This window comes from Deefgea rivuli DSM 18356 (assembly GCF_000620145.1).
Classification (GTDB): domain Bacteria; phylum Pseudomonadota; class Gammaproteobacteria; order Burkholderiales; family Chitinibacteraceae; genus Deefgea; species Deefgea rivuli.
In genome coordinates this window covers 229,246-344,588 of sequence record NZ_KK211081.1, presented here as the reverse complement: position 1 = coordinate 344,588, position 115,343 = coordinate 229,246, and the positions used below count along the sequence as shown (strand labels likewise).

At 47.0% G+C, this 115,343-nt stretch carries 100 protein-coding genes, 3 tRNA genes and 1 pseudogene (2 of these 104 only partly in view); 64 read left to right on the top strand and 40 right to left on the bottom strand.

The annotated features are described in order from the left end of the window. The 3 genes in view from napA to napF are tightly spaced (each overlapping or abutting the next) and all read right to left on the bottom strand, a layout consistent with a single transcriptional unit that may run on beyond the window. Positions 1–1,951, bottom strand: partial view of a nitrate reductase catalytic subunit NapA gene (gene napA / locus Q320_RS0111555; RefSeq protein WP_027469139.1) — the 5' portion only. Its footprint begins 590 nt before the window's first position; only the first 1,951 of its 2,541 coding nucleotides appear in the window; its start codon is at positions 1,949–1,951; the stop codon falls past the left edge of the window. Next, positions 1,948–2,226: a chaperone NapD gene (locus Q320_RS0111550; protein WP_027469138.1), complete on the bottom strand. Its 279-nt coding sequence runs from the start codon at positions 2,224–2,226 to the stop codon at positions 1,948–1,950. Before Q320_RS0111550 ends, napA begins: the two co-directional genes overlap by 4 nt. Next, the gene (napF, locus tag Q320_RS0111545; RefSeq protein ID WP_035853497.1) at positions 2,223–2,711 is read right to left on the bottom strand and encodes a ferredoxin-type protein NapF; all 489 of its coding nucleotides are present in this window, start codon (positions 2,709–2,711) and stop codon (positions 2,223–2,225) included. The genes Q320_RS0111550 and napF overlap by 4 nt, the downstream gene beginning before the upstream one ends. 320 nt (positions 2,712–3,031) lie before the next feature. On the opposite strand from napF, the gene Q320_RS0111540 reads away from it, so the two are divergent. Together Q320_RS0111540 and narL are read left to right on the top strand one after the other, a co-directional pair. Continuing rightward, a complete protein-coding gene (locus Q320_RS0111540) occupies positions 3,032–4,882 on the top strand; it encodes a histidine kinase (protein WP_169734455.1) in 1,851 nt (616 codons plus the stop codon). Further along, on the top strand, positions 4,875–5,522 hold the full coding sequence (narL, locus tag Q320_RS0111535; protein WP_027469135.1) for a two-component system response regulator NarL: 648 nt from the start codon (positions 4,875–4,877) through the stop codon (positions 5,520–5,522). Before Q320_RS0111540 ends, narL begins: the two co-directional genes overlap by 8 nt. A 423-nt stretch (positions 5,523–5,945) precedes the next feature. On the opposite strand, the gene Q320_RS0111530 is transcribed toward narL, so the two are convergent. Beyond that, positions 5,946–7,583: a phosphoethanolamine transferase gene (locus tag Q320_RS0111530; RefSeq protein WP_051534684.1), complete on the bottom strand. Its 1,638-nt coding sequence runs from the start codon at positions 7,581–7,583 to the stop codon at positions 5,946–5,948. After that, the gene (locus Q320_RS19590) at positions 7,573–8,295 is read right to left on the bottom strand and encodes a phosphatase PAP2 family protein (protein WP_051534683.1); all 723 of its coding nucleotides are present in this window, start codon (positions 8,293–8,295) and stop codon (positions 7,573–7,575) included. The genes Q320_RS0111530 and Q320_RS19590 overlap by 11 nt, the downstream gene beginning before the upstream one ends. Before the next feature lie 553 nt (positions 8,296–8,848). Between Q320_RS19590 and Q320_RS0111520 the strand changes: the two genes are divergently transcribed. Next, entirely contained in the window at positions 8,849–9,427 is a 579-nt protein-coding gene (locus tag Q320_RS0111520) for a hypothetical protein (RefSeq protein WP_027469133.1), read from the top strand. Positions 9,428–9,821: 394 nt separating this feature from the next. Here the strand turns inward: Q320_RS0111520 and Q320_RS19585 are convergent, their stop codons facing one another. Next, complete coding sequence (locus tag Q320_RS19585; RefSeq protein ID WP_051534682.1) at positions 9,822–10,025, bottom strand: hypothetical protein; 204 nt, start codon at positions 10,023–10,025, stop codon at positions 9,822–9,824. A 227-nt stretch (positions 10,026–10,252) separates the two neighbouring features. Continuing rightward, positions 10,253–11,164 carry an Arm DNA-binding domain-containing protein gene (locus Q320_RS19580; RefSeq protein ID WP_051534681.1) on the bottom strand — a complete coding sequence of 304 codons (912 nt, stop codon included), beginning with the start codon at positions 11,162–11,164 and terminating at the stop codon, positions 10,253–10,255. A gap of 562 nt (positions 11,165–11,726) precedes the next feature. Between Q320_RS19580 and Q320_RS0111505 the strand changes: the two genes are divergently transcribed. Further along, the gene (locus Q320_RS0111505; protein WP_035853496.1) at positions 11,727–12,197 is read left to right on the top strand and encodes a YqhA family protein; all 471 of its coding nucleotides are present in this window, start codon (positions 11,727–11,729) and stop codon (positions 12,195–12,197) included. Between the two features lie 185 nt (positions 12,198–12,382). On the opposite strand, the gene Q320_RS0111500 is transcribed toward Q320_RS0111505, so the two are convergent. Further along, positions 12,383–15,847 carry a pyruvate carboxylase gene (locus tag Q320_RS0111500; RefSeq protein ID WP_027469131.1) on the bottom strand — a complete coding sequence of 1,155 codons (3,465 nt, stop codon included), beginning with the start codon at positions 15,845–15,847 and terminating at the stop codon, positions 12,383–12,385. Between the two features lie 326 nt (positions 15,848–16,173). Between Q320_RS0111500 and Q320_RS0111495 the strand changes: the two genes are divergently transcribed. After that, a complete protein-coding gene (locus Q320_RS0111495; RefSeq protein ID WP_027469130.1) occupies positions 16,174–18,375 on the top strand; it encodes an OsmC domain/YcaO domain-containing protein in 2,202 nt (733 codons plus the stop codon). Between the two features lie 639 nt (positions 18,376–19,014). Here Q320_RS0111495 and Q320_RS0111490 read toward each other — a convergent pair. Next, positions 19,015–19,099, bottom strand: a tRNA-Leu gene (locus tag Q320_RS0111490). A gap of 67 nt (positions 19,100–19,166) precedes the next feature. After that, a complete protein-coding gene (rsmI, locus tag Q320_RS0111485; protein WP_035853495.1) occupies positions 19,167–20,036 on the bottom strand; it encodes a 16S rRNA (cytidine(1402)-2'-O)-methyltransferase in 870 nt (289 codons plus the stop codon). On the opposite strand from rsmI, the gene Q320_RS0111480 reads away from it, so the two are divergent. The 4 genes from Q320_RS0111480 (at position 20,031) to Q320_RS0111465 (ending at position 22,778) form a co-directional block, all read left to right on the top strand. Continuing rightward, a complete protein-coding gene (locus Q320_RS0111480; RefSeq protein ID WP_027469128.1) occupies positions 20,031–21,137 on the top strand; it encodes a penicillin-binding protein activator in 1,107 nt (368 codons plus the stop codon). The two genes, rsmI and Q320_RS0111480, sit on opposite strands and share 6 nt — an antisense overlap. Next, positions 21,137–21,475 (top strand): YraN family protein, encoded by a 339-nt coding sequence (locus tag Q320_RS0111475; RefSeq protein ID WP_027469127.1) that lies wholly within the window; start codon positions 21,137–21,139, stop codon positions 21,473–21,475. The genes Q320_RS0111480 and Q320_RS0111475 overlap by 1 nt, the downstream gene beginning before the upstream one ends. 131 nt (positions 21,476–21,606) lie before the next feature. Further along, complete coding sequence (locus Q320_RS0111470) at positions 21,607–22,197, top strand: phosphoheptose isomerase (protein ID WP_027469126.1); 591 nt, start codon at positions 21,607–21,609, stop codon at positions 22,195–22,197. Further along, positions 22,197–22,778 carry a BON domain-containing protein gene (locus Q320_RS0111465; protein ID WP_027469125.1) on the top strand — a complete coding sequence of 194 codons (582 nt, stop codon included), beginning with the start codon at positions 22,197–22,199 and terminating at the stop codon, positions 22,776–22,778. The genes Q320_RS0111470 and Q320_RS0111465 overlap by 1 nt, the downstream gene beginning before the upstream one ends. Positions 22,779–23,202: 424 nt before the next feature. Here the strand turns inward: Q320_RS0111465 and Q320_RS0111460 are convergent, their stop codons facing one another. Next, on the bottom strand, positions 23,203–23,844 hold the full coding sequence (locus Q320_RS0111460; protein ID WP_245591006.1) for an arylesterase: 642 nt from the start codon (positions 23,842–23,844) through the stop codon (positions 23,203–23,205). Between Q320_RS0111460 and Q320_RS0111455 the strand changes: the two genes are divergently transcribed. The 4 genes from Q320_RS0111455 to Q320_RS20865 all read left to right on the top strand — a co-directional run bounded on the left by Q320_RS0111455 (position 23,843) and on the right by Q320_RS20865 (position 28,597). Then, positions 23,843–24,553: an ABC transporter ATP-binding protein gene (locus Q320_RS0111455; protein WP_051534680.1), complete on the top strand. Its 711-nt coding sequence runs from the start codon at positions 23,843–23,845 to the stop codon at positions 24,551–24,553. The two genes, Q320_RS0111460 and Q320_RS0111455, sit on opposite strands and share 2 nt — an antisense overlap. A 176-nt stretch (positions 24,554–24,729) precedes the next feature. Continuing rightward, the gene (locus tag Q320_RS0111450) at positions 24,730–27,216 is read left to right on the top strand and encodes an ABC transporter permease (RefSeq protein ID WP_051534679.1); all 2,487 of its coding nucleotides are present in this window, start codon (positions 24,730–24,732) and stop codon (positions 27,214–27,216) included. 49 nt (positions 27,217–27,265) lie between these two features. After that, positions 27,266–27,556, top strand: coding sequence for a putative quinol monooxygenase (locus tag Q320_RS0111445; RefSeq protein WP_027469121.1), 291 nt, complete (start codon positions 27,266–27,268; stop codon positions 27,554–27,556). Between the two features lie 123 nt (positions 27,557–27,679). Further along, complete coding sequence (locus tag Q320_RS20865) at positions 27,680–28,597, top strand: phosphotransferase (RefSeq protein WP_027469120.1); 918 nt, start codon at positions 27,680–27,682, stop codon at positions 28,595–28,597. Positions 28,598–28,689: 92 nt separating this feature from the next. On the opposite strand, the gene Q320_RS0111435 is transcribed toward Q320_RS20865, so the two are convergent. The 5 genes from Q320_RS0111435 to Q320_RS0111415 all read right to left on the bottom strand — a co-directional run bounded on the left by Q320_RS0111435 (position 28,690) and on the right by Q320_RS0111415 (position 33,629). Then, a complete protein-coding gene (locus tag Q320_RS0111435) occupies positions 28,690–29,571 on the bottom strand; it encodes a DUF2950 domain-containing protein (protein ID WP_051534678.1) in 882 nt (293 codons plus the stop codon). A gap of 11 nt (positions 29,572–29,582) precedes the next feature. Continuing rightward, positions 29,583–30,854, bottom strand: a complete 1,272-nt coding sequence (locus tag Q320_RS0111430) for a DUF3300 domain-containing protein (protein ID WP_051534677.1) — start codon at positions 30,852–30,854, stop codon at positions 29,583–29,585. A 212-nt stretch (positions 30,855–31,066) separates the two neighbouring features. Beyond that, a complete protein-coding gene (locus Q320_RS0111425; protein ID WP_027469117.1) occupies positions 31,067–31,570 on the bottom strand; it encodes a DinB family protein in 504 nt (167 codons plus the stop codon). A 61-nt stretch (positions 31,571–31,631) separates the two neighbouring features. After that, a complete protein-coding gene (gene recQ, locus Q320_RS0111420; protein WP_027469116.1) occupies positions 31,632–33,416 on the bottom strand; it encodes a DNA helicase RecQ in 1,785 nt (594 codons plus the stop codon). A 123-nt stretch (positions 33,417–33,539) separates the two neighbouring features. Further along, positions 33,540–33,629: transfer RNA gene (locus Q320_RS0111415), tRNA-Ser, on the bottom strand. A gap of 1,047 nt (positions 33,630–34,676) precedes the next feature. Between Q320_RS0111415 and Q320_RS0111410 the strand changes: the two genes are divergently transcribed. From Q320_RS0111410 to Q320_RS0111400, 3 genes are read left to right on the top strand one after another with little or no spacing between them, the layout of a single operon-like run. Continuing rightward, the gene (locus tag Q320_RS0111410) at positions 34,677–35,348 is read left to right on the top strand and encodes a hypothetical protein (protein ID WP_027469115.1); all 672 of its coding nucleotides are present in this window, start codon (positions 34,677–34,679) and stop codon (positions 35,346–35,348) included. Continuing rightward, positions 35,287–35,841 carry a hypothetical protein gene (locus tag Q320_RS0111405; RefSeq protein WP_156939053.1) on the top strand — a complete coding sequence of 185 codons (555 nt, stop codon included), beginning with the start codon at positions 35,287–35,289 and terminating at the stop codon, positions 35,839–35,841. Before Q320_RS0111410 ends, Q320_RS0111405 begins: the two co-directional genes overlap by 62 nt. Before the next feature lie 25 nt (positions 35,842–35,866). After that, positions 35,867–36,538, top strand: coding sequence for a hypothetical protein (locus Q320_RS0111400; RefSeq protein ID WP_027469113.1), 672 nt, complete (start codon positions 35,867–35,869; stop codon positions 36,536–36,538). Positions 36,539–36,908: 370 nt separating this feature from the next. Here Q320_RS0111400 and Q320_RS20860 read toward each other — a convergent pair whose 3' ends face one another. Then, entirely contained in the window at positions 36,909–37,733 is an 825-nt protein-coding gene (locus tag Q320_RS20860; protein WP_051534676.1) for a hypothetical protein, read from the bottom strand. Between the two features lie 305 nt (positions 37,734–38,038). On the opposite strand from Q320_RS20860, the gene Q320_RS22270 reads away from it, so the two are divergent. Continuing rightward, positions 38,039–38,386, top strand: a complete 348-nt coding sequence (locus Q320_RS22270) for an EexN family lipoprotein (RefSeq protein ID WP_373277221.1) — start codon at positions 38,039–38,041, stop codon at positions 38,384–38,386. A 44-nt stretch (positions 38,387–38,430) separates the two neighbouring features. Here Q320_RS22270 and Q320_RS0111385 read toward each other — a convergent pair whose 3' ends face one another. Then, a complete protein-coding gene (locus tag Q320_RS0111385; protein WP_027469111.1) occupies positions 38,431–38,709 on the bottom strand; it encodes a hypothetical protein in 279 nt (92 codons plus the stop codon). Between the two features lies 1 nt (position 38,710). Then, positions 38,711–39,319 carry a hypothetical protein gene (locus Q320_RS0111380; protein WP_156939052.1) on the bottom strand — a complete coding sequence of 203 codons (609 nt, stop codon included), beginning with the start codon at positions 39,317–39,319 and terminating at the stop codon, positions 38,711–38,713. A gap of 374 nt (positions 39,320–39,693) precedes the next feature. Between Q320_RS0111380 and Q320_RS0111375 the strand changes: the two genes are divergently transcribed. The 12 genes from Q320_RS0111375 to Q320_RS0111315 all read left to right on the top strand — a co-directional run bounded on the left by Q320_RS0111375 (position 39,694) and on the right by Q320_RS0111315 (position 48,684). Then, positions 39,694–40,011 carry a hypothetical protein gene (locus Q320_RS0111375; RefSeq protein ID WP_027469109.1) on the top strand — a complete coding sequence of 106 codons (318 nt, stop codon included), beginning with the start codon at positions 39,694–39,696 and terminating at the stop codon, positions 40,009–40,011. A 3-nt stretch (positions 40,012–40,014) separates the two neighbouring features. Continuing rightward, positions 40,015–40,269: a hypothetical protein gene (locus Q320_RS0111370; RefSeq protein WP_027469108.1), complete on the top strand. Its 255-nt coding sequence runs from the start codon at positions 40,015–40,017 to the stop codon at positions 40,267–40,269. 1 nt (position 40,270) lies between these two features. Next, complete coding sequence (locus Q320_RS19565; protein ID WP_051534675.1) at positions 40,271–42,067, top strand: replication endonuclease; 1,797 nt, start codon at positions 40,271–40,273, stop codon at positions 42,065–42,067. Positions 42,068–42,070: 3 nt separating this feature from the next. Further along, a complete protein-coding gene (locus Q320_RS19560; protein ID WP_035853493.1) occupies positions 42,071–42,334 on the top strand; it encodes a hypothetical protein in 264 nt (87 codons plus the stop codon). A gap of 48 nt (positions 42,335–42,382) precedes the next feature. Continuing rightward, complete coding sequence (locus Q320_RS0111355; protein ID WP_035853492.1) at positions 42,383–42,625, top strand: major capsid protein; 243 nt, start codon at positions 42,383–42,385, stop codon at positions 42,623–42,625. Between the two features lie 57 nt (positions 42,626–42,682). After that, positions 42,683–42,913, top strand: coding sequence for a hypothetical protein (locus Q320_RS0111350; protein ID WP_027469106.1), 231 nt, complete (start codon positions 42,683–42,685; stop codon positions 42,911–42,913). A 110-nt stretch (positions 42,914–43,023) separates the two neighbouring features. Further along, positions 43,024–44,586, top strand: coding sequence for a hypothetical protein (locus tag Q320_RS0111340; RefSeq protein WP_027469105.1), 1,563 nt, complete (start codon positions 43,024–43,026; stop codon positions 44,584–44,586). A gap of 7 nt (positions 44,587–44,593) precedes the next feature. Next, the gene (locus Q320_RS0111335) at positions 44,594–44,908 is read left to right on the top strand and encodes a DUF2523 family protein (RefSeq protein WP_245591005.1); all 315 of its coding nucleotides are present in this window, start codon (positions 44,594–44,596) and stop codon (positions 44,906–44,908) included. A gap of 4 nt (positions 44,909–44,912) precedes the next feature. Then, positions 44,913–45,980 (top strand): zonular occludens toxin domain-containing protein, encoded by a 1,068-nt coding sequence (locus tag Q320_RS0111330; protein WP_027469103.1) that lies wholly within the window; start codon positions 44,913–44,915, stop codon positions 45,978–45,980. Continuing rightward, positions 45,977–47,287 (top strand): type II secretion system protein GspD, encoded by a 1,311-nt coding sequence (locus Q320_RS0111325; protein ID WP_245591004.1) that lies wholly within the window; start codon positions 45,977–45,979, stop codon positions 47,285–47,287. The genes Q320_RS0111330 and Q320_RS0111325 overlap by 4 nt, the downstream gene beginning before the upstream one ends. An 84-nt stretch (positions 47,288–47,371) precedes the next feature. After that, positions 47,372–47,617, top strand: a complete 246-nt coding sequence (locus tag Q320_RS19555) for a DUF4224 domain-containing protein (RefSeq protein WP_035853486.1) — start codon at positions 47,372–47,374, stop codon at positions 47,615–47,617. A 47-nt stretch (positions 47,618–47,664) separates the two neighbouring features. Beyond that, positions 47,665–48,684 (top strand): tyrosine-type recombinase/integrase, encoded by a 1,020-nt coding sequence (locus Q320_RS0111315; protein ID WP_211251222.1) that lies wholly within the window; start codon positions 47,665–47,667, stop codon positions 48,682–48,684. A gap of 173 nt (positions 48,685–48,857) precedes the next feature. Here the strand turns inward: Q320_RS0111315 and Q320_RS0111310 are convergent, their stop codons facing one another. The 3 genes from Q320_RS0111310 to Q320_RS0111300 form a co-directional block, all read right to left on the bottom strand. Continuing rightward, the gene (locus tag Q320_RS0111310) at positions 48,858–49,364 is read right to left on the bottom strand and encodes a hypothetical protein (protein ID WP_027469100.1); all 507 of its coding nucleotides are present in this window, start codon (positions 49,362–49,364) and stop codon (positions 48,858–48,860) included. Between the two features lie 132 nt (positions 49,365–49,496). After that, positions 49,497–49,586: transfer RNA gene (locus tag Q320_RS0111305), tRNA-Ser, on the bottom strand. Between the two features lie 65 nt (positions 49,587–49,651). Then, positions 49,652–51,166, bottom strand: coding sequence for a cyclic-di-GMP receptor FimW-related protein (locus Q320_RS0111300; protein WP_027469099.1), 1,515 nt, complete (start codon positions 51,164–51,166; stop codon positions 49,652–49,654). Between the two features lie 301 nt (positions 51,167–51,467). Between Q320_RS0111300 and Q320_RS0111290 the strand changes: the two genes are divergently transcribed. Next, entirely contained in the window at positions 51,468–53,075 is a 1,608-nt protein-coding gene (locus Q320_RS0111290; RefSeq protein WP_027469098.1) for an ABC-F family ATPase, read from the top strand. 374 nt (positions 53,076–53,449) lie between these two features. On the opposite strand, the gene infA is transcribed toward Q320_RS0111290, so the two are convergent. From infA to rbsK, 7 genes are all read right to left on the bottom strand, one after another. After that, the gene (infA, locus tag Q320_RS0111285) at positions 53,450–53,713 is read right to left on the bottom strand and encodes a translation initiation factor IF-1 (RefSeq protein WP_027469097.1); all 264 of its coding nucleotides are present in this window, start codon (positions 53,711–53,713) and stop codon (positions 53,450–53,452) included. Positions 53,714–53,975: 262 nt separating this feature from the next. Next, positions 53,976–54,986: a substrate-binding domain-containing protein gene (locus tag Q320_RS0111280; RefSeq protein WP_027469096.1), complete on the bottom strand. Its 1,011-nt coding sequence runs from the start codon at positions 54,984–54,986 to the stop codon at positions 53,976–53,978. 139 nt (positions 54,987–55,125) lie between these two features. Further along, positions 55,126–56,061, bottom strand: a complete 936-nt coding sequence (gene rbsB, locus Q320_RS0111275) for a ribose ABC transporter substrate-binding protein RbsB (protein ID WP_027469095.1) — start codon at positions 56,059–56,061, stop codon at positions 55,126–55,128. Between the two features lie 427 nt (positions 56,062–56,488). Further along, complete coding sequence (locus tag Q320_RS0111270) at positions 56,489–57,427, bottom strand: ABC transporter permease (RefSeq protein ID WP_027469094.1); 939 nt, start codon at positions 57,425–57,427, stop codon at positions 56,489–56,491. After that, positions 57,424–58,899 (bottom strand): sugar ABC transporter ATP-binding protein, encoded by a 1,476-nt coding sequence (locus Q320_RS0111265; protein ID WP_027469093.1) that lies wholly within the window; start codon positions 58,897–58,899, stop codon positions 57,424–57,426. Before Q320_RS0111265 ends, Q320_RS0111270 begins: the two co-directional genes overlap by 4 nt. 9 nt (positions 58,900–58,908) lie before the next feature. Continuing rightward, entirely contained in the window at positions 58,909–59,301 is a 393-nt protein-coding gene (gene rbsD, locus Q320_RS0111260) for a D-ribose pyranase (protein ID WP_027469092.1), read from the bottom strand. Continuing rightward, a complete protein-coding gene (gene rbsK, locus Q320_RS0111255) occupies positions 59,298–60,212 on the bottom strand; it encodes a ribokinase (protein ID WP_027469091.1) in 915 nt (304 codons plus the stop codon). Before rbsK ends, rbsD begins: the two co-directional genes overlap by 4 nt. A gap of 343 nt (positions 60,213–60,555) precedes the next feature. On the opposite strand from rbsK, the gene Q320_RS0111250 reads away from it, so the two are divergent. Next, complete coding sequence (locus Q320_RS0111250) at positions 60,556–61,785, top strand: DUF1615 domain-containing protein (RefSeq protein WP_027469090.1); 1,230 nt, start codon at positions 60,556–60,558, stop codon at positions 61,783–61,785. 150 nt (positions 61,786–61,935) lie between these two features. Here Q320_RS0111250 and Q320_RS0111245 read toward each other — a convergent pair whose 3' ends face one another. Next, positions 61,936–62,373: a PEP-CTERM sorting domain-containing protein gene (locus tag Q320_RS0111245; protein ID WP_027469089.1), complete on the bottom strand. Its 438-nt coding sequence runs from the start codon at positions 62,371–62,373 to the stop codon at positions 61,936–61,938. Positions 62,374–62,783: 410 nt separating this feature from the next. Between Q320_RS0111245 and Q320_RS0111240 the strand changes: the two genes are divergently transcribed. From Q320_RS0111240 to wecC, 19 genes are all read left to right on the top strand, one after another. Next, entirely contained in the window at positions 62,784–63,956 is a 1,173-nt protein-coding gene (locus Q320_RS0111240) for a hypothetical protein (protein WP_027469088.1), read from the top strand. Between the two features lie 20 nt (positions 63,957–63,976). Further along, entirely contained in the window at positions 63,977–65,449 is a 1,473-nt protein-coding gene (locus Q320_RS0111235; RefSeq protein ID WP_245591003.1) for an undecaprenyl-phosphate glucose phosphotransferase, read from the top strand. 32 nt (positions 65,450–65,481) lie between these two features. Continuing rightward, a complete protein-coding gene (locus tag Q320_RS0111230; RefSeq protein WP_027469086.1) occupies positions 65,482–66,375 on the top strand; it encodes an EpsD family peptidyl-prolyl cis-trans isomerase in 894 nt (297 codons plus the stop codon). Further along, positions 66,375–67,166, top strand: a complete 792-nt coding sequence (gene epsE, locus Q320_RS0111225; protein WP_051534674.1) for a polysaccharide export protein EpsE — start codon at positions 66,375–66,377, stop codon at positions 67,164–67,166. The genes Q320_RS0111230 and epsE overlap by 1 nt, the downstream gene beginning before the upstream one ends. A 27-nt stretch (positions 67,167–67,193) precedes the next feature. Continuing rightward, positions 67,194–68,567 (top strand): chain length determinant protein EpsF, encoded by a 1,374-nt coding sequence (gene epsF, locus Q320_RS0111220; RefSeq protein WP_027469084.1) that lies wholly within the window; start codon positions 67,194–67,196, stop codon positions 68,565–68,567. Beyond that, positions 68,564–69,430: a chain length determinant protein tyrosine kinase EpsG gene (gene epsG, locus Q320_RS0111215; protein WP_027469083.1), complete on the top strand. Its 867-nt coding sequence runs from the start codon at positions 68,564–68,566 to the stop codon at positions 69,428–69,430. Before epsF ends, epsG begins: the two co-directional genes overlap by 4 nt. Next, positions 69,430–70,317, top strand: a complete 888-nt coding sequence (gene xrtB, locus Q320_RS19550) for an exosortase B (RefSeq protein WP_156939051.1) — start codon at positions 69,430–69,432, stop codon at positions 70,315–70,317. The genes epsG and xrtB overlap by 1 nt, the downstream gene beginning before the upstream one ends. Beyond that, positions 70,314–70,994 (top strand): exosortase-associated protein EpsI, B-type, encoded by a 681-nt coding sequence (gene epsI, locus Q320_RS19545; RefSeq protein WP_051534673.1) that lies wholly within the window; start codon positions 70,314–70,316, stop codon positions 70,992–70,994. Before xrtB ends, epsI begins: the two co-directional genes overlap by 4 nt. A gap of 268 nt (positions 70,995–71,262) precedes the next feature. Beyond that, entirely contained in the window at positions 71,263–72,720 is a 1,458-nt protein-coding gene (locus Q320_RS0111200) for a hypothetical protein (RefSeq protein WP_156939050.1), read from the top strand. Beyond that, positions 72,713–74,245 (top strand): lipopolysaccharide biosynthesis protein, encoded by a 1,533-nt coding sequence (locus Q320_RS0111195; protein WP_027469081.1) that lies wholly within the window; start codon positions 72,713–72,715, stop codon positions 74,243–74,245. The genes Q320_RS0111200 and Q320_RS0111195 overlap by 8 nt, the downstream gene beginning before the upstream one ends. A gap of 16 nt (positions 74,246–74,261) precedes the next feature. Continuing rightward, positions 74,262–75,488 (top strand): polysaccharide pyruvyl transferase family protein, encoded by a 1,227-nt coding sequence (locus Q320_RS0111190; RefSeq protein ID WP_027469080.1) that lies wholly within the window; start codon positions 74,262–74,264, stop codon positions 75,486–75,488. Between the two features lies 1 nt (position 75,489). Then, complete coding sequence (locus tag Q320_RS0111185) at positions 75,490–76,470, top strand: glycosyltransferase family 2 protein (RefSeq protein ID WP_027469079.1); 981 nt, start codon at positions 75,490–75,492, stop codon at positions 76,468–76,470. A gap of 142 nt (positions 76,471–76,612) precedes the next feature. After that, positions 76,613–76,897: an LbetaH domain-containing protein gene (locus tag Q320_RS21595; RefSeq protein ID WP_156939049.1), complete on the top strand. Its 285-nt coding sequence runs from the start codon at positions 76,613–76,615 to the stop codon at positions 76,895–76,897. A gap of 155 nt (positions 76,898–77,052) precedes the next feature. Further along, the gene (locus Q320_RS0111175) at positions 77,053–78,309 is read left to right on the top strand and encodes a phenylacetate--CoA ligase family protein (protein ID WP_027469078.1); all 1,257 of its coding nucleotides are present in this window, start codon (positions 77,053–77,055) and stop codon (positions 78,307–78,309) included. Further along, positions 78,306–79,355, top strand: a complete 1,050-nt coding sequence (locus Q320_RS0111170) for a glycosyltransferase family 4 protein (RefSeq protein ID WP_027469077.1) — start codon at positions 78,306–78,308, stop codon at positions 79,353–79,355. The genes Q320_RS0111175 and Q320_RS0111170 overlap by 4 nt, the downstream gene beginning before the upstream one ends. Beyond that, positions 79,267–81,507 (top strand): heparinase II/III domain-containing protein, encoded by a 2,241-nt coding sequence (locus Q320_RS0111160; protein WP_084282596.1) that lies wholly within the window; start codon positions 79,267–79,269, stop codon positions 81,505–81,507. Before Q320_RS0111170 ends, Q320_RS0111160 begins: the two co-directional genes overlap by 89 nt. Next, on the top strand, positions 81,491–82,252 hold the full coding sequence (locus Q320_RS0111155; RefSeq protein ID WP_035853482.1) for a WecB/TagA/CpsF family glycosyltransferase: 762 nt from the start codon (positions 81,491–81,493) through the stop codon (positions 82,250–82,252). Before Q320_RS0111160 ends, Q320_RS0111155 begins: the two co-directional genes overlap by 17 nt. After that, complete coding sequence (gene wecB, locus Q320_RS0111150; protein ID WP_211251221.1) at positions 82,249–83,382, top strand: non-hydrolyzing UDP-N-acetylglucosamine 2-epimerase; 1,134 nt, start codon at positions 82,249–82,251, stop codon at positions 83,380–83,382. Before Q320_RS0111155 ends, wecB begins: the two co-directional genes overlap by 4 nt. Beyond that, positions 83,375–84,622 carry a UDP-N-acetyl-D-mannosamine dehydrogenase gene (wecC, locus tag Q320_RS0111145; RefSeq protein WP_035853479.1) on the top strand — a complete coding sequence of 416 codons (1,248 nt, stop codon included), beginning with the start codon at positions 83,375–83,377 and terminating at the stop codon, positions 84,620–84,622. Before wecB ends, wecC begins: the two co-directional genes overlap by 8 nt. Positions 84,623–84,748: 126 nt before the next feature. On the opposite strand, the pseudogene Q320_RS0111140 reads toward wecC, so the two are convergent. Then, positions 84,749–85,228 (bottom strand): annotated as a pseudogene (locus Q320_RS0111140) (FxDxF family PEP-CTERM protein); the annotation flags it as partial. A 401-nt stretch (positions 85,229–85,629) separates the two neighbouring features. Continuing rightward, positions 85,630–87,525, bottom strand: coding sequence for a molecular chaperone HtpG (htpG, locus tag Q320_RS0111135; RefSeq protein ID WP_027469071.1), 1,896 nt, complete (start codon positions 87,523–87,525; stop codon positions 85,630–85,632). 377 nt (positions 87,526–87,902) lie between these two features. Here htpG and Q320_RS0111130 point away from each other — a divergent pair, with 377 nt between their 5' ends. Both Q320_RS0111130 and Q320_RS0111125 read left to right on the top strand, forming a co-directional pair. After that, positions 87,903–88,700 (top strand): ParA family protein, encoded by a 798-nt coding sequence (locus Q320_RS0111130; RefSeq protein WP_027469070.1) that lies wholly within the window; start codon positions 87,903–87,905, stop codon positions 88,698–88,700. Positions 88,701–88,708: 8 nt separating this feature from the next. After that, positions 88,709–89,611: an ATP-binding response regulator gene (locus Q320_RS0111125; RefSeq protein ID WP_027469069.1), complete on the top strand. Its 903-nt coding sequence runs from the start codon at positions 88,709–88,711 to the stop codon at positions 89,609–89,611. 233 nt (positions 89,612–89,844) lie between these two features. On the opposite strand, the gene thrC is transcribed toward Q320_RS0111125, so the two are convergent. The 4 genes from thrC to Q320_RS0111105 all read right to left on the bottom strand — a co-directional run bounded on the left by thrC (position 89,845) and on the right by Q320_RS0111105 (position 94,422). Continuing rightward, a complete protein-coding gene (gene thrC, locus Q320_RS0111120; protein ID WP_027469068.1) occupies positions 89,845–91,287 on the bottom strand; it encodes a threonine synthase in 1,443 nt (480 codons plus the stop codon). A gap of 78 nt (positions 91,288–91,365) precedes the next feature. Then, positions 91,366–91,653 carry an antibiotic biosynthesis monooxygenase family protein gene (locus Q320_RS0111115; RefSeq protein ID WP_027469067.1) on the bottom strand — a complete coding sequence of 96 codons (288 nt, stop codon included), beginning with the start codon at positions 91,651–91,653 and terminating at the stop codon, positions 91,366–91,368. Between the two features lie 93 nt (positions 91,654–91,746). Further along, positions 91,747–93,060: a homoserine dehydrogenase gene (locus tag Q320_RS0111110; RefSeq protein ID WP_027469066.1), complete on the bottom strand. Its 1,314-nt coding sequence runs from the start codon at positions 93,058–93,060 to the stop codon at positions 91,747–91,749. Between the two features lie 117 nt (positions 93,061–93,177). Next, the gene (locus Q320_RS0111105; protein WP_027469065.1) at positions 93,178–94,422 is read right to left on the bottom strand and encodes a pyridoxal phosphate-dependent aminotransferase; all 1,245 of its coding nucleotides are present in this window, start codon (positions 94,420–94,422) and stop codon (positions 93,178–93,180) included. A 280-nt stretch (positions 94,423–94,702) separates the two neighbouring features. On the opposite strand from Q320_RS0111105, the gene Q320_RS0111100 reads away from it, so the two are divergent. After that, on the top strand, positions 94,703–95,071 hold the full coding sequence (locus tag Q320_RS0111100; RefSeq protein WP_027469064.1) for an Mth938-like domain-containing protein: 369 nt from the start codon (positions 94,703–94,705) through the stop codon (positions 95,069–95,071). 329 nt (positions 95,072–95,400) lie between these two features. Beyond that, entirely contained in the window at positions 95,401–96,741 is a 1,341-nt protein-coding gene (locus tag Q320_RS0111095) for a UDP-glucose dehydrogenase family protein (RefSeq protein WP_027469063.1), read from the top strand. Between the two features lie 61 nt (positions 96,742–96,802). Here Q320_RS0111095 and Q320_RS0111090 read toward each other — a convergent pair whose 3' ends face one another. The 4 genes from Q320_RS0111090 to Q320_RS0111075 form a co-directional block, all read right to left on the bottom strand. After that, on the bottom strand, positions 96,803–97,600 hold the full coding sequence (locus Q320_RS0111090; RefSeq protein ID WP_051534671.1) for an amino acid ABC transporter permease: 798 nt from the start codon (positions 97,598–97,600) through the stop codon (positions 96,803–96,805). Positions 97,601–97,726: 126 nt separating this feature from the next. After that, the gene (locus Q320_RS0111085) at positions 97,727–98,479 is read right to left on the bottom strand and encodes a basic amino acid ABC transporter substrate-binding protein (RefSeq protein ID WP_027469061.1); all 753 of its coding nucleotides are present in this window, start codon (positions 98,477–98,479) and stop codon (positions 97,727–97,729) included. Between the two features lie 170 nt (positions 98,480–98,649). Continuing rightward, entirely contained in the window at positions 98,650–99,474 is an 825-nt protein-coding gene (locus tag Q320_RS0111080; RefSeq protein ID WP_027469060.1) for an HDOD domain-containing protein, read from the bottom strand. 156 nt (positions 99,475–99,630) lie between these two features. Beyond that, positions 99,631–102,450: an Rne/Rng family ribonuclease gene (locus Q320_RS0111075; RefSeq protein ID WP_027469059.1), complete on the bottom strand. Its 2,820-nt coding sequence runs from the start codon at positions 102,448–102,450 to the stop codon at positions 99,631–99,633. Positions 102,451–103,196: 746 nt separating this feature from the next. Here Q320_RS0111075 and rluC point away from each other — a divergent pair. The 10 genes from rluC to Q320_RS0111025 form a co-directional block, all read left to right on the top strand. Continuing rightward, a complete protein-coding gene (gene rluC, locus Q320_RS0111070) occupies positions 103,197–104,162 on the top strand; it encodes a 23S rRNA pseudouridine(955/2504/2580) synthase RluC (RefSeq protein ID WP_027469058.1) in 966 nt (321 codons plus the stop codon). Beyond that, the gene (locus Q320_RS0111065; RefSeq protein WP_027469057.1) at positions 104,159–104,815 is read left to right on the top strand and encodes an HAD-IA family hydrolase; all 657 of its coding nucleotides are present in this window, start codon (positions 104,159–104,161) and stop codon (positions 104,813–104,815) included. Before rluC ends, Q320_RS0111065 begins: the two co-directional genes overlap by 4 nt. Beyond that, positions 104,808–105,161 carry a Rieske (2Fe-2S) protein gene (locus tag Q320_RS0111060; RefSeq protein WP_027469056.1) on the top strand — a complete coding sequence of 118 codons (354 nt, stop codon included), beginning with the start codon at positions 104,808–104,810 and terminating at the stop codon, positions 105,159–105,161. Before Q320_RS0111065 ends, Q320_RS0111060 begins: the two co-directional genes overlap by 8 nt. Next, the gene (locus Q320_RS0111055; RefSeq protein ID WP_027469055.1) at positions 105,154–106,089 is read left to right on the top strand and encodes a S49 family peptidase; all 936 of its coding nucleotides are present in this window, start codon (positions 105,154–105,156) and stop codon (positions 106,087–106,089) included. The genes Q320_RS0111060 and Q320_RS0111055 overlap by 8 nt, the downstream gene beginning before the upstream one ends. Positions 106,090–106,098: 9 nt before the next feature. Beyond that, positions 106,099–106,878: a flagellar motor protein MotD gene (gene motD / locus Q320_RS0111050; protein WP_027469054.1), complete on the top strand. Its 780-nt coding sequence runs from the start codon at positions 106,099–106,101 to the stop codon at positions 106,876–106,878. A 46-nt stretch (positions 106,879–106,924) separates the two neighbouring features. Next, positions 106,925–108,661 carry a response regulator gene (locus Q320_RS19535; RefSeq protein WP_051534670.1) on the top strand — a complete coding sequence of 579 codons (1,737 nt, stop codon included), beginning with the start codon at positions 106,925–106,927 and terminating at the stop codon, positions 108,659–108,661. A 181-nt stretch (positions 108,662–108,842) separates the two neighbouring features. After that, positions 108,843–110,333, top strand: coding sequence for a tetratricopeptide repeat protein (locus tag Q320_RS0111040; RefSeq protein WP_027469053.1), 1,491 nt, complete (start codon positions 108,843–108,845; stop codon positions 110,331–110,333). Beyond that, on the top strand, positions 110,317–111,789 hold the full coding sequence (locus Q320_RS0111035) for a tetratricopeptide repeat protein (protein ID WP_156939048.1): 1,473 nt from the start codon (positions 110,317–110,319) through the stop codon (positions 111,787–111,789). Before Q320_RS0111040 ends, Q320_RS0111035 begins: the two co-directional genes overlap by 17 nt. Next, on the top strand, positions 111,782–114,748 hold the full coding sequence (locus tag Q320_RS20855; RefSeq protein ID WP_051534669.1) for a tetratricopeptide repeat-containing hybrid sensor histidine kinase/response regulator: 2,967 nt from the start codon (positions 111,782–111,784) through the stop codon (positions 114,746–114,748). Before Q320_RS0111035 ends, Q320_RS20855 begins: the two co-directional genes overlap by 8 nt. Then, positions 114,741–115,343: the 5' portion of a diguanylate cyclase domain-containing protein gene (locus Q320_RS0111025; protein ID WP_035853476.1), read on the top strand. The gene runs 291 nt beyond the window's last position; only the first 603 of its 894 coding nucleotides appear in the window; it begins with the start codon at positions 114,741–114,743; its stop codon lies off the right edge, out of view. Before Q320_RS20855 ends, Q320_RS0111025 begins: the two co-directional genes overlap by 8 nt.

Here is a 115,343-nt window from a genome sequence, read left to right as displayed (position 1 = left end):
ATTCTTCAAACAGCCCTTTTTGAATATAAAAGCCTGCGAGCTTGGCTTCGAAGTTTTCAAAACCTTTTTGCAAATCGGTATTTTTAAAGCGATTCACATTGCCATTCATAAACAGCACGTCAAATAAGCTTCTGCCGTTCATGCCGGCTTTTTTGGCGATCAAATCGGCAGGCCACACGTCTTCGACTTTAAAGCGTTTGGCAAATTGCATGATTTGCCATAAATCCGATTGCGCTTCGCCGGGCGCGTTGACTTGTTGTCGCCAAAATTGCGTGCGGCGTTCGGCATTACCAAATGCGCCTTCTTTCTCGACCCACATTGCGGTTGGCAACACCAAATCGGCGGCCAGCCCAGAAACGGTTGGATAAGGATCAGACACGATGATAAAGGTGTCGGGACGACGCCAGCCGGGGTAGAGCTCTTCGTTGATATTGGGGCCGGCTTGCATATTATTATTGGCCATTTGCCAATAGACTTTCACTTTGCCGTCTTTGATGGCGCGCGCCATAGCGACAGCATGCAGGCCGATTTTGGCGGGGATGGTGCCCTCGGGCAGACGCCAGATTTCTTCGGCGTGTTTGCGATGCTCAGGATTAGCAACGAGCATGTCTGCAGGCAGGCGGTGGGCAAAAGTGCCGACTTCACGCGCCGTACCGCAAGCGGATGGCTGGCCGGTTAGTGAGAACGGGCTATTGCCTGGCTCTGCGATTTTGCCGGTCAGCAGATGCACGTTGTAAATCATATTATTCGCCCACGTGCCGCGCGTGTGCTGATTAAAGCCCATCGTCCAGAACGACATGACTTTGATTTTTGGATCTGCGTACAGCTCGGCCAGCGCGATCAGGCGGTCTTCAGGAATCCCGCACAATTTGCTGACTTTATCGACGGTGTAATCAGAGACGAACTTGGAAAAATGCTCGTAAGAGCCCGGTTTCATTGCATTGGCATCACCCTTAGGTTTGCCATCGGCGCCTGGATAACCATTGGATTTGGCTTTGACCTCGAGTGGATTGTTTGGACGCAGGCCAAAACCGATGTCAGTTTCGCCAATTTTGAAATTACAGTGATCTTTAACGAATTTCTGATTCACGCGGCCGGTCGAAATAATGTGATGGCAAATGAAGTTCATCATCGCCAAATCAGTTTGCGGCGTGAACACCAAGCCATAGCCATTATCGGCCAGCTCGAACGAGCGGTGCTCATAGGTTGAGAGCACGGCGACTTTGACTTTAGGGTTAGAAAGGCGGCGATCCGTTACGCGACTCCATAAAATCGGGTGCATCTCGGCCATATTTGAGCCCCAGAGCACAAAGGCATCGGCCGCTTCGATATCGTCGTAACAGCCCATAGGCTCATCCATACCGAAAGTACGCATAAATCCCGTTACCGCGCTGGCCATACAGTGGCGCGCGTTTGGGTCGAGATTATTGCTGCGAAATCCCGCTTTCATCAGTTTGGAGGCGGCGTAGCCTTCCCACACGGTCCATTGGCCTGAGCCAAACATCGCTACCGATTCAGGGCCGCTGGCTTTGAGTGCCTCTTTCCATTTCTTTTCCATGATATCGAATGCTTCATCCCAACTGATGGGAGTGAATTCACCATTCTTATCGTAAACGCCATTCTTTTTGCGCAGCAGTGGCTTGGTCAGCCTATCTTCGCCGTACATGATTTTGGATAGGAAGTAGCCTTTGACGCAATTGAGGCCTTTATTGACTTCGCCATCAGGATCGCCCTGCGTGGCAACCACACGGCCATTTTGCGTGCCGACCAACACTGCACAGCCGGTGCCACAGAAGCGGCATGGTGCTTTGTCCCAACGAATGGCGCTGCCACCCTCACCAGCAATAGCGGGCATGGCTTTGGGCGCGGCATTTGCGATTGGAATTCCTGCGCTGGCTGCGGCGGCTGCGACGGCAGAAATCTTAATAAATTCACGACGATCTAAGCTCATGAGTGTTGTCCTTCGGAATGTTTGGATGTGGTTTGCGGCGGCATCATTTCGTCGTCGCAGTATTCATAGGCCAGCGTGGCAGACGCAACGCGGGGGATATCTTGAATTTGTTTGAGTAAATCCGAGCCGCGTAGCCCAGCAACGTCTTCAATGGTGACGATGAGTTTGCCTTCATGTTCGATATGCAGCTCTACGCCGGGTACGGCTAAAACAGCGGCGCGAACTTCGTCCAGATAGGCGGGGACAGGGCGAATCACCAAGCTAAAAATATTCATGCGGACAACTCCGTCAACTCTAAGATGCGAATGCTCTGGCTCGGGCACGGCGCAAGGCAGGCACCGCAGCCAGTGCATTGTTCAGTTTTAATATGGGGGTGAGCGACTTTGCCGATGGCCAGTTCAAAGCGGATTGCGCGCTCATCACAGGCTTCGCCACAAATTCGGCATTCGATGCCTTGTTCTGCGAGGCAACTCTCTGAGATGTTGGCGCGTAGACTCCACGGCGCAGCTTCACTGTGTAGCAAGGCTTGCGGGGTACAGGCGCTGGCGCAGTCGCCGCAAAATGTGCATTCGCCAGCAGAAAAATCGACATTGGGAAAACCGCCTGCACCGACTTTGATAATCTGCGTCGGACAGGCGCTGACACAGTCGCCGCATCGCGTGCAGCGATCCAAAAATTGCGGCACGGCCCATGGTGGGGGCGGTGCGTTCGGGGTTTGTGGTTTGCGCCCGAATAGTAAATTGCGGCGGGATGGATCCACAGCAGTGTTCAATCCTGTACGTTGAAGAAGTGATTGAGGAAGATTAGGCTGCGTTACTGAATGCAACAATGCCTCTTTAGGGGGGTGGGGGTGTAAGCGGCTGAATGGCTTTACCCCCTTGGTGGTAGCTGGCTAGATCGCCGCGTTTGCTTAAAATGCTTTGGGCGTGGTGTACTCAAAATTGCCTGAGAGAAATCAGGTGTTTTGCTTCACTTTGCGGCTAAACCGTGTGGGTTTGCGACGAGCTGGGTGCTTTGCCGCCGCAAATGTGCCAAGTTCAATGCGAGCGGTGGAAATTTGGAGGTAGGGCTTTGCGTGTGGTGAATTACGTTAAACAGGCATCGATTTTGCGTTTTATTACTCAAGCGCTACTGTTGATGGTTTTGCCTGCTTTTTTGGCACTCTTTTTAAGCTGGGGCATGGTGGTGCATTCCAGTGGCGAAGGCACGGCGATCAATATCGCAGGATCTTTGCGTAAACAAACTTTTTTGATTGTTGCCACGCGTTTATCGCCTCCGTCCTCAGTACCGAGCAGCCAGCCGCTGTTGGATCAGGTGATCAGTGAGTTTGAGCAGAAGTTGTATGGTTCCGCCTTGCTCAATAATTTGCCTGATGATGTGAATGATCCGGTGCGAGTCGCCTACCATCGTATGGAAACGGCTTGGCGCACTGAAATGAAAAATTTATTTGTGCCGCTCAATGCCGCGCCAGACGGTAGTTTGCTGCCCAAAGCGATTCAATTTGCTGAGTTGATTGACCAGTATGTCGAAGCCATAGAAGCCAAGCATGAAACGCGTTTGCAATGGTTGGGCGAAATCCAATGGATCGCGATTGCAACGATGATCGTTGTTTTTGTGCTGACTTTGCTGTGGCTCACGCGCCGCGTGACGCGGCCATTGATGGCGATGGCGCATGTGGCCGAAAAAGTGAAGCAAGGCGATTTTCACGTTCGTGCACCCGAGGGCGGCGCGGGTGAAATTACTCAACTGGGGCAGGCGTTTAATCATATGGTCGCCGAGCTGGCACTGGGTATCGAGGTGCTGGAAGCCCGTGTCAGCGAGAAAACGCACGCTTTAGCGCAAAATCAGCGCAGCCTTGAATTACTCTACCGCACCAAACAGCGACTTTCTGATCAAGAACCCGATCAAGCGACGTTTGACCAAGTGTTGGCCGATGTCGCTTCGGTGATTGAACTCGAGCACGCGATGATTTGCATTACCGAAACCGAGCAAGCGCCGCTGGCGTTTCGCTTGGCAGTGCTGCCGAATTTACCGAGCGAGCCGTGCGAAAGAAATGACTGCGCCAATTGTGGTGATGCCGCGCAATTCGCGCCTGCGCCATCCGATTCGCCCGTATTTAAGCTCAGCGACGGGCTGCGCGTGTACGGCATCATGCCGATTCAGCTCAAAGCGCAGCAATCTTTACTCGATTGGCAACAGCAATTACTTGAAGCCATCGCACGGCAAATTGGCACGGCTTTGGCCAATGCCAAACGTAAACAAGAACAACATCGGCTGGCTTTACACGACGAACGCACCGTCATTGCGCGTGAGCTACATGATTCTTTGGCGCAATCGTTATCTTATTTAAAAATCCAAGTCGTGCGCCTACAAAATCAATTTCCAGAAGCGCAGCGTAGCGATACAGCGAATGCCGCTTTGTCCGAGTTGCGTGAAGGTCTGAATGGCGCGTATCGGCAATTGCGTGAATTACTCAATACTTTCCGCCTGCAAATGAACGAGCGCGGTTTGGCCGCCGCACTGGAGCAAACCGTGCACGAATTTGCCGAGCGCGCCGACCATCAAGTGATGTTGGAAAACCATTTGATGGGCGTTGAATTAGCGGCGCACGAGGAAATTCATATTTTGCAAATCGTTCGTGAAGCCTTGGTTAATATCGAGCGCCACGCCGGTGCGCAAAATGCGTGGGTGAACTTAGCTTGGGATGGCGTGCATGTTTTGGTGAAAATAAGCGACGATGGTTGCGGAATCACCGATTATCCCGACAAAAAGCAACATTATGGTTTAAGTATCATGCGCGATCGTGCCGCCAATTTGCAGGGTGAATTGCAATTGCTGCACCGCGAGCCGACAGGCACGGTGGTGCAACTGCGGTTTATTCCAACAACACCATTTTCGACATTGACTCCGAGAGGTTTGAGTAATGAGTGAGCAATTTAATGTCATCGTGATCGACGATCACCCTTTGTTTCGCAAAGGCGTAGTGCAATTACTCGGTTTAGACGCGCGTTTTATCGTCGTCGCCGAAGCCGCCAGTGGCGCAGAAGGCTTGCTGCTGGTGCAGGAGCACAACCCCGATTTGGTGATTTTGGATCTGAATATGAAAGGCATGGACGGCATCGCCACGCTGCGCGCGATTAAAGAGCTGGATGTCGATTCGCGTGTGGTGATGCTGACGGTATCGGATCAATCGGCGGATTTGGTCGCCGCAGTTCGCGCCGGTGCCGACGGTTATTTGCTCAAAGACATGGAGCCTGAAGAAATTGTCGCCAGTCTGGCCGACGCGCTTGATGGGCAAATGGCCATCCCCGAACGCCTCGGCCGTGCGCTGGCGTTGGCGCTGCGCGAAGACGACGGCAGCGAGCGCAATGCGATGTTAGCATCACTCACCGAGCGCGAACGCGAAATCCTCGTTTGCCTCACGCAAGGCCTATCCAACAAATTGGTCGGTCGAGAACTAGGTATTGCGGAGGGCACGGTCAAAGTTCACGTGAAAAGCTTATTACGTAAACTGAGCTTCCGTTCACGGCTGGAAGCGGCAATTTGGGCGGTGGAACAGGGGATTAAGTAGAGGGTATGTTCAGATTTTGTGCTAATAAAAAAGAGCCTCATCTAAATGAAAGCGTCGATTTTCTAATCAGCATGGTCGCGCTCATGCCGCGCGGCACTGACTTTTCTTGAACGGCCAAGAAAAGTAAGCAAAAGAAGGCCGCCCTAGTATCTGCGTCCGGCTTCGCCGGATTCCCTCGCTGTGGACAATCGGCTCGGTTGCGCTCAAAACTCGTTCGGCCTCAAAACCAAAAGCTTCGGCCTCGCTCAAACATTGATCGCAAAAACCCCGAGCCGCTTGTTCCTCGCTCGGCTTGATACAAGGGACTTTAAGCCCCAGCCCAAGCATCGCTGCACAGCATCAACATCAAATTTTAACAAAGCCTAAATATATAGGTATTGCCATATAGCCATTATTTATTAATGCCTACATGGCAATACTTTGCTATTTATTTCTACACGGTGCATACCAATCCAGCTCTTGTTGATAGAGCGCAGTTTTGATATTCAGTAGCCCTAGCGTGGAATGAAATAGATTGTCGTGCGAATAATTTTGCCCTGCGCGTTGCTGCAAACAGGCCAGATTGATTTGCGCTTGCTGCGCGTATTCGGGCGAGAGCCACAGCATTGCTGGGATATGCGTTTGCTCATCTGGCGCGAGCAAATACGGTGCGCCGTGCAGATACAGCCCGCGCTCGCCCAGCGACTCGCCGTGATCGGATAAATACGTCATCGCCGTATCGACTTTATCGCTATTTTTGCGTAGCAAATCAATCAAATTCGATAGCACAAAATCGGTGTACAGCAGGCTATTGTCGTAGCTATTGGTAATTTGCGTTTGTGTGCATTGATCAAGCTGCGCGGTGTCGCAAGTCGGTTGGAATTTTGCAAACGCGGCCGGATAGCGCTTGTAATATGCCGGGCCGTGACTACCCATCATATGAAGGACGATGACCGTATCGCGCTGGATTGTATCGATTTTTTCTTGCAAACCTTGCAGTAAAGCTTCGTCGAGGCATTCTCCGTCTTGGTAGAGTTTCGCCTCGGCGAACGCACGGGTATTTTCATTCGGAATGCGGTCGCACGCGCCTTTGCAGCCCGATTGATTATCGCGCCACAACACGTCAAAGCCCGCGCGTTGCACCACATCGAGCAAACCTTGATGGCTTTTGGCTTGATCGGCGCTGTAATTACTGTGCTCAAACATCGAAAACATACACGGCACGGAAACCGCAGTATCGGTGCCGCAAGAGCGCATCTGCGGCAGATTGATCAAACCGGCGGTTTGTTTCAGCCGTGGATTGGTGTCTTTGGCGTAGCCATTGAGTGAAAAATTTGCCGCGCGCGCGGTTTCGCCAACGACGATGACGGTGAGCGTAGGGCGTGCGTGCGGCACGGTGTTGCGCTGCGCATCCAAACCAATTGCTGCAACGGGTACGGCTTTGAGTTTGACGTTTTGCTTGAGGTAGCTCGATGTGGCTTGGATGTAATTCATCGGCGTGATTAAAAAGCGCAGCTCGCGGTGATTGCGAAAGACTGATGCGAATTCTTTATAAAAGCCAACACTAATGCAGCCAAGCAAGATCGCGCTTGCGAACACAATGCCGATTTTGATCAGTGCTTCGCGTTGAAATGGGCGAAATACCAAGGGCGTTCGCCATAAGAAATAGAGTGGCAGCCCACCTAAAACCAGCCAGTACAAGGCTAATTTGGGCGTGAGTAAATCCAGCGTTTCGCTGCTATTGGTTTGCGCCGCATTGCGCAGCATATCGACGTTAATCATCACGCCAAATTGCACCATAAAGTACACGACAATCGGCGTAATGATTAACAGGAAGCTGAGCACGGGTTTCAGCACATAGGGCAGCGCCAACAGCGTGAGCAAGAGATTGAGCGTTAGCCATAAAAACAGCGCACCGATGACCATAAACAGCCAGCCAGCAAAATGACTGGGCTGCTGCACGGCGTATAAATGCTGCCAAAAAACGCCATTGCAGGCGAACACAAAAAACAGTGCGGCGATGCTGGTGAGGTGCTCACTACGTAATGGCTGAATGCGGGGCAGGCTGAGTTTAAAGCGCATGTTGCACCGCCAGCTTGCCAGTCATCACGGGCGATGCACACTTTGCATCCGCCACGGGCGGCCAAACCCAATACCACGCCAGCAAGACCAGCCAAACCACCCACAGCGTCCACAAATTGTGCGACATAAAATGCGCACCACGCATCATTTGCGTCCACCCCATTAAGCTTCCGACGAACAGCCCCAGCGCCAAACTCAAATAGGCAAGGCGGGTATTGCTCCCTATGAATGCAAAATACAAGGCTAGCAACGCATACCCACCCGATGCATGACCGCCCGGAAAACAGCGCCCCGGCTGCGTTCCGCTCGGTAAGTCGGCAAACAAAGCTAATTCAGCGGCAAAGCCGCCATAGCGCGTCAAATCCCACGGGCAAGCATGAATGCTGAAACGTTTCAGTATCGACACGGATAGCGCGCTGAACACGATGCCTAGCCAGAGCCAAAGCCAGCGTCTTTGCTCAGTTGAGCCGATTTTCTTGGCATACAGCCAATAGAAAAATGTCGCCACGCCGATCAATTGCAGCGCAATTTTCAGGCCGTCGTGCATCACGGTATTGAGGAAGAGTTGGTCGCGCCAATAGAAATGCAATTGGGGATCAAAATAAGGCGCAATCAGCGCATGATCCCAATTGGTTTGCGGATAAATCCAGAATAAAAAGCTACCAAAAATGGCTGGCGCCACATAATTCCACCACCGTAAATCCCGCATCATCCGCGCTCACCGATTGCAATGAGGCCAGCTTAAGCCAGTGCTTGTGAGTGATTTGCGAGCGGGATGTGAGGGTTTTGTGAGGACGGGGAGAGTTAGATAGATGACGTAACTTGGGCTAAGCCTGCACAGCCCAACGCTTACCGTGGATTTGTTCCATTACCACCCTGATATTTAGAAAAATGAATGTATATTTATTGGGGTATGTTTTTGTAGCTATTTATTAATAGGGCTTTTATTCTTATACCCTAATGCTTATGCAGAGCTATCAGTTAAACCAATCACGAAAGATTGGGTTAATTGTTCCTCGAATGTTGGGCTGCGCAGGCTTAGCCTAACCTACGGTACTATAAGCAAATCCATCTATATCGTAGAGTGTGAAAATCCCAAAAGGATTTGCGAACCGAAATGCGATGTAATAAGCATCAAGTTCAATCCGCGTGCACAAATCAAGATTTGCACACACGACTTGACTGTGTCGTAATTAATTCGTCAAACTGGTATAAGATTGCATTGTATTTATCCATTCCACCATTTAATTTATTGGAACAAGCATATGAAAAAAAGTCTAATTTGTGGCACAGCCTTATTGGTAGCTTTGTCTTTTCCTGTTTTAGCCGCTCCGACTGAAGATGCGCTGGTGGCAACTGCACCTGGTGCGGTGGTTTTGGCTGACTCAATCAAAGCAGCAGGTACTATCTCTGCAATTGATGCGGCAACACGCACCATCACATTGAAAAATGCTGAAGGCAAAACCTTTAGTTTTGTGGCTGGCGAGAAAGTGAAGAACTTTGATAAGTTCAAAGTCGGCGATAAAGTCAGTGCAGAATACTTGCAGGTAGTGACCGTTGAATTACTCAAAAATGATTCACAAGTCCGCAGCCGCGTCATTGAAACGGATGGCGTAAAAGCAAAATCTGCAAAAGCCGGTGGTGCATTTGGCGAAAAATTGACTTTGGTGGGTAATGTACTGTCCGTCGACAAGAAAAACAGCAAAGTGCGCGTGCAAGGTGTTGAGCATACGGTGAATTTGAAAGTGAATGATCCAGAGCAATTGAAATTGATCAAAAAAGGCGATCAAGTCAAAGCAACTTACACGCAAGCCTTTGCAATGATGGTGACTGCAGCGAAGTAAGCTGAGCAATTGCAAACGTTTCGACCAAAGCCCCGCACTTCGGGGCTTTTTCATGGCTAGCACATAGGTTAATGAAATGCAGCCCAATGTTTACCGCGATTGTTGGGCTTCGCCAGCTCTGCGCCAACCTACAGATACAACTTCCGCTCAGGGTCGGGTGCTGCCACTGGAAGCAGTGTCTAAGTGCATGAGAAGGTGCGGCTAAATGATTAAGGCAACTCCCTCCTTCACGAAAAACAAGCAAAGTTCGGCAAATGTTAGGTCTTGCTAGGTTTTTTAGCTTCAAACCATAACAAAAGCTAACATCCACGAAAAAAGCCACCGTTTCCAGTGGCTCGCTCAACCATAAGTTTTATTAAGTAGTTAATCTCGCGCATGTATTGCGTCTACTATTTCAAGTAACCCGCTTGTGCTTTGGTCGTTTATAGCTTGCACCCAGTATCAATCGCTCTAAAACTCGGCCTGTGCATTCGTTCGGCTGTCTCTCATTAGCCAGCAAAGCATAAAGCTCACTCGATACCATCGCGCCAATATTCACAAAACCTTTTTGCTTCATGCGCTGGCGATAGCGTTTGATTCGTTCGCTATTAGTCGTCATCGTTCTTTTCTCCTACATCAGATAATCCAAACCCTACACAGGATAGGGTTCGATACTTTTGCATCTGCTGTCCGACCTGCTAGCACTCTGCTTGCAAGCTGCTATCAGCATCAACAAACCCTATAGGGTTTATGTCTTGGTAACTTGGCGTGTCATTAAGTTAACCAATGAAACTGGTTTTTTAGTTATCAGCGTCATACTCAAGGCATCGCATAACGTCGCTGGGTTTATCGCAATAGCTTCGTGAAGGGCAAAGCGTACATTCGGCTCGTTCTTGCGCCAGTGAGTAGCAAGGTTTGCAGGTAAGCCGACACAACGACGTTACTCTGCATTTTGACCGCAGCAAACCACGCAGGGAGCATTTCTTTTTGTAGGCAGTCGCTCTTAGTGCCATTGCTCGGCACTGCTTCACGCACTCGCTTGGCGCTGTGTGCATCGACAGGCGCAAGGCCAATATAGGGGCTACCATCTTCACCGCACCAATTCAAACAACCACGCAGCAAGCGAAAGCAACGGGCGGCACTAGAAGGGCGGGTTACGGTCTCTGTATCAAGCCACGCTTTGATTTTGTCGGCGTTCAAATCAATCAAACGGCAATCTAGTAGTGACACCAACGGCGCGGCCACGGTTTCGCCTTTGGTGCGTCGGTGCGGCTCTCCAGCCAATTGCACGGCGCGTAGATGGTCACGCAATGACAAATCGCTCCAGCGGTGTTTACGGGCGGCAATGTAGACGGGCCAAACGTCGCCCAAGGTGGTTTTTTGTAATTCGGTGAGCTGGTTTTGTTCGGCTTGCTCTGCCTTGAGCTTGGCAAGTTCGATTCTGTCTTTCTCGGCTTGCAGTGCGGCGGCGGCATCCGCTTGTGCTTTCTCAATACGCGGGTCAACTTTTTCGGCCACCTGAGCAATCAGCGCATCTGCTTTGCTTCGTGCATCTTCAATCGTAATGTCATTTACGGCACCGAGTGTGACGCGCATTGTTTTGCCGTTCACTCGACGCTCAAAAATAAACGACTTACTACCGCGTGTCGCTCGCACGGCCAAGCCGCGTGATTCGGTGTCGTAAAGGTAGCTTTGCTGCTTACCTTCTTCCAATTGAAAGTCTTGAATGCGGCCAGTGGTTAGTTTGATTCGTGCCATTGATTTTAGCTCCGTGTAGGCGCTGTGTAGGCACTATACGTCAATATCAATCAATTTACACGAAGGTATTATTTTTATGGTGTGTAGGCAAAGATGGATTTATGCCTTGTTTTATATGGTTTTTTGTTGGTTTTTATATTTTGGTCAATGTCGATAAATGTGGCTAGTAGGGTACTCATAATCCTTTGATCAACGGTTCAAGTCCGTGAAGGCCCACCAGTAAAATTAAGGACTTAGCAGAAATGCTAAGACCTTTTTTTGTTCAAATTCTCTGAGGTACTTTGTAGAATTCACCTATGGATTTAGAAACGATGCAAGGCCGTCGAAGAAGTACAGGTTGAAATTAACCGTTTCTATGTTTACAGATGGCAACGTTGCTTATGTTGGCTGCTTAAATTTAATTGCATGTATTTTTAATACTGCTTGCATGGACTGCCAGCTTGGCGGAGTGATATCTTGTTGTTTTCGATCACAGAGAGAAATTGATGATGAACAAATTTAGCGCCCTTATTGAGTGTACGTGCGTGCGCGCCGTCGCTGATGGGCAGGAGGTTTCAAGATCATGAGGCAGTTATTAAATGCAAGTCGCTATTTGGTACTTGCCGCTGTAATGGGGTCACTTCTCTCGGCTATCGCTTTGTATGGTTATGCTCTTGTTGATACTGTGGTGGTTATCTTGCGGACGCTGAGCCCTGGCGATGTATCGTCTGCTGGTGCTAAGGGCTTGATGCTCGATTTCATTGAGATCTTTGACTTATTCCTTCTTGGCACCGTGATGCTTATTCTTGCCCTTGGACTTTATGAGCTTTTCATCGATTCAGATTTCAAAATGGCATCTCGATTGGAAATCCATACTTTTGAAGATCTCAAATGTTCTCTTGTTACGGTCGTTGTTGCGGTGATGGCGGTCACTTTTCTGGGGCAGATCATGAGCTGGAACGGGGAGACATCGCTGATTGAAATTGGCGTGCCCGTGGCGCTAGTTATCGGAGCTCTCAATATTTACTTATGGGTCGTAAAAAGTAAGAGATAGCGATTTGCTGCAGCGCTCATGCGATGCTTTGGGTTTATTGCTTAAAATTGCTGGAGCAGATTTATCATTCAAAAGCGCTCTATGGTTCATAGTTAGGAGACATAGATTAAAAAAAGACCTAGGCTCTAGGTCTTTTTTATTGTCGAGAAGCTGTATTGATCGGCTTTAAACCAATGGCGGGCCGCTTACATTGCTTCCAGCACAATCAGCAAATCATGTGCTTTCACTGCGCTGCCGCGTTTGACTAGAACTTCTTTGACTTTGGCGGCGTATTCAACGCGGATTGCGGTTTCCATTTTCATCGCTTCGATGGCGAGTAGCGTGTCGCCTTTTTCGAGGTGCTGGCCGACTTTGACCGCAATATTCACCACCATGCCCGGCATTGGCGCGCCGATGTGGGCGGGGTTGCCAGTTTCTGCGCGCTGATGGCTGGCGCGCGCCGTTACTCCGGCGGCTGTGCTGGCTGTTTTGGCGATATTAACGGTGCGAGGTTGGCCGTTGAGCTCGAAAAACAGCTTCACTTCGCCCTCGTTAGGCACGTCATTTTGACCTTGCAAGGTCATAATCAAGCCCTTGCCAGGCTCTAGTTCGGCAGTGGCTTCTTCGTGTTCGCTCAGACCATAGAAGAATACGGGTGTTGGCAATTTAGATACATTACCAAAGTGGCTTAGATGCTCGGCAAAATCACGGAAGACTTTGGGATACATCAGGTAGGAAGCCAGATCGGCATCGCTAATCTTGCGGCCAGTAGCTTTTTCGGCTTCAGCGCGAGTCGCTTCCAAATCGGCTGGTGGCAAATTCGCACCTGGGCGCTCGGTGAGCGGTTTCGCACCTTTAAGAATTTTGCGTTGTAGTGCGAGCGGGAAGCCATCAGGCGGCAGGCCAAGTTCACCTTTAAACAGTGAAATCACTGATTCGGGGAAATCAAAATCACGCTCCGCCGCTTCAACGTCGCTCATTGTTAAATCATTCAAGACCAGCCACAGCGCCATATCGCCAACGACTTTGGACGTCGGTGTCACTTTGACAATATCGCCAAACGCACGGTTCACATCGGCATACGCACGCGAGACTTCTGGCCAGCGCGAAGCCAAACCCGTCGCAATCGCTTGCTCGCGCAGATTGGTGTACTGGCCGCCGGGCATTTCGTGTTGATACACATCCGACGTACCTGCGCGCATATCGGCTTCGAAAGGCGAGTAATAGCGGCGCACGCCTTCCCAGTAGGTTGATAGCGATTTCATGTGTTTTAGATCGACGTGTGGCGCGCGTTCAGTCCCTTCCAGCGCGGCAACAATCGCGCCCAAATTCGGCTGCGAGGTGAGGCCGCTCATTGCATCGAGTGCGCCGTCAACCGCATCCACACCCGCTTCAATCGCGGCAAGCACACTGGCGGCCGAGATGCCGCTGGTGTCGTGCGTGTGGAAATGAATCGGCAAACCGGTTTCTTCTTTGAGCGCTTTGACCAAGGCCGCTGCGGCGCGTGGGCGGCAAATGCCGGCCATGTCTTTAATGCCTAAGACGTGCGCGCCGGCTTTTTCGAGTTCTTTGGCCATTTTGACGTAATAGGCCAAATTGTATTTGCTACGGCTCACATCAAATAAATCGCCGGTGTAGCAGATGGTGCCTTCGCAGACGCCACCGGCTTCGATGACCGCATCCATCGCGACGCGCATGTTTTCGACCCAGTTGAGCGAGTCAAACACACGGAAAATATCCACGCCATTGATCGCCGCTTGCTGCACAAAGTAGCGAACGACATTATCGGGGTAATTGGTGTAACCGACGGCGTTGGACGCGCGCAGCAGCATTTGGAATGGGATGTTCGGCACTGCGGCGCGTAAGTCGCGCAAGCGCTCGAACGGATCTTCTTTCAAAAAGCGCATCGCCACGTCAAACGTCGCGCCGCCCCAGCATTCCATCGACAATAAATTCGGTAGCAGGCGCGCATAATGCGGCGCGATTTTGACCATATCGTGCGTACGCATCCGCGTTGCAAACAGCGATTGATGCGCGTCGCGCATCGTCGTGTCGGTCAGCAAGACTTGCGGTTGCGCTTTCATCCAATCAGCAAAACCTTGCGCGCCGCGCTCGAGCAAAATGCTGCGCGTGCCTTGCGGAATATGCGTATCGAGGATGATTTTTGGCAGAATAGGTTCCGACAGCGGTAGTGCAGGGCGGGTACGACCTTGCATTTCAGGATTGCCGTTGACCACCACATTGCCAATAAAACGCAGCAGGCGCGAAGCGCGATCGCGGCGATGTGTGAATTTAAACAGCTCAGGCGTCAGATCAATAAAGCGGGTGATTGCTTCGCCGGACAAAAATTGCGGGTGACTGATGACGTTTTCAAGGAAGAGCAAATTGGTCGACAAGCCACGAATGCGGAATTCCCGCAGTGCGCGTTCCATGCGCTGCGAGGCTTCCAGCGGCGTGGATGCCCAAGCGGTGACTTTCACCAGTAGCGAATCGTAGTAAGGCGTAATCACGGCGCCCGGATACGCGGTACCCGCATCAAGGCGAATACCAAAACCGGCTGGGCTGCGATACGCCGTCAGGCGGCCATAATCCGGTACAAAGTTATTCTCTGGATCTTCGGTGGTCACGCGGCATTGAATCGCATGGCCAGACAGACGTAATTCGGACTGTGGCGGAACACCGGTTGACGGATCGGCGAGGCTAGCGCCAGCGGTGACGCGAATTTGCGCTTTAACAATGTCGATGCCGGTGACTTGCTCGGTAACGGTGTGTTCAACCTGAATACGCGGATTAACTTCAATAAAATAAAACTTGCCAGTATCGGCGTCCATCAAAAACTCTACGGTGCCTGCATGGCTATACCCCACTGCATTGCCAAGACGCAATGCGGCGTTGCAGAGTTCTTCACGGGTTTCGTCGGTGAGGTAGGGAGCAGGTGCGCGCTCGACGACTTTTTGATTGCGGCGCTGAATCGTGCAGTCGCGCTCAAATAAATGCACCAGATTGCCATGCGTATCGCCGAGCAATTGCACTTCAACGTGGCGCGCGCGGCGGACTAATTTCTCTAAATACACTTCATCATTACCAAACGCCGCCAGCGCTTCGCTGCGTGCGGTGACGATGCTGCCGGGTAAATCATCCGCTGTTTCAATGACGCGCATGCCACGGCCACCACCGCCCCAGCTTGCTTTGAGCATCAGCGGATAGCCAACGTCGCTTGCCATCGCCAAGCATTGCGCCATATCGCGTGGCAAAGGCAAGGTCGCTGGCATGACTGGCACACCAGCAGCCACTGCGGCATTACGTGCGGCGACTTTATTGCCCAAGGTGCGCATCACCGTTGGGCTTGGACCAATAAAGAGTATGCCTTCGCGGGCACAGGCTTCGGCAAAATCTGGGTTTTCTGATAGAAAGCCATAACCTGGGTGAATCGCATCGACGCCCGCCGTTTTGGCAATCCGCAAAATACTTTCAATATCTAAATAAGCCGCAATCGGGGTTTGGCCTTCGCCGACCATGTAGCTTTCATCGGCTTTAAAACGATGCAGCGCAAAACGGTCTTCGCGTGCATAAATCGCGACGGTAGCAATACCCATTTCAGAGGCGGCGCGCATCACACGGATGGCGATTTCAGAGCGGTTAGCGATCAGGATTTTGCGGATTTTTTTCATGGCTCACTCGGCAAACTTCAGGATGTGGTCTATTCTGCCGGAAAATAGTCAGCAAAAGGCTGCAAAGTGTAACTTTCGCTCAATTTTGTCAGAAAGAATGTTGCTTGTGGCAATGCGGGTTGTGAAAGGCGGTTTGCAGTAACTGAATTCATTGTGCAGGGAACGTGTGGGGCAATCCCACTGCATAATTGCAGCGGGCTCTGCCAACGTAATTAGCAGTAGTGAGAAGGCGGTCAGCGGCATGACTCAGAAGCACAGGACTAGGGCGACAAAAAACCGGATAATAGCGAGCAAATCACTATCAGCGCTATTTGAAGGAATTCCCCATGGAAATTAAGGTTAACTTTCTCGACAAGCTTCGCCTAGAAGCCAAGTTCGATGATTTCACGGTGATCGCCGATCAGCCGATTCGCTACAAAGGCGATGGCTCAGCGCCGGGGCCGTTCGATTATTTTCTGGCTTCATCGGCTTTGTGTGCGGCGTATTTTGTGAAGTTGTACTGTGAAACGCGCGGGATTTCGACCGAGCATATCCGCCTGTCGCAGAACAATATTGTTGACCCTGAAAACCGCTATCAGCAGATTTTTAAGATTCAAGTCGAGTTACCCGCCGATATTTCTGCCAAAGATAGACTCGGAATTTTGCGCTCGATTGAACGCTGCACGGTGAAAAAAGTCGTGCAAGCCGGCCCTGAGTTTGTCATTGAAGAAGTCGAGAATCTCGATGCTGATGCGCAAGCTTTGCTTACCTTAAATCCAGATGCAGATGCCGCCACGTATATCGTCGGCAAGGATTTGCCGCTGGAGCAAACTATCGCCAATATGTCGGCGCTGTTGGCCGATTTGGGCATGAAAATTGAAATCGCTTCGTGGCGCAATATTGTGCCAAACGTGTGGTCGCTGCATATTCGCGACGCGCATTCGCCGATGTGTTTCACCAACGGCAAAGGCGCGAGCAAAGAAAGCGCCTTGGCGTCGGCCTTGGGCGAGTTTATCGAGCGGATTAGTTGCAATTTCTTCTACGCCGGGCATTACTTTGGTGAAGACATTGCCAACGCCGAGTTTGTGCATCACCCGAGCGAGCACTGGTTTCAGCCAGGGCCGAACGGTGAATTACCGAGCGAAATCCTCGACGACTATTGCCTGCCTATTTTCAACCCCGATGACGAACTCTTGGGTACGCATCTGTTTGATACCAATTCGGGCAATACCCAGCGCGGCATTTGTTCCTTGCCGTTTGTTCGCCAATCCGATGGCGAAACGGTGTATTTTCCCAGCAATCTGATCGAAAACCTCTTCGTTAGCAATGGCATGAGCGCGGGTAATACGTTGGCTGAAGCGCAAGTGCAATGCTTGTCGGAAATTTTCGAGCGCGCCGTGAAGCGCGAAATTCTGGAAGGTGAAATCACGCTGCCCGATGTGCCACAAGACGTGTTGGCGAAATACCCAAGCATTGTAGCGGGGATTAAAGGTCTCGAAGAACAAGGCTTTCCGATTTTGGTCAAAGACGCATCGCTCGGTGGCCAATATCCGGTAGCGTGCGTGACGCTGATGAACCCGCGCACTGGCGGCGTATTTGCGTCGTTCGGCGCGCATCCGAGCTTGGAAGTCGCCATCGAGCGCAGCCTGACCGAGTTGCTGCAAGGCCGCAGTTTTGAAGGCATGAACGACTTGCCGCGCCCGACCTTGGAAAGCCAAGCCCTCACTGAGCCGAATAACTTTGTCGAGCATTTCATTGATTCCAGCGGCGTGGTGTCGTGGCGCTTTTTCAGCGCCAAAGCACAGTACGAGTTTGTGGAGTGGGATTTCTCAAGTCAGGGCGACAACGCGAATGTCAAAGAAGCTGCCGCCTTATTCGGCATTCTGGTCGACATCGGCAAAGAAGCCTATATGGCGGTGTACGAAGACTTGGGCGCGACGGCCTGCCGCATTTTGGTGCCGGGCTATTCAGAAATCTATCCGATCGATGATTTGGTTTGGGATAACACCAACAAAGCGCTGCTATTCCGTGCAGATATTTTGAACCTGCACAGCCTAAGCGACGTGCGCCTCGCCTCGCTGCTGGAGCGACTCGACGACAACGAGCTGGGCGATTATTCGGATATTTCCGATTTGATCGGCATTGATTTTGACGAGAATACCGTCTGGGGCCAGCTCACCGTGCTCGAACTCAAACTGCAAATTAATCTCGCGCTGCATCAATACCGCGAAGCCCACGAGCTCATTGGCGCGTTCTTGCAATACAACGACAACACGCTAGACCGCGTCTTGTTTTATCAAGCGCTGAATGTGGTGCTTGAAGTGGAAATGGACGATGAGCTGGAATTTGCCGACTTCGAGCACAACTTCCGCCGCATGTTTGGTAACGAGCGCATCGACGCAGTCATCGGCTCAATCGACGGCAGCGTGCGCTTTTACGGTTTAACGCCAACCAGCATTAAACTGGAAGGCCTAGATCGCCACCAGCGCGTCATCGACAGCTACAAAAAACTGCATGCGGCGCGGGCGAAGGCGGCAAAATCTAGTTAGTAGTCGGTTAATGTGAAAGTGTAGCTTTGTAGGTCGGGGCGCTGTGGTGTGTACCCGATTTGTCGGCTTTCCCCTTCGAGCCATGGCGTGTAGCCGACGCCTTGGTTTGAAGACCGACTTTACAAGACTCTGCTTTCATATTAATTAATCATGGGTATTTGTTTGTTGCCCTTATTAATAAAGGTCTAGGTTGATATACCCATTCCATCGTGGTGATATTCAGATTCCGTGTTGATGGTTTTAAGTGCCTGCGGCACGGTGTTTTGGAGTCGCAATCCGCGACGGGGACTCACTTTCTTGAACGGTCAAGAAAGTAAGCAAAGAAGCCGCCCCGGGCGCACATCGGTCCCCGATGCCCTCGCGTGGCGAAAGCCAAACGATAAGTCTTGTTTGTCTTTCTTCGTGCTCGGTGTGCTTGGACGGGGGTTTTAAGCCCAAGCTCAACGAGCGCGGCACAGCATCAACACCAAATCTGAACATCGCCTCCATCGTATGGCGTGCACATTTTTATGCTTGCTGATGTGAAACATCAACAGACTTTATTGTCTTTAAAAATGGGGGCTTGATTTTCTATCAGGCAACAAAAAACCCACTTCATCACTGAAGTGGGTTTTCGTCAGAAAATCCGAAGATTTATTCTGGTGCCCGGGGCCGGACTCGAACCGGCACACCTTGCGGCGGCGGATTTTGAGTCCGCTGCGTCTACCAATTCCGCCACCCGGGCAGGTGTCTGGTAAAGAGCCGCCATAATAGCGACTGCATTACAGTTTGACAAGCATTTCGTTAAATTTTTATGCTTGAGTGGCTTTTTTGAGTTCCAGCGCGCGCTCATACAGCGCATTACGCGGCGCTCCTGTGATCGCTTGCGCCAGCGCAACCGCTTGCTTGACAGGCAATTCAGCGACCAATGGCACTAAAACTTGATCGTGGGCATGGGCTTCGTCTTTCTCAGCGCGCGGTGCTGCGTTGACGACAACGACCGATTCACCTTTTTGCTGATTTGGATCATTTTTAATCCATTCGGCCAGCTCAGCCAAAGGGCCACGGCGGATGGTTTCGAAGGTTTTCGTGAGTTCGCGGCACAGCACGGCTTCACGCTCAGCACCAAAGACCTCGGCCATATCAGCAACACAATCGGCAATGCGATGCGGTGCTTCGTAAAACACAGTGATATAGGGTGAATCTTTTAGCGCTGTTAATTCGTCACAGCGTTGTTTGGTTTTCGGTGGTAAAAAGCCGTAGAACAGGCTATGCGCGCAAGTAAAACCACTGGCCGACAGCGCCGTAGTTAAAGCTGAAGCGCCAGGAATTGGAATGACCTTAAAGCCTGCGGCATGAACCGCAGCGGCCAAAACTGCGCCCGGATCAGAAACGGCTGGCGTGCCAGCATCGGAAACTTGGGCTACAGTTTCACCAGCAGCAAGGCGCGCAATCAGTTTTTCAGCCATCGCACGTTCATTGTGTTCGCGCACCGAGATCATTGGTGTTGTAATGCCGTATTGCTTGAGCAACTGACCCGTCACACGAGTATCTTCGGCGGCGATCACATCGGCGGCGTTAAGCACGGCGATGGCGCGAGCGGTCATGTCACCCCAATTTCCGATTGGCGTGGCAACCACATATAATGAAGACTTACTGACATGGATATCAGGGTTATGCACGCCAAATTTCTCCTTGCCCAGTTTTGGGCGGCTGTATCGTGGTTTCGCTTAGTAGCGATCTTAAGCGCCGTACTATACGGGGCGTTAGGCGTTACGACCACTACCGCGCAGGCAGAAGATGCCAGTGCCGTCGCCGAGGTAGCACCGACTAGTGGTTTGATGGCGCTGATTTTACCTTCGAAAGTAAAGTCGTTTAAAGCGGCGAGCGATACGATACGCGCTGGCGTGTTGGCGGGTGAGCGCGTGCATGGCGGAGCGGGAATTCCTTTGGTGCGTGTGTATCCAACGGATGATAAAGAAGAAAACATCGTTGCGGTGTATCAGCAAGCGGTTCAAGACGGCGCGCAGGTGGTGATTGGCCCTTTGACCAAATCAGCGATTAATTATTTATCTGATAGTACGGAACTGACCGTGCCGGTGTTGGCCTTAAATAGTTTTGATGAGACGACCTTGCAGCAAGCTAATTTATACAGCTTTAGTTTGTCGGTGGACGCGGAGGCCGCACAAGCGGCTCAGTTGATGCAGAAAAATCAACATTCACGTCCCCTTATCTTGCAAGTGAACGATGCGCTGAGCCAAAGAATGGCGCAGGGTTTTGTGCAGGAGTGGAAAAAAATAAATCAAAGCGATGTGGTCGTGATTACGGTGGCCGATGCACGTCGTGATGCGGCGCAATTGCGTGAACAGCTCAAACAAGAAAATGCCGATGCAATTTTTCTGGCGATGGATGGCAAAGCGGCGCGCTTAGTTCGTCCTTACTTAGGCAATGATTTTCCCGTTTATGGCACTAGCCAAATTGACGCGGGCCGCTTAGGACGTACTGCTCTGGTTGACTTGACGGGTATACGTTTCGTCGATATGCCCTGGGTAGGTATGCCAGACACCGATGGTTATGATTTGTATAATCGCACTCGCGCGACATCGAATGATTTGGAGCGACTATTTGCTTTTGGTGTCGATGCTTGGCGTGTGGCCGCGCAGTTGATAAAAGCCCCGAAAGATGAACAGCCGATCAACGGTGTAACAGGCGTATTAACCATAGGCAGCGATCACGTCGTGAAGCGGGACATGATGATGCGCACAATGAGCTTGGATAAATAATGAATCAGCTCGGTGTGGCGGCCGAGCAGCGCGCTGCTGATTTTCTGCTCACGCAGGGCTTAAAACTGATTACGCGCAATTGGCATTGCCGTTTTGGCGAAATCGATTTGATTTGCAAAGACGGTAAAACGCTGGTGTTTATTGAAGTTCGCTCACGTAGCAATTCACGTTTTGGTGGCGCAGTGAATAGCATTCATCGCGCGAAACAAGAAAAACTCATTCGCACCGCGCAAATGTATTTGCAAACCATTTCGCCGGTGCCGCCGTGTCGATTTGATGCAATTTGTATTGATGGGGAAAACTTGCAGTGGCTCAAGGATTGTATCCAAGCTAATTAGCCCCATATCAAGCTAATACAAGCAATCTAAAATAGCCCTCGCTGGGTTTGACAGCTTAGGGCTAAATGTTTATCGACTCACAGTAGTCAGAATTAGTGCGCTATGCGCACGCTAGTAAAAAAGGAAAACCCATGGATTTGATACAACGCGTGCAGCAACATTTTGTAGAAAGTATCGAAGCTAAGCAGTTGGCTATGGGCGCTTTGTCGCCAGCGATTGTGATTGCCGCAGAAAAAGTCGTGCAATCCTTGATTGCCGACGGCAAAATTTTGGCGTGTGGCAATGGCGGTTCGGCCGCCGATGCACAGCATTTTGCCGCCGAAATGGTCGGCCGCTTTGAGCGTGAACGCCCAGGTTTGCCGGCGATTGCGTTGACGACCGATTCATCGGCGCTCACTGCGATTGCCAACGATTACGATTTTGATTTGATTTTCTCCAAGCAAGTTCATGCACTGGGCCGTGCTGGTGATATTTTGGTGGCGATTTCTACATCGGGTAATTCAGCCAATGTGATCTCAGCGATTCACGCCGCGCACGATAGGCATATGACGGTGATTGCATTGACCGGCCGTGATGGCGGACAAATCGCTGATTTGCTGACTGGCGACGACGTGCATTTATGCGTGCCGCACCCACGTACTGCGCGTATCCAAGAAGTGCATATCACGTCGATTCATGCGCTATGCGATGCAGTGGACTTTATGCTGCTTGGGGGCGATTAATGAAGCGCGCGGTGGTGATTTCAGCCTTGCTGCTCAGCATGGGTTTATCGGCGTGCGTGCCTTTGGTCGTCGTGGGTGGTGTAGCGGTTGGCGCATGGATCGGCTCTGATCCGCGCAAAACCATGCTGATTAAAAGCGATACTGATTTAGCCGCTAATATCAGCGCCAAAATTATCGATCAATGGAAAGAACTCGCGCACGTTAATGTCGATACCTTTAATGGTGCGGTATTGCTGACGGGTGAGCTGCCAAGCGCCGAGGCGCAGCAAAAAGCCACTGAAATCGCTAAAAGCTTCCCGCAGACACGCAAGGTGCATAACGAAACCGTCGTTGGGCCTAAGTCGAGTGCGATAGATCGGATGAATGATTCTCAGCTCACCACGCGAGTGAAAAGCGCGGTCTTGCTGGAAGTCAAAGACGGCGCGAGCGTGCATGTGCAAGTAGTGACTGAACGTGGCGTCGTGTATTTACTGGGCGTGGCCAGCCCAGAAATTGGCAATCAAATCGCCAATATTGCCGCATCGGTGTCGGGCGTGAAGCAAGTGGTGAAGCTGATTGAGCCAACGCTCGTTGGGCAGTAAATTTCAAATGTAAGTTCCTCCTCTTTTCGCTGCGTAATACCAGCGAGAAGGGGAAGAAAAGTTCTTAATCAAATTAATGAAGATTTATCAATTTTAGGCCATGTTCAGATTACGTGTTGATGGTTTTAAGTGCCTGCGGCACGTGTTTTACAGTCGCAATCCGCGACGGGGACTTACTTTCTTGAACGGCCAAGAAAGTAAGCAAAGAAGCCGCCCCGGGCGCACCCCGCTCCGCGGTTCCCTCGCGTGGCGAAAGCCAAACGATAAAGCTGTTTGTCTTTCTTCGTGCTCGGTGTGCTTGGACGGGGGTTTAAAGCCCCAGCTCAACGAGCGTGGCACAGCATCAACACCAAATCTGAACATGGCCTAATTTTATTGGGTATGTGGATATAGGCTTTTATTAATAAGACTTATATTTATATACCTACTTAAACAATGCTTTTTGCTGCGTTAATAAATCTTGCAATATCACCTGCATAATCAAAGGCTGAGCGCTGGCGATGGGGTGCAGTTGATCGGCTTGAAAGAGCGCATTGTTTTGAATGATCGGCGCAAGCAAAAATGGCGTGAGGCTGGTTTTGTATTGCTTGGCCAGCGCTGGATACGTTGCGGCAAACGCTTTGGTGTAGGGCAGGCCATAATTGGGCGGCATTTGCATGCCGACTAAATGCACTTTACTCCCCGCCGCTTGAGCGGTGCTGATGATTTTTGCCAGATTATTTTGTAACTCTTGAGTGGGTAGGCCGCGCAGACCGTCATTTGCACCCAAGGCGACAATCACCAGCTGCGCTGGATATTTTTTGCTAATCGCCGCAAAACGCGAACGGCCACCTGCGCTGGTTTCGCCGGACAAACTGGCATTGATCACGCTAAAATTTTTGCCACGACGTTTGAGTTCAGCTTCAAGCAGTACCGGCCAAGCTTGCTCGGCCTTGATGCCGTAACCGGCGGAAAGGCTGTCGCCAAAGACTAAAATCGTCGGCGGATTGACGGCGTGAACCATGCCGCTGAGCAGGCTGATTAAAGCCAGCCTTAACCAACCTTGCCACTGGATAATCGATTTCATGAATTCCCCTATTCAAACACCTTCGATTCAAACGCCCGCCATTATTCAGGTTCAGCAACTGACAAAAACAGTGCCAACGAGCACCGGGCCGCTCACCATTCTGCACGATTTAAGTTTTAGTGTCGCCACGAACGCAAGCTTGGCGGTGGTGGGTAGCTCTGGCTCGGGTAAATCCACCTTGCTGGCGCTGTTGGCGGGTTTGGATGTGGCCAGTAGTGGTGATGTGTTGTTGGCAGACACTGCGCTCAGTGGACTGAATGAAGATGGTCGCGCACGTTTGCGTGGTGCTTTGGCGGGATTCGTTTTTCAATCCTTTCAATTATTGCCCGATTTAAGCGCGCTAGAAAACGTTATGCTGCCGCTCGAATTAGCTGGGCGCACTGATTCAGCAGAGCTGGCTGCGCATTGGCTAGAGCGAGTCGGTTTGGCGGCGCGGATTAAACACACGCCACGGCAATTGTCGGGCGGCGAGCAGCAGCGCGTTGCTTTAGCGCGAGCGTTTGCGCCAGGGCCGAAGATTTTGTTTGCCGATGAGCCAACGGGCAGTCTTGATTCGGCAACGGGCGAAATCATCGCTGACTTGCTATTCGATCTAAACCGCGAAGCAGGCACGACGCTGGTGTTGGTCACGCACGACGAAACCCTCGCCGCCCGCTGCCATTCTCGCCTGCGCCTCGCCGCTGGTGCGATGGTGTCTTACGACGTTTAAGGCGAGGGGATCACGAAAGGCACGAAAGAAATGCAAAAAGCACGAAAAAGAGAGGAAAGTAACGAGCGATAGGTTTGATGTTACTTAGGTTTTATTTCGTGTTTTTTGCCGTATTTTCGTGCCTTTCGTGATCCAAGTTTTTGACTCTAAAATATCTGCTGACAAAGGCCTCCCTGATGTGGAATCCATTAAAAATCACTTTGACCTTATTTCGCCGCAGCTTGGGGGCGGGTGAGTTTCGGACTTTGCTGTTGGCACTGACAATAGCGATTGCAGCGCTGGCCAGTGTTGGTTCGATCAGCGAGCGGGTGCAGGGGCTGTTGCTGGGGCAGGCGAATCAACTGCTCGCGGCGGATCGGGTGCTGATATCGGACCACGCGATTGATCCGGCGCTGAGCACATTGGCCAGCGTGCAAGGTTTGCAGCAGGCAACAACGGCGACATTCCCGTCGATGGCGTCATTTGGTGAGCAGACCACGTTGGCCTCAGTGAAAGCAGTCAGTGATCGCTATCCGCTGCGCGGTGATTTGCTGCTGCAAGGCGGGAAGCGAGTGAGTGCGCCGCCTGCAGGGCAAGTGTTTATTGATACGCGTTTGCAAGCCATGCTGGGTATTGCCGTGGGGAGCAGTATTAATCTAGGCCAGCTGCAATTACGGGTTGCAGGTATTTTGCAGCGCGAGCCGGATGCGGCGTTTGATTTCTCTAGCCTGCAACCGCGGCTGTTAATGAATCAAGCTGATTTGGCGGCGAGCGGTTTATTGGGTTTTGGTAGCCGCGTGAAATATCGGCTGATGCTGGCAGGGGATGACGCGAAATTAGCGGTGTGGCAAAGCCAAGTAACGCTGGCGCGCGGTCAGCAACTGGAAAACGTTCGCGATGCACGCCCCGAGCTTAAAGACGCGTTAGATCGCGCCAGCCGATTTTTGCAAATGGCGGCATTGCTGGCGGGTTGTTTAGCGGCGGTGGCGATGGTGTTGGCTGCGCGGCGTTTTGCGTTGCGGCATTTTGATACGGTGGCTTTGTTGCGTACTTTTGGCGCGACGCGAATGCAAGTGCGGTCGATTTTATTGGCGCAACTGGTGCTGGTGGCGGCTTTAGCGGCGCTGCTCGGCGGCGCACTGGCTTGGTTGGCTGAAACCATTTTGATCGCCGCGCTGAAATCTAGCTTGCCGCAAGCTTTGCCAGCTGGCTCGGTATGGTCGTGGTTGCTGGCTGCGGCCTTGGGTTTGGTCTTGCTGCTGGGGAGTGCGGGACCGATTTTAATGGCGCTGGCCGATACGCCGCCGCTGCGCGTGTTGCGGCGCGAGATTGAGCCAAACGCCAAAGTCGGCGTTCAATGGGCGGTAACGGGCGGCTTAATGTTGGGCTTGCTGTACGCCATCGCACAAGATTTGAAATTGGCAGCGATGGTGGGGGCGGGTGTGCTGGCTGCGCTGTTATTGTCAGGCGGCGTGGGTCTGCTGATTTTGCATGGCTTGCAGCGGATTTTGCCGGGGGCAACGGCGAAAATCGCTTTACGTGCTTTGCTGCGCCAACGCGGCTTGGTCGTCGCGCAATTGGGTGCGCTGGCATTGGGCTTGATGGGCATTGCGCTACTCACCGTCGTGCAACACGATTTACTCAGCGCGTGGCAGCGGCAAATTCCGGCCAATGCGCCGAATCATTTTGCGGTGAATATTCAGCCCGAGCAGCGGGAGGATGTAGCGGCGCAATTTGTGCAGCATGAACTGGCTGTACCTACTTTGTCGCCGATGATACGTGGGCGCTGGCAGGCCAAAAATGGTGTAGCGGTGAATCCCGAAAGCTACACCGAGCCGCGCGCACAGCGTTTGGCTGAGCGGGAGTTTAATCTGAGCATCTCCAATGACATCGCTGGTGGTGCGTCAGGGCAAGGCGATGTATCGGGGCAAGGGCATATTGTCGCTGGCGTGCCGCTGCGTAGTGATGTGCCAGGCTGGTCAGTCGAAGAAGGTTTAGCGAAGACCTTGGGTATTACCATCGGGGATAAGCTCACCTTTGATGTGGCGGGTATACCCCTCTCAGCACCTGTGATGAACTTGCGTAAAGTGGCGTGGGAATCGTTCAGAGTTAATTTCTTTGTTACTGGCAGCGAGGCATTGATGCGCGAACAGCCGACCAGTTGGATTAGTAGTTTTTATTTGCCGCGTGAGCTGAGCAATGCGCCGCAGTTTATCGCGAGCTGGGTGAAGGCAATGCCGAATATCACCGTCATCGACGTTGGCCAAGTGCTGGCCGAGGTGCAACGTGTGATTACGCTGGCCAGCTCGGCGCTGCGTTTGGTGCTGGTGCTGTGCGTGTTGGCGGGTTTGACGGTGTTGGTTGCTGCGCTCGATACGATGGAGGCTGAACGGCGGCGCGAAGCTGCGATTATGCGCGCACTGGGCGCAACATCAAGCCGATTGGCGTCGGTCTGGTGGCTAGAAAGTCTGTTGATTGGTGCGATTGCTGGGCTGATTGCCGGCGTTTGCGCCAGTGCAACGGGTTGGTGGTTGGCGACGTACTTACTCAATCTACCAATGAGCGTGAACTGGGCGTTGCCGCTGTATGCTATGTTGGCAGGCATGCTACTGGCCGCACTCACGGTATGGCGACGCCTGCGCGTTTTGGCGATGACGACGCCGTTGATGTTGTTGAAGGATTGATGATTCATCTTCTAAATAAGCTAATTTCTCTTAAAGGAAGCAACTCAAAGTGTTCACTAATGGGTACTACATCACGGCCGAATTGCGTGTAAAAGATGCCAGCCAAATTACTGTGGCAAAGCAAGCACTCACTACTCTTTGTGAAAAAACCCTTACTGAAAAGGGTTGTTCAATTTTTACATTACATCAAGACCAAACGATAGCGACTCGTTTTTTGCTTTGGGAGCGTTTCGATGATGAGGCGGCGTTTAAACTGCATTTTGAAATGCCCCACACAAAAGAATACATTTCGCTCAATTTGACCGAAGTGGTTCAGTTTTTCCAAACCAATACGCTTTAGCAAGCGATTCAACTGCACTGACCGAATAGATTAAACCCCTCGATTGTTTGCGCCAACGCAAAACTTGAGGCGTTTGACTGGTGCATGCTCCACCACATATGAGATGTGTTCAGGGGTGGGGCTATGTTTATCGTCGATCAAGGGCCAGTGGTTCGCTTGTGTCAGCAGTATTTGGGGGGCGCACCCAATGAAATCGAAAAAATAACCGGTTTTTACGCCGATGTGTTTCTCGTTCGCATCGGCCGATTGCGTGCTGTGCTCAAATGCTATCGCCTACCTGGACAGGCGCAGCAAGAGGCTGACGGCCTTGACGTTTTGCGGCAGTATAGCCATGGGGTCATTGTCGCTGAAGTGATTGCAGTGCATACCCCTGGTGAAATGGGTGAGGCTTTGTTGATGACTTATGTGCCCGGTATTCCGGCCAGCCATGCGTTGGAATCTCCCGTGTCGATTGATCGTTTTGCGGATGAATGTACCGATTTATTGCTGAACTGGCATTCGGTGACGCGGCCAACGGGATTTAGTGATTTGGATGGCGCTGAATACGCCGATTTTGCCAGTAGTTATCGTGTTTTCTTGGCGAATCGAGTGATGTGGTTGCAAAGCAGTTTGGCAGCACAACGCTTAGGTTTGAATTTGCGTGAGCGGATTATTGGATTGGCGGGACAGTTCGATTTGCTACCCGTTTCGGCTGATACTTTGCCGACATTGATTCACGATGATTGTCATGCGGCTAATTTTTTGGTGGATCCAGATTCGCAGCGGCTGTGTGGTGTAATTGACCCTTGCCATGCACGTTTTGCGCATCGGGATTTGGATTTATTCCATCTGCCAGATGTCCGCCCCGATTTCAAATTACTACAAACTTATTTGGCCAAAGCGCCGCAAGACGATGGTTTGCAAACACGTTTGGCGTATTTCAGCCTGTTTGACGATATCAAGCACGCAGCGGCGACGCATTGGGATGATGAAGAATGGTTGTGGCGGAAAATTGATAAACTTGAGACCCGATTGGCACAAGCCCCCAAGGTGATTGCATAGTGAATTTGGGCTTCGATGTTTAGATCTGAGACATAAAAAATCCCTCAATTGAATTGAGGGATTTTTTATATCGAGTGGTGCTTTTAATCGTTTTAGTCGATGATTTTCCAGGATTTATCAGGGTTAAAGCTAGTCATTTTTTGCGCCATTTTAGCGCTGTCTTTGCCCAGATTACGTTGATAAATTGTGCCATCCTGATTGCTAATAAAGCTCATCACGCCTGAATTGCCATAGTTTGCCGGCCACGCGACAATGGCAAACCCACCGAACATTTTGCCGTTTTCTACGTATTGATACGCGCCACCTGCAGCTGCGGGGCCTTGCTGTTTCAGGATCTTAAAGTGATAGCCATGATAGGGCGAATTGGCTTTGGCGTAGCCTTCTTTGGCTGCACTGGCAAAGAAGGGGCCGAGTGGGCTTTCTTTACCTGAGTTAGCAGGCCAATACAGGCCATCGCGGCGATCTGGTGAGCTGGCAAATCGATCGGCGTAATGTAGCAATGCATTGCCTTCGGGCTGCATCAAATAATATTCACGCTGCGCAGCGGCATAGCTCTTGATGGCTTCGATGGTGCTCAGTTCATTCAGCCCAATCCGTCGAGTCAGCAGCTCTGCGCGCCCAGCTTGAAGATCAAATTCCCATTGCTTGTTTTTACGCACCAAAGGAATCGCGAACGGGTTTTGCTCGCTGCCAATTTCTAATATTTTGCGTTGTTCAGAAACGGCAGTCCATTGATGCGCTTCGCGGTATTGATTTGCAAATGCGCTGTAGCTATTGGCATCGGCCACTGGATCGCCAGAACGAATCAGATCAAGGCTGTTTTTGCCAAATAGCTGTTGTAGCGCTTTGCTGTCTTTGTGTTCTGCCGCTTGCAATAGCGCTTCACCAGCGGCTTCTGGGCTGGCAAATTGCTGCGCAGCCATCACTGATTGATGAAGTGAAAAGGCTAAAATGGCTAAATATTTAAGTTTCATCGCATGACTCCTTATCGACGGCCGCCGCCAGAGCGGGTAGGGCGCGACATACTGCGCTGTGAACTGGCTCCGCGGGTACTCGCGGCTCGATTAACTTGCCCGCGATCAGCGCCGCTAAACGCGTTATCCCGTGATGCTGCTGAACGATTGTTATCGTATGTCGGTTTAGAGGGACGATTCATATCGCGGCTGCCATGATCGGCTTGACCGCTTCGATCTGCGGCTCGGTCTGACGTGTTGGCACGATCACGTTGCCCGCTTTGATCTTTGGCGCGATTACTGATTTCGCTGCGATCTGCGTCTTTGAGCTGGTTTTGTACTGAGCTACGATCCACATTTTTCAAATCGCCACGTGATGCATCGGCTTTGCCACGGAAGTCATCGCGCTGCTGATCGCGTGTACCTGCACTTGGTCGGTATTGGTCACGTGTTTTGTTATCGCGATATTCAACGCCACGGCGATGTTCGGGATTGTGATTCCATTTGTTGCCATTACCACGGTCGTAATGCTCTACACGATTAAAGTTGTTGTAGCGGTCAATATCAATATTGACGTCGTTGCCGCCCCAGTTGCTATTGCCCCAGAGCGCAGCGCCAAAAATAATCCCAGTCGTAAAACCAAAGGCCGCACCGCCATAAGGATAAGCTGGTGGATACCAGTAATAAGGTGTGTAGTAGGGGTATGGCCATGTACCGTAAACTACGGTTGGGTTGTAAACAGGTACATAGATAGTTTCAGTTTGAGGCTCAATTTTGTAAATCGTTGTTGAGCCGCTACTTGCGGCTTCGGTGCTGACTTTTTGTTCTTTACTGGTTTTTAGATTGCCCTCTGCATCGGCTTTGGCGCGCAAACGTTGGCTGGCTTCCATGACGTCTTTTTGCTGCGCTAAAAAGGCATCACCGAGTTTTTGCGTCCAATCGATTTTGTCGTTCATCATCTGCAACACATCAGGGAAAACCGTGAGCGATTTCACCGCAGGATCCCAGGTTTGCTTTTGCAATGCATCTTCGAGCGCTTTATCTTTCAGTTTCGGATTATCTTTGCGCCAGCGCGCTGCTTGCACCACTTCCAGCGGATAAGTTGAGGCCATTAGCACTTGCGCCAATAAAGCATCGGGATAGAGTGCAATCGGCGCGACTAATTGCTCGATTTCTTGCTGGCTAAACGTCGCAGCGGCAGTGCTTGCTGTGGTATTTGCTGCTTGCACTGCAGTGCTAAGGAGCAGCAATGGTGATGTGATGAGCGCTGCTGAGATAAATAGGGATTGCATTAAACGGGGCATACGAGCTCCTTCTTAAATTGCATAGCGTTCACTGAGTGTGACGCGTCCATGCCAAAATGCCTATGTAATTATACATAGGCCATCATTCTCTGATGTCTACTTGATTTGATAATGCAGCAAATTTGATACCCAAGCAGCAATACATGGCTTTTATCTAGAGTGGGCTGAGGCGAATATTGAGCCGAGAGAAAAGCATTTTTCAGTGCTTAGTTTTAAACTCGATTGCGGCGTTTGGGTTCACTAAAATGCAAAAACCGAGAATAAATATCGCGTGGTGGCGCAATTGAAATTTGCGCCATAATCCGCCCGACTGCGCCGCGATGGTAGCCACCATGCGTGATGATATGCGCCAAAATTTCTTCGCGCGACATGCGGCCTAAGTCGCCATCGACAAAAGTAAATTTCAGCATTTCACTCAATTGCTCTGTATTTAGTGCCGCAATATATTCTAGATACCAGTTATCGCAAGCTTGCACGTCGTGATAAAGCGCCGCCAATGTGGGCGTGGCCTTTGTGTTTGTATTGGAATAATCGTGGGGAATGCCTTGCAGCTGCGCAGCGAAAATACGGTCGACGACGTAAATATGATTCAGGATCCTAAGCGTCGCATGCAGCTGCTCATGCTGCGAATCAGGATCCAAAGCTTGTAGCGCCTGAAACAGCTCGTGATTAGCCCAAGCTTTGTATTCAAATAGCGAAAGCAGTAGCGTGCTCATGGTTCACTCAGAAAAAAGGCGGGATTAATCTGAGTGTAAGGGTTTTAAGTGCTGGTGGCGATTAGGCGCCGTTTAAAACCGCCAAAAATGCATCACCATATTTATCCAGCTTGCGATCACCCACGCCAGAGATTTTCGATAATTCATAATGATCGCGTGGATGGTGGCGGATCATTTCTTTCAGCGTAGCATCGCCAAACACATGGTAGGCGGGTACGTCTTGATCGTCGGCCAGCTGCTTGCGCAAACGGCGTAGCGCTTGCCACAAGGCCAGTTCTTGCGGATTGGCAAAGTCGTTGTCTTTGTCTTTGTAATTGAATTTTTCGGTGCGTTCACGCAAATACAGCGGTGTTTCGCCTTTTAAATAAGGCCGAGCCGCGTCGGTCAGTTGCAGGCCGCCATGGCCATCCGGTGATAACTGCAATGCGCCGCGCACCAAGAGTTGGCGGAAAATCGCGCGCCAGCTGGCTTCATCTACGTCTTTGCCAATGCCAAACGTCGTGATTTTATCGTGTAGATGCTCTTTCACTTTGGGCGTGGTTTTTCCGCGCAGCACATCGACTAGCTGCCCAACGCCAAATCGGTTCCCAGTGCGATACACGCAAGATAAGGCTTTTTGCGCGGCGGCGCTCATTTCAACCAGTTTGGGCGGATGCAGGCAATTATCGCAATTGCCGCAAGCTGTGGTGGTTTCGCCAAAGTAGGCGAGCAAAGTTTGTCGACGGCAAGCGGTGCCTTCAACCAAGCCGAGCATAGCGTCGAGCTTTTGTCGCTCAACACGTTTTTGCTCATCGCTACTGCCGCCTTGCTCTATCATTTGCGCCAGCAGCATCACGTCGTTGAGGCCATACGCCAGCCAGGTATTTGCTGGCAGACCATCACGTCCAGCGCGGCCAGTTTCTTGGTAGTAATTTTCTATGCTTTTGGGCATGTCCAAATGTGCGACAAAGCGCACATCAGGTTTATTAATTCCCATGCCAAACGCAATCGTCGCGACCATCACCACGCCTTCTTCGCGCAGAAACACTTGCTGGTTTTTGGCACGCACGCCTGCGTCTAGCCCGGCATGATAGGGCAGGGCGCGGATTTCTTTTTCCCGCAACCAAGCGGCGGTGTCTTCAACTTTTTTACGCGAGAGGCAATACACAATGCCAGAATCTCGCTCGTGTTCGCGGCGGATAAAGGTCAGTAATTGATCGCGGGCGGTTTTCTTTTCGACAATGCTGTAACGCAGATTGGGGCGATCAAAGCTGGAAACGTATTGCTGCGCGCGTTCCAGCCGCAGCCGCGTAATCATTTCTTGCCGCGTGGCGTGATCCGCAGTGGCCGTTAGCGCAATGCGCGGTACATCTGGAAAATCATCGGCGAGCACTGACAGCGCAAGGTACTCAGGGCGGAAGTCATGACCCCATTGCGATACGCAATGCGCTTCATCAATCGCAAACAGCGCAATCGGTGATTGGCGCAGTAGCGATTGAAAGCGAATCGTCGTTAGCCGTTCGGGCGCAACGTAGAGTAATTTCAATTCGCCAGCGACAAAAGCCCGTTCCACTTCGCGCGCTTCGTTCGCGTCTAGCGTTGAATTAAGGAATGCAGCAGCCACGCCGAGTTCTTGTAGCGCTTCAACTTGATCTTGCATTAGTGCAATCAGCGGCGAAACAACGACGCCGCAGCCGTTTCGTACTAGCGCAGGGATTTGATAACACAGCGATTTACCGCCACCCGTTGGCATTAAAACCAGCGCGTCGCCGCCAGCGCAAATATGGTCGACCACATCTCCTTGTTGACCACGAAAAGCGTGGTAACCAAAAGTGTGTTCAAGTATGTGGAGTGGGGTATTGAGCATCAGGGGAGCAATTGTACTCTGTTATGCGCGGTTCTAGCTTCTAAACTGGTTTTGTCGGGATCGCTGTGTGGTGCCGCAGAACGCAAAAAAGCCCTGACGCATCAGGGCTTTTTTACTTAATCTTGGCGGAAGCGCAGAGATTCGAACTCTGGGTGGACTCACATCCACGACGGTTTTCAAGACCGCTGCCTTAAACCACTCAGCCACGCTTCCGTTCTTTGAACAGGTCGGCATAATAGCAAGTCTTTCTGCGCTTGTCCCGTTTTTATTTTGATTTTTTGGAAATTTATTTGATAAATACTTGTTCCGCAAACACAAAAAATCTTACCAGCTACAGGGCTTGAAATACTTGAATGCAATTCCGCTTTGCGGAACGTTCGGGCGGGTCACTATATAAGTGTAGTGAGGGTCAAGGGCGCATGGAATAAGGGTGGTGGATTTTTTTAATGGTGGAAATCGATTTTATGGCTGAGATCGGGTATCAATGGTTATCGCTCACCTACAATATCTAAGCAGTGTACCCGCTGGCCGGACAGAGTGAAATCGGGCGTAACCGCTCCACATCGAGTGACAGGGACATACGTTTTAAAGTTTACCCAGAATCATACCGCTCTCTGGAGAGTTTTAGTGGGCAACTGGCTTTTGCGTTCAAATACGAAGGCATCCATCAGGAATGTCTAACTTGGCTTTTTTCCCAAGCTTTGGCCAAGCAAGAGCTAGAACAATGAATAGCGCGAGAACCAACTGGAAGCTATGCCCGCTTCGCCTTCTTCTTTTTGGGAGCCCCGGATAATGAACTGGACAGCAGCATTTGGCAGAATGGGAATGCGCTGTCTAATCAGCTTCTTTGTAAGCGGTATCCATTACTTGCAGAGCGCCCACAACTCGGAGAACAACTTATTAATGCGGTCATTCACGCTTCCGCAGAAAAAACACTCCGCAACAATAAAATTTAACAGAAAACCTACAGAATCTGGGGTAGTGTGTAAAACACGATGTGACCGGATATCCATCGGGCAGTAGACTTTTAATCCACTAAGATTATCAGTGTTGATTGATACTCACTCTAGCCTAATACTTTGATTTTGTTGTACTTTACCAATAGATGGATGTCGTAAAACCGACCAACCAAACGATGTATGATACAATTGAGGTCGGCTAGACAAATGCTTGGGGTCTACTATAGCGACAATGTGAATACTTACTCATTGAAGCTAGCTGAAGTATCAAAGAATTAATAGTCACTATATTGGTGTAAAAATGGATTTAAAAATAGTCAAGACCGAGATCGATTTTAAAATAAAATCAAACGATCAATTTTGGGATCAGTTAGTCAGCGATTTACGCGCTGTTGATATGGCTCCATCGGACGATAATGAGTGCGATATTTTCTTTCTAGGCCCAATTTTCAATGAAAGCATTGATGATGGGAAGATCTTTCATGAGATTTTTCTAGCCAAAAATGATGACTCCATTGATTTTAATATTGAAATAAAGTTAAAGCCTGATGGGGAAGCCCCTGAACCTTTGATAATTCAATCTAAAAAATTAAATCAAGCTAAAATTTATGAAAAAATATTAGCTTTAATTACGTCAAATAAAAAAATAATCGCCGATGCAAGATACACAGCTATCATCGATGGTAGCAAGTACCTGTGCACATCTTTTCAAAAAATATCCCCAGTTGATTTGTCACCATTTTGTGACTCTGCCATTAACGAGGCCATAGGTTATAGAATAAATGGTGGTATAAATGGAGTTAATGAATGTTACATAACTTATTTTCACACTCAAGACATCTACGAACTGAAAGTTAATGCCAAAGGAATTCTTAAAGAGTTTAAATCTTTAATCGATATTGGTGAAAAAAATGAAATACTTCATATCATTGCAGAAACCTTCTTTAGAAAAGCTGAATCAGTACAGCAATGAATACAAATGGGTGAAAACGGATCTGGTTGCCTTATCGGTAAAATCGGATCTTTCTTCTTCCACTCAACAACTTTTATCTCTAAGGTGGCGAGAAAGCAGTACTACTAAAGCCATTGAAGAAGTTCACCATGAAATTAGCAACAACAAGAGATTAATTAGCGCCACAATTGCGGCGTTGGAGCATCGATTAGCTATACTAGAACATGCACAATCAATACTTCTGATTGAAGATAGCCCAGGCTTTGAGAAATTATTCAAGTCCGACAAAAGATCAGACCATAAAAGAATTATATATATAACTGAAAAATTAATTAAGAACGGCCAATTTGTAATGCTAGGAAGAATGCTATCCAGTATTGACAAAAATGAATTAAATCCAAAGGCTTTAGGTACTCTAACTAGATTACTCAATAGCTACAAATCATCTGATAAATTATCAAGTGCACTCAGCAAACTTGCTTTAGTTGAAGGCGAGCAAGATCAAGTTATATGATTCAAATAGATACATAAGACTCCCAATGAAAAATAAAATTTCGCGCATTCATGACAGAGATTTTGAGGCATACGAATTGCTTGTCAGCATAGGAAACGACTGTCAGCACATAGCACTTATGTGGCTCAATGAAGAAAATGATTTACGAATAGCGCACAAAAATATTTATTCTATTGAGCTTTTAAGGCGCGATTTGGGGCAGTTTTGCATGAATAACCGCAATGTGTATATTGCAGATACTTCAATCGCCCTTGATGATGCAGAATACTTAATAAAATATTTGGAGGCCAATTTTAGTTTGGCTACTCCTTGCGCTTATGGTTATAACTCGGAAGGATATTTCTTTGGAAATAATGGCTTAGCCCGAATAAATGAGTGCGGAACCGGATTAACATGTGGTAGTTTCATTGTAAAGTTAGTCAAAGATTACTTGAATACAACTCTATTTGAAGACAACTTCGAAATCAGAGAAGCCGACATACTAAGACAAAGACATCAACTACAGAAATTACTTGAAAATATAGATAACACAACAATAAATATAAATGATTTAATGAATGAAATTGATAAATTCCAATTTTTTCCTCCTGTTATGGTTATGGCTGCGCTACTTAGTCCTGCAACAACATACCCATTATCAAGAGAAGATGTCACTCCTGCTTACGAAGAATTACTTTGTTATTTTGAGAGTTTATAATAAAAGTATTTCAGGCTTCAGCATTACAATGCGTTCATTAACATCGAGTTATTTTGCTGCAAGCAGTGCATTAGTGTAATGAAATACACATATATGTTATTGGTACTAAGGGACGCGCAATAAATTCGTCAGATTTTTGCCACGTTTTACTCTACGAAGCTTCACTCACTATTTAAATAAGTAAAAGGCCCTGAAAAATCAGGGCTTTTTTGACTTCTGCTAGTAAGAAGGTTTACCCTCCACTCAATTATGGATTGTATAAAACCCCATTAATTACAAATGCCTGCTACTTCTCATGCTTATTAATTCCATTTAAAATACCATACTTGTAAAAACAGTGGGTTTCGGTGCTGTTGGCTAATTTTTTATTTTATTGTCCCACAATGATGATTCCAGCATATTTGTCATTGGGGTCAGTTTTCAACATAAGTACATCCCCTTTCGGGGATAGGTATGGCACGGGCCCATGCAGAAAAATGGTTACATTACGTCCAACTAAGGAACGTAAATCCTCCGGATTATCTTTTTTATTCACAGTATAACGAAGGGACAACTTGCGGCCTTCAACTGTGAACTTGTAAAGCGAGAACACTGCAAAGCAATGACCCCATTCTTCCACATATGCTTGACCAAATATAATTCGTTCCTGAAAATTTAGCCGCTCAATATTTCGGTCAGCCTCTCCAATAAATTGAAAGGCGGATTCATAGTTCATTTGATGACCACTGATCGTCAGAGGAAATTTCGCTCGATCCGACGACCGCATTTTCTTCCACGCCTTGATCACCTCCCTCAGAGTGCCAAAATGAGATACAGGCGTAACGCTAGTTGCTCTCGCAAGCTGAAGCAGCTCTTCACGAGAGGGTAGTCTAAGTTTTTTCTTAAAACCAGCGGGTGGTCCAAGGTGGCTTGGGATCGGCTCTTCAACAACTTGCATTGGTCGGGCTGCTGGTCTTCCGGGAACAGAAGCTTGACCTGTACGCTTCGAATCATTTGGGCAACCTGGTACATGTCGATCTGGAGCCAGAAAGTAGATGTTGCTCTTTTCTCCTAGCGATACTGAGGCAAGGCACTCCTCGACAGGACAAAAGTAGGCCAATTTGTGGCCTACTGATTTGTAAGCATGCGCAGAGCGCGCACTTACTTTCGCATCCAACTCCCATGCTATTGCTTCGATCATCAAGTCATCACGCATACCATGCTGCCCACTTATACTTTTCGATTTAAAAACAGTAAGCCAATCATAAATAGCAGAATATTGCTTACAATTATTTTGTTAATCTAAATTGAACATATTCAGTGTAGTGAGGGTCAAGGGTGCGTGGAATAAATGTGGCTTTTTTGCCACGTTTTATGCCGCGAAAGCCTCTTGATGCTCACGTAGCGCTCCTAAGCTTCAGGTGGAGTTAGGGGCTTTTTTTTATCCCTGACTTCGCCGCCTCGCAAGCTAGAGCAGGGTTTGGGGCTGCGCCCTAATGGTTTTTCCCTGTTAAATTTATAGTGGTTTGTGTAAGTAATAACATACAGTTTTGCCTGCTTTATTTTTGTAAACTTACTGCGCCTGCATTTTGTGTTAGCGTTTCTTTGTTGTTTCATTCGTTAAAAAACAAGGGGAAGGCAGTGAGATACATTTTTGTTTTTATCACGTTGGTAGGGACTACTCTATGTTTCGCAGAAAGTTCTAGCCGTGATGTTAATTATTGGATGAAGTCAGAAAATAAAGAAGAGTTGAGCAAGACTGTTGAGAAATGTAGCAATGATCCAGCTAAATATGCAGCTAATGCCGACTGTATTAATGCAAAAGAAGCAAAGAAAAAATTATTCAAGAAAAATTTTCTTAGTAACTGAATTGTGATTTTTATTTGGTATGGCATAGGCTGATCTAGGTAAGCTCACTTATTGTCTTCAATCCATGTGACTTTTAAAGAGTTTTGGTCGTTTTCGGCTTTGTAGCCAAGGCGCTGAAGCTCTTTTTTAATTAACTCAATCTCTCTACTTTCTAAAGAGAGCAGGACATGAAATTTCAATGGAATTTCGCATTGTGAAGCTCCATTTTCTGCGTGTATCCATATATAACTAAAAATAACTTCGAGATATGGGTCTAAGTTTTCGTGTATTTCTTTGTTGTAGTCTTCCGTTAAGCGTATTGCTTTGCTGGCATATAGAGTCATTTTATTTATTTTTTATTGTTTCAATTCTTTTTTCAAGGATTGTTGCGATGTTTTTGTTTGACTCAATCAAAGTTGTCTCTAACTCATTTTTAACTAAGTCTATATTGTTTTCGTCAATATTTATTGTTTCAAAAATATCCATTTTCCCTTCTATCGTACCTACAGCCTCTGGGTATTCCTTGAAAATGCATTGAATTATTTTTTCAATGGTTTCATCAATCGCATTGTCCACTAATTCCTTATTATTTCCTTTGTGGTCGATCGCGTTCTTATTATTGTGTTGATGCACGAGTTCATTAATTTCAATTCTTTTTTTTAGATATTTTGCAGTTAAAAGTGTCGTTGTTGCATTCTGCAAATTTTTCGTTGGGCTGACATGTCCGGTCACGGAGTCATCAATACCACTGACAAGCCAGAATGCAAATTCAGGGTTACGCCTGCTCAGAATTTCTAGCATTTCTGCTGTTGGCCGCTGCCCACCTGAGTAAGCCTTTCTCCAGCTAACTGACTGAATATTTGAATATTCCTCAAGCTCCTTAAATTTCCTTGCTTCATTTGTGGTTGCGTCGATCACAGTTTTAAAGCGCGCACTAATATTTTCGCTTGACATGATAAGTACCATTGGTTAATTATGAGTACCAATGGTACTCGTTATGTCTTTTTTGTCCGTGCAGAGTGCTTCAGGTGATTATGGTCTATGTATTGCCATTTGCAAAGAACCTCATCTGAGTCATTTTTGAGAAAAACACGCATTTTACTTGTACCTATCCACGTTAAGAAACCAGCACCGAACGTTACCGAACCGGTTGTTGTTATCAAAATTAACGAACGTGTGATTTTTGAATTAAGTAGCAAGTTGTTCACTGTTCAGCAGCTTTGAGTTGCCGCCCGCCCGCAGCTAGCGAGGACGGACGGCAAATCGAAGTGATGAACTTTACAAATTAAATTTTCTAATGTCGTCCCATACCAGTAAAGGAATCAAAAATGAGCACACCTCAAGAAAATCAAAAGTTATCACTCAAACCAAATCAAGCTTTGCTTTTTGGCCGAATCCACTCCGTACGCCGTGCAGATGATTTTACATATACCGAAGTGACTCTCCCTGCTGTCGATCAATATACGCCGCCAAATTCTGTAGAAATTCGCTCGAAAAAACGCTTGGGACAAGCAGGCGAGACCATTGAAGCACTTGTAACTTGCGGCGGTTATCGCGCCAAGAGTTTTCAATATCTTGACAAAGAAACAGGCGAAAAAGTAACCCGTCGCCCGACCGTGAACGTCTATTCAGCCGTCGAGGAATAAACCATGAACTCGATGCCAATCCCGCGCTTGCTGGAATCGCTCGAAATGGCCGCTGAGGTGTATATCGAGTTTGTTACTGCGCCTCATCCATCTTCACGCTTGCTGGCAGACCGCGCTTTTGTTTCAACACTGATCGGCTCAATCACGCCGGATTTTATTGAATTGAACACAGATGATCAGGTACGTCTCAAGGCCATTGCTAAAGTCGTTGGCCTGCCTGATCCGCTTGTTCCATACCGTGTGAAGCAAGGGGCTTAATGTGGAACTTCGTTCTTCCGTCGAATACCGTCAACGCTATTACCAGCAAGATAAATGGTTTGTAGACAAGTGCCTGGCAAAAGTACCACCAGCATTTGCTCGCGTTATTCGTCGGAAGCATAACGACATTGTTTTTAAAACCGAAGGTAGTGATACCCGAGCCGCTGCCGCTGGGAATATTTTGGTTCGAGAATATCGCGACCATATTGAATCAGTTGCTGGGAAATTTAACCTCGCGGCCAATGATGAAGAGATTCGGAATCAGGCGAAAAAAGTTGCTGATGCGATTATTTCTCAACTTAAGTACCCCCCTTTAACCAATGATTCAAAGGTACTGCTGTCTCGGGCGCTTGAATTTGCCAGGCAGTATGACGTTGCTTTGTCTGATTTGCCAGAGACAGGCAAGGCAGGTGTGACTGAGGAAACATTGCTTCGGCGTTTAACGGATGAATATTACTGGCGTCGTGTGATACGCCGCAGCACCGCTCGTAGATTGGAGACCGAAGCAATTCGCTTGGGTTTAGTCAATATCCAAGCGGGTGCTTATGCCAGTGAAGAAAGTGTTTATCGTTTCCGCGCTCAACGGAAGCGTAACAAAACACTGCTGCAAAATTTGCAGGCGACCAATGAAGCTGGCGATACATTTTCGCTGCAAGACCTAGCGGATACCAGCGTTTCAAATCCTGCCATTCGCCGTTCCGAATTAATGACGCGTATTGCAGGACAAGAACGTATTGCACGTGATCTCGGCCACGTTGGTGTTTTTATTACTGCAACATGCCCTAGCCGTTTTCATGCGTTCAAGCGACTAGGTAAAAAGAAAACCATATCAAATCCAAATTTCAATGGTGCGACACCATTGGACGGGCAAGCTTATTTATCCCAAGTCTATGCCCGTTTACGTGCAGCACTTCATCGGCGCGGTATTAACGCATACGGTTTTCGGATTGCCGAACCGCATCACGATGGTTGCCCACACTGGCATCTTCTTTTATTCGTTGAAGCAGAACAAGTCAAAGCCATGCTTGAGCTGTTCCGCAGCTATTTCACGCAAGAAGATCAGCAAGAATTGATCAACTCCGTCAGCGGAAAAATCAAATGGCAGCGCCGCATCAAGTTTATTCAAATTGATTGGAAACGCGGTAGCGCCGCGGGCTACATCGCTAAATACATTTCAAAAAACATCGACGGCAAACAAACAGACGGGGAAAGCATTGGTGTTACCCACGATGGTTTTGAGGCCATTACTGCTGCTGAACGTGTGCAGGCGTGGGCGTCAATCTGGGGTATTCGCCAGTTTCAGCCAATTGGCGTCGCACCTGTAACGCTATGGCGTGAACTGCGTCGCGTCGCTCGCCAAGAAGAGTCCTTTGATTCTGACATTCTCGAACGGGCTTCTGCCGCCGCCGATCAGGGAGATTGGGCTGAATACGTCCGTGTGCTTGGCGGCACAGGTTTGAAGTTGTGTGATTTACCGCTGGGTCTCGTGCGCGATACCAATTTACTCAATAAATACGGCGAAGCCAGCACATCAAAAATTACAGGTGTTGTTGATCGAATTGACGGTGATTTCGTGCGCTCGCGGATTCATGAATGGACTGTGGAGTTTTCTCCTGCCAGCGAGCACAGCGAGCCTTGGACTCGTGTCAATAACTGTACGGTCGGCCAGATCGGCGGAACGCCGAGCCACTGCGAACTAGATGTTTTTGCCTTTAAAGAAAATCAGATTTTTATTCCACGGTTTGAGCAAGGCGGTATCAGTCGAGGTACAGCTCAAGCAATCAGACTGGATGGTTAAAGCATGGCAATTGGACAAATTGTGAATGTGGTCGTCTGCACATCAGGCACACCAGCCCGTACTCCTTGCCCTGCAGGGCAAACCACGAAAGTGGTGCAGGCGTATGTCATCGACCCATCACAGCAAAACAATTTTGAAGCGGCTACAGCGCCTTTTGATTATGGCTATGCGTCCGGTATTTGGGCGTTGGCATTTTCAACAGTGGTAGGTCTGTATTTCGTTTCTCATGGAATCGGATTGGTGCTCGGCATGATTCGCCGAGGCTGAAACGTATGCGAGCGGGCGCTTTCCCGTATTTTTTGAAGGAAGATAAAAATGTTTAAAAACGTAATCGCTAAATCCAAATCTACTGCCGTTGCCGTACTGGTTGGCCTAGGTGCTGTCATGGCTCCTGCGGCAAATGCTGCAAGTACTGCCCCTGATTTGTCATCGTTAACTTCTGCGGTGGATTTCAGCACGACCATTACTGCATTGCTGGCAATTTCAGGCCTTCTGGCTGGTGTGTATATCGCCATTAAGGGTGCCAAAACCGTGTTACGCATGATTAAAGGCGGCTAATCGTTCTGGTGGTTTCAGGGGAGGCTTACGTCTCCCCCTTTGGGCTTGGAGGTATAAATGGACTTTTTTATTGCAGTAATTACGCTGATCGCCTTATTAATTTTTGCTTTAGGCGCTGTCATTTCGATTTTTCTGTATGAAGATTTTTCCATTGAAAACCAGCATGTTTATTTGGAGTACCCACGCTGGGAAGCCCCTTTCGTTTTTGTATTTTTCTTTGTACGTTATTTGCACACTTTCTTTTTCGAAAGTATCCCGCTTTATTTCGCCTGCAAATTTAGGCGATAGCCATGACGATTAATGAGCTCTGGTATTTGATTATCTTCGTTTGGGGTATTGCCTGCGGTTGGTCGGTGGTTAAAGGGATTTCCAATTAGTAATTTGAAGGTGTAAGGGTTATGAAACTGTGGAAACGTACATTGCTGTGCTTATGCTTGATTTCGATGTTGGCGCAACAAGTTTTGGCCAATGCGGTATTAGCGCCGGTTGAGAATTACGTAGTCAATCGAGCAGTGGCTGGAATTGTCGCTAATCGCATCGCTGCTGCTGAAGGAGTTGCTGCGAATGATGCTGTGTGGTTAGCAAGAGCCGCAAATGAGCCAGTTTATGCCGCAACAATGGCAGGAATCAGCAAGCAAATGACAGCCGTCAATATTGCATCCACAGTGGTCGGTGGAGCATTGGCGATTGCCGGTGCACCAGTATGGTTGACTATTGCCGCGGGCCTTGGAGTTATGGCGGTAGGCGCTTATTATTTTACGAATGACCAGTTGCAAAAAGTAAGTATTAATCAGTCGGGCTCATCTGTCGTTATTCAGACTGAAAGTACACCAATTAAACCTGCATATATACCACCAGTAAGTTCAGGCTCCAGTGAAAGCTTTGGCGCGATGGCTGTGGCATCTGGATTGCTAGTTTATCGCGGCAGTTGTTCATATGGTGGAGACTGCCTTTCATACCCTCCCGCACCAGCAGAATATTGGGTCGATGCACCTTTCATGCTGAGCAATGGTAATTTCGTTGTTATTGCATATTCTCTGGCTGAAATATCCCGTTTTATGAAGGCTGATACAAAGCGAATTAGCGATGGTGGGGGCTATGACGGATATTCTGGCCAAAGAGTGGTTAAAACGTTTAATGGTGCTTTTTTCTTGCCTCGCTCTGGAGGAGGCCAAGATTTATTTGGAACTTATACAGTTTCAACTACACCGCCGCCGGTTAAAAATGCATCGGGGGTTGAAGTTGTCGGCATGCCAGTGATTACCACTGAAACGAAACAATTATTTGATTGGACTGTAGGGGCAAATGCACCAATCCCTCAAACGTTTACCAATTTAACGGATGCTTATCCTACTTTAACGGATGCCCAAAAAGCCATTCCCGTTCCGGCTAGCCAATTGGCTGAGATTACGAATGAAGCGTGGCTGCGTGCAGCTCAAGACCCAAATTATAAAGGGCTTCCATATAGCGTTACCCAGCCGATTACAGCTGCGGATGTAGCTACATGGCAAGCGGCCAACCCAAACGCTATGCCTACACTTGGCGATATGTTGCGCCCAGCTCGGAATCCGGCGACAGATCCTAATGGAGTGCCAATTTCACCTACGGCAAATTCGAACAGTAATCCAATACCAAATCCTAATCCGGGCACGAATCCGGGAACAAATCCCTCTGGTCGTCCAGACCTTGGCGAAGATCCAGGTGTGCCTGATCCGACATTAGAAGATACCCCTGATGCGGCTACGATTCTAAGTCCATTGACCTCGCTTTTTCCTGAGTTACGAAGTTATCAGGCTCCATCGCATGTATCGCAATGCCCTAAACCTACTTTTGATTTGTTTGGCCGTTCGATTGTTATGGATGCTCAGTGCACGATTGCCGAACAGTTTCGTTCGGAATTAGCCGCCGTCATGCTTGTAGTTTGGCTTCTGGTTGGCCTGTTTATTCTTCTTTCTGCCTGAGGTCGTTATGCCTGCTGCTCTGTTCGGTATTTTAATGTCAGCGTTGCGCACGATGTTGGGTTTCATGCTGCGCTCGGTCATTGTCAAATTTGTGACTTTTTTTGCACTGTTCTTCATTGTGAAAGAATTCGTCAATGTGATGGTGGAAAGCCAGCTTTATCCAGGCGCTACACAGGCTTCGACGCTATCCAATGCGTTCTCGGCTATTCCTACATCTGTCTGGTATTTCCTCGATTTATTTAGCGTTTCGACGGGGTTATCAACGGTGATTTCTGCTTATGCCACGCGTTTTATCATTCGCCGCATTCCGGTAATCGGGTAATACGATGGCGATCAATGCATACGTAGGATTGCAAGGCTCTGGCAAATCATTTGAGGTGGTTTCATCGGTCATTCTGGACGCAGTTCAGCATGGTCGGCGTGTTGTTACCAATGTGGCGGGGATTAACGAAGACAGGATTCATGAATACCTAGTGAATCAGCGTGATGCTGAAATTGACAAGCTGGGTCGGATTATTCATATCGAAAACGAACGTATTTTGCAGACGCAATTTTTCCCTGATGAAGAAAAGCCAGAATTGGAATCTGTGGTTCTGGGCGGTGATCTGGTCGCAATTGATGAAGCCTGGCGTTTTTGGGGTACGGATAACGGCAAGCTCAGTCATGAGCACATGCAGTTTTTCCGTATGCATCGCCACTACGTTCATCTTGAAACGGCGGTGGCCTGCGACGTGGTGTTGATGACGCAAGACATTACGGGCTTGCATCGCTCGGTCAAGAACGTAGTCGAGTTCACGTTTCGGATGCATAAACACAAGTCGTTGGGTTTCACCAAACGTTACCGTGTTGAGATTTATGAAGGTTGGAAGCTCAATGCCAAAACACGCATTGACGACCGGCAGAAGAAATATGATCCGGCGATTTTTCCCTTATATCAGAGTTACACCGGTGGCCAAGGCTCGGAAAAAGCCATCGACAAGCGGCAAAACCTGTTGGCCAATCGAACACTGTGGCTATATGCAGTTGGCGTAGTGGTGATGATGAGTATCGGCGGTTGGGGAGCATGGCGATTTTTTCATCCGAATAATGCGGCAAAAGCTGTGCCAGGTGCGCCGGCTAAAACTTCGGCTGTGGCGTCGGCGTCAACGCAAACTCTACCGCAGCAAGATAGACAGAATTTCTCAGGCTCATGGCGCGTAGTTGGTACGTTGCAAGCTGATGATGTTAGCTGGGTTGTTGTTGCGGATCAGGCTGGCCGCATAAGAGTGGAATCGCCTTCAATGTTCAATGGCGAAGGAGTGGCTATTGTTGGTCATATTGATGGCGAAGCCGTTACACGCTGGTCAGGCTCGATGGATAAAGCGGCAGGCGTGCCAGTGGGGCAATCAAAATGAGTATGAGATTTTCGCGTACGCGAAAAAGTTTATTAGTCCTTCTGATGACTGTCTGCACGATGGCGCAAGCAGCTAAATTGCCAGAAGGCGCTATTCCAGATTTGGCCATGCTGGGTTTGCCAAAGTCGCCTAAGTTCGACTTTCAGCAAATCAGTGTGTCGCAAGTCATCAGCTTGGTATATGCCGAAGCCCTCAAACAACCGTATGTGATTGACCCCGCCGTGCTGAGGGATGATCGCTTAGTTTCATTCCGATTTGATGCCAGCAAAGGCGACCTTCGGACATTTTTACGCAATTTTATGGATACCTTAGGTTTCGTAATCGAATCACGTAACGGAGTGGATTTCGTAAAAATTAAACCAGCGGCGGAAAAAGAAGCGGTGAACAAAGAGTTTTTCGTATACCACCCGCAGTACCGTTCACTCTCATATTTAGCGGATATTCTGACACCCCTGTTTATTTCCGGTGGCTTTACAACGTCTAGAGCAGTTCGCGCCCCTGCTGGTGCAAAGATTGAGAGCGGCTCTATGCCTGTGCCACCTACGTCAGCGGCAGCAATGATAGACCAAGACAGCGATACGCTGATTTTTCAAGGATCGGCGGATGAAATAGCCAAGCTAAAAAAACTATTGCCGATGGTCGATACGGCGAGCGGTGAAGTTGCGGTCAAAGCCGTGGTTTACGAAGTGACAACTGGCAATACTGAAGGTACCGCTTTTTCCATGGCGCTAAATTTACTAGGTGGAAAGCTCGGAGTATCAGTCGGTGGTGATTCTGCTGCGTTGAATAATTCGATCACTTTTAAAGCGGCTAACTTTGACCTGGCATTGTCGGCGCTGGCGGGGGATTCGCGCTTTAAGGTCGTTTCGACGCCACGAATTCGGGTTAAATCAGGCGCGCAAGCTCGACTTACTGTTGGACAGGACGTTCCAGTTTTAGGCGCTGTGACATATCCGCAAGGTGGTGGCGGTGCAGTTCAATCCATTGAATATCGGTCTTCCGGTGTGATTCTTTCACTTAGCCCTGTTGTACGTGGCGCGATGGTCGAAATGACAGTCGATCAGCAAATTAGCGATTTTGCCAAGACAGAAACAGGCGTGAACAACTCGCCCACACTGACCAAGCGAGCCTTATCTACAACTGTGACAGCGGAGGATGGCGAGTTGATTGTGCTTGGTGGTCTGACAACAGACAAGGATAGCCAAGGTACATCAGGGCTGTCTTTTTTTCCGAAGTTTATGCGTAACAACAGCCAAAGTAGCAATCGCACCGAAGTGCTTTTGTTACTACAAGCCACAAAGCTATAAGTACCGCCAATTATTTATACATTGGCGTGCCTAGAACGATATGTGTATTGAAAATATGAACACGATTTCAAAAAGGGTGATGGCATGAGCGGTTTATTTTTAACTCGTGAAGAATTGATACAGCTAACAGGTATCAAAACTGGCCAGCGTGGAAAAGCGCGTGAAGTATTGCAAAGTGAATGGCTGCGTAGCGTTGGCATTCCTTATTGGTTGAATTTCAGAGGCGTGCCGGTTGTCACTCGTGCCGCTATTGAAGGCTCGAAACACGGAGCAGGGGTCTCGACAACAGCGGCGTGGTCACCGCGCGTTATTTCTGCTGGGGCGAGATAGAGGCGATGGGCAGAGTGCCAACAAGAAATAAAAACCTGCCTCCCCGAATGCGCGCGCGTCATCGGGGTGAAAAGGTTTGGTATTACTACGATGCAGGCGGAAAGCCGCGCCGTGAAGTTCCGCTGGGCAATGACTATGTGACGGCTGTTCTGAAATGGGCGGAGCTGGAGCAGGCTGAGCGCACCGAAGTCATAGTGATTACATTTCGGCATGCGGCTGAACGCTATATTCGCGATGTTCTGCCAGAAAAAGCGCCGAGAACTCAAAAAGACAATTTAACGCAGCTCGAAAAATTACTGGCATTTTTTGATGATCCACCTGCGCCACTGGATCAAATTGAGCCGCTTAATATTCGGCAGTTCCTTGATTGGCGTGTTGCCGAGACGAAAGAACGATTAAAAAAGGCTGGCAAAGAAGATTCGGCAGGGGATGGCCGAGTGCGTGCCAATCGTGAAAAAGCATTGTTCTCGCATATCTGGAATTATGCACGCTCATGGGGCTATACCAATAAGCCGAATCCATGCCAAGGAATTGCAGGCTATCGTGAACGCGCCCGTGATGTGTATGTTGATGACGCCGCTTATGAAGCAGTTCATCAGCAAGCGGATGTGGTGTTGCGTGATGCAATGGATTTGGCATGGCTGACTGGCCAGCGCCCAGCTGATGTTCTAAAGATGTCCGAAACGGACGTGAAAGATGGTGTGTTGTGGGTCAAGCAAAATAAAACGGGTGCCAAACTTCGTATTTCAGTAATCGGGCAGTTGGCAGAAGTGATTGCACGAATCATGGAGCGCAAAAAGGCTTATAAAGCGCGTAGTTTAAAGCTATTAATTGATGACGATGGCAAGCCGCTTACTGAATCAATGCTACGCCATAAATTTGATCGTGCGCGTGAATTGAGTGGCCAAACTTGGCAATTTCGCGACCTTCGCGCTAAAGCTGGAACAGAAAAAGAAATGGATTCCGGTATGAGCGCCGCGCAAGATTTGCTCGCCCATACCACGCAAAATATGACTAGTGCTTACGTGCGAAATAGAGTGGGTAAGCTGGTTGAGCCGACCCGCTAATTTGTCATTATTTTAAATAGCCACCCATGATTAAGCAGTTGTATACAACTAGATTGGCATTGCCTTAAAAGCAAGGGAGTAGAGGGGAACGTGTTTGTAATACTTCCCCGCTTGCTTACGAATAAAGACATTCAAATTCAGTCATGCGTGTCTGTTTAGTAGATTATTGATGATTAATATGTGATTACATTTGAGGAAAAAGCTTTGTCGAAGTCATACTCAAATGTTGCATTATTGTTACCAATAAACCTCTTTTTGTAGCAGTTGGCTATAGCTACAGCTTCAATTGAAATTTGAACGCTTCCTGTTTTAAGGTTAAGTTCTTTTTCAAGATCACTAAAAACTACAGCTACATCTGATGGATTTTGGCCTTCAGCTTTAGGCCACCAATGGTCTAAGATGGCAAAAATATCAGAAGTGTTAGAAACAAGAGGGGTAGGAACTATAGTAACTTTCTTTTTTTTGCTTATTAGTCGAAAAATTAATACGACAGTACATACGCCTAGAAGAATTAGGAGCCACAATGGGGTTGGATAGGTTGTATTTAGAAAGAAGAGCGTATTTATAAAAGAAGAGGTATTAAGGGTACTCCAAAGCCAAATCGCACCGGCAACGATGCAGGTGGCTATGACCTTACTCCAGACTGGATCTTTCCATATTCTTAAAAGAAAATTCATCATGACTTGGCACCGTTTGTTAGGTGAAAAATAGCTTTTGCGGAACTGACTTACTTTTGCGGAACAGAATATTTTCAGAAGCACAAAAAAACAAAGCCCTAGATTTCTCTAGGGCTTTGTTTTTATTCGAATTTTTGGCGGAAGCGCAGAGATTCGAACTCTGGGTGGACTCACATCCACGACGGTTTTCAAGACCGCTGCCTTAAACCACTCAGCCACGCTTCCATTTCTTGAACTGGTGCGCATAATAGCAAGCATTTGCGCGCCTGTCTCGTTTTTTAATAAATTTTTTATAATTTTTCTAAAACGGCAAAGTTAGCCAGTGAGGCGTTTGCTGTATGTTCAATTGCAGGGGAGAGGCGGATGCGATAGCTCTTACCTTGTGCGGCTAAACGGAACTCTCGATTGTCGGCAAAAAATGCCTGCGGCACGACCAAGAAGCGATTTTGATTGATCGAGGTGTTTTCCGGTGAGTACACGCCAAAGAAGCTTCGATTGCCCAGTAGCGGCGTTAGCTCAACAATGATCGGCGTTTGTGAAATGGTTTCAATGCCGACATTGACTTGGCCGTCGCGCTTTTTGGTAATACGGCGCACGATGCCAACCGAAACCGGATTCATGCCCACGCCATCCAGCCCAACGATTTCGCCAACTTGTAATTCATCATCGCGGCTGGTTTGGTAATTTACACCAATGCCGGTGGTGCTTTCGTTGTCGATACTCCAGCGCGATTGGGTGTCTGTCGGTGCTTCGCCGCGCAAATGGCCAATCACATCATCCAAGCCGCGCGTGACCTTGATTGATTTTTGCGTTGCATGGCGCTCAGCTTTGCGCACGGGTGCTGGCGTATCGCGTGACCAAAGATTAATTAAGTGCTGCATTAAATCAATATTTGCCGCTTGATTTGATTCTGCTGGTAAGCCTAGATCGACAGGGTCTTCACCTTGTTGCAGCTTTTCTATGGTTTCTTTGATATGCAAGGTCAGCGTTTCGGTAAACCAATAGCGCCAATTTTCACCGACCATATCGCGGCGTAGGCGCTTAGGTGGCGTTGAGCCCGCAATATTGATTGCGAACAGTTGGCGATTCGGTTTGATTTGGCTTTCTAGATCAACACGACTGGCCCAGCGTTTGAGCCATTGCGTGACCAATTCGATTTGCGCGGGTTGAAGTTTTTCCGGTACCGCCAGCGCTAACATCAAGAGCTGCATAAATTCGCGGCGAATGTCGGTGATTTCTGCGTTGGGGTAGGGCTGCAAAGGTTGGGTTGCAAAGCCTTTTTGTTCGGCAAATAAATACAAACGATTTAGATTGCGCCAAGTGCGGCTATCCATTTCCATGTAACGCAGATAAGCCCAGCGCGCTTGCTCAGAAAAATACATCAAGCCGCGTAGCGTAAACAGTTGCAATTCTTTATCGAGGCCGCGTGGTGTATTTTGGCTGGCTTGCTTAATACATAGGCGATAACCATCGCCCATTTCATTCCAAAATGCCAATAAAGTCGGCAGCACTTGTTTGGGTGTCGCGCCATCGTCCAGCGTTTTGCCTTGATAAATCGCGACTAAATGATCTTGCAGACTGCGGGCTTTTTCATCGAGATAAGGGATAGTTTTAAAGCGTTCTTTGATACTGGTGCGAGGGTTACTGTTGATTTGTTGCAGGGCTTTGATGATTTCAACTTGCGCTTGCAGGATGTCGCTTTCTGGGAGTTCTTGCATCATGACGGTGGCCGATTTTAAATCGTAGACACCTTCGTTCTTGCTTTTACCTAGTAAGGCGCTAATGAGGCTGGTGAAATCAAACATATTGATGGTTTTCCTAGCTACGTCGAGTGCTATTTAAATATTTTGTCTAGTAAAGATAAACGCTTGCCCCATATTCGAGCAAGCAATTGTCATTAAATGATTGTATTCGTTGCATTTTTTGTGAAGGCAGCCGCATTTGCTGATCGACTTCAGCGCCGATCGCCTCAGTGGCGTTTTTAGTCTTTGGCATTGTGTTAAAATAGCGCGTTTTGATGTCTATTGTTCGAAATCGGGCTTTAGGCGCACCCCAACATCTTACACCTTGCTGGCATCAGTGCTGGCGAGAAAGCGTAAAAAGACAATGATTAGTTCGAATGGCATCACCATGCAGTTTGGCGCTAAGCCGCTGTTTGAAAAAGTATCTGTGAAATTTGGCGACGGTAATCGCTACGGTTTGATCGGCGCCAATGGCTGCGGCAAATCGACCTTTATGAAAATCCTTGGTGGCGATTTAGAGCCGACTGCAGGTAACGTGGCGCTTGATCCGGGTATTCGCTTGGGTAAATTAAAGCAAGATCAATTCGCATTTGAAGATTTACGCGTGATCGACGTAGTGATGCAAGGCCATGGCGAATTGTGGGCTGCGATTCATGAGCGCGATGCGATCTACGCCAACCTTGAAGCGACCGAAGACGATTATATGCACGCGGCGGAGCTGGAAGGCAAAGTAGCGGAATATGACGGCTACACCGCCGAAGCCCGCGCTGGCGCTTTGCTGATGGGCGCAGGGATTCCGATTGAATTGCACAACGGCCCGATGTCGGATGTGGCACCGGGTTGGAAATTGCGCGTATTGCTGGCGCAAGCTTTGTTCTCTAATCCCGATGTATTGCTGCTCGATGAGCCGACCAATAACTTGGATATTCATACGATTCAATGGTTGGAAGACACGCTGAATCAGCGCGATTCAACGATGATTATCATTTCCCATGACCGTCACTTTTTGAATCAAGTCTGCACGCATATTGCCGACGTCGATTACGGCGAAATCCGTATTTATCCGGGCACGTACGACGATTACATGCTGGCGTCTACACAAGCGCGCGAACGCACTTTGACCGATAACAGCAAAGCTAAAGAGCGTGTTGCTGAGTTGCAAGCGTTTGCGCAGCGCTTTGCGGCGAATAAATCGAAAAGCCGTCAAGCGACTAGTCGTTTGAAATTGGCTGATAAGATTAAAGATGGCATGGTCGAAGTGAAGCCTTCCAGCCGTCAAAATCCATACATTCGTTTTGATGTGGATGACAAACAAAAGCTGCATCGCCAAGCGTTCGAATTGACTAATTTGTCCAAATCATTCGACAAGCCGCTGATCCAAAGCCTGAACCTGATTTTTGAAGCCGGTAATCGTCTCGCGGTGATTGGTGGTAACGGCGTGGGTAAATCAACGCTGATGAAGCTGCTGGTTGGCGTACTCAAACCCGACGCAGGTACAGTGAAATGGGCTGAAAAAGCCGATGTTGGTTATTTTGCGCAGGATCACGAAGAAGATTTCGCTGAAGACATGACTTTGTTCGATTGGATGCGCCAGTGGGCTGAGGTTGGCGTTGAAGAACAAGTGATTCGCGGGATTCTCGGTCGTTTGCTATTTAGCGGCGACGATGTGAAAAAATCAGTGAAAGTATTGTCTGGTGGTGAAAAAGGCCGCATGTTGTATGGCAAGTTGATTCTGCAAACGCCGAATGTATTGCTGATGGACGAGCCAACCAATCACATGGATATGGAATCGATCGAATCGCTCAACATGGCTTTGGACTTGTACAAAGGCACGCTGATTTTCGTATCGCATGACCGCGTGTTTGTATCGTCATTGGCGACGCAAATTCTGGAACTGAATGGCGATGGTACTTTCCATCACTTTTTGGGTGGCTATGAGGAATATCTTGATTCTCGTGGTTTAGCGACTTAAAAACGCCGTAGCCAAAAAATCGCCCGATTCTCCTTGGAGTAATCGGGCTTTTTTTATGGTAACGAGTTGCTTACTCATCTTCCGCTGAGTTTATGCAGCCTATTCAAAAGTCAAAAACGTTGTCCACGAAAAAACACGAGCAAGGCTATCGCTGAATGGATGTAGGGAAGAAGTCTGCGGTGTTCGGCATTTTTCGTGCATTTCGCACCCCAAGGGTATTTCCTGCGGGGCATGTTTTTCGTGGATAAATTGGTTTGTTGTTGATTTGAGTTTGCAATTGATAGTCATAAAAAAACGAGCCCTAAAGGCTCGTTATTGATGTATTGCTCGCTAGATCTTATTTAATAAGGGCTAGGACAATATACCCTTGGGTATTAACGACGACGGAATTGATTGTTCCGTGCTGGCGCAGGGCGGTCGTCTTTATGACGGAAGCTCACGCGGCCTTTGGTCAAATCGTACGGTGACATTTCAACCGTTACGCGGTCACCCGCGATAATGCGGATGTGGTTTTTACGGATCTTGCCAGAAGCATAGGCAGTGATTTCGATGCCGTTAGTGAGGGTGACACGAAAGCGAGTATCCGGGTAAACCTCGGCCACTACACCTTCCATTTCTACAACGTCTTCTTTTGACATTTACTTTTCCAGTTCTTGCACATAAGCAATTGAATACGGAGCCTGCCGCTGCGAATCCCATTAAGGGCGCTGTCGGCAGTCTCCCGCAAAGCAGCGGGAGTGTGATCTATGCGGGAATAGCCGAACTTGCGAACGATCAGATGCCGGACATAGGCTAATTTGCTGTAAATAAGGCGCTGAGCAACTTATTTACCTACGTGTAACGGCCAATACAAGGAAAGGCGGTTCACGAACAGCCCTACACTATACAGGTATTTTTCCATCAGCAATAGCTGTCGCGCCAGTTTATGTGCGCAGGCACCCACGCCGACTCAATCGCTTCGCCCGCCAGCAGCGCGATGATGCGCGCCAAACTTTGCGCAGCCAATTGTGCGCTGTCTTGCACGACGGTATTAATCGGGCGAGGCATGCAATCGAGTAGACGATGATCGTCAAAGCTCAGCAAATATTGCGGCGCAGTTTTGAATTGATCGTGCTCATTCATAAACGCCAGCACGCCTTCGAGCAGTGAAATCGAGGCGGCAAAGACCGCTTCAGGATAGCGACCGAGTTGCGTAAAACATTCGGCCATCATCGCGTACCCACTTTGCTGATGATAATCGCGGTGGAAAATCAGCTGTGGTTTGGCGGTCAAGCCTCGTTCTTGCCATGCCCGCTGGAAACCTGCGAGTCGATCTACGCTCGGTGACAAGTCCATTTGCCCGCCAAAATAGGCGATTTCAGTCACGCCTTGCGCTAAAGTCTGTGCGATCAGCGTAAACACTTGCTCGGTTGCATTACTCACGACAAAAGGCAAAGGGCTATCAATGACGCGGCGATCGACCAGTACCAAGGGCAAGCGCTTGCTCCATTTGGTGTAGAGCTTGGCATTATTGGAGCAGGGCACCAGCATTAAGCCATCGACTTGCCGCGCTAATAATTGCTCAACGGCTTTAATTTCCGTGTCGGTTTGATCGTTGCTGCACACGACAAATAGCTGAAACCCCGCATCGCGGCATAAAGCTTCCAGCGATTGCGCCAGCAAAGCATGTGCCAAATTGCTCAGTTCAGGTACAACCAAACCCAATGTACCGCTGCGCCGCGAGCGCAATGATCGCGCCGATGCCGATGGTTGAAAGTGATGTTCCGCCGCCACTTGCTGCACACGCGCCACTGTACTGGCGGCAATGCGATATTGCGCGGCGCGGCCATTGAGCACCATGCTGGCGGTGGTTTTTGAAACTCCGGCCAGCTTGGCGATATCGACGATAGTGAGGCGTTGGTAGTTGGTCATAGAATCTGGGCGTTGAGAGTAGGGAGTGAGTGGGGCGGATTATCTATTGGGTATATGCTTATAGGCATTTATAAATAATGCTTGCATGGCAATACCATTTGATAAAAGTACTTAAATACCACTCCCCACTCCCTATTCATTACTGCTTCACGAGATCCAGCGGTACAGGGATAAATTTATCCACTGCTTCGCCTTTGCTAAGTTTAATCGCAGCATCGACGCCCATTTTACCGATTAACTCTGGTTTTTGTTGCACTGTCGCCGCCAATTGACCGGCTTTAACTGCTTTTACTGCATCTGGCGTTGCATCAAAACCGACGACAACGACGTTTTTCAGACCCGCAGCTTCAATGGCTTTGAACGCGCCCAGTGCCATTTCATCGTTATGCGCAAACACGCCTTTGATGTCTTTGTTACCTTGCAAGATGTTTTCCATCACAGAGAGGCCTTTCGCACGGTCAAAATCAGCCGCTTGTTTAGCCGACAATTTCACATCCGCTTTGCCATCAATGACAGAGTGGAAGCCTTGGCCGCGTTCACGTGCCGCCGATGAACCTGGAATCCCTTCTAGTTCTACGATATTGCCTTTGCCGCCGATTTTTTCCAGCAAAAATTCACCGGCCATTTTGCCACCCGCGATATTGTCCGACGCAATGTGCGCGTTGACTTCGGCGCCGTTTACGCTGCGATCCAGTGAGACAACTTTAATCCCCGCTTTCAGCGCTTCTTTCACGACACCAGCCACCGCATCCGAATCGGCTGGATTAATCAAAATTACTTGGACTTTTTTCTGGATCAAATCTTCGATATTCGAGATTTGCTTTGCTGAATCATCCTGCGCATCGACCGTAATTAAGGTCACGCCTTGTGCTTTCGCTTCAGCATCGGCGCCATCACGCAATGCGACAAAGAAAGGATTGTTTTGTGTTGAAATCGCCAAACCAATACTCAGCGGTGCGCCCGCTGCGGCGGCGGCCGGTTCACTGGCGGCTTGGGTATCAGGGCCTTGTTTTGAGCAGGCGATGAGGCCAGTTGCTAAGAGGCCGACCAAAAGAGGTGAAAGAATGCGTTTCATGTTTGACTCCAATCAAATAAAGACATAAAGAGAAACTACTGGGTATTGACGTCTATCTACTACAAATAAAGAGCTACAGATAAATACATCTATTATTTTTGCCATTTTTAGGTTTGGTGTTGATGCCGTGCCGCAATGGTTGAGCTGCATGAAATCCCTTGTATCGCGCCGAGCGAGGAACAAGCGGCAAGGGGCTTTCGGCGGGCTCTGTTTTGTTAAAGCCCGCCGCCTTGCCGATTGTCCGCAGCGAGGGAATCCGGCGTAGCCGGACGCAGATACTAGGGCGGCTTTCTTTTGCTTACTTTTCTTGGCCGTTCAAGAAAAGTAAGTGCCGCGCGGCATGAGCGCGACCATGGTGAGTAGAAAATTGACGTGTTCATCTTAAGTGAGGTGACTTTTTCATCAACACTAAATCTGAACATGCCCATTATTTTTTATTCGCCCGATCCAGCAGCACGGCCAGCAAGATGACGACGCCTTTGATGACTTGTTGGTAAAACGACGATACGCCGAGCAGGTTCAGGCCGTTGTTTAAAATCCCGATCAAGAGCGCGCCGACCAAGGTACCGAAAATCCAGCCTCGGCCACCCGTCAAGCTCGTACCACCGAGTACAACTGCTGCAATCGCATCAAGTTCATAGCCGGTACCGGCAGTCGGTTGTGCTGAATTCAAACGTGAGGTCAAAATCATCCCGGCGGTGGCAGCCATTGCGCCCGATAGCGTGTACACCCAGATTTTGATGCTGTCGGTATTGATGCCAGAAAGCCGAGAGGCTTCTTCATTGCCACCGACTGCATACACATGGCGACCAAATACGGTTTTTTTCAGCACGAACCAGAACACGCCAAACATCACCAGCATAATAATGACGGGAACGGGGATGATTCCGGCCACATAGCCACCGCCGAGCATGGCGAAAAAATCGCTATTTAAGCCAGTAATCGGGCGGCCTTCGGAAAATACTAAGGCTAAGCCGCGCAAAATCGTCATCATGCCCAGTGTCGCAATAAACGGTGCGACCTTGCCCTTACTAATCACCAAGCCATTGAGCATTCCCATTCCAGCGCCAGCTAAAACGCCAACGCTGGTAGCAACAATCGGGTCAATGCCGTGGCTGAGCATCAGCGCGGTGAGTACCGATGACAGCGCTAAAATCGAGCCGACCGACAAATCAATGCCACCGAGTAAAATCACCAAAGTCATACCAAACGCAATCAGCGCGTTGATGGAGACTTGGCGGAACACATTCAGTAAATTGCCCATCGTTAAAAAGTCAGGACTGGTAATGGCGAGGCCGGTCGCCAAAACTAAGAGCGCCAAAAAAGGGCCGAGTTTTTGTAATGTGGCCTTGTGTTGTACGTTCATTTCAAACCTCCAGTTGCTGCGGTCATGATGGTTTCGGCGCTGGCTTGGGCAAAAATCCCCGCCTGACGGCCTTGATGCATAACGAGGATACGGTCACTCATTGCCAACACTTCGGGCAATTCAGAGGACACCATGACAATCGCGACGCCCGATTGCGCTAGCTCGTTAATAATTTGATAGATTTCAGCTTTGCCGCCCACATCGACGCCGCGAGTCGGCTCATCTAAAAACAGCACTTTCGGTGCAATTCCTAGCCATTTGGCAAACACGACTTTTTGTTGATTACCGCCGGAGAGCGATTTCACTTCCAGCTCAGCGTCGCGAGTACGGATATGCATCCGATCAATCTCGCGCTGCACGACTGCCATTTGCTGCTTTTGATTAATCATGCCGCCGTGGGAATACGCAGAAAGGTTCGCCAGCGTGGCGTTTTCTCGCACTGATAAACCCAGAACTAAGCCTTGGCTTTTTCGATCTTCAGTGACAAAACCGATCCCAGCCTTAATCGCATCGCTGGGCTGCTTCACATGCAGCGCGACACCATCGAGTTCAATCTGACCAGCTACTTTGTGATTGATGCCAAAAATGGTTTTGAGGATTTCACTGCGCCCGGCGCCCATCAGCCCGGCAATACCCAGCACTTCACCGGCGCGTACTTCAAAGTTGATATTGCTGATGCTGGCGTCCGCCAAACCCGTCACTTTGAGGCGAATTTCTCCGAGAGCGGCTGTACGTGTCGGGAACCGATCGCCGATTTCGCGGCCCACCATCATCCGTACGATTTCATCAAAATTGGTTTTGGCGATTTCGCGCTCGCCAACAAATTGTCCGTCGCGCAGCACTGAGATTTTGTCGCAAATTTTGAAAATCTCTTCCATGCGGTGCGACACATACACAATCGCGACGCCGCGCGATTTCAAGTCAGAGATAATCTCAAACAGCTTTTCGGTTTCGCGCTCAGACAGCGCCGCAGTGGGTTCGTCCATAATCAGCGTTTGTGCATTGAGCGATAGTGCCTTGGCGATTTCCACCATTTGCTGCTGACCAATCGATAGCGTGCCGGCTTCAACGTCAGGGTCGAGATTTTCAATGCCGAGAAGTTGCAGATATTCCAGGCATTGCGTGCGCATTTTGATTGTATTGATAATGCCAAAGCGTTGAGGTTCACGGCCCAAGAACATGTTTTCCATCACCGACAATTGCGGGATCAGGTTGAGTTCTTGGTGAATAATCGCAATGCCGTGTTTTTCTGCATCGACCGTACTGCGTATTAGGGTATCGTTGCCATCAACAGCAATGCTGCCGCTGTCAGCCTGATACACCCCACAGAGGATTTTCATTAAGGTCGATTTACCCGCGCCATTTTCGCCCATTAGCGCATGCACTTCGCCGCGATCAACTGAAAACTCAACGCCTTCCAACACCTTAACGGGGCCAAAGGCTTTACTAATGCCGCTCATTTTGATCAACATCGCCGTCCCCTAAAAAATCACGCCGGAATACAGCGCGATATTGGCGTAAGGGCTGGCTTCGCCGGTGCGGATAATGGCGCGTGCTTGCTGAGTCAGCTGCTTGAATTCGCTGTGTGGCACAAATTCAACGGTAACGCCTGACAAGGTTTGTGCTTGCGCAGCCACTGCTGGATTTTGGCTTTGGCATTCGCTGGCCAGCACCGCGCGCTCGACTTGGAAATCGGCCAAGATGCTGTTGAGCACCGCAAAATACGATGGTGTGCCACGACCAAGCGATAAATCAATACATTCGACATTCGGCGGAATCGGTAAGCCGCAATCGGCAATAACGATGCAATCGGTGTGCCCCATGCTGGCAAGGACGCGGCTGATGTCGCGATTTAGGTGTCCGAGCTTTTTCATTTTTCGTCTCCGGTTTTGCCTTGAACGCCGTCTAAAAAGGCATTCAGCTCCGCCAAGGTTGGCATCCCACCTTGTGCGCCAGCACGAGTGACCGACAAAGCCCCCGCTGCACAGGCCAAACGGCTAGCCTCGCTTAAACCTAAATGCCAAAACGCCGCCAAAGCGCCATTAAAGGTGTCGCCTGCGCCTGTCGTATCAACGGCGTGTACTGCAAAACTTTCTTGTTGCTGCAATTCACCCGCTGCGTTGGTGTACCACGCGCCGTCTTGACCTGCGGTCATTAGAATTTGGCCGGGATAGTGTTGTAGCGCGGCTTGCCATGCATTTTCTGGTGTACCCAGCGCGATGCTGAGTTCAAATTCATTTGGCGTGAGTAGCGTGATTTGTTTGAGAAGTTCAGCAGACAGCGGCATTGCGGGTGCTGGATTTAAAATAAACGGCTTGCCGTGGCGCTGCGCCAATTGCGCCGCCATTTCTATCGTTGCCAGTGGCGATTCAAGTTGAGCAATCACGACATCGGCAGCCAAAAAAGCGCTTTCGGCGGCGATCACATCGGCGGGTGTTAAATCTGCATTCGCACCGGGCACAACGATAATCGCGTTATCGCTGCCTGCGAGCGTAATCATCGCAATGCCGCTGGCGGTGTTGGCGCTGCTACTAATCCATTCAGTATTGATGCCCTCAGCCGCGAGCGATGTTTTTAATTCTTGCCCAAAAGCATCGTCGCCGACGCGGCCTATCATCGTGACTTCGGCACCTAAACGGGCCGCAGCGACGGCTTGATTCGCGCCTTTTCCACCATGATGCGTTGCGAACGACTGGCCAAAGAGTGTTTCTCCGAGCCGGGGAAATTGATCGACCTGAGCGACTAAATCCATATTGATGCTGCCAACAACTAAAACCTTGCTCATAGAGCCTCCGCAATCTTCGCGTATTCAATTAAGTGATGAGAAATCATCAATATGGCAATGCTAAACCGTAATCAGCACGGCGATTTGATTTATATCAAATTTATGTAGTGAAAATAAATACACTACATCCCTAGTGCTAAAAGTATGTATAGCGCAGCGCAGCCTGATTGGGTCGGATTTGCTTAAAGTTCTGGAAGAGACTGATTTTATTGAGATTTGAGAATCAAAATAGACTGTAAAGCCGCCGAATTCGCTGCCGAAGTAACTGTTTGTATTTTTGCTTGCTGTTATCGGGTGTATTTTTTAAGCTACGCGATTGAGAGAAATAAAATAGGTTTGGGTCATGTATTTACGTAGTCTGGCAGTTTTGAGTTTCAGCGGATTTTTGGTGGGCTGTGCCACGCCAAATCCAACGCCAAGCAGCATTCCGCCAGTCGCTACGCCGATGAGCACAGCGACACCGTCAGTAACACAAGCCACGCCAAGTCCGAGCCCCATTCCCGCAATCATCATTGAACCTACAGCGACACCGTCTGCTGTCGCGTCCCCTAAACCTGTGCTGTCAACAAATGAGGCGCGCACTTTATTAAATCGATTATTGCCCGCAAAGATGCCAGATCGTGCGGGCTGGAATGCCGATATTTTGGATGCGTTTACCGCGCTGAAATTGCCGTATACCGCTGAATATTTTTGCGCTGCAGCGGCAACGATAGAGCAAGAATCCAGCTGGCAAGGAGATCCGGGTGTGCCGGGTTTGCCGAAAATTGTCTGGAGTGCGATTGGTGAGCGTGCGGCGAAATATCATATTCCATTGATTGCGGTACAAACGGCGCTACTTAAGACCTCACCAACAGGGCGCAGCTATAAACAGCGCATTGACACGCTACGCACCGAGCGCGAAATGAATGCTCTGTTTGAGGATTTGGCCGATGAAGCAGTAAAGCTCAATCTGCCGCTGAATATGAAAAACCCAATTCGTACCGGTGGCCCGATGCAGGTGAGCGTTGAGTTCGCGCAAGGGCATGTGAAGGCGTGGCCTTATCCGTATGCGATGAAAGGCAGTGTGCGAAACGAAGTATTTACGCGCCGTGGCGGGACGTATTTCGGTCTAGCCATTCTGCTGCAATACCCAGCGCCCTATACCGATATGGTGTATCGCTTTGCTGATTATAATGCTGGCCGTTATGCCAGCCGCAATACCGCGTATCAACAACTGGTTTCTAAATTGACAGGGCAGGCGCTGGTGCAAGATGGCGATTTGCTGCGCTATAGCAATGGCGCGCCCACAGGTGTGAGTGGTACGCAAACGGCGGTGTACAGTTTGGCTGGGAAATTAGGCATGAGCCAAGAGGCAATTTTGCGTGATTTAAAGCTAGAAAAGCTTGCCAGTTTTGGCCAAAGCGAGCTGTATAAGAAGACCTATGCACTGATTGAAAAGAATGGCCAAACCTTTCCGCGCGCGGCCTTGCCGCAGATTGACTTAAAAAGCCCAAAGATCACTCGTAAGCTCACAACCGAATGGTTCGCAAAACGCGTGCAAGGTCGGTATGAAATCTGCATGGCGCGGCGCTAATTCATTTAGCTGCATAGCCAAAAAATAGGGACAGGCAAGCCTGTCCCTTATTTCAATCCAAACCTAAAAAAGTAAAAAATTTGCTTGCATCGTAGATTCCCGAGTCGTACTTGCTGTACCGCTTGGGATTGAGGAGCCTTAACAATGAAATTATTTTTTTGCGCGCTTTCTGAAATATAAAGCGCCCAATCCCAAAGCCATCAATGCATAGGTTTCAGGTTCTGGTACAGCGGGAGTGATAGGGGGTATTGATCCACCGATATTAGGTAATATAACTGGCAGGGATATACCCGGTATAGATGATGGTTCGCTGCGCTCGGCTGATGCGCTGAAGGTGGCGATTGCACCACGCTGCCGAGTACCGCTCAACGGCGAGCCGTCATTGAATGTAAGCGCTGCTCTAGCTAGCGCATCCTGAGCGGACGTCGTGGTATGACTAAAAATTTGCTCAATGGCTAAAGTGCCATTGCGCTGCTGCCCTGCACGCACAGCCACAAATGAGTCGTCCATCACCGCATGATGTTGGATGATCTCCGCCTGTGCTTGCAAGCTCGTAAGGCATAAAAAAATAAGGGAATTAAATTTCATACAATTTTATATTTCGTCGAGTGATAAGTGTGCTTGTAGCAAGTAATAAAACCATGTGAATGATTTGAAAAAAGATGAATTACAAACCGTTAAATGTATTGTTACTTAATGTTTCAGTTTGAAACGATTAATTTACATTTAAAATTGTAGTTTTTATTTGTGAGCTAGATCATAGCCTAAAATCAAACACTACTTTAAAACCATTCATCAGAAATTGAATTTGAATTTTTCTAAGTGGTAAAAAATATAAATTCGATATTCCAGTATTATTAAATTCTGATTTAATGATCTTGCAGCAAGAAAATCAGTTGTAGTGTTAAAATACACTTGAAACGAAACTGAAATAAGTTTCTGGTAAGGTTGTTGCTAGCAACTGGCGTGTAAAGCTCTGTAACTGGAATGAAAAACTGATGTGGAAAAAAAAAACGCTGCTGCTCAGTGTATTGGCAATGAGCAACGCTCACGCGGCTTACGATAGCGAAGACACGATTAAGCTGTATGCCGATATGGCTTATGTTTACGACTCAAACGTATTTCGTTTGTCGGATCAGCAAGAGAACAATACAACACGTGAGCATCAGCAAAAAGGTGACTCCAGCATCACAGCAGGGCTAGGCGGGCGTGTCGATCTGCCAATTAGTCGACAAAACCTGTATGCAAGCGCACGAGTTTCACAGATTCATTATTTTAATTTTACTGATCTAAACGGCCCCGAATGGGATCTTGGTGTGGGCTGGGATTGGGTCGTTGGCAATCAGTGGCGCGGAAATTTGTCGGCCGCAACCAGTTCAGAGTTGGCATCGTTTGATGATGTACGTACTTCGGTCATTGATACCGTTAAAAAAGATCAATTTAATTGGAATGCAAACTGGCAGTTATTGAGTAACTGGGCATTGCAGGCCAATGCGGCCTACGAGCAAGAAGACCACGATGTACGAGTTTATCAAAATGCGAATAATCGCTTGCTCGGTGCAGGACTGCGCTACCAGTCTGATCGTGGTTTTGCACTGACACTGAATCATCAATGGTCAGAACACAATTACGAAGAAAGTTTAATTATTCCTGCCGACTTGCGTGGTTATACCGAGCAAAATACCACCTTGAATTTAAATTGGCCGATTACCACAAAATTCGATGCCAATGTTTCTACTGGTTATAGCCGGTGGAAATCTCAATATGATGGAAGCAAAAATAGTAAGCCCATCGGCGCGATGGATCTATCATGGCGTGTGACTGATAAAACCACGCTGAGCACTGGTGCTGGGCAAAGTTTTAATTCATTCGGCAGTAATTTTGTTGGCCGAGATTTAGAAAGAACAGCTTATATTGCCGCAAGTTGGGCAGCGACTGAGAAGTCAAAATTTTCGCTTAAATACAATTACCGAGAAGTCGAAACAGTGACTGCCATTGGTTTTGTGACCCAAGATTCAGCATACGATACTTTTTTGCTGTCTTATGATTACCAGATTTTACGCAGCACGATGATTAGGTCGTATGTGCGGCTAGAAAGTAGAAAAGAAAAAATAAATCAGTTTGATTATGATGATGAGCAAATTGGTTTGTCGCTGAAGTATAACTACTAAAATTTTATAGGATATTCGCCTTGCATCAAGATGTTGCTGCTAACTTTAATCCCAAGCCTATTTTGGAAAATAACCAAGCTTTGCAATTGCCAAGCTTGCTGGGGGATCGATTTCGCGAGTTTAGCAATGCTTCGCCGGTGATTGGATTTTTCAAATTATTTTTAGATCCATTTATCGTTGTTGCGACACTCTATGCTTTAGCCATCCCTTTTGAAGTAACAGTGGATGGATATGGGTTTATCTTTGCGGTATTGGCATTTTTGCTCACTGCTGTTTTACTCGATGGCGTTTTTCTCTTTGTACCTGGATATTCAAGGCCCTTGCTGGGATTAGGTCGTTTCGTTTTAGAGTGGATTTCTGTTTTGCTGGCGCTGTTTTTGATCGGCAGAATTTCTGGTTTTCATACCTATATTTATCCCGAGTATTTTTTTGCTTGGGCAATTATTGCGCCGCTCGCTTTGGTGTGTACGCATTTATTATTTAGATTGTTTGTTCTGCATCCAGATAAGCAGGATATTAAAAAAGTAATCATTATTGGTGCCAATAAACCGGGGCAGTTACTGGCTAAAAACATTCAAGAAAATTCCTTCTTAAAAATGAACTTCCTTGGTTTTTTTGAAGACAGAGATACCTCACGCCTTGGCGATATTAATCCTGAAGATATTATTGGCGATTTGAAAATATTTCCTGAATTTGTGAACAAAAACAACGTACAGCAAATTTATATCACTTTGCCGATGACCGCACAGCCGCGCGTTATGGCTTTGCTAGATCATCTCAAAGACAGTACCGCATCCATTTATTTTGTGCCTGATTTATTTGTTTTTGATTTAATCAATGCCCGATTTGATAATGTAGCTGGCTTACCCGTGATTGCGATTTGTGAAAGCCCATTTTTAGGCTTAAACGGTGTCGTTAAACGGATTAGCGATGTGGTTTTGTCGATACTGATTTTATTACTCATTTGGCCAATATTATTGGCAGTTGCAATCGCCGTTAAATCAAGCTCTGCTGGCCCTGTATTTTTTAAACAAAGACGCTATGGCGAAGATGGCCAAAGTGTATTGGTGTATAAATTTCGCTCGATGACGGTGATGGAAGATGGTGCGAAAGTCACTCAAGCGACTAAAAACGATGTGCGCTTAACGTCGATTGGTGGTTTTATCCGCAAAACCTCACTGGATGAATTACCGCAGTTTATTAATGTGCTGCAAGGAAAAATGAGTATTGTCGGCCCACGGCCACATGCCAATGCGCATAATGAAGAATATCGTAAGCTGATTAAAGGCTATATGATCCGCCATATGGTTAAGCCTGGAATTACCGGTTGGGCGCAAGTGAACGGATTCCGCGGTGAAACAGATACTCTCGATAAAATGCAGGGTCGTATCGCTTACGATTTAGATTATTTACGCAATTGGTCGGTTTGGCTGGATATAAAAATTATCTGGTTGACTGCGACCAGTATGTTTAGAGATAAAAACGCATTTTAATATTTTTTTGAACGTTTTTTAGGTATTCAAAAATGAATAAATTTAGCCCTATCGTATTAGCTTTGTCTGCCGTGTTTGTTTTAACTGCATGTAATGATAAAGATGAAAAAAAATCACCGAGCCAAGTGTTGGCCAAAGTGAATGATGCTGAAATCACCGTACATCAACTCAATTTTGTATTGGCTCAAGCGCCCAATGCAACGGCAGAGCAAAAGCAGCAATTGCTGGATCAACTCATTGATCAAGAATTACTAGTGCAAAAAGCGACGGAACTTAAGCTAGATCGTGAGCCGAATGTGGTGCAAGCCATTGAAGCTGCCAAGCGCCAAATTCTCGCCCAATCGGCCGCCGAGCGCGTTATTGGTAAGCCCGCCGAAGCCAGCAAAGCAGCGATTGACGCATTTTATGCACAAAATCCGGGGCTTTTTGCAGATCGTAAAACCTATGAATTTGTCATGTTTGTGCTGCCTACCGCCAGTTATAACGCAGCAATTACGGCTCAGCTCAACGATGCGACATCCGCTGCACAAGTGAAATCGATTCTGGACGCGGCTGGCGTTAAGTTTGATATGAATGAAGTTACACGCTCAGCAGAGCAGTTGCCTATGGCGATGCTGCCAAAATTTGCCGCAATGAATCAGGGCGATATTTTGTCGATGCCAGAAGGCGAGAAACTGATTTTGTTGCAGCTAAAAGCCAGTCATGCCGCACCGGTTGCACCTGCTGATGCTGAGCCAATGATTAAGCGATTCCTCGGTACGAGCGAAGCGCAAAACAATGCTAAAGCCAAATTAAAAGCGATTCGTGATGTTGCTAAAGTTGAATATTTACAGAAATTTGCTTCTGCGCCCGCCGCTGTACCGAGTGCCGATGCGGCATCCGCAACGGATGACAGCGTGAAGGCTGGGTTAAAAGGATTGAAATAATGCCTAAATCATTGGCCGCCATGCTGTGGTTCGTCGTCTTGAGCGTATTAAGTAGCATGGCGTGGTCTGCGCCAAAAAATGAATACGTTCTAGGCGCTGGCGATGTCGTCAAAATTCAGGTTTACGATCACCCTGATTTAACTACCGAAGTGCAGCTGAACAATGAAGGCACTTTGGCGTTTCCATTGATTGGTGAAGTGAAGCTACAAGGTTTGGATTACACCGAAGCCGAAGCTTTAATTGCCAAGAAATTAATTCAAGGTAATTTTATTAAAAAGCCCAATGTTAATGTGCTGATTGTGCAATATCGCAGTCAGCGAGTGGCTGTTTTGGGTGAGGTTAATAAGCCGGGGCGCTATGCACTAGATAGTGCAACCAATTTGATTGACTTGCTATCCATTGCCGGTGGGATTAGCGGTGCTGGCGGTGATACGGTAGTGATTTTGCGTGGCGAAGAGCGAATTGAATATCGCCTGAGTAAACTCACGCAATTAGCGAATCCAGAAAAACGCCACGTTCAGATTTTAAATGGCGACACCATCTATGTGCCTAGAGCCCAGCAATTGTATGTTTATGGTGAAGTGAATCGACCTGGGGCATTTCGTCTTGAGCCAAAAATGACCGTTATGCAAGCGCTCGCTGTGGCTGGCGGCTTTAACCCGCGTGCATCGCATCGCAATATTCAAATTCACCGCGTGATGCCAGAAGGTCAGGTAGAAAAAATTTCGGTTCAGCTCACCGATTTGGTGCAAGAAAATGACACTGTCTTCGTGCAGGAAAGTCTGTTTTAAAACTACTTTTACGACTGAGTAAACTCGATGACATTTGAACAATTTTTAAATATTCTGCGCGCCCGAAAATGGATAGCAATTTCCGTTTTCTTTACTGTAATGCTAACGACTTTGATTGTGAGTTTATTACTGCCTAAGCAATACACAGCAGAGGCGACTTTAGCCTTAGATGTGAAAGCGGCGGATCCAGTAACAGGTCAGCCAATTGTTGGGTATATGGCGCCAAGCTATATGGCCACTCAGGTTGACATGATTAGCAGCCAAAATACGGCGCTTAAAGTAGTGGACACTTTAGGTTTGGCTCAATTACCAGAAGCACAAGCTCAATTTCAAGAGGCAACAAAAGGCAGGGGCGACATTCGTAATTGGTTTGCTGAGTCTTTACTAAAAGGTCTAAACGTAAAACCAAGCCGTGAAAGTAATGTCATTAACTTGGAATATACCGCTGCAGATCCAAAATTTGCTGCCGCATTAGCAAATAGTTTTGCTCAAGCTTATATCCGTACCACAATTGATATTAAAACTGCCGCAGCGCAACAAAATAATGTTTTTTTTCAAGAGCAATTGAAATCATTACAAAGTAATTTAGAAAAAGCCCAAAACAAACTTTCTGAATATCAACAAACGCACGGCATTGTGGGTTCGGATGAACGATTGGATGTTGAAAACCAGCGCCTTAATGAATTATCCAGCCAAGTGCTAGGCGCGCAATCGCAAACCTTTGATGCGCAATCTCGTGCTCGTGGGGGCTCTGTTGCGCCTGATGTATTGAATAATCCTTTAATTCAACAATTAAAAGGTCAGCTCGCGGTTCAAGAAGCGAAATATAAAGAGCTATCAGAAAAAAATGGCCCGAATCATCCACATAATCAGCAAGCAATGGCTGAACTCAATGCAACGCGCAATCAACTCAATGAAATTATGAATCAATATGCTGGCGGCTTAAATAGCGCGGCAGGTAATTCAGCTTCACGCCAAGCGGCTTTGAACGCTGCTTTACAAGCACAAAAAGAAAAAGTTCTTGATTTGAAATCGCAACGCGCCGCCATCGATGTATTGCAACGCAATGTGGATAACGCACAGCGCAGCTACGATCAGGCACTACAACGTTTTAGCCAAACCATGCTAGAAAGCCGCTCAGATCAAAGCAATATTTCAATTATTAAATCTGCGCCAGAACCGATTAAACATTCAAGCCCGAAAACATTATTGAATTTAATTTTAGCAATATTTGTTGGTAGCTTACTCGCCATTGGTTTTGCGATGCTGGCCGAATTAATTGATCGCCGAGTTCGTTCTAAAGGCGATATTGAAAATATGCTGGGTTTAGCCGTCTTGGCTGATTTGTTACCCCCTCAGACGAAGCGCAGATTTGGCCGTAAAGCAGGAGCAGCAGCATGAATGCAATCATAGGCCAGTTAGCACCACAAATGGCAAAAGGCAATATTGGCCAGCAGCTGCTTGATAATGGCAAACTCACAACGCAGCAAGCCGAAAAAGTATTGCATTTGCAAAAAGAAAGCGGAATGCGTTTTGGTGAGGCGGCGATTAAGCTGGGCTTTATTACCGAAGATGATATCCAAGATGTATTGGCGCAGCAGTTTGAATACCCCTACCTTGTATCAGGTCAGAGCGCAGTAAGTGAAAAGCTTGTGGCTGCATACTCCCCGTTTGATTCTCGCGTTGAAGCTTTGCGCAGCTTACGTAGCCAGATTTTATTACGCTGGGTAGAGGGTGGTAATAAATCTGTGGCATTGGCCTCGTATGATGCCGATAAAACCAGTGATTTATTAGCCGCTAATTTGGCGATTGTTTTTTCTCAATTGGGCGAGCGTACTTTGCTGGTAGATGCCAATTTACGTAATTCAGTGCAGCATGAATTATTTGCTGTAGAAAATCGTAAAGGGCTCAGTGATATTTTGGCTGGGCGTAGTGGATTAGAAGCGGTACAGCGAATTGCTGAATTTAGAGATTTGTCTTTATTAACGGCCGGCACTAATGCACCAAATCCGCAAGAATTACTTTCGCGTGATTCATTTAGCCAAATCGTTGCGGACTTAGCGCAGGCCTATGATGTGGTGATTTACAGCACGACTGGATTGCAAAATGCAGCGGATGCGCAATTGGTCGCATCTCGCGTTAAAGGTACTATTTTGGTGGCAAGCCGGAATAACACGCCGATCAAAGGGCTGGAATCCGCAAAATCACAATTACAATCAGCCAATGCAACTTTGCTTGGTTGTGTCCTATCGCAGGAAGAGTGATGATGGAAAATACAAATACTGCAATTAAAAATGGCCAATTTGATTTGGCCGTTTTTTTTAAACAGAATATTCTAATATTGATTGGCTTTCTTGCGCTAGCGGTCCCAACCATAATTAGCTTATCAAAAGGCATATGGCAAAGTGATGATCAAGCACATGGGCCAATTATTTTGGCGATTGTTGTTTGGTTATTTTGGCAAGTAAAAAATCAAATCGCAGCAATTGATACAAAGTCAAATCCAATTATGGGCTTTGCGCTCGTCATTGCAGCATTACTGTTTTATATATTAGGTCGATCACAAGCGATTTTGATGTTTGAAATTGGCGCGTTTATCCCTTTGGTTTGTGGCTTATTACTGATTAGCAAAGGTTGGCGAGCGATCTCAATTGCATGGTTTGCAATTGTTTTTATGCTATTTTTGATTCCGCTACCAGGTTCAATTGTTGATGCTTTAACCGGCGCATTAAAAGGCCAAGTATCGCATATTGCTGAAGTATTACTGTATGCCGCAGGTTATCCGGTAGCGCGGAGCGGCGTATTAATTACCGTAGGGCAATATCAATTACTGGTTGCCGATGCCTGCTCGGGTATGCATTCAATGTTTAGCCTATTAGCTGTGGGCTCATTGTATGTTTACATTACCGACCACAGCAGCAAGATACGCAATACCTTACTGATTTTAGCGATTATCCCCATTGCCTTTGCCGCCAATATTATCCGTGTGATGACATTAATTTTAGTCACTTATCATTTTGGCGATGCAGCAGGGCAAGGCTTTATTCATGATTTTGCAGGCATGGCTTTGTTTGCGATTGCTTTGATCGGCATGTTTTTCCTTGATTTATTTCTAGGTATATTTTTAAAAAATAAGGTGACTAATCTATGAGATTAATCAATCAAGTGCTCATCCTGATGCTTATGCTGTGCTCTGCTGCAGCAGCTTATTTTTTAACACCGTCAGAATTTTTAGCAGATAGTAGAAAAATAACTCTGGAAGAAATGGTTCCGCAGGAGTTTGGCAGTTGGAAAATAGATAAGAATATTCCTGTGGTAGAAACTCCCGCTGAATTACAAGCAACGATTGATAAAACATATACAGAAACATTATCTCGCACATATATTGATAGCAGTGGACGGCAGGTGATGTTGTCTATTGCATATGGTCGTAATCAGAGTGATGGTAACAATATTCATCGGCCTGAAGTTTGTTACCCTGCGCAAGGTTTTTCTGTATTTGAAACTGGTCAGCGGAGTTTCAAGCTAGATGGATCAGTTTTTAAACTGAATCAGCTCATTGCAAAAAACAATAACCGAATCGAGCCTGTATCTTATTGGATGGTAATTGGTGACAAAAAAGTACTCTCTAACCGAACTCATAAAATTGAGCAGATTAAAATGGGTATGAAAGGAGTTATTCCTGATGGTTTATTGTTCCGAGTTTCTACATTAGGGCTTAATTCAGAACGTGAATATAAGATTCAAGAAGATTTCATTGTTGAACTAAGGAAAAATATTAAGCCCAAGCACTTAGATATAATTTTTGGTGAAGAAGCAGGGACTTAAATTTTTTTATGTTATAAAAAATGCAACCCGCTATTTTTCAAAAAATATTAATTGCTCCGTAGTGATTAAGGCTGTTACCGATGACTCTTGAATGTAGCAGCTGGCAATTTTATTGAAGCCACACTCGCTTGCAAATTCCTAATTCAAACTAAACGACTGCACTTCCTTAAATGTATAACATGTGATGGTAGGTGGGTTTAAATTAATAGTGCCGCGAAACTTATAGTGAGGTCTTTAGTGTGCAAAGAATGCAATCGGTATCTTGTCGATGAGTAATGTCCTCTCAAAAGAATTTTTTATTTTTCCCCTTGTTCTGTTGTTTGCGATGCTTTCTGGTTATCTAGTGGCAGTACAGGGGATGTATGCTGCTGCAGCGATTATCGGTCTTGGTTTGATGGGGGGGGTGTTATCAATGCCGCCTGTCATGTTGATGAATAGCGTGATTTTTATCGCATTTGTTATTCTGGGGCAGGCACTGTATTTTTTACGTATCGAACAAGCCAGCTGGCTGATCGCATTAATTTGTTTAATGCTTTATTTACGCGTTTTGACCGACCGATTCTCGATAAATACGAAAGGTGAAATTAACTTTACTTCCATATTGTTAGTTTTGTTTTTAATGTTGGCAGTTATTTCATCGATATATTCTTGGCAAAGTGGTTGGCAGTTGTTTTTAGGTTCAAAAGACTATCTTTGGTATTATTCATTTTTCTTCTTTCTGGTTTTGACGCAAAAAGACACCAGTCATATGAATAAAATATTAAAGTTAGTGCCTATTTTTATGATAGTGCAATTACCATTTATTCTTTATCAAGTTCTTATTGTTGTGCCACGGCGGACAGTCGGCCCCAAATGGGATTCAGTCGTTGGCACATTTGGAGGAGACCCAAATGGTGGTGGTGCCAGTGGCATGATGGCTTATTTCCTGATGGTCGGTTTTTTTGCTTGCTTGCTATTGTATATAAATAAGCAACTCAGTTTGAGGCGTCTGATTTGTTGTAGCTTTGCATTGTTATTTGCAATTGCCTTTGCTGAGGTCAAGGTGGCATTTGTACTATTGCCATTAATGGCATTATTTATTTTCTGGGAGCGTGTACTCAGAAGTCCTGTTAAGTTCATCATAGCTTCAGCCGTTATTTTGTGTGTATTATGGGCCGGTTTATTTGTTTATTTTAAACAGTATGGTGAAAACTCATCGCAAAAAGACATGGGGGCTTATATTGATCGGACTATCGAATTGACTGTTGATCCCTATTCAATAAACTATGAAACGGGTGAAATTGGACGTATTGCAGCATTGGTATTTTGGTGGCAGCAGTCGAATCAAATTGATTATGGTAAGACAATTATTGGGCATGGTATAGGCAGCACAAAAACAGGGAAATCAATGGTGGGCCAGGTTGCGGCACGTTATTATCCTCGCTATCGCCCTGGTCGCAATTCTGCAGCGGTACTACTTTGGGAAACGGGTATTGTCGGAACATTATTTCTATCTTGTTTCTTTATTAGCTTAGCGTTTGTCGCTAACCGGACTTCTAAGTTGAAGACGGTCGCTGATTTTGATCGTGCGTGGTTAAAAGTAGCCTCAGCTGCGATTTTCTTCCCTGTTCCTTTAATGATTTACAATCGCGATTTAACGGAACTGCCGATTTCTCAAGTGTTTTTCATGTTCATCGGTGCATATATTTTGGTAGCAAGCAATCAATACAAGGTAAGGCATGGCTAATTCATATGGATCTAAAGCGGCAAGCAAGGGTGTCCGCTCATTTATTTTTGGTAAAGGATTTTCTGCGGTATCCACATTTATCGCGTTATCGCTGCTAGTTAAAATCTTAGTGCCGGCAGATTTTGGTTTATATGTCTCCTTTTTTGCAACTGTAGAAATTCTATACCTAATTTCAGGTTTTGGTCTGTCAACGTTTGCTCAGAAATATGTTACTGAGTTTGCTGCAAGCAAACAATATGATCTACTGAAAAAATCAACTCGAATCGCGCTTGCTTTGCGATTTCTTATCGCAGTTTTATTTTCTTTTGTTTTTTATCTATGCTTTAAGCCGCTTGCAGAGTTTTTCGAAATGACTCAACTGAGTGCTAGCGCTTGGTTGTTGGCCGTCTTATTAGTTTTTGAAATTATGATGCGGTATTTTTCTGAGTTGTTTCCTGCAATGATGTGGCAAGGACGCTCACAAGTTATTTTTCTAATTAGATCTATTGTTCGCATGTCGCTGTATGGTTTTTTTGCCTTTTTTAATGCAAAAAATGTTAGCTTGTTTGACGTTTTTCTAGTTGACTTGCTCGCGACTATTGCTGCCTCCATGTATGCATACTGCGTACTGCATATTAATTTTAAAAATATGCAAACTGACTCTCGACAGAATGCAATAAATAACCCGATGCGTGAAGTACTGAGCATTTGCTTTCAATTTTACACAGTGCAAGTGATTGGACAAACTTATGGTAATAATATTTTAAAGTTATTAGTGCTAAAGTTTTTTGGAGCAGTACAGTCCGCACATTATGGGTTTGCACAGTCTATTAGTGATATGTTGCGGAACTATTTGCCAGGGTTTTTATTGTTGGGAGTTGTTCGGCCTATTTTTATTGCCCGTTATCAGGAAAAAAAAGATCCATCTGTTTTGGATGAAATGTTTAACTTTATCCTGAAAATTAATATATTTTCTTTACTACCAATTGCTGCAATGTCATTTTATGTGGCAGAACCGATTTTGCATTTTCTTAGCCATGGTAAATTTGTTGGTTTAGGTTATCTATTTTTAATCATGATTTTTGTGTTGATGTTGCAATGTATTCACCAAGTATTGGGCCTGATTAATTTATCAACAGGCTCCCCGCGAATTAGTATTGTCGCAACCATTATGGCGTCACTCGGTGTGGTGTGTGGACTTTTAATGATTCCTTATTTTGGTGTTTATGGTGTAGCGAGTGGTGCATTTATTAGTGAGTTTTTTTGGTGTGCGATCTGCATCTTATTTTTAAGAAAGTCAGGCGTTCATTTGAACATTGATGCCAAAAATTTCTTTTTGCTTATTGCATCGGCGATGCTTGCAGTCTTGATTTCATATCCAATTCCATTGTGGCTCTCTGGGCCGCTTGGTTTATGGCTTGCAGGACTCAATGCGATGGCTTTGTATTTTATTTTTTCTGCAATGATTCGCCCATTCTCTTTGAAAGAAAAAGAATGGATTTGCAAAGCGTTGCCTAAAAGAATGAATCGTTTTTTTATTTGGTAAAATTGGAAAATATACAATGAAATTTTATTTAACTGGACAAGACAATTTTGGTAATCGGGGTTGCGAGGCATTGGTTCGATCCAATGTAATGTTACTTAGGGAGCGATTTCCAACTGCTGAATTCCTTGTTCCATCGTTCAATATTCAAAGGGACAAAAAGCAATGGTTAACAGCCGAGCAAGATGGTATTCGTTTCGTTAAGGCAATTCCTGTTGCGAGTGCATTAAAATGGCATGGCCGTTTTGCTAAGCGAATTGACTTCTTGAAAGGTTTCCCCTGGCCAAAAACAGGAATTGAAAGTACTCTCGCTAAGGATATAAAATCTGCGGATGCTTTAATTTCTATCGGCGGTGATAATTACTCATTAGATTATGGCTTAGTTTCTCTATTTCATTTTATCAATATTGCTGAGTTTGCTTTGCGTAATAATAAGCCCGCCGCATTATGGGCGGCCTCTGTCGGACCTTTTGATAAAGAACCACGTGCATTACCACAAATTGTTAAACATTTGAACCGTTTATCTATGGTTTCAGTACGCGAGACCAATAGCTATGAATATTTACGTTCAAAAGGTGTTGCCAGTAATTTAATACAGGTTGCTGACTCAGCATTTGCCATGGTTCCTGAAGCTTTTGATATTACGCCATTTATGCCTGAATCAGATCGCCCTGTTCTTGGTTTGAATGTCAGTCCATTAATTCAAAGGTATCGAGAAAAAGGTGAATCTTCAGAGGTTTTAAAGCTTGAGGTTGCTAATTTTATTCGCTATGCAGTTAATGCGGGCTATTCTGTGATGTTAATTCCGCATGTAATGCCGCTAGATGGTAGTGCATATAATAATGATGAAGTTTATATGCAAAGTATTTTAGCAATGGTTGGAAAAGAAAAAGTGCATGTGAGTATGCCGAGTAATAATTTAAATGCTGCGCAGTTGAAGTATTTGATTTCAAAATGTCATTATTTTATTGGAGCGAGAACTCACGCTACAATTGCTGCGTTTTCAACTCTAGTACCAACGATATCGATTGCCTATAGCGTTAAAGCAAAAGGAATCAATAATGATTTGTTTGGTGATAGTACTTATGTATTAGATACACCAGATGTTAGTTTTGATTCATTAGTTTCTTCATTGCAACTGTTAGAAAAAAATGATGCAATCATGCGGGAAAAATTGAGCTTGTCGGTACCTATCATGCGTGAACGCGCTCGGTCTGGAGTTCAACAGTTTTCTAGGTTTTTATAAAATGAAAGATTTTCAGCCATATTTATCCGTACTCATTAAAGCATTAAATGAAGAGGATGAGATTAATGCTTGTATTCAATCAGTATTACGAGAAGCAGAGGGTATTGATTGTGAGATTATTCTTGCGGACAGTCTTTCAACGGACCGAACGGTAGAAATTGCTAAGCAGTACCCGATTAAAATTGTTCAATTTATTAACCGGGCTGATCGTGGTGCGGGTGCTGCAGCGCAATTAGCTTATCAATATGCTACTGGTCAATTTATATACATGTTGGATGGTGATATGACCATGCAACATGGATTTCTCAGACAAGCATTACAGGTTCTAGAGTCAGAACCTGAATTGGCTGGTGTTGGTGGCATATTGCAAGATACTCGCGTTAATAATATGTTTGATCGTCATCGCGTAAAGAAAAAACCTTCGGCAACCGCAGGCGCTGTTAAGTGGCTTAATGGCGGTGGCCTATATCGCAAATCAGCGATTGAACAAGTTCAGTATTTTGCACATCGATTTTTACCAGCTTATGAAGAGGCGGAGCTGGGGATGCGGCTGCGTAGAGCAGGCTGGAAATTGAAACGCTTGCCTGTTTTGGGCGTGTCGCACACAGGGCATGATGAAAGTACTTGGGGTTTATTGCGCCGTCATTGGAAAAATGGTTACGCCAAATCTTCGGGCATGCTGATTAAATCGGGTTTAAAGCGTGGATATGCACTTGAGGCCATGAAAATAAATAAAGAACCTTTGGGATTGTTAGTATTGGTGTTTGTGGCCAGTTTAGGTTTTATTGATATTATTTTCCTAAAGTTAGCTTTATTTTTATGGATTTCTTTATTTGTTTTTCTTTTGTTGAAGAAATTAAATTTAAAGGATGCGTGTTTTTCATTTTTTCATTGGCATTTTAGAGTTTTTGGGCTGGTTTCTGGCCTACTCACTAAAGTTAATGACCCTAATTTAAGAATAAACAGTAATGCTTTGAAATAGGTGAGATATGTTTCGTGGGGATGTTTTTCGATTGAAAGGGCGTTATTCTTTATTGAACTTTTGTGTGTGTCTACTATTTATTAGAAATTTTCGACCGATTGTAACAATGCGACTGTTGCATTATTGCTCATCAAGAAAGAGCATGTACGTTTTTACATTTATTTTAAAGCTATGCCATCAATTTTTTTGCTGGTCAGCCGCAATAGATTTTCCATCTAGAGTTAGGGCTGGTGAAGGATTGTGTATTACTCATGGCTGGGGGCTTGTTATTAATCCTCATGCGCAAATTGGTAGTAATGTGACTTTATTTCATGGAGTAACTTTGGGGGCACGCCACATTGTATCTAGTGATGGCCGCACGCTGATTTCTGCCCCTATTATTGAAGATGAAGTTTGGATTGGTCCGCATGCCGTTATCGTTGGGTAATGTCGTATTGGAAAAGGATCCAAAATTGCTGCGGGGGCATTTGTGACTGAAAATGTTCCGCCGTATTCATTGGTTGTAGGCAATCCTGCTGAAGTGACGAGAAGTAATGTTACTCCAGATGTTTATAACAAATATCCATTAGATGAAGTAAAACTATGACTTGCTTAGCAGAAATTCGATTTAAATTAGTTGATCTACTGCGTGGCACTGCGACTTTACCTTTATTTCTTGAACTGTCGAAGTTGCAATTTGATACTATTGATTTAATGAAAAATCGGCATTCAACAATTCTAAAAAAGCACCTCGTGTTAGCTGCAAGTCGGGCTATTGCATATACCAATAATACAGGTAATGAATTAGGGGATTGGCCAATCGTTGCTAAAGATGCCATTCGCCAAAAACCTGCTGCTTATTTGAATCGTAGCTATACAGGCAAAATTTTTAATAAAAAAACAAGCGGATCAACTGGGGCGCCATTTCAATACAAAACATCGGAACAAGCCCAGTCTTATCTTTGGGCTGGTATTTTACTAGCTTGGTCTGCTGCTGGTTATCGACTGGGTGATCGAGTGGCGATGTTGGCGGGTGGCGCATTATTTTCATCGAGTTGGAAGCATCAATTATTTTATAGCTTAATGAATGTACAGCCTTTATCTACGATGGGCATGGACGATGCTTTATTGCAGCAGCATTGTGTGTTGCTAGCGCGGCAAAAAATTAAATTTGTGTATGGCTATGCAAATGCATTGCATCTTTTGGCTTTGTATATTGAACGCCATCCTATGGCTTTAAATGGTCATACTTTGACTGCTGTCATTTCGACAGCTGAAAATTTATCTGCGACGGCGCGTGCAGACATTGAACGTATTTTAGGTGTTTCAGTATTTAATCAGTATGGCTGCAATGATGCTGGTTTATCGGCGTTTGAATGCGAGCAACATCAAGGTTTACATATTATTGCAGAGCGATGTTTTGCAGAAACCCTGCCTGATGGTCGCTTAATTGCCACTGATATGGCAAATATCGCGTCGTTTTTTATTCGATATGAAACGGGTGATTTAGCCGAAATTGATCATACGCCTTGTGCGTGTGGGCGTTCATGGCCGCGAATCACTCAAATTCATGGCCGATCCAATGATTTACTTATCGATATGCAGCAAAAGCGTTTTCCTGCTGCGTACTTTACACAATTGTTTGCGTATACAGATATTAAAGCGTATCAGATTTTATTTACGAAGGATGCGGTTCGGATTATTTATGATAATGGTGCTCAAACTTTAGATAAAGCGCCTTTGATTAAACAAATCAAGAATGATATGCAATTCCTACATTATGAAATATGTGAAGGGGAGTTTTTAGTTCAAAATAATGGAAAGCGTCGTTATGTTCTGGCTGTTGAATCTTTATCATGAGTGATAAATACAATCTAATGGTGGGACCTGATCCTAAAGCTCAGGGGGGGATGGCGACATGGGCTAAATCAGCCGCAGCGGCAGGTGTATTTGAGCAGTTAAATATTCGTTATATTGCTAGCCATATTGATGCCGCTTTGCCATTTAAATTAATTAGGGCGTTGCAGTGTTATGTGCAAGTTTTATTTGCATTAATCTCTGGCCGAGTTAATGTATTGCATATTCATGTTGCTACGGGAGTAAGCTGGTGGCGAAAATGGGTCATCATTTTTCTTGCTCAATGCTTTTCTTGTCCTTATATTTTGCATTTACACGGGGGTTCATTTCCTAAGTATTATGCAAAAAATCAGAACCGTTTTGGAGGCCGGCAGTTTAAAAAGTCCTTAGCAAAGGCCAAATTTGTTTTAGTTTTAAGCCCTGATTGGCTTGAATGGGTTGCAAGTGTTGCACTGGAGGCCAATTGTGTGGTTTTGCCAAATGCCGTGGAAATTCAAACAAACCCAAAGCTTAATTCTAATTATAAGCAGTGGTTATTTTTAGGACGTTTAAGTCGTGAAAAAGGTTTGATTGAATTATTGTCCGCTACAGCAATTGTCTTTAAACAGCATGCAGATATTGTGCTGAATTTAGGTGGGGATGGTGATTTTTCTTGGGTTAAGCAGCAAATTGCTGATCTTGGCTTAGAGAAAAATGTGAGCGTTTTGGGCTGGGTTAATCATGATGAAAAATTACGCTGCTTGGACGAAGCTGGCTTATTGATTTTACCTTCGCATATTGAAGCGCTACCTTTTGTGATTTTGGAAGCGATGGCTGCACACCGGCTCGTAATTGCAAGCCAAGTAGGTGGTATTGAATGGGTGTTAGAAAGTGGTAAGGCTGGAGTATTAATTCCGCCAAAATCACATATCGATTTGAGCCTCGCATTATTATCTGCAATAGAAAATCCAGCGCAGAGTGATGCTATTGCCGCTTGTGGTTATCAGCGTGCAAAGGATTTATTTTCATTTCAAAAAATGTGTTCGGTACTCAAGGAGCTATATGCTTAGACGTATCTATTTTTTTGCCTTTACAGCATTAATTTTAATTCTTTCTGCTTGCAAGAGTGATGCCGCAGCTAAGATTGAATCAAATACACTACCAGACGTAGTACAAAATCCACCGCGAATATCATGGACGCCTTCTGGGCAAGTTTTTTTATCCATATATAAGAATGGCAAGATATTTCATGCGGCTTCGGTCAATACCTCATATTGGCTTTCTAAGCAGCCTCTTGCTCCTGCTGAGTATTGTTGGAATGTTAGGGGGAGCGTTGCGTATTCGATTCCACAATGTTTTACGATTACAGCGAATAATCCTGTATTGGAAGATTTTTCAATCACAAACCTATTGAAACCGAATTTGTCACGGCCGTACGTGATGAGTGGTAATTTAATTAAGGATGCGCAATTAGATGCCTCTGCTTTAAAAGTAAGAAATAGTAAAATTAATGCGTTGATTTCAGCGTATGAGCGTATGAGCCCTTCAATTGGGTTTGGAAATGTAATGGAGGTTGCAGGCGCTAGCTCTGGAAAAGTCGCTTTGGATAACTATGAGTCTATTCGTATTTGGTCTACGAAACTTATTTATGGTTCAACGATTTACTATTTTAATCAGGATTTGTCTGTCAAATCCCAGTTGCTTAAGCAAGTTAATGAATTGGTAGATAATTGTTCTTGGGTTGCTCCATTTATCCGTGATGATCGCTCGGCTCGTACATTATTGTGGTCTGTTGCGTATGCCTATGATTTTATTGGCTACGCGCAAAGTAACTCTACAGATTGGGTAGCGTGTATTGAAGCGATTGCCAGTACTTCGGGCGTCGATGCAGATAGATATACAGCAAATACTGCGTTGAATAATGCAACTCAATATAATGCTAAAGCAGCCGCTTTGGTCGCAAGTATTCTTATCTCAGATTCTTCTACTTGGGCGCGTGCTTATATTGAAGAGAATTTACGTTCATTTGTTTATGCTGGAAATCCATTTTGGCTTAATGATGGCGGCTACGTCAGTGGTGGTGCTTATCTTCAATGGACTATTGAAAATAGTAATCAGTGGCTCAGTTTGATTAATAAATCATCTCGACTTAATCCATTCAATCACACATGGTATCGTGCAACGACCTCATATTTTTCAAATGCATTACGTCCAACTGCGCCGACTTCATTATTCGGTGATGGTCATGAAAATGCAGTCTTGCCTCAGTATGCTGCACAGGTAATGGATAATGTAGATACTGCAGATGCTGCTTGGTATCGGAACTATCTTACTGATGCACAGAGATCCTCACTCAGTGTTTTAACTTCAACGCCTATGCAGCGGAAATCTATTGTAACGCCACCCAATAATCGAGCCTATTTCAAGGATTCTGGTATTTTAGTGTGGCATGAGAATGCTTCTGTTATTGATTCATTCTCAATTTTTATGCGAACAGGTAATGCTGGCTTGGTTGGACATGGTCATGCTGATATAGGTTCTTTTGTTGTTCACCAAGGCAGCCTACCAATTGCGGTTAATTCGGGTCGCTACGATTGGTACGGATCGCCAATGTGGAAGGATTATTATCAGCAGTCACGTTCTCATAATTTACCTACGTTTTCTGGTGGTATAGGGCAATCAACTTCTAAGTTATCTAAAACAGCTCTAATTTCTGAGAAATCAGGAGAGAAATTTGAAAGCGCTACGATGGATATTTCATCGAATTATTTATCACCGGCCAGTCAAGTAATTCGATCTGTTACGTATCTCAAGCCAAATAAATTATTGATTGTTGATCAAATGGCATCGTCTACGCCACTGCAGTGGGAGTGGAATTTACATCTGCCTGGGAATGTATTTTTGGTACAGCCAAGTATGTGGCGCTCCGGCAATACATGTATTTATAAGTTAGATGATAATTCTTATGAGTTTAATTCAGAAGTGGTTACTGAGTACTATCAAGGGGCAGCAAAAGATCAGCTAATTCCATGGCACTCGATTTGGAAGTCAAGTCTTGCAAGCAAAAATACCGTGATGGCTTTCTTATTAGATTTATCTTGTGATTCTAATGTATGGCCACAGAATCTTTATCGACGTCAAAGTGAATCATTTAGTGTTGATGTTGATATGTATACAATTGTGGTTAAAAAAACTGGGGTAGTCGATGTCATTAATAAATAGAAGAGTTAATATTTTAGGTTGTGATGTAGATAACTTATCGATGAAAGAAACGCTTGAGAAAATTGGTGATCTGATAAAATCAGGCAAACCCAATCAACACGTGGTCATTAATGCCGACAAAGTCGTTAAGGCTGATAAAGATCCTGAATTACGTCAAATTATTAATGATTGTGCATTAATTAATGCAGATGGTATGCCGGTGGTGTGGGCTTCTAAATTATTGGGTATTCCTTTAAAAGAACGCGTTGCTGGCGTGGATTTGTTTGTTGAGCTAATGCGCTATTCGGCTGAGCAAGGCTGGCGGGTTTATTTTTTAGGCGCCAAAGAGGAAGTCGTGAAAGGCGTGGTGGATAAATTTACCGCTCAGTACCCGAATTTACAGATTGCGGGCTATCGCAATGGGTATTGGTCCGCAAGCGAGGAGCAGTCTGTTGTTGACGCCATTACCCTTAGTAAAACAGATTTGCTCTTTGTCGCGATTAGCTCGCCCAAGAAAGAGCAATTTTTGGGTAAATATCAGTCGCAAATGAAAGTACCGTTTGCGATGGGCGTTGGCGGTACGTTTGATGTGATGGTGGGTAAAACCCATCGTGCGCCAGTTTGGATGCAAAAAACGGGGTTTGAGTGGTTTTACCGCTTTTTGCAAGAGCCGCGCCGGATGTTTAAGCGTTACTTTATTGAAGATATGTATTTCTTTGTCTTATTGGGCAAAGCCGTTTTTGCAAAAGCGATGGGTAAATCATGATGAAAGTTCTAGTGGTATTTGGCACTCGCCCCGAGGCGATCAAGATGGCGCCTGTGGTGGCTGCGCTGCAGGCGGATGCGCGTTTTGATGCCAAGGTGTGTGTTACCGCGCAGCATCGGCAAATGCTGGATCAAGTGTTGGCGCTGTTTGCGATTAAGCCTGATTTTGATTTGGACTTAATGCAGCAAGGGCAAGATCTGACTGATATTACTAGCCGAGTTTTGCTCGGTATGCGTGGTGTGTTTGCCGAATGGCAACCCGATATCGTGTTAGTGCATGGCGATACCAGTACCACGATGGCAGCCAGTCTGGCTGCTTTCTACCAGCGTATACCCGTTGGCCATGTTGAGGCAGGTTTACGTACGGGCAATATTTATTCGCCTTGGCCAGAAGAAATGAATCGCAAAATTGCGGGTGCAATTAGCGCGGTACATTTTTCACCTACAGAAACATCACAGAACAATCTTCTGCGCGAAGCGGTGCCTGCCGCCAATGTGCATGTGACTGGTAATACCGTCATTGATGCGTTGCTGGATGTGGCAGCGCGGATTAAGAGCGATGTAGTCCTCAATGCAGAGTTGGCCGCTCAGTTCCCATTCTTGGACGCGACCAAACGCTTAATTTTGGTAACAGGTCATCGCCGCGAGAATTTTGGTCAAGGTTTTGAGAATATTTGCGCTGCCTTGGCCGAGTTGGCACAGCGCCCAGATGTCGAGATTCTTTACCCGATGCATTTGAACCCGAATGTGCAAGAGCCAGTGCGCCGTATTTTATCGGGCTTACCGAATGTGCATTTGATTGAGCCGCAAGACTATTTGCCGTTTGTGTATCTGATGACGCGCGCTAACTTGATTTTGACCGATAGCGGCGGGGTGCAAGAAGAAGCGCCATCTCTTGGTAAGCCGGTATTGGTGATGCGCGATACCACCGAGCGGCCAGAGGCGGTCGATGCAGGCACGGTGAAATTGGTGGGGACGAATCAAGCGCTGATTGTGAAAGAGGCGACTGAGTTACTCGACAATCCTGCCGCGTATGAACAAATGTCGCGCGCGCACAATCCATATGGTGATGGTTTAGCAGCACAACGAATTAACGATATTCTTGCAACTGGGAGTTTTAAGCATGGCTAAGTATCAAACTGTTTCAATGATAGGTTTAGGTTATATCGGCTTGCCGACGGCAACGGTGATTGCCAGTCGTGGCGTTAAAGTCATTGGTGTTGATGTGAACCAACATGCGGTTGATACCATCAATCGTGGGCAAATTCATATTGTTGAGCCTGATTTAGATGGCCTGGTACATCACGTGGTGAATGAAGGCTTGTTGGTGGCGCAAACGACACCATCAGAAGCCGATGCATTTATGATTGCGGTACCTACGCCTTTTACCGAAGGCAATAAGCCAGACTTGAGCTACATCGAAGCCGCCGGTAAAGCCATTGCGCCATATTTGAAGAAAGGCAATTTGGTCATTTTAGAATCGACTTCACCCGTCGGCGCAACAGAAAAACTTGCAGGTTGGTTGGCCGAAGCGCGCCCAGATTTAAGCTTTCCGCAACAAGCCGGTGAAGAGGCCGATGTGCAAGTGGCGTATTGCCCAGAGCGCGTTTTACCAGGGCATGTACTGCGCGAACTGGTTGAAAATGATCGTATTGTGGGTGGTATGACTCAGCGTGCAGCAGAAATGGCGGCTGATTTATACAATATTTTTGTCAAAGGTGAGTGTTTGCTGACGGATTGCCGCACCGCAGAAATGGCGAAGTTGACTGAAAATTCATTCCGCGATGTCAATATTGCGTTTGCAAATGAACTATCGATTATTTGCGATAAATTGGCGATTAATCCTTGGGAATTGATCAAACTAGCCAATCGCCATCCGCGTGTAAATATTTTGCAACCAGGCCCTGGTGTTGGCGGGCATTGCATCGCTGTTGACCCGTGGTTTATTGTGGATTCAGCGCCGGAAGAGGCGCGGATTATTCGCACTGCGCGTGAAGTGAATGACTTTAAACCGCATTATGTTGTGGCTCAAGCGGTAGAAGCGGCGAGCAAGTTTAAAGCGCCAGTGATTGCTTGCTTAGGCCTGGCATTTAAAGCCAATATTGACGACCTACGTGAAAGCCCGTCAGTCGGCATTGTGGCCGAATTGGCAGCAAAAGGTGTTGGCCGTATTTTGGCGGTGGAGCCGCACGTAGAAACCTTGCCGAAGAAATTGCAAGGTAAGGTCGAATTGGTTGATACACAAACTGCAATCGATCAAGCCGATATTATTGTGTTGTTGGTTGATCACAAACACTTTAGCCGTATTCGCCCAGAGAAATTGCAGCGCTGCGTTGTGATTGATACGCGTGGATTTTGGTCAGCGAAATAATTATTGCTAGCCCAATAAAAGGCCCACTCTAAATTGAGTGGGCTTTTATTTTGGGAGTCTTAAATTTTGCTTCAAAAAAAATACGCACATTCAGTGCGTATTTTTTAAAGTGCTCATATTAAAAAATTAAGCAGCTTTGATCTTACGACGGCGAGTAGCAAGCAAGCCTACCAAGCCCAAGCCCATCAAAGCATAAGTTTCTGGCTCTGGTACAGCAGCTACGGTGTAGTTTACGTTGCCAATATAGTTGCTGCTAAAACCATTGAATTGAAACTTATAGTTCTTATTAGCTAAGAATGTATTGTTGAATAGAAAACTGCCGTTATCTTTATCAAAGAATTGGGTTCCAATTACTTTGTTGCCTTCAAGTAATTTTACAGATAAAAAGTCAAATGTACCTTTGCCAACATTATTTGTCTTTTGTTCAGTAAAAAAACTAAAGTTAATTGGCGAGTTGTCAGTTACTTTAAAAATAACTGAGTTATAAATCCATTCATCGCCAGAATTTTTGTTAATTTTCTGAGTTGCGCTAAAGTCAGCACCGTTGCTTAATGTGACCTTAGTCACAGCGGCTTGGCTGGCTACGGCGCTTGAGCCGATAGCAATCGCGATTGCTAGGTGTTTCATGTTCATGGTTTAGTTCCTATATAATTAATTACTAATTTTGAAAGTGTTTTATTGTGCGAATATTAACCGATATTAAGGTTAATTAGTAGCTTTAATTCAATACCTTGTGTGCTAAATCTCACTCTAGAACTGTGACCCTATTTCTTTACATCAATATTAAATAAGGAAAATAATAGGCTCTGTTCGGTAGTACACTTTGAAGTGGTTTATCGATCAGAATATCGAAAAAATGCTTATATATTTTTGATTCTTTGCATGCTTTGATATTTCACTGTGCTTGGCACTCTTATTTTTTTGCCAAAAATAAACCGGCCAAAGCCGGTTTAGGGTATAGAGCTACAGCACTTATTAAATCAGTGCTATGAGCATATACATCTGCTCTACATCGCCAGCATCAAACCATTCAAACGCTTCACGAATGAGGCTGGGTCTTCAAGTTGGCCGCCTTCGGCTAGCAGGGCTTGATCGAAGATTAAGTGAGTCCAGTCGCCGAACTTGTCGCTGGCAGCCTCAGCTTTCAGCTTGCCCACCAATGGATGTGTTGGATTCACTTCCAAAATCGGTTTGCTGGCTTTGACGTCTTGACCGGCAGATTTGAGCAAACGCTCTAAGTTCGCGCTCATATCTTGGTTTTCAACGACCAAGCATGCTGGGCTGTCAGTCAGGCGGTGCGTAACGCGGATATCTTTGACTGAGTCGCCGAGCACGGTTTTCATTTGCTCGATGATGTCTTTGAGTTCTGTTGCCGCAGCTTCTTGCTCTTGCTTTTCGGCTTCGTCGGTGAATTGCTCTAAGTTCAATTCGCCTTTGGCAACCGATTGCAGTTTTTTGCCTTCAAATTCGGTCAAGCCGCTAAATGCCCATTCATCCACGCGATCAGATAGCAACAATACTTCGATGCCTTTTTTGCGGAACACTTCCAAGTGCGGGCTGTTTTTCGCAGCGGCGTAGCTGTCGGCAGTGATGAAGTAGATTTGGTCTTGGCCTTCTTTCATGCGGCCAAGGTAATCTTTTAGCGATACGGTTTGCTCGGCACTTTCGTTGTGCGTTGACGCGAAACGGCATAGCGCAGCGATACGCTCTTTATTCGCAAAGTCTTCACCAACGCCTTCTTTCAGAACTTTACCAAATTCGCCCCAGAAGGTGGTGTATTTAGCTTGCTCTTCCGCTTCATCCGAATTGGCCATGCTTTCTAGCAAGCCGAGGACTTTTTTCACGCAGCCCGATTTGATTTGCTCGATGTCTTTGCTGTGTTGCAAGATTTCACGCGATACGTTCAGTGGTAAATTAGCTGAGTCGATTACGCCGCGTACAAAGCGCAGGTATTGCGGCAGCAATTTTTCGCTGTCTTCCAAGATGAATACGCGGCGAACGTAGAGCTTCACGCCATGACGGCGCTCGCGGTCGTACAGATCAAACGGCGCGCGTTTCGGAACATAAAGCAGCTCGGTGTATTCTTGGCGACCTTCGACTTTGGCGTGGCTCCAAGCGAGTGGGTCTTCGTAATCGTGGGCAACGTGTTTATAAAATTCGGTGTACTGCTCAGGCGTGATGTCTGATTTGCTGCGTGTCCACAGGGCATTGGCTTGGTTGACGGTTTCAAAGCCTTCGGCAGGTTTGATCGAGCCATCATCGTTGTAGCCCGCTTGGGCTGGCATCAAGATCGGCAAAGTGATGTGGTCGGAATATTTGCGGATAATGCTGCGCAGGCGGTAGTCGTTGAGGAATTCTTCTTCGCCGTCTTTTAGGTGTAGCACGATTGTGGTGCCGCGCGTTGGCTTTTCAACGGTTTCGAGCGTGAATTCGCCATCACCAGCCGATTCCCATTGCGTGGCGCTTTCTTCGCCAGCGCGACGAGTCGTTAATGTCACTTTATCGGCAATGATAAACGCCGAGTAAAAACCCACACCGAATTGACCGATTAAATGCGCGTCTTTTTGCTTGTCGCCAGAAAGTTGGCTAAAGAATTCTTTAGTGCCTGAGCGTGCAATCGTACCGATGTTTTTGATGACTTCATCGCGGCTCATGCCGATACCGCTGTCTGATACGGTGATGGTTTTCGCTTGCTCATCAAAATCAACGTGGATTTTGAGTTCTGGATCGTTGCCAAATAGGCCGTCGTTATTCACCGCTTCAAAGCGCAATTTATCGCAGGCATCTGATGCATTGGAAACCAATTCGCGCAGGAAAATTTCTTTGTTGGAATACAAAGAGTGAATCATCAATTGCAAGAGTTGTTTGACTTCGGCTTGAAAGCCTAATGTTTCTTTAGACATTGCGGATTGAGTCCTTAATGGGGTTGAACAAAAATCAAATATTTAGGCAAAAGTTTTGGCCTCAGGCCACTCAGTCTTGCATCGTTGTCTTTGCCGTACTGATATGTACTGTCTACTTGTATGCCTTGCCATAAAACTTTTGCATGATTACTGAACAAATGGGGGCAGAGGACGGCGCTTCAAGTCATTTGATGTAATGTAAGATTGAGATTGTGCGTTTTGCTGAGCTTGGAACTGATTTTGTATTGGAATGAATTGGCGATTACTTGAACAAATCGTCATAAATGACGCAGATTCCAGCGCGAGCAAGATGGATTACATCAGCCGCAATCTAGGCGGTGGTATAGTGTTTGCAGCATTTTCTACAAGGCTTGAGCATGTTACGACGCGTGGTATTTAATCAAAAAGGTGGCGTTGGCAAATCAACGATTACCGTGAATCTCGCTGCAGTGGCCGCCGCGCAAGGTAAACGCGTGCTGATTGTCGATCTCGACCCGCAAGGCAATAGCAGCCATTATGTGTTGGGTACTGCCGCGCATGGCATTACGCCGAGCTTGAATGAATTCTTTGATCAAGTGCTCAATTACTCTTTGTATGCCAAAGGCCCAGCTGAATTCATCCACGCCACGCCATTTCCCAATCTGTTTATTATGCCGTCGCATCCTGGCATTGCCGAGCAGCAAGTTAAACTCGAATCACGTTATAAAATTTACAAACTGCGCGAAACGCTAGCTGAGCTGACTGGGCAATTTGATGAGGTGTATATTGATACACCACCCGCGCTTAATTTCTTTACCTTGTCGGCGCTGATTGCGGCAACCGGCTGTTTGATTCCATTTGATTGCGATACCTTCTCGCGCGACGCGCTCTTGGGCTTGATTGCACGGGTGGATGAAATTCGCCAAGATCATAATGGCCAACTTAAAATCGAAGGTATTGTCGTGAACCAATACCAGCCGCGCGCGAGCTTGCCGCAGCGTTTGGTACAAGAACTCGAAGCGCAAGGCCTGCCGGTATTGCAGTCACGCTTATCCAGTTCAGTCAAAGTAAGAGAATCGCACGATCAAGCCGCACCGCTCATCGCTTTAGACGCAAAGCATAAATTAGCACTGGAATTTTCTGCGCTCTATGCTGAACTTTCTGGAGTAACGCAGGCCGCAGTGAGCCAAGCGTAGGAGTCAATATGCACGTAAAAGCATTTAATCGCGTCTTAATTGTGGACGACGAGCCGTTTAATTTAGAAATTTTGTCCGAGCATTTGGCCGACGCGGGCTATGAAACGGTGACCGCTGATGATGGCGAAGCGGCTTGGGAAATCTTGCAGCACGATGAGCAGGGCTTTGCGACGATTTTGCTCGATCGGATGATGCCGCGCATGGACGGCATGCAAGTGCTGGCCAAACTCAAGCAACACCCCGATTTCCAGCATATCCCCGTCATTATGCAAACTGCCGTTGGCGCGGCTGAAAACGTGCGCGAAGGCTTGGCGGCTGGCGCATATTACTATCTAATTAAGCCGTTTCAGCGTGAAATGCTGCTGGCGATTGTTGCTGCAGCGGTGGGCTTTCATAAAGATCGTCAGCAGTTAGAAGATCAGATTGCTCAGCACGCTGATTCTTATCGCTTGTTGGTGAATGGCGAGTTCCATTTCCGCACTTTGGATGAAGCGCGGCAGCTCACCTTGATGTTATCCCGTGCCTGTCCAGATCCGCAGCGCGTTGCGATGGGTTTATCTGAGTTGCTGGTGAATGCAATTGAGCACGGCAATTTGGCGATTAGCTATGCGGATAAATCGCGCCTATTGCAAATGGGCCGCTGGCAAGAAGAAGTCGAAGAGCGCTTAGTTAATCCGCAATATGCGGATCGAAAAGTGGCGGTTAAATTTGCCAGTAGTGAAGATGAAATTCAGATTCATATTACGGACCAAGGCCAAGGTTTTGATTGGCAACCTTTTTTGGAGTTTTCTCCCGAACGCGCCTTCGATCCGCATGGCCGAGGGATTTCAATGGCGCGGATGATGTCTTTTGATAGCCTTGAGTACCAAGGTAAAGGCAACGAGGTATTGGTCCGCGTGCTGCGTAAATAAATACTTGCAGCTATATACATTACAAAGCCCGCAGATTGCTCTGCGGGCTTTTGTGTATTTATAGAGATTCTTTATGCTGTGAGTAAAATTCAAAGCCGAGTCCACGAAAAACACGAAAGGCACGGAAAAATTCAAAAATCACCACGTAGTTTGATTTTTTTCCTTGTTCGTATTTTTCGTGCCTTTCGTGGACAATGCTTTTGGTTTTTAAATACTCAATTTCACATTGATGATTACTTAATCCGTTCTACCAAATACTGTTTGATTAGCTCAGCATCGGCCTCAATCGCATCAAAGCGCTGTGGCAAGGCTTCTAGGCCTGCCAAGCCTTTCGGGCGGAATGGCGTTTGTTTGAGTGCTTCGAGCATGGTGTCTTCAAATTTCGCCGGCAGCGCGGTTTCCATAATCACCATCGGCACGGCTGGATCGCGGTGGGCTTTGGCGGCTTTGAAACCATCGGCCGTGTGTGGGTCGATTTGCACGCCGTATTTCTCAAACACTTCACGGATATTCGCGATTCGATCCGCGTGATTGCTGGCTTCGGATTTAAAGCCGTAGATATCGCGCATCAAGGCGAACTCTTCCGCGCTCAACTCGAAACCACCGCCAGTTTCAACTGATGTCCACAATGCCGCCAAGCGCTCGGCATCGCGGCCGATCAGGTCAAACACAAAGCGTTCTAAGTTCGATGCTTTGGTAATGTCCATCGATGGGCTGGTGGTTTCATAGGTGCGATCCAAGCCACGCGGGTGGTAGCCACCGGTTTTGAAGAATTCATCGAGCACGTCATTTTCATTGGTGGCAACGACCAATTGGCCGATGGGCAAACCCATTTGGCGGGCGATATGGCCGGCGCAGATATTGCCGAAGTTGCCCGACGGTACGCAAAAATCGACTTTATCGCCGACTTTTTTGCCGCTCGCCAAAACCATCGCGAAATAGCCTTTGAAGTAATACACCACTTGGGCGACGATGCGGCCCCAGTTGATCGAATTCACCGCGCCGATTTTGTATTGGGCTTTGAATTCTGCGTCTTTATTCACGTCTTTAACGATGTCTTGGCAGGCGTCGAAGAAACCATGGACTGACAAGTTGAAAATGTTTTCGTCTTGCAGGCTAAACATTTGTGCGCGTTGGAACGGGCTCATTTTGCCGAAAGGCGACAACATAAATACATTCACGCCCTTTTTGCCGCGCATCGCGTATTCGGCCGCCGAGCCAGTATCGCCCGATGTTGCGCCCAAGATGTTGATTTGTTCGCCTTTTTTGTCCAGCACGTATTCAAACAAATTGCCGAGCAATTGCATCGCCATATCTTTGAACGCCAGCGTTGGGCCGTTGGAAAGTTCTTGAATGTATAAATTGCTATCGAGTTTAATCAGCGGCGTGATGTGGCTGGCTTGGTTTTTCGAGCGGCCATTGCAATACACTTCAGGCGTATAGGTTTTGTCAATTAGCCCTTTGAGATCATCGGCAGGAATATCATCAACAAAACGGCTAATCACTGCGAAAGCCAAATCGCGGTAGTTAAGCGACGCCATGCTTTCTAAATCAGCTTGCGTGAATTGCGGGTATTGCTGCGGAATCGACAATCCGCCATCGGCCATCAGGCCACCGAGCAAAATATCGCTAAAGGCTTGTGGCTGAACGCCACCACGAGTTGAGATATAGTTCATGGGTATCTGCTTGTAGGTTAATGTTTATAATGCTTAGGTTGATATACCATTGATTTTTATGGTGGGCTAAAGCCCACCCTACACACATTCGTAATGCTCTACCGTCGGAAATGGATCATAAAAATGATGCAATAAACGTTTCCAATCTTGATACTGCGCTGAGCCACGAAACCCTTTGGTGTGATCTTCTAAAGTCTGCCAGCGCACCAATAAAACATAATGGTTGGGTCGTTCTAAGCACCGCTGTAACTCATGCGAGATATAGCCCGGTATCGTCGAAATAATCTGCTGTGCCGTCGAAAAAGCTAATTCAAATTCAGCAGCTTGATTTGGAATGACGTCTAAATGTGCAATTTCAAGAATCATCGGGCATCCAAGGCTGGCGTAGGGTGGGTTAGGCGGTTTTTATTCCGTAACCCACCATTGCGCTGTAAATGAGAACGCGAAACTACGATGCAATTAACCGTTCAAATGTTCCAAACGCAACTTCACTACTTTACCTGCGGTACTGGCCAAAGCTTCGATTTTGGCGATGGCGACGTTGATGTTTTTCTCAATCGCGATGTGCGTGACGATAATGATTTCTGCGGTTTCACCTGCGGCAGCGGCTGGTTTTTGCAGCATCGCATCAACTGAAATCTGGCCTTCGGCCAAGATGCCGGTTACATCGGCCAATACGCCCGGCAAGTCTTTCGCTGACAAGCGCAGGTAATAGCAGGTTTCCACTTCATCAATCGGCAGAATCGGTAGATTCGCAATCGCAGAAGGCTGGAAGGCCAAATGCGGCACGCGGTGTTCTGGGTCGGCGGTGTGTAGGCGAGTGATGTCGACCAAATCGGCAATCACCGATGAAGCAGTTGGCTCAGCGCCAGCGCCTGGGCCGTAATACATTGTTGCGCCAACCGCGTCGCCTTTCACCAGCACGGCATTCATCACGCCATCGACATTGGCGATCAAACGGTTAGCTGGAATGAGCGTCGGTGAAACGCGTAATTCAATGCCGTTTGGGCGGCGACGGGTCATGCCGAGTAGTTTGATGCGGTAGCCGAGTTCGGCGGCGTATTTAATATCGGCGGCATCCAGTTTGCTGATGCCTTCTAAGTACGCTTTATCAAATTGAACTGGAATACCGAAGGCAATCGCGCTCATGATCGTCAATTTGTGTGCCGCGTCGTGGCCTTCGATATCAAATGTTGGATCGGCTTCGGCGTAGCCGAGGCGTTGCGCTTCAGCTAATACGTCAGCAAATGCCGAGCCTTTGTCGCGCATTTCGGTCAGGATAAAGTTCGATGTGCCGTTGATAATGCCAGCCACCCATTCGATTTTGTTGGCGGTCAGGCCTTCGCGCAGCGCTTTGATGACTGGAATACCGCCAGCAACTGCGGCTTCAAATGCGACCATCACGCCGCGTTCTTGGGCTTTGGCAAAAATTTCATTGCCGTATTCAGCGATCAGTTTTTTGTTTGCAGTCACGACATGCTTGCCATTGGCGATCGCGGCCAACACCAAATCTTTGGCAATCGTCGTGCCGCCGATCAATTCAACGACGATGTCGATATCAGGATTGTTGACGATGTCCATTGCGTTGTCGGTCAGCGTAACGCCTTCACCGACGAGTTCGCGCGCGCGAACGAGGTCGCGGTTCGCTGCCATCGTAATGACGATAGGGCGGCCAGCACGGCGCGTGATTTCATCAAAGTTACGCTTTAATACGGTGGCAGTACCGCCACCAACAGTTCCCACGCCGCAAAGGCCGACATTGATTGCTTTCATTTTTGCTTCCTCGTAGGTCGGGTTAGCGAAGCGTAACCCGACAAATGATTGATTATTATTGATGATTTTCTGATTGAATAATGCTGGGTTACGCCTTCGGCTAACCCACCCAACGATTTATTTAGTGGCAAATTCGCCCGTGCTATGGCGTTTGCGCCAGTGCGTTAAAAAGCGCGCTAGGCGGTTCAGTGCATCGGCCAGATCGTCCAGATTCGGCAGGAACACAACGCGGAAATGGTCGTGTTCTTTCCAGTTAAATCCGGTGCCTTGTACCAGCAGTACTTTTTCTTCGTTGAGTAGTTCGAGCATAAATTGCTGATCGTCGCTGATCGGGTAAATCGCCGGATCAAGCTTCGGGAACATATACAGCGCGGCCTTGGGTTTGATTACCGAAACACCGGGCATCGCACAGAGCATTTCATAGGCTAAATCGCGTTGCTTGGCGAGTCGTCCGCCTTCGCACACCAAATCGTCAATGCTTTGATAGCCACCGAGCGCGGTTTGAATCGCGTACATCGATGGCACATTGGCGCATAGGCGCATCGTGGCCAGCGTGTTCAAACCTTCGATGTAATCTTTAGCGAGTTTTTTCTCGCCCGACACTATCATCCAGCCCGAGCGATAGCCGCAGGCGCGATAGTTTTTGGAGAGGCCGTTAAAAGTCAAAAACAGCACGTCATCGGCGAGCGATGCAATCGAGGTGTGTTTCACGCCGTCGTAGAGCACTTTGTCGTAAATTTCGTCGGCGCAAACAATCAGGCCAAACTCACGCGCTAGCGCAATGATGTCGAGCAATACCGAGTTCGGATACAGCGCGCCAGTCGGGTTATTAGGGTTGATGACGACAATCGCTTTGGTTTTGGCGGTGATTTTGGCGCGCATATCGCTAATCGACGGCAACCAGCCATCGGCTTCATCGCATAAATAATGTTTGGGCGTGCCGCCCGAGAGACTCACCGCCGCAGTCCACAGCGGATAATCAGGCATCGGCACCAAGACTTCATCGCCGTCATTGAGCAAGCCTTGCATGCTCATGACGATCAATTCGGACGCGCCATTGCCGATGTAAATATCATCGACAGTCACGTCGCTGATGTGTTTTTGCTGCGTGTAATGCATGATCGCTTTGCGCGCTTGAAACAGGCCTTTGGAATCCACATAACCGGCGGAATTGGCTAAATTGCGGATCACATCTTGGACGACTTCTTCGGGCGCATCAAAACCAAAATTGGCTAAATTGCCAATGTTCAGTTTAATAATGCGATGGCCTTCTTCTTCCATCTGCCGCGCTCGCTCCGGAATCGGCCCGCGAATTTCGTAACAGACGTTCAATAATTTATTGGATTTGAGGATGGCTTCCATGGGTGTGGCCTGCGCAAAGGTTTTTCAGGGGAAACCCCGTATTCTAAGGGAAGAATGCGTGAAATGGGCATCCTTGTGCGTTAAATGCACAGATGAAGACTATTTTTGCCGTTTGTAATGAATGGGCTTTGGTAGAATCAGGCGAAATAAGTCGTCAGATAAAAGCACCCATGCGGCCTTGCTGCATGTTCGGCGATTTGTATACTCGACGACTTTGCGTTTTTGCGTGAAAACTTGCGTACTGTTACTTACTCTGAAAATTTATAAAGGTTTACCGCAAATGAAGTTACATCAATCCAAAGCCAAAAACGTGAATCAATTTACTGGTTACGACGACAGCGGTGTGAAGGTTAATGACGAGCGCTTTGAGGGGAGTTTGTTGGTGCTGCCCAATGCCGTGCATTCATGGCGGCCGACGTCGTTTGCTGATTTGCAAGCCGATGATTTTGTCGCTTTGCTGGAGTTTGAGCCTGAGCTGGTATTGCTAGGCACAGGTAGCAAAATTCAATTTCCGCATCCGCAACTTTATGCTGCTTTATCTGCTCGACGCATTGGTCTTGATGCGATGGACACGGGCGCATTGTGCCGCACTTTTAATGTGCTCACTGCAGAGGATCGCCGTGTACTGGCGTTGGTATTGCACGCCTGATTAATGCTGTGTCATATCATTGTAAACAATCTGCGTTAAGGTTTTTGTAGCATCACGATGCTGTATGTTATGGTATGGGCTTGTAGCCAGCTTAAAATAAAGCCTACAGCCATATACATGTTTTTATGCTCTGGTTTGATCTACCGATTACCGTTTTGCTTTGCAAGTTATATCAAATTTCGAATTTATCTAAGTACTCGTGCAAAATTTTTATGGCAAGGCGTCGAAGCCACGGGCTGTACATTTAGTACGGCAAGGCGAGACAACGATGCAAGACTGGGTGGCCTTAGGCCAAAACTTTTGCTTATCTACTTAATTGGATTATTTAAATGAAAGTGACGGTCATTGGTTCGGGTTATGTTGGCTTGGTAACGGGAACCTGTTTGGCGGAATATGGCAATGATGTGCTGTGTCTGGATGTGGATGCCGTCAAAATTCAGTTGCTGCAAGACGGCGGCATACCAATTTTCGAGCCAGGCCTAGAAGAAATGCTCAAGCGTAATGCCGCAGCGGGTCGCTTGCGCTTTACCACCGATGTCGCCGAAGCCGTGGCGCATGGCACGATTCAATTTATTGCTGTCGGAACACCTGCTGATGAAGATGGTTCGGCTGATTTAACTTATGTATTGGCTGCGGCGCGCAATATTGGCCGCCATATGAATGGCTATAAAGTGATTGTTGATAAATCAACGGTTCCAGTAGGAACGGGCGATAAAGTACAGGCCGCAATTCGGCATGAATTAGCACAGCGCGGCGCGGCGATTAGTTTTGCTTTGGTTTCTAATCCTGAGTTTTTAAAAGAGGGCGCGGCGATCGAAGACTTTATGCGTCCAGATCGCATCGTTATCGGCACTGAGGACGATACGGCAAAAGATTTAATGAATTCGCTATATGCGCCATTGGTGCGTAACCATGACCGAATTTTATTTATGGATGTGCGCTCGGCAGAGCTGACCAAATACGCGGCGAATGCGATGCTGGCGACGCGGATCTCATTTATGAATGAGCTGGCCAATTTGTCTGAATTGATGGGCGCAGATATTGAGTTGGTGCGTAAAGGAATCGGTTCAGACCCACGGATTGGTTATGATTTTTTATATCCTGGCGTGGGTTATGGTGGTTCGTGTTTCCCAAAAGACGTGCAGGCTTTGCAGCGTAGCGCTCAAGAGGTAGGCATCAATTTGCGCGTCATTGATGCGGTTGAGCAAGCGAATCAAGCGCAAAAATCGGTACTGGTGAATAAAATTGTGCAGCGTTTTGGCACGAATTTAAGCGGCAAACATTTTGCGCTCTGGGGATTGGCGTTTAAGCCCAATACGGATGATATGCGCGATGCGCCGAGCAGAGTGTTGATCGAATATTTGCTGCAACAGGGTGCAACCGTGGCGGCACATGATCCGGTGGCCATTCATGAGGCGCAGCGTGTGATGCCCGGCTGGGAAGGGCTAACCTATGGTGATAGCCCGAAAGAAGTGCTCAGCAATGCGGATGCCTTGGTGATTGTGACCGAATGGAAGGCGTTTCGCAGCCCAGATTTCGATGCCATTAAAGCACTGCTGCGGACGCCAATTATCTTTGATGGGCGCAATTTATTTGAACCGCAGCGGGTTGCCAAAGAGGGATTTGAGTATTACCCGATTGGTCGGGCTCAGATTAGACAATCGATCTAAGCATCTTTTTGAAATGACTATTAATGTAAAAAAACCACCGAACTATCGGTGGTTTTTTTTGTTAAACGCCGCCGCTTTGTTGGTAGCGTTTTTCTAGATGATTGACACCAGCAGCGAGCACTAAAGTCATAATCAGATAGATAAATGAAATGGTCAGATAGGGCTCCCAGTAGCGCGAATACGCTCCGGCGACCGTACGTGCGGCATAGGCCAGTTCGGCCAAGCCGATAGCCGAAACCAGCGAGCTGTCTTTGACCAGCATAATCGCTTCGTTACCGAGTGGTGGCAGCATCCGGCGAAAAGCTTGTGGAATAATCACGTGGCGCATGGTCTGGCCGTAGCTCATACCGAGTGAGCGTGAAGCTTCAAACTGGCCTTTAGCAATCGACTGAATCCCCGCACGGAAAATCTCGGTAATGTAAGCACCGGCATTGAGCGTGAGCGCGACTAGACCAGATAAAAATGCGCCATAGTCTTGGCGTAAGGTGGCGGCCATTTCACCGCTGAGCAAGAGTCCATTGTCTGGATGCACCAGCAAAGGCATCACGGCAAAATGGGTGAGCAAGATTTGCACAAATAGTGGGGTGCCACGGAAAAATGTGACGTAGGCGGTGGCTGGCCAACGTAAAAATAATTTAACGGGGTATTTCCAGATGCCGTGCTTTACTTCGGCAAGACGGGCGATTCCGGCAAATAAGCCAATTAAAGTCCCCAGGACGACGGCGATTAAAGTAATGCCCAGCGTCATTTTGGCGCCGTCGATAAATAGTTCGCGGTATTCCCAGACAATTTGCAGCTGGAAATTGTCGAGCAATGGCACTGCGTGCTGGATTTGCGTCCAGAATGTGATGAAATCCATGCGGATACCTATTTCAAAGCTCAAGTAAAAAGAAGCGCGTCCGCTAGCGGTGCGCTTCTATCGGGCATTCATACTGGATTGATCAATTAAAAATTGATCAATCCAGTGCGTTGGCAGTTGCTTGGCTTATTTACCGAAATGTTTGTTATAGATTTTATCGTAAGTGCCATCGGCTTTAATTGCAGCGAGGCCTTTATTGATTTGTTCGAGGACTGCTTTATTGCCTTTCTTGACGGCAATGCCGTAATACTCTTTGGCAAAAGTCGCATCATCGATGATTTTTAATTTGGAATTTGGGTTGTTGGACGCGAAGTTCACGACCACACCATTGTCAGCCACTACGGCATCAACACCGCCGTTTTCCAGTTCTTTGAGTGCGAGTGGAGTAGATTCAAAGCGTTTGATATTTGGGCTGGTTTTGCCTTGCAATTTTTGCACGACTTCATCGCCAGTTGTACCCGTTTGCACGCCGACTCTCAGTGTTTTTAGATCCGCAAATTTGCTGACTTTGCTATTTTTACTGACGGCGATGAGTTGCTTGGCTTCAAAGTAAGGATCAGAGAAATCCATTGATTGCTTGCGTTCTGGCGTGATGGTGACTGAAGAGATCACCATATCGCGATCACCAGTGGCCAGTGTGAGGAAAATGCCTTCCCATGGCGTATTGATGAATTTGACTTTCATGCCGCTTTTTTTGGCAATCGCTTCGAGAATATCCACACTAAAGCCGACTACTTCTTTTTTGTTATTGAGTGATTCAAACGGTGCGTAGGCTGCATCGGTGGCTACTTGATACACTTTTGCCGCATTGGCATTCGTATTGAACAGGAGCCCAGCAAAAATCACGCTCGCGATTAGACCTAGTTTTTTTGTAGTCATTTTATTGTGTCTCTCCAGCTTGGAAACGAAAAAGGGCAGAAATGGGAGCGTATTATATACGACATACAACCCATGCCGCCCTTGATCCTAGTAAGCTTTTGTACACAAGATAATCAGGTCTTTCCCTATTTCAGATCAAGCGTTTGACTGAATTTCAGTGAAGAAATTAATTAGCCAATTATTTCTTCCATTCCGCTTGATAGCTCTGAAAGCTCATTCAGTTTTGTGTTGAGGCTTTCTTTACTAATGCCGATGATTTCAAGAATGTTTTCTGGCATTTTTTCAGAAATCTCTTCGATTGTGGCTTTATCCGCTTGCAGTGTTGCAATCAGTTTTGAGAGAAAGAGCAGGGCGGTTAGTTTGTCGTTCGGTGTTTGTGCGGTCGGGTTATTTTGAAATTTGATGGCTTGTTGAATTTCGCTTGGGAAGTTCCAGCGCCGCGCTAATTCTTCACCCACCATCACATAATCAAAGCCGATATTATTATCTTCGAGGGCGACACGATCACCGCCACTTTCTACGAATTTATCGATTTTAATCGCAATTTCGGGTGAAACGATGTGAATCAGCATTTCGCCAATATTGTGCACCATGCCGCAAGTGAAGGCGACTTCACCATTGACTTTGGCTTGCTTAGCCAGCCATTTATTGATTGTCGCTACGGCAAGACTTTGCTTCCAAAATGCTTTGCGATCAAAGCCGGGTGTGGCAACGAAAGCACCGGTAATCCCAGACGCCACGACTAAAGTACGTACGGTATTAAAACCCAGTACAACGACGGCTTCTTGAACCGAACCAATTTGGCGGCTAGCGCCAAAGTGGGCTGAGTTGGCTAAGCGGAGCACTTTGGCCGTAATGACTTGATCTTGTGCGATTTTTTTTGCGATGGTATCGATGTCGATATCTTCGTTACTAAAGCTATCAATGAGTTCTTGAACTACTTTGGGGATGGTGGGTAGTTTATGTGTTTGTTCAAAGACTTCTTCGAGTTTCATTCGTGTTGCTCCCAGTCTATTTTTTATCGGCCAAGCCTTAGTCATACTAGAACACGCTATATCAGTATGCCAGTTGCAAAGCATAAAAAAACCGCATTCATTGCTGAATGCGGTTTTTGAAAATGCTGCACTGCTTACATCATAAAAAGCAGCACATTAAGGCTGATGCGTTTCGATCTGGGCGAGTGGCTCAGCGCTCGTATTTTCCGCAGTGGCATTTGCGGAAAGATCTTTGCGTCGGCGAGTCGCTTTAGCAGGTGCAATTTCAACTTCAGCTACGACCGTTGTAGTACTCACGGTTTCAACCATTTGCAAGGCAACGGCTTCGATGCTGGCCGTTGGTTTTGCTTGAGTGCTGCGACGGCGGCGAGTCGAGTCATTGCCGTCTGCTTGCGTAGCTGCGACATCATTGGCTGACTGGCGAGTTGCCACTTGTTGCAAGCCGACGCTTTCTGGCGATGCAATTTCAAGCGCAACTGGCTTTGGTGCTGCAACTGCAATGCTTGGTGCTGCTTCGGCCACTGCTGTAGGTGCCTCAGTAATCACCGGCGTTACAACTGCCGGTGCTGGAGTTACAACGGCAACTTCAACCGCGATAGCTGCCGGAGCTTCGCTAACAACTGCTTCGGCTACTACAGCAGGTGCCACTGCCGGTATTACAGTCGCAACAACGGGCTCGGCAACGGTGGCAACAACTTGCGCCACTTCAGCAACGACTACACTTGGTGCTGGGCTGCTGACTTCTACTACTGTGCTAGCAACGACTTCTGTTGCAACGCTGTTTTCTATCGTTACAGTGCTCTCTACATCATTGCGGTCACGACGATCACGACGACCGCGACGACGACGGCTACGAGTTTCGCTATTGCCATCGGCTTGCTGCGCTGCTGTCAGGAGTTCCGGCGCTGTAGTCACTGCAGCCAGATCCGCTTTTAGTGTTTCGCTGCGTTGCTCATTGCGCGGTGCACGTTCAGTGCGTGGTGCGCGTTCTGGGCGCGGTTGACGCTCTGGACGCTCGGCGCGTTCTGGACGTTCCGCTTTTTCTGGGCGCGGTGCTTGCTGTTTTTGTAGATCTTCTTCGATACGTGGTTTACTGCCACGACCATTGCGATCACTACGTTCACGACTTTGTTCGCGACCACCTTCAGGACGTGCTTCGTTGCGACCACGGCGCTGATCGTTACGGCCACGTTGTGGTGGGCGTGCGGCAGGTTTAGTTTCTTCAACTTTGACTTCTGCTGGCGCAGGGCTAAACCAAGACACAATTTTCTGCCATAGTGATGGGCTTGCGGCTGCGCTAACTGGTGCGCGAGCGACGCGTTCTGAAGTCGCTGGTGCAGGTTGTGATGGCGTAATGCCTTTCACTGCAGCTTCTTGGCGTTTGGCTTGTTCTTCTTTGGCTTTTGCTGGTTGGTAACCTTCGTCTGTTGGTTGTTCCACCATGCGATACGACGGTACGATTTCTTCCAGCTGATTCACATCATCATGACGCAAGCGTGTGATGCTGTAGTTTGGGGTTTCCAAATGCGTATTTGGAATCAAAATTACGCCAACTTTGAGGCGATCTTCAACGGCAAATAATTCCGCGCGTTTTTCATTGAGCAAGAATGTCGCAACATCGACTGGCACTTGCGCGTGGATTGCGCCGGTGTTTTCTTTCATTGCCTCTTCTTGGATGATGCGCAAGATGTGCAATGCAGAAGATTCGATACCGCGAATGAAACCGGTGCCGTGGCAGCGTGGGCATGCCATGTGGCTGGTTTCTTCAAGCGAAGGTTGCAAGCGTTGACGTGAAAGTTCAAGCAGGCCGAAACGGCTGATTTTGCCGGTTTGTACGCGAGCTCGGTCGTGATGCAACGCTTCACGAACGCGGTTTTCAACTTCGCGTTGGTTTTTCGGATTTTCCATATCGATAAAATCGATGACGATCAAACCACCGACGTCGCGCAAACGCATTTGACGGGCGATTTCATCGGCCGCTTCAAGGTTGGTACGTACTGCAGTTTCTTCGATATCGCCGCCGCGTGTCGCTTTGGCCGAGTTCACGTCAATCGACCACAAAGCTTCGGTGCGATCCAGTACGATTGCGCCGCCCGATGGCAAGCTCACTTCACGTGAGTAAGCGGTTTCGATTTGGTGTTCGATTTGGAAGCGTGAAAACAGCGGAACGTCGTCTTGATAGAATTTTACTTTATGCGCGCTGCCGGGCATCACGTGTGCCATAAACTGCTGAGCTTGCTCGTAAATATCGTGCTTATCGATGAGCAATTCACCGATGTCCGGCTGGAAGTAATCACGGATTGCGCGGATCACAAGGCTGGATTCTTGATAGATCAAGAATGCGCCAGTTTTGCCTTTGGCTTTGCCGTCGGCGTCTTTTTCGCCAGCTGCAGCATCTTCAATAGCGCGCCATAGTTGCAAGAGGTAAGACAAATCCCATTGCAATTCTTCGGCGTTGCGGCCAATGGCTGCAGTACGGGCGATCAGGCTGGTGCCGACTGGCGTATCAAGTTGGTCCATCGCGGCGCGCAATTCATTGCGTTCTTCGCCTTCGATACGGCGAGAAACACCGCCGCCACGTGGGTTGTTTGGCATCAAGACCAAATAACGACCGGCTAGGCTGATGTAAGTGGTGAGGGCTGCGCCTTTGTTGCCACGTTCGTCTTTTTCGACTTGAACGATAACTTCTTGGCCTTCAGATAGATTGCCAGCAACGCGGCCACGGCCGCCTTCGCCGTCGCCCATGTACGAGCGAGCAATTTCTTTAAATGGCAAGAAACCGTGACGGTCGCAGCCGTAGTCGACGAAACACGCTTCAAGCGAAGGCTCGATGCGGGTAATGACGCCTTTGTAAATATTGGATTTACGTTGTTCTTTGCCAACGGTTTCGATGTCGAGGTCGATGAGTTTTTGACCGTCGACGATGGCAACACGTAGCTCTTCAGCTTGTGTTGCATTAAATAGCATGCGCTTCATGTAGGGCTCCGGCGCGCACCGCTCGGATTGATGGCGAAAACAGGGTGATGAAGACGTCAGTTCGGCGTGACAATCGCCATTTTATCAGGCGCAAATTCTGTGAATTTGTGGGAGATAAATTAAATGGCTAAGTGTAGCGGCTTAGGAACTGGGTATCGTTCTCCACAATAATCAATACAAGGTCTGTCTAGCTATACCCCAAGTTTCTTTGTGTTAGACAACTCAGGGTGAATCAATCCGGTCAGTGCACTAATGTGATAAATCAATTACCATCGCTGCTTGTTCAAGTTTGTCTGGTCAAGGTTCTCCAGCATCGTTGTAGCGGCTGCCGTACATAGAAGTACGGTCTGCATTCGCTACGCCGCGTTGGAAACTTTTTGCATAAACACTTGAACGACGGTGAGCGTTATAACCGTTCTCCGGTTCTTGTTCCGGCGTAACCTCTCTGGCATGACGAGCCCCGCGCAACAGCCCCAATAATTTAGAGGTCGGTAGATAAAAATGTTTTATCTACGGCGGGAAAGAATTCGTCAGCTTGTGAGGCTGAGCTAGCGGACTAAGAGCGGAATGCGTATTCAGATCGGTGGTGCGCTTTTTAACAAAGCCTCACCACGGGCAATTTAGCAGTATTTTTTCATCAATACCTAAATTGCGTTGCTGCCCCAGTCTTTAAGTCGTTTTAGTTTGAGACTTAAAGCGGCTACAACTTGCTGCAAATTGCAGCGCGTCACAGAGTATAAGTCAATATGTCCGAGACTAGCAAAGCGTCTGTCACTTTCGTAACGGTCGAAGCGGAAGATGCCGGTCAGCGGCTCGATAATTTTTTAATGAAAATGCTTAAAGGTGTGCCAAAAAGCCACGTTTATCGCATTGTTCGTTCCGGTGAAATTCGAGTAAATAAAGGCCGCGTCGATGTCACTTACCGCATCGTGGCGGGCGATGTATTGCGGATTCCGCCCGTGCGCGTCGCCGAAAAAGCACCAGTACCAGCCACTGTGAGCAATGCAGCTGAAGCAGTTCAAATCCCAGTGGTATTTGAAGATGACGCTTTGATTGTATTGAATAAACCATCGGGTATGGCGGTGCACGGCGGCTCAGGAATTAGCTTTGGCGTGATTGAATTGCTGCGCGCACAACGCCCGCAAGCTAAATTTTTAGAATTGGTGCATCGCTTAGATCGCGATACATCCGGTTTACTTTTGGTTGCAAAAAAGCGCAGTGCTTTGGTTAAACTGCACGAAGTCTTGCGGGATAATCACCGAATTGATAAGCGTTACTTAGCTTTGGTGCAAGGTGTGTGGCCAAATCCACGTTCACACATCAAATTCAAGTTGTTGAAATACGAATTGCCCGATGGCGAACGTCGCGTCAAAGTGCATAGCGATGGTTTGACTTCGCATACGACGGTGAATTTAAAACAAGTCTGGCCTGGTAAGGCGAGCTTGGTCGAGTGCGAATTGAAAACGGGTCGCACGCATCAAATACGCGTGCATTTGTCAGAAAGTGGTCACCCTATTTTGGGGGATGATAAATATGGTGAAGCGTCGGTGAATAAAGCTTTCGCACGTGAAGGCTTGAAGCGCATGTTCTTACATGCATGGCGTTTGTGTGTGGATCATCCTTTGACGGGTGAGCGGATGGAGTTGGAAGCGCCTTTGCCGCCTGAATTGCAATCGTATATTGATAAGCTGAATGCCAAGGGGCAATCATGAGCCGTCAGTTTGATTTATTGGTGTTTGATTGGGATGGCACGCTGATGGATAGCACAGGCATGATTGCGCGCTCAATTCAGCGTGCGTTTGCCGATGTGGGTTTGCCTGAACCGAGTGATACTGCCGCACGTTTTGTGATTGGTTATGGCCTGAACGAAGCAATGCAATACTTAGCGCCTGATTTAAGTGCTGAGCACATTCGCCAAGTCGTCGATGCTTATCGCGGACATTTTTTGGCTAAAGATCACGAATTGCAATTGTATGCCGGCGTTGAGGAATGTTTGCCGCGTTTGCGTAATGCGGGCTTTCGTCTGGCAGTCGCAACAGGCAAATCGCGTGCGGGCTTAGACCGTGTGTTAGCTGCAACAGGTTTAGCTGCGCTTTTTGAAGTAACTCGCACTGCGGATGAGGCATTTTCTAAACCGCATCCAGCGATGCTGGAATATATTTTAGAGTCGGCCGATGTGTCGCAAAGCCGTGCCGTGATGATTGGCGATACGACGCATGATTTACAGTTAGCGATTAATGCGGGTACGCCTAGTTTAGCAATGAGTTATGGTGCACATCCCTTGAAAGACTTATTACCGCTTAATCCATTGGCCCATTTTGATGATTTTACTGAATTGACTGAATGGGTTTTAGTGCATGGTTGAACGGCTTATTTGTACTAGCGAGGCAGTGCAAGAGCGCAGTTTGGCTTATCGTTTTAAGCTTGAATATCACGGGCGGGAACGCAATGCGATTGTGATTCGTTATGGTGGACACGTGTATGCCTATATCAATGAATGCGCGCATGTACCGATTGAGCTGGATTACAATCTAGGCGATGTGTTTGATTTAAGCCGTGAGTTTTTGATTTGTTCCACACACGGCGCTTATTACAATCCCCGCAATGGTCTATGTTTAGGTGGCCCCTGTACTGGACGCCGATTGCAGGCTTTAACTATTTCAGAGCACGATGAAGCCATTTGGCTGATAGAGGAAATGAAGAATGAATGAAGCTTTTGAACGCAGTGTCTTGCAAGATGTTTTGACCGCCTCACTGAAAGAGCAGCGCCGCGCACGACGCTGGGGGATTTTCTTTAAGCTACTGACGTTTAGCTATCTCATTATTATTCTGGCCTTGGTGATGGGTTGGATTGGTAATCGTGATGGCGACAAACTGGCTAATCAAGCGCATACCGCGGTCGTTGATTTGCAAGGCACGATTGCAGCAGGTGGCGAAACCAATAGCGCCTTGGTCGTGGATGGTTTGAAGGCGGCGTTTGAAGATAAAAATACCAAAGCCGTGATTTTGCGTGCCAATAGTCCCGGTGGTAGTCCGGTGCAAGCGGGCATGATGCACGATGAAATCCAACGTTTGAAAAAGCTACATCCACAAACGCCGTTCTATGTCGTTATCGAAGATATTTGCGCTTCGGGCTGCTATTACGCGGCGGTGACGGGCAATAAGATTTTCTCGGATAAAGCTTCAATTGTCGGTTCGATTGGCGTGTTGATGGATGGTTTTGGTTTTACTGGCGTGATGGAAAAAGTCGGCGTTGAGCGCCGTTTGCTTACCGCAGGTACGAATAAAGGCTTTTTAGATCCATTTTCACCACAAAGCCCAGAGCAAAAAGATCGTGCGATGGGAATGTTGAACGAAATTCATCAACAATTTATCAATGTGGTTAAAACAGGTCGCGGTAAAAAGTTAGCCGATAATCCAGATTTATTCTCTGGTTTGGTGTGGTCGGGCGAAGCAGGAATGAAGCTGGGTTTGGTCGATGCTTTTGGTTCAGTCGATAGCGTGGCACGTGATATTGTTAAAGTCGACAATATTGTCGATTTCACGCCGCAACCGAGTTTCTCTGATCGCATCGCACGCCAGCTTGGGGTTGCTGCAGCAACGACACTCAGCTCACAGCTAAATATGCAGTTGAAATAAAGCGCAGATATGGCACGCAAACAACGACCTGAAGAGCATGAAAATCACGAGCGCTGGCTGGTGTCTTATGCCGACTTTATTACCTTGTTGTTTGCGTTCTTTGTCGTGATGTACGCGATTTCTTCGGTGAATGAAGGTAAGTACAAAGTGCTATCGAATGCACTGGTCGATGCCTTTCAGCAACCACAAACTTCAGCACCGAAAGTCCAGTTGGATAATCAAGTGATCAAAGGCGCTCCGCCTAAAATTATTGATATTCCAGTCCCAAGCGCCTTGCCGAACAATCCGAAATTAGAAGAACAAGCACAGAAAATGCGCGGTATGGCGGGAGAGTTGCGTCAATCGCTGGGTAATCTGATCGACCAAGGTAAAGTGAAGGTCACTCAATCGAAACGTGGGATCGCGGTTGAAATTAGCGACTCTATTTTATTTGATACGGGTCGTGCCGATTTACAAGTCAGCTCAGAAGAAGCGCTATTGGCAGTCGCCAACTTAGTGAAAAATAGCGATAACCTGATTCAGGTTGAAGGCCATACCGATAATCAACCGATCCGCGCTGGGCAATTTCCGAGTAATTGGGAGTTGTCTGCGGCGCGAGCGGCCAGTGTGGTGCGCTTGTTTGAGCAAGCTGGCGTCGCGCCGCAGCGCATGGCGGCGATTGGCTTTGGCCAGTTTCGCCCAATGGACACCAATGATGCCGCCCAAGGTCGAGCAAAAAACCGCCGCGTGACGTTGAATATTCTTGCTGATAATAAAGACGAAGTGGCGATTCTGCCGAGCGATCAATAATGCTGAAGCAGGCTAAGCATTTTACTTCTCCAATCTGCGACGCCCTATGAATGCCACCGATCCTGTCGTCCTAAGCCGAACCACTGAGCTGATCTACCGCAACTCTGCGGCGGGGCAGTATATTTGCCTGCTGACGGCGTGCATTTTGGTGGTCGTACACAGCGGCGCGCATGAATGGTGGCCGCTACTGAGTTGGTGGCTGCTGGCCTGTGGTGTTGCGCTGTATCGTTTAGCTTGTGCATACAGTTATCGGCAAGCTCAGAATCAAAGCGCGGCTGTTTGGCGTCAGCGCGTCAATTTTGGCGTTGGCCTCTCCGGCCTGATCTGGGGGCTGGGCGGCTTTTTGCTGATGCTGTCTTCCTCTGAATCCCTAAAATTACTCACTGCATTTATTTTGGCTGGCATGGTCGCGGGTGCCGTGCCAATCTTGGGTTCAATGTTATCGGCGATGCGTATTTTCGCGATTGCAATGCTATTGCCTATTTTATTGGTCGCCTGCATCAGCCAGACGCGTGTTGATTTATTTTTGGGCTTATTAAGTGTGATTTATCTGCTTGTTATTTTAACTAGCGCCAAATTATTTAATGAGACTTTAGTCGATAGCATTCTTTTAGAGCAAAAACAGGCTAATTTAGCCGAGCAATTATTAGCGGCACGTAATGCCGCCGAAGCAGCAAGTCAGGCCAAAACTGAATTTATTGCTAATGTGAGCCACGAAATTCGTACACCAATGAATGGCATCGTTGGGATGGCTAATTTATTGGCGCAGAGCGAGTTAACGGTTCAGCAGCATGAAGAAGTTGAAATCATTCGTTCATCCTCTGATTTACTTTTGTCGCTGATTAATGATGTATTGGATGTTTCTAAAATTGAAGCAGGTTATTTACAATTAGATATTAAAGCATTTGATTTAAAATCGGTATTAGACGGCATTGTCCGAATGTTTCAAGTTAGCGCGCAAAGTAAAGGTTTGTTTCTGAATCTGCTGTGGGAAGGGCAAGTGCCTGGTCCCGTTGAAAGTGATCCATTACGTTTTCGGCAAATTTTGGTTAATTTATTGGGTAATGCCATTAAGTTTACGCAGCAGGGCGGCGTTACGCTGAAAGTTTCTACGCAACAAGATGGAGTCGGTTGGCGTATTCATTTCGCCGTAATTGACTCTGGTATTGGGATTCGTAGTGAGAAAATGCCCCATGTTTTTGATGCTTTTATTCAGGTTGATGGTTCGTCAACTCGGCAATATGGTGGTACAGGATTAGGATTAACGATTTCGCAGCACTTGGCTCATGCTTTGGGTAGTTCTATTTCTGTTGCTGCTAACCCGACTGGGGGGAGTATTTTTTCTTTTGAACTTACGCTCAATAATTCTTATATTTTTGATCCAGAAGAAATAAAAGAACCTCTGGAGGCTAAAACACTAAAAATTCTGCTTGCTGAAGATAATTCAATCAATCGTTTAGTGGCACTCCGTTTGCTTGAGAAATTAGGTCATCAAGTGCTGGCTGCTGAAAATGGCGAAATTGCTTTGGCAATGTATCAGCAGCATAGTTTTGATGTCATTTTGATGGATATGCAAATGCCCATCATGGATGGCCTGATTGCCACCCAAAAAATCAGAAGTATCGAATCGCAGCTGGGTCTATCGCGCTTACCGATTATTGCACTCACCGCCAATGCACTGGATCGAGATCGTGATGCGTGTATGGCTGCGGGTATGGATTGCTTTTTGACCAAACCAATTCGGCCAGAAATATTGACGGCGACACTTGCACTATATTCATAGGGTATTTCAATCTAAGCATCGATTGCAAAGCGCTACAGTTAAATACCCATTGGTCTACGTTTTCTCACTTCTTTGCTCCGCATCCTCATCACCGACTGGCTCGGATCGTCGGTGACATTTCTCGCAATTTGACTTGCCAGCAACTAATCTACTTATATTCAGCATCGTTAAGGAGAGAGGCTTGCAGGATTTTTCATCTGCCAGTAGCGAGCAATTACCGGCCTTATTTCAGCGCTTAGAGCAGCTGTTTTTGCTCAATATTGACCAAGCTCATTTGGCTAGCGGTCTGCTGTTGGCTCGTTGTAAGCAATTGAAAATCTCTACTGCGATGATGGCTAGAATGTATTTAATACATAGCAAAATGTTATGGGGCAAAGGGCAATACCATGCGGCATTTTATTCTATTTCTCAGGCATTAAAAAAAATACGTGAGTCATCAGCACTTGAATTAAAGGCTGAAGCTTATTTATGGCGTGGCTTATGTAATCTTAATTTAAAACGGCATGTTGTTGCGGTGGAAGATTTCACGCATTCGGTTGAATTGGCTTTGGAATTTTCACAAATTAGCATCGCCATCGAAGCGTATGTCAATATTAGTCAGATTTATTATTTTGCAGGCCAGAATGATGCAGCAAGAGAAATATTAATTATTGGCTATCGATTAGCTATTTTGTTGAATGATCATAAGCAAATTACTAAAAGCGGAATTTTTCTGGCTAATAATTTGAATGACATTGGCGAATACGAAAATGCGCTGTATTTGTTGCATCAGATAGAAGCGAGTGCTTTGCAATATGGGGATATGACTTGGGTCGTAGAGGCGGGGAAAAGTATTGCTATTTCTTACGCGGCGCTCGGAAAAAATGATTTGGCTGAACTGTACTTCGAATCGATGCTGGCGCTTGCCGAGTTTAATCATGCTTTGTGGGCTAAAGCGCTGACGTTGGTTAATTATGGTAGTTTTTTAATCAATCAGCAGCGCTATGTCGAAGCTATTGAATGCCTGCTTGCCGCCGAAGAAGGCGTTAATTATTTTGATTATGGTTATTTGCAGCATCAAAGCGCTTTGTTATTGGTAAAAGCTTATAAAGTCACAGGCGAATTTAAGCTCGCTTTGCTTGAGATTAAAAAATACAAGGCACTTTCCGAAGCGATTCTTTCGAATAATATTTTAAGAAATTTGAAAGGAAGGGGGCTGAATTTAACGCGCCTTGATCGTTCGAGAAAAAAAATCATTAAAACTCGGCAAGATTTTGAGCATATGCTGGATTTGATTTCTCCGGGTGAATCGAGTTCACGTTATCTGCAGTTTCAGCATCGTTGTATGAATGCACCGATTGATACTCAGATTATTCATTTACAATTTCTCAATGTCGCGGTTATTAAAGGTCTTTTTTTACAAAAAATAAGTGCCTTGCTGCGTGAGTTTTGTCTCGGTGAATCAACATGGACCAAATTATCTGACTTAGCTTATTTAATTATTCCGGAGCCTACCTCTGTTGCACAAGAAAGTATGCTTGAGCAATTGATTGCAATTATTCAGGGCTTCCCATGGGCTTGGCATGGTTTGACGCAGCCTTTGTTTAAGGTGCAGCTGATTTCTACCGAAGCGGCTCTGCATTTGCTCATGCCAATCGAAGAGGGAATAGAAGAAATTGAGCGATTTATCTAAAGTAGACGATAGCTCGGATTGGATTATGAAACAGTTTGAGCATGCTGAAGCTGCATATTGGCAGGCCGGCAGTGATAGCCGTGTTTTATGCAAAGAGTTGCTGGAGGTTTGCAAGCAGCAGCATCACCCATTGCTGGGGTTTTCATATGTGCTGTATGGGCGGATTTTATTGGCGTTTGGTGAAAATGAAAAGGCACTCAGCGCTTTAAGTAAAGGTGTTAAATTAGTTGAGCATGCCGAGGATTTAGAGCACCGAGCATTTTCGATGTTATGGTTGGGAGTGGCTTTAGAGCGGAATACTAAATTTATTCCTGCAGTAGAAATGTGGGTAAAAACGATTGAATTGGCGCTGGAATTAACTCAGTTAGAATATGGCGTAGAAGCCTATCTCAATGTGTCTTTGGTTTACTATCAAGTTGGGCAGTATAGCACTGCTGACTTATTGATGAAAAATGGGCTTAAATTAGCAGAATCAATTAATAATAAAAAATTGATTGCAAAAAGCGGTATTTTTTTGATGGATAGTTTACTCAATGCCCAGAAGTATGATGCCGCAATCGCCCTGTTATCACGGGTTGAGCCGCATGCATTGGCACATGGTGATATGACTTGGCTCGTTCAGATTTGCAATGGGTACGCAGAATGTTATTGGAAGCTAAATCAAACAGAATTAGCCGTTGTTTTTTACGAAAGTGGATTGGCGATTGCAGGGAGTTATAAATTAGCTTGGGCGTATTGTATTACTGTGGTTGCCTACGGTGAATTTCTGGAAAAAAATAATAGAATCGGTGAGGCATTTTTATTATTAGAGCGTGCTCATGAAATTTTAAAGTCTACTAATATTGGTGATCTGGAAGAAAATCTAAATTATTTATTGTATTTGGCACACAAAGAAAGAGGCGATCAGCGCTCTGCATTATTGGTACTGCGAATTTATGAGCATCAAGCGATTCAGCATTTGGCACGTGAACTCGGAGCGAAAGGCTATAAGCTGAATTTGAATCGACTGGAAAAAGCACGTGCAATGCTAGTTCGTACGCATTTGAAATTTGAGCGTTTGGCTGGTTGGGTTATGCCCGGAGTTTCTTTGCAGCATTTGCGGCAGTTTCGGCTACGCTGTGAATGTTCAGAGGTGACCGACCGGGTGATTGAGCTGACGATGAGTACCCATGTTGAACCGGTCATTGAACAAAGAATCGCCGCATTATTAAATGACTATTGCACCTTAAATGATTTATGGGTTTTTATTCCGCCTAATCGCTATGTGATTTATCCCGCTGAAGCGCAATCTATTTTGATGGATTTTTCTACCCGACTCGCCAATGCCATTGAGCGACAACCGTGGGCGCGTTATGGCATTGAAAAAGTGACGGCGAAAGTGAAATTGCAATTAGCTAGCGTAGCGATGCTCAAGCAAGTGGATGTATTGCTGAAAAAGGAACTCGATAGTGTCTGAAAGTTTAGAGAGCTTGCTGGCTCAGCAGGCCCATTATCGTCGGCATAATTTTCATCAGGCTTTGCAATTGGCTGAGCGTTTGGTGGCGCAAGCTCGAGATGAAAATAATGAAGTAATTTTGGCGCAGGCTTTGTTTTTGCTGGGGGAAGCATTTGAGAAAACCGGCGATTTTATTGCCGCACGGCACACTTTAGAGCTGGCTCAAACGGCGGCTAGTCAATTAAATCTGGTTAACTTATTGCTGGATATTCATGAGTGCTTAGGTAAGGCCTGCTATACCTTGGGCGATTTGAATGCGGCTTTAAGCACTTGGGGGCATTGTTTAGAGTTAGCGCTGGATCAGCACTCGATTGTGCATTACATCAAAGCCTATGTCGGGATCGGTGGAGTGTATTTGTATTTTGGCATGGTCGATGAATCATTGCGTCATCATCAGATTGCTTATGAATACGTGCAGGAATTAGATGATCCGCAGTTATTAATGATGTTGAATTTATGGCTGGGCAGTGATTACCAGCTTTTGGGCAAAAATGAATTGGCTTTAGAGCATCTCGCTGCTTGCCGCGCTTTATATTCGCGCACTAATGATGCTGGTGTGATGAGCGAGGCCATTATGCATTCTGGCTTTGCTTATATTGGGCTGGGCCAGTATCCAGAAGCGAAACAATGTTTTGTGCAAACCTTAACGCTATCGCAACGAAATCATCATTCTTGGTCGATTGCGATGGCGCAGTTGGGTTTGGCAGAAGTCGCCTTATTGCAAGGCAAGATGCAATCGGCATTGATTGAGTCGCAGCATGCATTAGATTTGGCGCGTCAAGGTGGTTCGCAGCATCAGGAAATGAAAGCCTGCAAAATTCAATCGGCAGTCTATGAGCAATTAGGGCAGTTTGAATTGGCGCTGTCTTTGTATGAGCGGCATACCGAGCTATCGATTCAACTCGCCAAAGAGCGCACTTTCACGCAAATTGAAAGCAGCACGATGCGTAAAATTTCACGGATGGAAATGCGGCTTAAATTACTTAAAGCCGAACAGCAAAAGCAGAATATTCTCGATGATAGTATTCGCCAGCAAGCTGAACATTTAGCCGAAAAAAATACGCTCATTGCGATTAACCAAGCTAAAAGTGATTTTCTGGCTTTAATTAGCCACGAAATTCGCACCCCTTTATCGGGGGTGATTGGCATGTTGCGCCTTGCCAGTGGACAAAAAGAATTGCGTCCAGCCACTCGCTCGCAAGTACGCATGGGTTTGGAAAATGCCGAATTACTACTCGATATTATTAATGATATTTTAGATGCGTCGAAAATTGAGGCTGGTAAATTATCGATTGAGTCTATTCCATTTGATTTACTCAAACTACTGCATCAAGTCGTTGATTTTTTTGCTGTACGCGCCGAGGAAAAAGGCATTTCTTTTGTGCTGAAATTAAATCATTTTTCCCCAACGGGCTGTTTGGGTGATCCAACCCGAATTCGACAAATTCTATTTAATTTAATTGGTAATGCGATCAAGTTTACCGAGCAAGGCTGTGTGACGATTACGGCTTATCGGGATAATGAGCAAGTCAAAATTTTAATTAGCGATACCGGTATTGGTATGGATGATCTAACTCTGGGGCGGCTATTTCAAAAATTTGAGCAAGCCGATACCTCGACAACGCGAAAATACGGCGGTACGGGTTTGGGTTTATCAATTTGTCGTGGTTTGATTGAATTGATGCAGGGCTCTTTGGGGGTAACCAGCGCGCCCGGTGAGGGGAGCCATTTCCGTGTAGAAATTCCATTGCCTGTCGCTGAAGTACCCGTTGACATCAGTAAAAATGAGCTCCCGATGCAAAATTTAACGCATCAAATCCGCGTGCTCTATGCGGAAGACATTCAAACCAATCAGTTAATTGTGGGCGCACTGCTTGAAGAGATGCATTTATCGCTACATATCGTTGAAAATGGCTTGGAAGCCATCGCGGCATTAGCGCGAGAGCCGTTTGATGTGGTACTCATGGATTGGCGTATGCCGATTATGGATGGCATGGCTGCCACGAGATTGATTCGCGCGGGTGGAACTGAGCAGTTCCGAGTTCAAGACGCTGAGGTTTATATCATTGCTTTAACCGCGAACGCGACAGAAAAAGAAAGGCAGGAAGGGATTGCTGCAGGAATGAATGATTATTTAACCAAACCCGTTTCCGTACGCGGTTTGCATACGGCTTTGGCTCATGCGATTCGTTATCAATTGGCGCGATCGATTGATTTGCCTGTGATGCCGGTATTGAGCGCATTGCAGGGGCGACAAACTAAACCTAACTTGCCATCCAGTGCTGAAAAAACCTGGATTGCGAAGTTAGCCGATTGGGGCGTTGCAGTGGACGAGGCATTGGATCGCCTGAATGGCAATTTGCAGCGTTATCAGCGTTGGCTCAATCATTTTTTTACTGAAAATCAAAACTTTTTTAACGAATTGGCGCAAAGCAAACGGCGGGAGAAACTGAATGAATACATCGCACAAGTGCATGCGATGCGCGGGGTTTCTGGGACTTTAGGCTTGATGGATTTTTACACGGCGGCCAGCGATTTAGAGCAAGCACTGTTCGCTGCGCAAAAAGAAGCGACCGAAGTATTACCTGATTTTTCTGAATTAGAAGGCGCTTGGCATCGCGCCCAGAAATTTATTCTGCCCTTGGTGAAGATGGAAAGCCCTGTGCCCGTTTTGGCACACGCCGAAGGTCTATTACCTTTGGCTAGCTGGCCTGCGATTTTGAATTTGCAAGCCGCATTGCAAAGTAATAGTTTACGTGCAAAAAAATTGTTAACACTGCTACTGCAGGATTTACCAGAGACGCATAAAAATCAGCTCAATGATGTGGTGGCGGCTTTGGATGCGCTGGATTATCCCACGGCCTTGAGGGCGCTAAACCAACGTATTCCGGTTGTTGCCGAAGGAGCTGAGCATGGCTGATCGCTATGTTTTGGTCGTCGACGACCAAATGAATAATATCGAAACGCTGGGCGAAGTGCTGGGTGATGAGCATGATGTGCATTTTGCGCTCAGTGCCGAGCAAGCCTTGGCGCAAATCGCGCTGCATATTCCTGAGCTGATTTTGCTCGATATTATGATGCCCGATATGGATGGTTTTCAGCTGTGTGAGATTTTAAAAGCCAAAGCCGAAACGCGGGATATTCCGATTATTTTTATTACGTCCTTATCGACACCCGTTGAGGAAACACGCGGCCTAGAAGCCGGTGCGGTGGATTATATTATCAAGCCATTTAATGCGTCGATTGTACGCGCCCGCGTACACAATCACTTGGAGCTTAAGCGCACCAAAGATTTGTTGCGCGTTTTATCGCAAACCGATGCGTTAACGGGTTTGGCTAATCGGCGGCGCTTATTCGAGCATCTCGAGAGCGTGCAAGACAAAGCGCAGCGCTTAGATCAGCCTCTGTCGGTGTTGCTGATCGATGTCGATTCATTCAAGCCTTACAATGATTTATACGGGCATATTGCTGGCGATGTGTGTTTGCAGCGTGTGGCGGGGGTGATTCAATCGTCT

Bases quoted from the DNA above. Each gene is read 5' to 3' on its own strand.
- Q320_RS0111550 (WP_027469138.1), bottom strand. From the start codon at position 2,226: ATGAATATTTTTAGCTTGGTGATTCGCCCTGTCCCCGCCTATCTGGAC.
- narL (WP_027469135.1), top strand. From the start codon at position 4,875: ATGAGTGAGCAATTTAATGTCATCGTGATCGACGATCACCCTTTGTTT.
- Q320_RS0111530 (WP_051534684.1), bottom strand. From the start codon at position 7,583: ATGCGCTTTAAACTCAGCCTGCCCCGCATTCAGCCATTACGTAGTGAG.
- Q320_RS19590 (WP_051534683.1), bottom strand. From the start codon at position 8,295: ATGATGCGGGATTTACGGTGGTGGAATTATGTGGCGCCAGCCATTTTT.
- Q320_RS0111520 (WP_027469133.1), top strand. From the start codon at position 8,849: ATGAAAAAAAGTCTAATTTGTGGCACAGCCTTATTGGTAGCTTTGTCT.
- Q320_RS19585 (WP_051534682.1), bottom strand. From the start codon at position 10,025: ATGACGACTAATAGCGAACGAATCAAACGCTATCGCCAGCGCATGAAG.
- Q320_RS19580 (WP_051534681.1), bottom strand. From the start codon at position 11,164: ATGGCACGAATCAAACTAACCACTGGCCGCATTCAAGACTTTCAATTG.
- Q320_RS0111505 (WP_035853496.1), top strand. From the start codon at position 11,727: ATGAGGCAGTTATTAAATGCAAGTCGCTATTTGGTACTTGCCGCTGTA.
- Q320_RS0111500 (WP_027469131.1), bottom strand. From the start codon at position 15,847: ATGAAAAAAATCCGCAAAATCCTGATCGCTAACCGCTCTGAAATCGCC.
- Q320_RS0111495 (WP_027469130.1), top strand. From the start codon at position 16,174: ATGGAAATTAAGGTTAACTTTCTCGACAAGCTTCGCCTAGAAGCCAAG.
- Q320_RS0111480 (WP_027469128.1), top strand. From the start codon at position 20,031: ATGCACGCCAAATTTCTCCTTGCCCAGTTTTGGGCGGCTGTATCGTGG.
- Q320_RS0111475 (WP_027469127.1), top strand. From the start codon at position 21,137: ATGAATCAGCTCGGTGTGGCGGCCGAGCAGCGCGCTGCTGATTTTCTG.
- Q320_RS0111470 (WP_027469126.1), top strand. From the start codon at position 21,607: ATGGATTTGATACAACGCGTGCAGCAACATTTTGTAGAAAGTATCGAA.
- Q320_RS0111465 (WP_027469125.1), top strand. From the start codon at position 22,197: ATGAAGCGCGCGGTGGTGATTTCAGCCTTGCTGCTCAGCATGGGTTTA.
- Q320_RS0111455 (WP_051534680.1), top strand. From the start codon at position 23,843: ATGAATTCCCCTATTCAAACACCTTCGATTCAAACGCCCGCCATTATT.
- Q320_RS0111460 (WP_245591006.1), bottom strand. From the start codon at position 23,844: ATGAAATCGATTATCCAGTGGCAAGGTTGGTTAAGGCTGGCTTTAATC.
- Q320_RS0111450 (WP_051534679.1), top strand. From the start codon at position 24,730: ATGTGGAATCCATTAAAAATCACTTTGACCTTATTTCGCCGCAGCTTG.
- Q320_RS20865 (WP_027469120.1), top strand. From the start codon at position 27,680: ATGTTTATCGTCGATCAAGGGCCAGTGGTTCGCTTGTGTCAGCAGTAT.
- Q320_RS0111435 (WP_051534678.1), bottom strand. From the start codon at position 29,571: ATGAAACTTAAATATTTAGCCATTTTAGCCTTTTCACTTCATCAATCA.
- Q320_RS0111430 (WP_051534677.1), bottom strand. From the start codon at position 30,854: ATGCCCCGTTTAATGCAATCCCTATTTATCTCAGCAGCGCTCATCACA.
- Q320_RS0111425 (WP_027469117.1), bottom strand. From the start codon at position 31,570: ATGAGCACGCTACTGCTTTCGCTATTTGAATACAAAGCTTGGGCTAAT.
- recQ (WP_027469116.1), bottom strand. From the start codon at position 33,416: ATGCTCAATACCCCACTCCACATACTTGAACACACTTTTGGTTACCAC.
- Q320_RS0111410 (WP_027469115.1), top strand. From the start codon at position 34,677: ATGGATTTAAAAATAGTCAAGACCGAGATCGATTTTAAAATAAAATCA.
- Q320_RS0111405 (WP_156939053.1), top strand. From the start codon at position 35,287: ATGAAATACTTCATATCATTGCAGAAACCTTCTTTAGAAAAGCTGAAT.
- Q320_RS0111400 (WP_027469113.1), top strand. From the start codon at position 35,867: ATGAAAAATAAAATTTCGCGCATTCATGACAGAGATTTTGAGGCATAC.
- Q320_RS20860 (WP_051534676.1), bottom strand. From the start codon at position 37,733: ATGCGTGATGACTTGATGATCGAAGCAATAGCATGGGAGTTGGATGCG.
- Q320_RS0111385 (WP_027469111.1), bottom strand. From the start codon at position 38,709: ATGACTCTATATGCCAGCAAAGCAATACGCTTAACGGAAGACTACAAC.
- Q320_RS0111380 (WP_156939052.1), bottom strand. From the start codon at position 39,319: ATGTCAAGCGAAAATATTAGTGCGCGCTTTAAAACTGTGATCGACGCA.
- Q320_RS0111375 (WP_027469109.1), top strand. From the start codon at position 39,694: ATGAGCACACCTCAAGAAAATCAAAAGTTATCACTCAAACCAAATCAA.
- Q320_RS0111370 (WP_027469108.1), top strand. From the start codon at position 40,015: ATGAACTCGATGCCAATCCCGCGCTTGCTGGAATCGCTCGAAATGGCC.
- Q320_RS19560 (WP_035853493.1), top strand. From the start codon at position 42,071: ATGGCAATTGGACAAATTGTGAATGTGGTCGTCTGCACATCAGGCACA.
- Q320_RS0111355 (WP_035853492.1), top strand. From the start codon at position 42,383: ATGTTTAAAAACGTAATCGCTAAATCCAAATCTACTGCCGTTGCCGTA.
- Q320_RS0111350 (WP_027469106.1), top strand. From the start codon at position 42,683: ATGGACTTTTTTATTGCAGTAATTACGCTGATCGCCTTATTAATTTTT.
- Q320_RS0111340 (WP_027469105.1), top strand. From the start codon at position 43,024: ATGAAACTGTGGAAACGTACATTGCTGTGCTTATGCTTGATTTCGATG.
- Q320_RS0111335 (WP_245591005.1), top strand. From the start codon at position 44,594: ATGCCTGCTGCTCTGTTCGGTATTTTAATGTCAGCGTTGCGCACGATG.
- Q320_RS0111330 (WP_027469103.1), top strand. From the start codon at position 44,913: ATGGCGATCAATGCATACGTAGGATTGCAAGGCTCTGGCAAATCATTT.
- Q320_RS0111325 (WP_245591004.1), top strand. From the start codon at position 45,977: ATGAGTATGAGATTTTCGCGTACGCGAAAAAGTTTATTAGTCCTTCTG.
- Q320_RS19555 (WP_035853486.1), top strand. From the start codon at position 47,372: ATGAGCGGTTTATTTTTAACTCGTGAAGAATTGATACAGCTAACAGGT.
- Q320_RS0111315 (WP_211251222.1), top strand. From the start codon at position 47,665: ATGCGCGCGCGTCATCGGGGTGAAAAGGTTTGGTATTACTACGATGCA.
- Q320_RS0111310 (WP_027469100.1), bottom strand. From the start codon at position 49,364: ATGATGAATTTTCTTTTAAGAATATGGAAAGATCCAGTCTGGAGTAAG.
- Q320_RS0111300 (WP_027469099.1), bottom strand. From the start codon at position 51,166: ATGTTTGATTTCACCAGCCTCATTAGCGCCTTACTAGGTAAAAGCAAG.
- Q320_RS0111290 (WP_027469098.1), top strand. From the start codon at position 51,468: ATGATTAGTTCGAATGGCATCACCATGCAGTTTGGCGCTAAGCCGCTG.
- infA (WP_027469097.1), bottom strand. From the start codon at position 53,713: ATGTCAAAAGAAGACGTTGTAGAAATGGAAGGTGTAGTGGCCGAGGTT.
- Q320_RS0111280 (WP_027469096.1), bottom strand. From the start codon at position 54,986: ATGACCAACTACCAACGCCTCACTATCGTCGATATCGCCAAGCTGGCC.
- rbsB (WP_027469095.1), bottom strand. From the start codon at position 56,061: ATGAAACGCATTCTTTCACCTCTTTTGGTCGGCCTCTTAGCAACTGGC.
- Q320_RS0111270 (WP_027469094.1), bottom strand. From the start codon at position 57,427: ATGAACGTACAACACAAGGCCACATTACAAAAACTCGGCCCTTTTTTG.
- Q320_RS0111265 (WP_027469093.1), bottom strand. From the start codon at position 58,899: ATGTTGATCAAAATGAGCGGCATTAGTAAAGCCTTTGGCCCCGTTAAG.
- rbsD (WP_027469092.1), bottom strand. From the start codon at position 59,301: ATGAAAAAGCTCGGACACCTAAATCGCGACATCAGCCGCGTCCTTGCC.
- rbsK (WP_027469091.1), bottom strand. From the start codon at position 60,212: ATGAGCAAGGTTTTAGTTGTTGGCAGCATCAATATGGATTTAGTCGCT.
- Q320_RS0111250 (WP_027469090.1), top strand. From the start codon at position 60,556: ATGTATTTACGTAGTCTGGCAGTTTTGAGTTTCAGCGGATTTTTGGTG.
- Q320_RS0111245 (WP_027469089.1), bottom strand. From the start codon at position 62,373: ATGAAATTTAATTCCCTTATTTTTTTATGCCTTACGAGCTTGCAAGCA.
- Q320_RS0111240 (WP_027469088.1), top strand. From the start codon at position 62,784: ATGTGGAAAAAAAAAACGCTGCTGCTCAGTGTATTGGCAATGAGCAAC.
- Q320_RS0111230 (WP_027469086.1), top strand. From the start codon at position 65,482: ATGAATAAATTTAGCCCTATCGTATTAGCTTTGTCTGCCGTGTTTGTT.
- epsE (WP_051534674.1), top strand. From the start codon at position 66,375: ATGCCTAAATCATTGGCCGCCATGCTGTGGTTCGTCGTCTTGAGCGTA.
- epsF (WP_027469084.1), top strand. From the start codon at position 67,194: ATGACATTTGAACAATTTTTAAATATTCTGCGCGCCCGAAAATGGATA.
- epsG (WP_027469083.1), top strand. From the start codon at position 68,564: ATGAATGCAATCATAGGCCAGTTAGCACCACAAATGGCAAAAGGCAAT.
- xrtB (WP_156939051.1), top strand. From the start codon at position 69,430: ATGATGGAAAATACAAATACTGCAATTAAAAATGGCCAATTTGATTTG.
- epsI (WP_051534673.1), top strand. From the start codon at position 70,314: ATGAGATTAATCAATCAAGTGCTCATCCTGATGCTTATGCTGTGCTCT.
- Q320_RS0111200 (WP_156939050.1), top strand. From the start codon at position 71,263: ATGAGTAATGTCCTCTCAAAAGAATTTTTTATTTTTCCCCTTGTTCTG.
- Q320_RS0111195 (WP_027469081.1), top strand. From the start codon at position 72,713: ATGGCTAATTCATATGGATCTAAAGCGGCAAGCAAGGGTGTCCGCTCA.
- Q320_RS0111190 (WP_027469080.1), top strand. From the start codon at position 74,262: ATGAAATTTTATTTAACTGGACAAGACAATTTTGGTAATCGGGGTTGC.
- Q320_RS0111185 (WP_027469079.1), top strand. From the start codon at position 75,490: ATGAAAGATTTTCAGCCATATTTATCCGTACTCATTAAAGCATTAAAT.
- Q320_RS21595 (WP_156939049.1), top strand. From the start codon at position 76,613: ATGTACGTTTTTACATTTATTTTAAAGCTATGCCATCAATTTTTTTGC.
- Q320_RS0111175 (WP_027469078.1), top strand. From the start codon at position 77,053: ATGACTTGCTTAGCAGAAATTCGATTTAAATTAGTTGATCTACTGCGT.
- Q320_RS0111170 (WP_027469077.1), top strand. From the start codon at position 78,306: ATGAGTGATAAATACAATCTAATGGTGGGACCTGATCCTAAAGCTCAG.
- Q320_RS0111160 (WP_084282596.1), top strand. From the start codon at position 79,267: ATGCTATTGCCGCTTGTGGTTATCAGCGTGCAAAGGATTTATTTTCAT.
- Q320_RS0111155 (WP_035853482.1), top strand. From the start codon at position 81,491: ATGTCATTAATAAATAGAAGAGTTAATATTTTAGGTTGTGATGTAGAT.
- wecB (WP_211251221.1), top strand. From the start codon at position 82,249: ATGATGAAAGTTCTAGTGGTATTTGGCACTCGCCCCGAGGCGATCAAG.
- wecC (WP_035853479.1), top strand. From the start codon at position 83,375: ATGGCTAAGTATCAAACTGTTTCAATGATAGGTTTAGGTTATATCGGC.
- htpG (WP_027469071.1), bottom strand. From the start codon at position 87,525: ATGTCTAAAGAAACATTAGGCTTTCAAGCCGAAGTCAAACAACTCTTG.
- Q320_RS0111130 (WP_027469070.1), top strand. From the start codon at position 87,903: ATGTTACGACGCGTGGTATTTAATCAAAAAGGTGGCGTTGGCAAATCA.
- Q320_RS0111125 (WP_027469069.1), top strand. From the start codon at position 88,709: ATGCACGTAAAAGCATTTAATCGCGTCTTAATTGTGGACGACGAGCCG.
- thrC (WP_027469068.1), bottom strand. From the start codon at position 91,287: ATGAACTATATCTCAACTCGTGGTGGCGTTCAGCCACAAGCCTTTAGC.
- Q320_RS0111115 (WP_027469067.1), bottom strand. From the start codon at position 91,653: ATGATTCTTGAAATTGCACATTTAGACGTCATTCCAAATCAAGCTGCT.
- Q320_RS0111110 (WP_027469066.1), bottom strand. From the start codon at position 93,060: ATGAAAGCAATCAATGTCGGCCTTTGCGGCGTGGGAACTGTTGGTGGC.
- Q320_RS0111105 (WP_027469065.1), bottom strand. From the start codon at position 94,422: ATGGAAGCCATCCTCAAATCCAATAAATTATTGAACGTCTGTTACGAA.
- Q320_RS0111100 (WP_027469064.1), top strand. From the start codon at position 94,703: ATGAAGTTACATCAATCCAAAGCCAAAAACGTGAATCAATTTACTGGT.
- Q320_RS0111095 (WP_027469063.1), top strand. From the start codon at position 95,401: ATGAAAGTGACGGTCATTGGTTCGGGTTATGTTGGCTTGGTAACGGGA.
- Q320_RS0111090 (WP_051534671.1), bottom strand. From the start codon at position 97,600: ATGGATTTCATCACATTCTGGACGCAAATCCAGCACGCAGTGCCATTG.
- Q320_RS0111085 (WP_027469061.1), bottom strand. From the start codon at position 98,479: ATGACTACAAAAAAACTAGGTCTAATCGCGAGCGTGATTTTTGCTGGG.
- Q320_RS0111080 (WP_027469060.1), bottom strand. From the start codon at position 99,474: ATGAAACTCGAAGAAGTCTTTGAACAAACACATAAACTACCCACCATC.
- Q320_RS0111075 (WP_027469059.1), bottom strand. From the start codon at position 102,450: ATGAAGCGCATGCTATTTAATGCAACACAAGCTGAAGAGCTACGTGTT.
- rluC (WP_027469058.1), top strand. From the start codon at position 103,197: ATGTCCGAGACTAGCAAAGCGTCTGTCACTTTCGTAACGGTCGAAGCG.
- Q320_RS0111065 (WP_027469057.1), top strand. From the start codon at position 104,159: ATGAGCCGTCAGTTTGATTTATTGGTGTTTGATTGGGATGGCACGCTG.
- Q320_RS0111060 (WP_027469056.1), top strand. From the start codon at position 104,808: ATGGTTGAACGGCTTATTTGTACTAGCGAGGCAGTGCAAGAGCGCAGT.
- Q320_RS0111055 (WP_027469055.1), top strand. From the start codon at position 105,154: ATGAATGAAGCTTTTGAACGCAGTGTCTTGCAAGATGTTTTGACCGCC.
- motD (WP_027469054.1), top strand. From the start codon at position 106,099: ATGGCACGCAAACAACGACCTGAAGAGCATGAAAATCACGAGCGCTGG.
- Q320_RS19535 (WP_051534670.1), top strand. From the start codon at position 106,925: ATGAATGCCACCGATCCTGTCGTCCTAAGCCGAACCACTGAGCTGATC.